The sequence below is a fragment of the Streptomyces sp. WY228 genome, from assembly GCF_019287315.1.
Classification (GTDB): domain Bacteria; phylum Actinomycetota; class Actinomycetes; order Streptomycetales; family Streptomycetaceae; genus Streptomyces; species Streptomyces caviscabies.
The window spans coordinates 5,520,452-5,635,794 of record NZ_CP079114.1 but is presented as its reverse complement, the minus strand read 5'-3'; the positions used below and the strand labels follow the sequence as shown (position 1 = coordinate 5,635,794).

The window sequence follows — 115,343 nt, the reverse complement described above, 5'->3', positions numbered from 1 at the left end:
TGCGCAGGTTCATCGAGGAGCCCTTGGCGTACGACTCGATGGTGTACGGGCCGTTCCCGACGGGCTTGGAGAGCCAGGCGTCGTGGTCGTCGTAGAACGCCTTGGGCAGCGGGACGAAGGCGGAGTAGCCGAGGGTGTCGGGCCACAGGGAGAACTTCTGGGTGAGCTTGGCGGTGAAGGTCAGGTCGTCGACGACCTTCAGGCCGGACAGGGTCTGGGCGGAGGCGGATCCGGACTCCGGGTGGACCTTGTCGTAGCCCTCGATGTACTGGAAGAAGTAGGCGTTCTTCTGGTTGTTCTTCAGCGCGGCGCCGTAGTTCCAGGCGTCGACGAAGGACTTGGCGGTGACCTTCTCGCCGTTGGAGAAGGTCCAGCCGTCCTTCAGCTTGATCGTGAAGTTCTGGGAGTCCGTCGTGTCGATGGACTCGGCGACCATGTTCTTGGCCTCGCCGGTCTTCGGGTCGTAGCGGATCAGTCCGCGGAAGACCATGTCGAGGACCTTGCCACCCTGGACCTCGTTGGTGTTGGCGGGTTCCAGCGGGTTCTGCGGGTCTCCCCAGGAGGAGCTGACGATGCCGTCGGCGCCGCCGCCGCTGCCACCGCCGTCACCGTCACCGCCGCCGCAGGCCGTCGCTGCCAGGGCGACGGCCACCGCACATGCGGCCCACCTGACCTGTGTGGCTCCGCGCATGAAGTGCCTCCTAGAGTCATCGAGTAGCTCAATGCCTCATATCACCCCATAACGCCACGTACCGCATGTGGGCTTACCCCGTACGGGCAGGAGCGGGCGCGGACGCGACGATGCCCGGTCCCCCGAGGGGAACCGGGCATCGGCCGGTCAGGAACCGGATACGGTCACGCCGCGTGCGCTTCCTCAGCCGACAAGAACGGACCTCTCCTCTGCGAAGTGGCACGCCGACTCGTGCGAGGCCGGAGTGGCCCCCGACACGAAGCGCTCGGGGATCGCCAGCAGGGGCTCCTCCGTCGCGCAGCGCTCCTCCGCCTTCCAGCACCGGGTGCGGAAGCGGCAGCCCGAGGGCGGGTTCGCCGGTGACGGAACGTCACCGGTGAGGATGATCCGGTCGCGTCCCTCACGGGCCGCCGGGTCGGGGACCGGGACCGCCGACAGCAGCGCCTGGGTGTAGGGGTGCGTCGGGTGGTCGTAGATCTGGGTGTCCGTGCCGATCTCGGCCATCTTGCCGAGGTACATCACGCCGACCCGGTCGGAGATGTGCCGGACGATGGACAGGTCGTGCGCGATGAAGACGTAGGACAGGTTGAACTCGTCCTGGAGCTTCTCCATCAGGTTGATGACCTGGGCCTGCACCGACACGTCGAGCGCGGAGACCGGCTCGTCGCAGATGATGATCTCCGGGTTGAGCGCGAGGCCGCGGGCGATGCCGATGCGCTGGCGCTGACCGCCGGAGAACTGGTGCGGGTACCGGTTGATGTACTCCGGGTTCAGACCCACGACGTCCAGGAGCTCCTGGACCCGGCGGCGCCGGTCGCCCTTCGGGGCCACCTCGGGGTGGATCTCGAAGGTCTCCCCGATGATGTCGCCGACCGTCATACGCGGGTTCAGCGAGGTGTACGGGTCCTGGAACACCATCTGAATGTTGCGGCGCACCGCCTTCAACGCCCGGCCGGACAGCTTGGTGATGTCCTGGCCCTTGTAGAAGACCTCGCCGGCGGTGGCCCGCTCCAGCGTCATCAGAAGCCGAGCGACGGTGGACTTGCCACAGCCGGACTCCCCGACGATGCCCAGGGTCTCACCGGCGTACAGGTCGAAGGAGATCCCGTCGACGGCCTTGACCGCGCCGATCTGCTTCTTGAAGAGGATGCCCTGCGTCAGCGGGAAGTGCTTGACGAGGTTGCGCACCTGGAGGATCGGCTCGCCCTGGCTGACGGGCGCGTCGATGGCGGCTACGGCCTCCGCCTCGGTCGCCGCGTCCACGGTCTCCACGTCGGAGACGTTCGGGGTGGCGTCCACGGGCCCCTGCTCCTTCTTGAGCTCAGCCATGGATCGTCTCCTTCCAGAAGTGGCACGCGCTGCCGCGGCCGACCAGCTCGAGACCGTCCCGCTCGGTCACCGGGGCGAGCGGCGGGATGTCCGTACGGCAGATGTCCTGTGCCTTGGGGCAGCGCGGGCTGAAGGCACAGCCCGCGGGGATACGCGTGAGGTTGGGCGGCAGGCCCTTGATCGCGTAGAGCTCCTGGCCCTTCTGGTCCAGGCGCGGGATCGAGTCCAGCAGACCCTTGGTGTACGGGTGGGCCGGGCGGCTGTACAGCTCGCCGACCGGGGCCGTCTCCACGATCCGGCCCGCGTACATCACGGCGATCTTGTCCGCGACGTCGGCGACGACGCCGAGGTCGTGGGTGATCAGGATCAGACCCATGTTGTACTCACGCTGCAGCTCGGCCAGCAGGTCCATGACCTGGGCCTGCACCGTCACGTCGAGCGCGGTGGTCGGCTCGTCCGCGATGATCAGGTCCGGCTCCAGGGCCAGCGCCATGGCGATCATGATGCGCTGGCGCATACCGCCGGAGAACTGGTGCGGGAAGTCCGAGATACGGGCCGCCGCCGCCGGGATCTTGACCTGGTCCATCAGCTCGATGGACTTGGCCTTGGCCGCCTTCTTGGACAGGCCCTGGTGCACCCGGAACATCTCGCCCAGCTGGTAGCCGACGGAGAGGACCGGGTTCAGCGAGGACAGCGCGTCCTGGAAGATCATCGCGATCTTGCGGCCGCGGATCTTCCGGCGCTCCTCGTTGGACATCTTCAGCATGTCCTGGCCGCGGAAGAGGATCTCGCCCTGTGTGATCTTCCCGGGCGGCATGTCGAGGATGCCCATGATGGTCTGCGCGGTCACGGACTTGCCGGAACCGGACTCGCCGAGCACCGCGAGCGTCTCGCCGGCGCTGACGGTGTAGTTCACACCGTTGACCGCCTTGGCCACACCGTCGCGGGTGTGGAACTCCACGTGCAGGTCACGGACGTCGAGCAGTGGACCGTCGCCACTCACGGACTCCCGCGGTGCGGGGACGTGAGCCGTCTTGTCGATGGTGGTCACGAACGCCTCCCTCAGCGCATCTTGGGGTCGAGGGCGTTGCGGACCGCATCGCCGAACATCAGGAAGGACAGCACCGTGACCGAAACCATCACCGAGGGGATGATCAGGACGTACGGAGCGTTGCGCAACTGGGCCGACGCGGCGGAGACATCGATGCCCCACGAGACCGTCGGCTCGGCGAGGCCGATGCCGAGGAACGACAGGGTGGCCTCGGCGGCGATGTAGCCGCCGAGCGCGATGGTGGCGACCACGATGACCGGAGCGATGGCGTTCGGCAGGATGTGCCGCGTCAGGATCCGGAAGGTGGAGGCGCCGAGCGCCTTGGCGGCGACCACGTAGTCGGCCTGCTTGATCGTGATGACCGAGCCACGGGCGACACGGGCGATCGAGGTCCAGCCGAGGAAGGCCAGCGACAGGATCACGACCCACACCGAGCGCTGCTCGAAGGTGGTCAGGATGACCATGGCGCCGACGATGAAGGGGACACCGAAGAAGATGTCGGTGACACGGGACAGGATCGTGTCGATCCAGCCGCCGAAGTAGCCGGCGATCATACCGATCGTCAGTCCGGTGATCGTGACCGCGATGGTCACGACGACGCCGACCGTGATGGAGGCGCGTGCTCCATGGACGACACGCGCGTAGATGGAGCGTCCCTGGCCGTCGTACCCGAGCCAGTCGGGGGCGAAGAAGTGGCCCCAGTTCGGGTGCTGGAGGTAGTGCTCGGCCAGGTTGGCGTCCCGCGGCGAGGCACTGGTGAACAGGCCCGGGAAGATCGCCATGACGACGAGCAGCAGGATCAGCACCATCGAGACGAGGAAGAGCGGGTTGCGGCGCAGGTCGTGCCAGGCATCAGACCAGAGGCTGCGCGGCTTGCCGGGCGCGGGGCCGGCGTCGGTCGCGGCGGGCGTCTGAGGCTCGGCGGCCGGAGCGTCGGTGCTCTTGGAGAGTGCGGTGGTGTCAGGCATACCGGATCCTCGGGTCCAGGACCGCGTAGAGCAGGTCGACGAGCAGGCTGCAGATGAGGTAGACGACGACGAGCAGCGTCACGACGCCGACGACGGTGGCACCTTCACGCTTCTTGAGAGCTTCGAAGACCAGGCTCCCGACGCCCTTGATGTTGAAGATGCCCTCGGTCACGATCGCGCCGCCCATGAGAGCGCCGATGTCGGTGCCGAGGAACGTGACGACCGGAATGAGCGAGTTGCGCATCAGGTGGACGCCGATGATCCGACGGCGCGGCAGGCCCTTGGCGACAGCCGTACGCATGTAGTCGGCGCGCAGGTTCTCGGCGACCGAGGTACGGGTGAGGCGGGCCACGTAGGCGAGCGACAGCGAAGCCAGCACGATGGCCGGCATGATCAGCTCGGTGTTGGTCGGCTCAAGACTCACGTTCGGCTTGGCGATGCCGAGCTGGAACGCGAAGAAGTACTGCACGAGGAAGCCCAGCACGAAGGACGGCATGGAGATCAGCACCAGCGTCAGACCGAGCAGACCGCGGTCCCGGAGGGACTCGGCCTTCAGGCCCGCGACGATACCGAGCGAGATCCCGGCGACGACCGTGAAGACGAAGGCGAAGATCGCCAGTCTGACGGTGATCGGGTAGGCCTCGGAAATGACCTCGGCGACCGGACGCTGCGTTCCGATCTGCAAACCGAGGTCGCCCTGGAACAGATTGCCCAGGTACTTCAAATACTGCTGCCAGATCGGCTGGTCCAGGCCGAGACTCGCCTTCATCGACGCGATCTGCGCAGGGTCTGCGTGCTGTTCACCGGCAAGTGCTCTGACGGGGTCGCCGGGCAGTGCGTACATCATCAGGAAGACCAGCAGGGTCGACCCGAGGAAGACCGGGATCATCTGGAGCAGTCGTCGTGCGACATAGCGCCCCATGGGTGCCTCCGTGTGGGGATAACTGCGGCGCGGGGGCCGCCTCTTGGCAGAGACGACCCCCGCGCCTCCGGCCGTGCTGAGGGGCAGCACGGGCGGATGACGGCCAGTTGGGGAATGACCCGCAGGCGTTACTTGGTGGTGACGCCGGTCAGTTCGAGGTCACCGTGGAAGTCGACCTTGACGTTGTCGACGTTCTTGCCGTGGCCGCCGTTGATGGCGTAGTACCAGAGCGGGATGGCGGGCATCTTGTCCACCAGGGCCTTCTCGACCTCCTGGTAGGCGGCGACGGAGGCCTCGAGCGAGTCCGCCTTGTCACCCTTCGCCATCAGCTCGTCGATCTCCTTGTCGGCGAACCGACCGTTGTTCGACTCCGCCTTGGAGTGGTAGAGCTCCTTGAGGAAGTTCACGTTGACGGGGTAGTCGGCCACCCAGCCACCGCGGTAGAAGCCCTTGACCTCGTTGTTGTCACGCGCTTCGAGGTCGGTCGGGAAGTCCGGCTTGGCGTCGCCGACGCAGTCGACCCCGGTGGAGTTACGGATGGACTCGCAGACCGCGGTCACCCACTCCTTGTGCCCACCGTCGGCGTTGTACTGGATCGAGATCTTGTTCTCCGGAACACCGCCGCCCTCCTTGATGAGCTCCTTGGCCTTGGCCGGGTTGAACTTCAGGATGTCGGAGTCGAGCGTCTGGTTGCCCTTGACCTGCGGGGGCGTGAAGCTCGTCGCCGGGGTGCGGGTGCCGTTCAGGACGGTCTTCGTGATGGTCTCACGGTCGATCGCCATGGACAGACCCTGGAGAACCTTGGGGTCGATGTCCTTGAACGTCTTCGAGTAGAACGCCGGGTTCAGCGACTGGATCGCGGCGTAGGGCTGCTCGATCGCACCGTCACCGAGGTCCGTCTTGTACTTCGGGAGGTCACGCGGGCCGACCTGACGGATCATGTCCAGGTTGCCGGAGATGACGTCCGCGTAGGCCGCCTCGACGGTCGAGTAGTTCTTGAACTGGATGCCCTTGTTGGCAGCCTTGTTCGGACCCTGGTACTCGGGCCAGGCCTTGACCTGGATGAGCTTCTTGTGGGTCCACTTCTCGAACGTGTACGGGCCGTTGCCGATCGGCTTCTGGCCGAACGCCTTCGGGTCGTCGTAGAAGACCTTGGGCAGCGGCGCGAACGTCGCGTAGCCAAGCTTGTAGTTGAAGTACGGGACCTTGTTGGCCAGCTCGATCGTGAACGTGGTGTCGTCCACGGCCTTCAGACCGGACATCTCCTTGGACTTGGGCGCACCCTTCTCGGGGTGGACGTCCTCGTAACCCTTGATGTCGGAGAACCAGAACGCGTTCTGCTGCTTGTTCTCGACGTTGGCGTACCAGTTCCACGCGTCGATGTACGACTGCGCGGTCACGGCCTCACCGTTGTGGAACTTCCAGCCCGCCTTGAGCTTGACGGTCCACGTCTTGGAGTCCTCGGTCTCGACGGACTCGGCGTTCGTGAGAACGATCTCGCCCTTGTCGTCGAAGTCCAGCAGCTGGGTGAACAGCGACTGGATGACGTAGGAGCCGTTGCTCTCGTTGGTGTCGGCCGGCATCAGAGGCTTCTGGGGCTCACCGACGTCGATCGAGACGTACCCGGCGGGCTGGCCCGACGTGTTCTTCTTGCCTCCGTCACCACTGTCGCTACCGCCACAGGCAGTCGCGGCCAGGGCGATGACGGCCGCTCCCGCGACCCACTTGGCGCTCTTGGCACCGCGCATGGGTTTCCTCCTCATGAGTCCACTTTTGACTACAAGAAGGGCACTGGAGAGATTCACCGACACCCCTGACGGTGATCGTTCAGTGCCCCGAGTGTGCTCGTGAGTCGGCACTCCCCACAGTGCGTGACCCATTGACCCGAGCTCAATGGAGCCAACTATTGAGTACGGCCGGGCTGTAAACCACACTTAAAGGGTCTCGGTTTGACAACATCAGACCCTCTCGTGTGCCCGAAATCCGGACAAAGCGATCCCAGACAGACACGCCCGAAACGGACTGTTAACACATGTTCCGGAGAGCGACCCCCGATATCCGGACACCACGGTCAGGAAAAGCGATTGACGAAGGCCCGGCCCACCACAGTGTCCGTGGTGGGCCGGGCCTCCTGTCAATGCCTGTGCTGACGGGCCGTCCGACGAGTCCGCAGAGGTCGCCGCGGGCCTTCGCATACGGAGCGTACGGCTCCGGGGCTCCTGGACGTGCGAGGGCGCAGACAGGACCGCCCGGAAGCCCACAGGGGCGTCCGGGCGGTCCTCAGGGCCTGTTGAGGCCGGGGATCAGCCGTTCTTGGCGCGCGAGGCCGTGCGGCCGCGCTGCTTGGCGTCCAGGACGACCTTGCGGATACGCACGGTCTCCGGGGTCACCTCGATGCACTCGTCCTCGCGGCAGAACTCCAGGGACTGCTCCAGCGACAGCTTGCGGGCCGGGACCACGTTCTCCGTGGTGTCCGCGGAGGCCGCACGCATGTTGGTGAGCTTCTTCTCCTTGGTGATGTTCACGTCCATGTCGTCGGCGCGGGAGTTCTCGCCGATGATCATGCCTTCGTAGACCTCGGTGCCGGCCTCGGTGAAGATGACACCGCGCTCCTGGAGGTTGACCATCGCGAACGGCGTCACGGAGCCCGAACGGTCCGCCACCAGCGAGCCGTTGTGACGGGTGCGCAGCTCGCCGAACCACGGCTCGTGGCCCTCGAAGATGGAGTGCGCGATGCCGGTGCCGCGGGTCTGGGTCAGGAACTCCGTACGGAAGCCGATGAGGCCGCGGGACGGCACGATCCACTCCATGCGGACCCAGCCGGAGCCGTGGTTCGTCATGGTCTCCATGCGGCCCTTGCGGGTCGCCATGAGCTGGGTGATGGCGCCGAGGTGCTCCTCGGGCGAGTCGATCGTCATGCGCTCGATCGGCTCGTGGGTCTTGCCGTCGATCTGCTTGGTGACGACCTCGGGCTTGCCGACGGTCAGCTCGAAGCCCTCGCGGCGCATCTGCTCGACCAGGATGGCGAGCGCGAGCTCACCGCGGCCCTGGACCTCCCAGGCGTCGGGGCGCTCGGTGTCCAGGACGCGGAGCGAGACGTTACCGATCAGCTCACGGTCCAGGCGGTCCTTCACCTGGCGGGCGGTGACCTTGTGGCCCTTGCCGCCCTTGCCGACGAGCGGCGAGGTGTTGGTGCCGATGGTCATCGAGATGGCCGGCTCGTCGACCGTGATCAGCGGGAGCGCGATCGGGTTCTCGGGGTCGGCCAGGGTCTCGCCGATCATGATGTCCGGGAATCCGGCGACGGCGCAGATGTCACCGGGGCCCGCCACCTCGGCCGGCTTGCGGGTGAGCGCCTCGGTCATCAGGAGCTCGGTGACGCGGACGTTGGACATCGTGCCGTCACGCTTGATCCAGGTGACGGTCTGGCCCTTGCGCAGCTCGCCCTGCTCGACGCGGCAGAGCGCGATACGGCCGAGGAAGTTGTCGGCGTCCAGGTTGGTGACGTGGGCCTGGAGCGGCGCGTCCGCGTCGAACTCGGGGGCCGGGACGTGCGCCAGGATGGTGTTGAAGAACGGCTCCAGGCTGTCGCTGTCCTGCGGGACGGTGCCGTCCTCGGGCTTGGTCAGCGAGGCGACGCCGTCACGGGCGCAGGCGTAGACGATCGGGAACTCGATCTGGTCCTCGTCCGCGTCCAGGTCCAGGAACAGGTCGTACGTCTCGTCGACGACCTCGGCGATCCGGGAGTCGGGGCGGTCCGTCTTGTTGATGCAGAGGATGACCGGCATCTTCGCGGCCAGCGCCTTGCGCAGCACGAAGCGGGTCTGGGGCAGCGGGCCCTCGGAGGCGTCGACGAGCAGCACGACCGCGTCCACCATCGACAGACCGCGCTCGACCTCGCCGCCGAAGTCGGCGTGGCCGGGGGTGTCGATGATGTTGATCGTGATCGGGTCCCCGCCGTCCTTGGGGTGGTACTTCACCGCCGTGTTCTTGGCGAGGATCGTGATGCCCTTCTCACGCTCCAGGTCGTTCGAGTCCATCATGCGGTCGTCGAGGTGCTCGGCGGCGTGGGCGGCGAACGCTCCGGCCTGCTTGAGCATGGCGTCGACCAGCGTGGTCTTGCCGTGGTCGACGTGGGCGACGATGGCTACGTTACGGATGTCGTGGCGCGTGGGCATGGGTGGCTTGCGCTTCTCTCGGATCGTGGGATCAGGCGTCTCAGTCGGTCTTCGAGTCCTCGTACGCCCGCCGGGCGGCACGCCACGGCTCGTCCCATCGTACGGGCCCCGGGCCCACCGGGCTTCCCGGACGGATCCGCAGAGGCGGTCTTCCCGTGTGATTCAGGCGATATTCAGCCGGTGTCAGGGGCCTGGCTCCGTGCCGGGCCGGATCAGGGAGCGGGGTCCGGCGCGTGCAGCTGCAAGGCGGAGGAGGGAGTCATGGCGGAGCCATGACGACCGACGACAACGCCGCAGATGTGCGTGCCGGGGCACGCGAGCCCGGCCCGGCACGGAGCCAGGCCCTTGGGTACTGCCGGGCCATCGACGTGGCCGGAATGGGGGCAGAGCTGCGGCGGGACCGCGGTCGGGCTGTGTGGGGGGTGAGGAGCGGTGAAGCGATGAACGGCCCGGGTCAGGGCAGACACCACACTGCCCGCCGGGGGAACCGGCGGGCAAGGGTTTTGAGGTGCATCTGAGCTTGGCGGTGGGAGGGTGTGGTATTTACCCGCTACTTCTTGCGGTCTGCGGGGGAACCTGCCGCTTGCCGGTTCTTGAACCCGATGTCCTGGTACCGGGGGGCCGCGAAACCGAACGCCCCGACGTTCGCGAGCTTCTTGTCGACCGCGACGAGCTGCGGACGCTGGAAGAGCGGAATCGATCCGGCGGCGGCCCAGATCCGGGCGTCCGCCTGCTTCATCAGCTCGCGTGCGGCCTTCTCGTCCAGCTCGGCGGCCGCCTGGTCGAAGAGCTGGTCGATGTGGTCGGTGCCGACCCGGGTGTAATTCTGCTCCACGAGGAGCGACCCGTCGGTGGCGGGCTCCGGCTTGGCGTAGATCGGACGCCCGTCGGTGGCCGGGTAGGCGGTGGCGGGCCAGGAGTAGAGCGCCAGGTCGTACTCGCCGGAGGCGATGTGGTCCTTGAAGTAGCTCTCGTCGGGCACCTTGGTGATCTCCGTGCCGATGCCGATCTTCTCCAGCATCGCCGCGATCTTGTCGCCGACGCTGCGCAGCGACTGGGATCCGGGCCCGGAGGGGAGCACGAAGCGCAGGGTCAGCGTCTTGCCGTCCTTGCCGAGCTGCCCCTTGGCCGCGGCGGGCGCCGGGGCGGCGGTGCCGACGGGGGCGTACGCTCCGGCGGCTCCGCCGGGCTGCTTGTCCTGCGCGGCCACGGTGCCGTCCTCGCCGACCACTCCGGCCTGGCGGAGCAGGGCCGCGCTCTGGGCGGCGGCCGTCCGGGCGGGGGCGATGACGTGGAGGCCCGAGGCGCCGCTCGCGGAGGCGTGGGCGGGGGCCTGGGCGCCGGGCTTGTTGTCCTCGCCGACGATGTAGAGGCCCTCGTCGCGGGAGGCGGCGCTGTCCTCGGAGGCGCGCCCGGCCTTCTTGTCGCCCTTCTCGTCCTCGGCTTCCTCGTCGGCCTTCTCCTCCTTGCTCTCCTTCTCGCTCTTCTCGGTCTTCGCGTCCTTGTCCTCGTCCTTCTTCGCGTCCTCGGCGGTCCCCTTCTCCGCCTCGGCGCCTTCCTTCGTGTCCTTGTCCTCCTTCGCGTCCTTGTCGCCCTTCTTCTCCGCCTCGCTGCCCGCCTTGGTGTCCTTCGGGAGCTGGGCAGCGCCGCCCCGGGTCCAGCCGGCGTCCGCCAGGAGGGCCTGGGCCTCCTTGGTGTTCTGGTCGCCGAGCGCCCCGCTGCCGTCCTTGTAGCCGGGCTGGCCCGCGAGGGCGAGGTGGCTGCCGAGCGGCTTCGCCGGAAGGCCGAGCGGCCCCAGCACCGTCTGGGCCAGCTCCTGGCGGTCCAGGGCGCGGGCCACCGCCCGGCGGACCCGGTCGTCGGCGAGCGGGCCGGACTCGCCGTTCAGCGCGAGCTGGGTGTAGGCGGGCTCCAGGGACTTGCGGACGGCGAAGTCGCGCAGCGCCTTCTGCTCGGTGGCGTACGCGACGACGGCCTTGCGGTTCTTCTCGCGGGCGGCCTGCGCGATCTCGGCGGCCTCCTCGTCGGAACCGTGCGCCAGGGCCCAGGAGCGCAGGGCCGCGGCGGGCGTGATCTCGGAGCCCGGGCCGTGGGCGGGCTGCTGGCCGTTGTTGCCCCGGTCGCGGCGGGCGAGGGTGATGCGGTCGGCGGTGGCCGCGTCGATGTCGGCGACGTCCACCGTGCCGTCGGCGAGGGCCTGGGTACGGTCCTTGGCGGCGACCGCCCGGAAGACGAGGGTGTCCAGCTTGGCCTTGTCGCCCCACCAGCGCGGGTTGCGGGCCAGCGTGACGGTGCCCTTGGACGTGCTGACGCTGCGCAGGACGAAGGGCCCGGCGGTGTTCTTGAGGGTGGTGCGCGCGCCGTCGTTGAAGGTGTCCGGCGAGCCGGTGATCTCCTTCGGGTAGAGCGGCGAGAACAGCGAGCGCCAGTCCGCGTAGGGCTTGGAGAACGTGACCCGCACCTGGAGGTCGTCCGCGCCCCGCTCGATCTTCTCGATCCGCTCGTAGCCGGAGTTGCGGGCGGTCCAGAACGCGGAGTCCTTGCCGCTGAGCGCCCGCCACTGGGCGACGAAGTCGGGGGCCCCGATCTCGCGACCGTCACTCCAGACCGCCTGCTGGTTGAGCTTGTAGAGCACGACCTGCTTCGGCTCGCGCTCGATGACCTTCGCGGACTCCAGGTAGTCCGGGTTGAGCTTCGGCTGCCCCGACTTGTCCATCGGGAAGAGGGTCGGGAGCAGGGCTCCGGTGATCCGGGTGGTGGCGCTGTCCGCGTCCGCCTGGAAGGCGTTGAAGGTGGCGGGCAGCGCGTCGACCGCCCAGTTCACCGTCGAACCGTCGGCGACCGTCTCGCGGGCGGCGGGGGCGATGTCCTGGGGCACGCCCCGGGAGGTCTCCTCGCCGCCGGAGCTGCAGCCCGCCAGCACCGGGATCGTGAGCACCCCGGTCGTGAGGAGCGCGAGCGATCGGCGCTTTCGGACCGTCCCGCGCGGGACGCCGACGTGGGACATGGCTGTTACCTCCGGGGCCGGCCCGGACCACCCCGTACCGGAATGGACCGGATAGTGCGTATGTGGTGGCATTTGCAGTTGATCACACTGATTCCTTCCGCCCACTGAAAACGCCCCTGCGCGCGAGGGGGCGTCGACACGGCGGACGGGAGGGGCAAGCTCACCCGCCCGGAGGAACGTTTCGCTCGCCCCCGGCTCACTCCCGGCCCACCCCCGGCTCACTCCCCGGCCGCGACCGCGCGTGAGCGGACGTGAGCCCCGGCACGCCGGAACGGACCGCCTTGCTCCTCCCGCGCCCCAGGATTTAGGGTGAATGCGCTTTCACGAGCCTCGTGATCGCCTCGCGGAAGAAAAGCGGACGGACGGTCGGTCGAGTGAGCGCCCCCACGGTGTACGACGTCGCCGAGCGGTCGGGCGTCTCCATTGCCACGGTCTCCCGGGTCTACCGGAACCCCGATTCCGTACGCGTCCAGACCCGCGAGAAGGTCATGGAGGCCGCCCGTGAGCTGGGGTACGTGCCGAGCGGCAGCGCCCGGGGCCTGGCCAGCCGGACGACCGGTGTGCTCGGGCTGTGCTTCCCGGACTTCGCGGACCAGGACGCCGAGACCGCGGCGGCCGCGAGCGACGCGGACGACGACCAGGCCGTCATGCTCTACTCCGACCAGATCATCCGGGGCATGGAACGGGCGGCCCGGCGGCACGGCTACGCCCTGCTGATCGCGGCCTCGCTGGAGGGCGGGCCGGAGAGCCTGGTGGCCAAGGTCGCGGGGCGGGTCGACGGCTTCGCCGTACTGGCCCGGACCGTGCCGACCGAGGACCTGGAAGTGATATCGCGCCGGCTGCCCGTGGTGATGCTCGCCGGGCCGCGCGAGATCGACCACCTGGATCACATCGTGGTGGCCAACGCGGAGGGCGAGCGCGAACTGACCCGCCATCTGATCGAGGACCACGGGCTGCGCCGGCTGGCGTTCATCGGCGGCGGGGAGGACTCGCCGGACTCCCAGGCCCGGTTCCGGGGCTTCCAGGAGGCCTGCCGGGACGCGGGCCTCCCGGTGCCCTCCCGGCCGGAGCTGCGCGCCGGGATGATGACCCAGGCCGAGGGCGCGCTGGCGGCGGACACCCTGCTGGACCGGTCGGAGGGTACGGGGGTGGAACGGCCGGAGGCGATGCTGTTCGCCAACGACCAGATGGCGGTCGGCGCGCTCCAGGCGCTGGAGCGGCGCGGGGTGCGGGTGCCCGAGGACATCGCCGTGACCGGGTTCGACGGGATCCCGCTGAGCCGGATCGTCCGCCCGCCCCTGACGACCGTCCGGCAGCCGATCCGGCTGCTGGGCGAGCAGGCGGTGGAGCTGCTGGTGCAGCGCCTGGCCGACCCTGGCCGCGCCCCGGTCTCGCTGGAGCTGCCGGTCTCGGTGACCCGGCGGGCCAGCTGCGGCTGCGGCTGAGAAGGGCTCCCGGCGGGGGCGTACGGAGGGCCCATGCCCTGCGGAGCAGTCGGCGACTTCGGGCGCTTCGGGCGCTTTTGTGCGGGTACATAGGCCGCTTTTCTTACACGGGGCGCTGATTCGGGGCTGGGAGGGCACAAGCACTGCCTACCCGAGGAGGCTGTGGTGAGCGACAGGACGGGACTGGCCGCAGTACTGACGGCCGCGAGGAACGCCGCGCCGGTGAATTCGCTCGATGTCGTGGCGCGCGATCTGCGCACCAGGTTCGGCGCGCGGTACGTGTCGTTCCTCTTCGTGGACCTGGTCGGCAGCCGTCTGCTGCGGGTCAACGACATGGAAGGCGCCACGCGCGAGGACCGGACCGAGCAGGTTCCGCTGGCGGGCACCGGCATCTACGACAAGGTGCTGCGTTCCCAGAAGCTGGTGCAGGTGGAACAGGACGGGCAGGGCCAGTGTGTCCTCGCCCCGGTGACCAACCGCGGTGACACCATCGGCGTGCTGGAGCTGTTCCTCGACGCCGTCACCGAGGAGGTGCTGGCACAGGTCGAGGACGCCGCACACGCGCTGGCGTACATCATCGTCACCGACCGCCGCTTCACCGACCTCTACCACTGGGGCAACCGCACCACGCCGGTCAGCCTGGCGGCGGAGATCCAGAGTCAGCTGCTTCCCTCCGCCTCCTCCTGCGACGCGGCGGAGTTCGCCATCGCCGGGGCTCTGGTCCCGGCCGCCGACATCGCCGGGGACACCTACGACTACAGCCTCGACACCAGCGATCTCCATGTGTCGATCACGGACGCCATGGGCCACGACGTCAACGCCTCGCTCATCGCCACCCTCGTGGTGAACGCCTCACGCGGTGCCCGCCGCGCCGGTGCGGATCTCGTCGAACAGGCCCGCCAGATGCATCAGGCCCTGCTCGACCACGGGAACACCACCTTCGCCACCGGGCAGTTGCTGCGGATCGCCCTGGACGGGAGCCACGCCCAGCTCGTCAACGCCGGTCACCCCGCGCCGCTCCGGCTGCGCGACGACTCGGTCGAGGTGATCACTCCGCGGATCGACATGCCCTTCGGCTTCCCGCCGCAGGGTCCGTACGAGGTCCAGGACCTGGACCTACGCCCCGGCGACCGCCTCCTGCTGTACACCGACGGTGCGCAGGAACGCGAATCAGCGTCGGTCGACCTGCCCGAGGTACTGCTCCGGACCGCCGCCGAGCACCCGCGTGAAGCCGTCCGCACCATCGTCACCGCGGTCGCCGACGCCTACGGCGGCCGGCCGCCCAAGGACGACGCCACCGTCCTGTGCCTGGACTGGCACGGCCCCCGGAGCGGGCCCCGCGAGCCGGAGGCCTGAGCCGGCGCCGGGGCTTCAGCCGGTCCCTCAGCCCACCGCCCCCAGCCGCGTCCCGAAGAACCGGGTCCGGTTCGCGTCCAGCTCCGCCGCCTCGGCCGTCATCCCCCGGTACGCGAAGTGCCCCGCCGTCAGCACCTGGAGCTCGCGCTCGCCGGCCAGCGCGTTGTGTACGGCGAACTGCCCCGGCGGCGGCACGGACGGGTCGAACAGGGCGGCCGCGACCAGCGTGGGCAGCGTCAGTCGGGTCGCCGCCGTCGCCGCGTCGAAGTAGCCGAGGACATCGGTGACCTCGCGGTGTGCGCGGTGGTGCGCCCGGACCGCCTCGCCGCTGCCCGCGCAGCGCAGGGTGAGCCGCAGCGGGTGGTTGCCGAAGGTGGGGACCGTGAGCTGGGCCGCGCCGAAGCGGTCGTCCCAGGGCAGCGCGAGGGCCCCGAGCCCGCCGCCGAAGCTCTCGCCGAGGTAGCCGAGGCGGGGCCCGCCCGGACGTCCGGCCCGGGCCAGCTCGGGCACCAGTTCCGTCAGGGCGGAGGCGGCGCACCAGAGGTCGGCCGCGCAGTCGCCGATGACGTAGGTGTCGCGGGAGCCGATGCCGTGCAGGACGTGCTCGGCGGCCAGGTCCGGGATGCCGTCGACCCGGCCCCGCTCCCCCATGCCCCGTACGCACGGCAGGATCGCGGCGGCCCCGGGCAGCGGCGCCGGAAGGTCCCGGCCGGGCTCCTGGCGGCCGCCGTAGCCGTGCCCGACGACGAATCCGTACCGTACGGGCCCCTCGGCGGGCAGCGCGAGCCAGCCGCCGAGCCGGACGCCGCCCACGGAGGTGTACCTCACCCCGTGGATCCGCACGCCGTCGCGCTCCTCCTCCACCGGGCCGAGGACCGGCCGGGGGTCGACCGCACGGGCCCGCGCGTACCGCTCCCGCCAGAACGCGTCGAAGCCGTCGGGGGCGGGCGGGGCCGGGATGTCCAGCAGGGCGTCCGGCGCGTCGTACCCGTAGGCCGGGTCGAACGGGAAGTCGTGGGAGAACGCGACGGATGAGGCCATGCGGCGAGGGTAGACGCCGACCACGCCCCGGCGGGCCGCAGGCCCCCGAGCGACGAATCGGTCACATCGCCTGTTGTTCCACAAACGGCGCGTTTACGGTTCAACAACAAGACGCCGGGATGTCGAGCACGTTGCACGAGTGTGACCCAGCACCCTCTTGCGGATTCCCGAACGACTGGCGCAGAGTGATGTATGCGCTTACAGGCAGCGCATACATAGCGCATAGCGCAGCATCCGGAATGCTCAAGGAGGAGCCCTCCCATGTCCCGCATCGCCAGAACCGCTCCCGCCGGCCTAGCGCTCGCGCTCGCCGTGACCCTTTCCGCCTGCGGCTCCTCCGGCGGCGACGTCGCGGCCGACGAGAAGCAGACGCTCACCGTGTGGGCCATGGGGGCCGAGGGCGAGAAGCTCGCGGACGTGGCCGAGGTCTACGAGAAGGCCAACCCGAACATCACCGTCAAGGTGACCCCGATCGGCTGGGACGTCGCCCACCAGAAGCTCGTCTCGGCAGCGGCGGCGGGCACTCTGCCCGACGTGGCGCAGATGGGCGGGAGCTACATGGGCGAGTTCGCCGAGCTGGGCGTGCTGGAGCCGGTGGACGGCAAGGTCTTCGACAAGAAGGACTTCTTCCCGGCGGGCTGGGAGCAGGGCGAGGTGGACGGCACCGCCTACGGCGTGCCGTGGTACGTCGACACCCGGGTCCTCTACTACCGCACGGACCTGGCCGAGAAGGCGGGCGTCGACAAGGCTCCGGAGAACTGGAAGGAGCTCCAGGACCTGGCAGCCGCGTACCAGAAGAAGGCCGGCACGAAGTGGGGCCTGTCCATCCAGCCCAGCGGCCTGGACACCGTGCAGAACTTCTACTCCTTCCTGTACTCGGCGGGCGGCGAGATCGTCAATGACAAGGGCGAGGCCGTCATCGACAGCCCGGAGGCGGTCAAGGCGCTGAAGGAGTACGGCAGTTACTTCGACAAGGGCCTGTCCAACAAGTCCGTGCAGCCCGGCTACGACGTGGTGAAGGACTTCGGCAACGGCCGGGTCCCGATGTTCTTCGGCGGCCCCTGGCACGTGACGCTGCTCAACGAGGGCCAGCCGCAGATCAAGGGCAAGTGGGCCATCGCCAACGTGCCCGCGGACGCCTCCTCCACCTCCATGGCCGGCGGTTCCTCGCTCGTCGTCTCCAAGGACAGCGAACACAAGGCGGCGGCCACCGAGTTCATCCAGTACCTGACCGACACGAAGGGCCAGTCCGACTGGTACGAGCGGACGAAGGACCTGCCCGCCAACACCTCCGCGTGGGAGTCCGGCGTCCTCGCCGACGACGCCGACCTGCAGATCTTCAAGAAGCAGATGGACACCGCCAAGTCCTCGCCGTCCCTGGCCAACTGGACCGAGATCACCGACAAGGTGGACCAGGCCATCGCCAAGGTGACGCAGGGCAAGGCTTCCGCCGAGGACGCGCTGAAGACGGCGCAGTCCGAGATCGAAGGCCTCGTGAAGCAGTAGCCATGGGCACCTCGACCACCACGACCGAGAAGGCCGCCGGGCCCGCGAAGGCGGGGGCGGGCCCGTCCCTCGCCCCCGCCCCGGGCGGCGGCCGCCGCAAGCGGACGCTGGGCGTGCAGAACGCGGCGGGCTGGCTGTTCTCCACCCCGTTCCTCGTCCTGTTCGCCGTCTTCATGGCGTTCCCGATCCTCGCCACGCTGGCGATGAGCTTCACCGACTTCGGGCTGCGCAACGTGACGCGCCCGTGGGAGGCGGAGTTCATCGGATTCGAGAACTACGTCAACCTCTTCGGTGACGAGAAGTTCCTCAAGTCCCTCTTCAACACGGGGTACTTCGTGGTCGTCGGCGTGCCGCTGACGATCGGGATCGGGCTGGTCGTCGCCGTCCTGCTGAACAACGGCATCGACCGGGCGCGGACGTTCTTCCGGGTCGGCTTCTACGCCCCGGTGGTCACCACGATCGTCGCGGTCGCCGTCGTCTGGCGGTTCGTGCTCGATCCGAGCGACGGGCTGATCGCCGGCCTCTTCTCCGAAGTGGGCTGGACCGCACCGGACTTCCTCGGATCCGAGACGCTGGCGATGCCCTCGCTGATCGTCATGGCGGTCTGGCGGAACGTCGGCACGGTGATGGTGCTGTTCATCGCGGGCCTTCAGGCGATCCCCACCGAGGTGCGGGAGGCGGCGAAGCTCGACGGCGCGAGCGTCTGGCAGGAGTTCCGGTCCATCACGATCCCGCTGCTGCGTCCGACGGTCCTCTACGCCACGGTGATCACGACGATCGGCTACCTCAACGTGTTCGAGGAACCGTTCGTGATGACCCAGGGCGGCCCGTCCGACTCGACCCTCACGGTCTCGCTGAACATGTACCGCGAAGGGTTCAACTTCTTCCACATGGGCTACGCGAGCGCCATGGCGTACGTCCTCTTCGTGGTGATCATGGGCATCACGGTGCTCCAGCTCCGACTGCTGAAGGACAACACGAAATGAGCGCCACCAGCAGCACCGACGCACCGGTCAAGGCCCAGGACAAGCGGCCTGCCGGAAAGCGGAGCACCGCACGCCCGCTGGTCTACGTCCTGCTCTCGCTCGGCCTGCTGGTCATGTCGGCGCCCTTCCTCTGGATGGGACTCTCCGCCTTCAAGACGCAGAGCGAGCTGTCGGCCAGCCCGCCCGTGTGGATCCCCACCGAGTGGACGCTGACCAACTTCCGGCAGCTGCTCGACAAGCTGGACCTGCCGCTGTACTTCATGAACTCGGTGATCGTGGCGGTCCTGGTGACCGTCTCGAACCTGGTCTTCTGCTCGATGCTCGGCTACGCCCTGGCGAAGCTGAAGTTCGCCGGCCGCAACAAGATCTTCGGCCTGGTGCTCGGTGCGCTGATGGTGCCCGGCAACCTGATGCTGCTGCCGCTGTTCGTGCTGATGAGCAAGCTCCAGCTGATCGACAGTTACGCGGGTCTGGTGCTGCCGTTCGCCGCCGGGGCCTTCGGGGTCTTCCTGATGCGGCAGTTCATGCAGTCGATCCCGGACGAGCTGCTGGAAGCGGCCCGGATGGACGGCGCGAGCGAGTGGTACATCTTCTGGCGGATCGTGATGCCGCTGGTGAAGCCCGCCCTCGCGACCCTGTCGATCTTCACGTTCCTGGGTTCCTGGAACAACTTCGTCTGGCCGCTGATCGCGACCAACGACCCCGACAAGTACACCCTCCCGGTCGCCCTGGCGACCTTCGCCACCGACCCCAACAAGGCCGGCGGCTCCAACGGGATGCTGATGGCCGGGGCCTTCCTGATCGTGCTTCCGGTGCTGATCGTCTTCATCGCCCTGCAACGGCACTTCACCCAGGGCATCGCCACGGCGGGCATGAAGTAGCCCCTGGGCAGCACGACTTCACGTAACGAGGCCGCACCCCACCCCTGGACGACCGCGCGGCCACACCCCACACCACCACCAGAAAGACAAGTCGCGATGACGAACACCCCTGCCCCGAACCAGCCGACGACGCCTTCCGTACCGTTCCCCGAGGGCTTCCTCTGGGGCGCCTCCACGGCCGCCTTCCAGATCGAGGGCAACAACACCAACAGCGACTGGTGGGTCAAGGAGCACACCGCCGGCACCCACATCGCGGAGCCGAGCCTGGACGCCTGCGACAGCTACCACCGCTGGCCCGAGGACATGGACCTGCTGGCCTCGCTCGGCTTCACCGACTACCGCTTCTCCCTCGAATGGGCCCGCATCGAGCCGGTCGAGGGCCACTTCTCCCCTGCCGAACTGGCCCACTACCGGCGGATGGTGGAGGGTGCGATCGAGCGCGGCCTGCGCCCGATGGTGACCCTGCACCACTTCACCGTCCCGCAGTGGTTCGAGGCGCGCGGAGGTTGGACGGCCGAGGGCGCGGTGGAGCTGTTCGCCCGGTACGTCGCGGCGTGCGCGCCCGTCATCTCCGAGGGCGTCAGCCACGTCTGCACGATCAACGAGCCGAACATGGTCGCCGTGATGGCGGGCCAGGCCAAGCGCGGCGACAACAGCTTCCCGCCGGCCGGTCTGCCCACCCCCGACGACGAGACGACCGTGGCCGTCATCGCCGCGCACCACGCGGCGGTGAAGGAGGTCCGGGCCCTGGACGCGGGCATCCAGGTCGGCTGGACCATCGCCAACCAGGTCTACCAGGCCCTGCCCGGCGCGGAGGACGTCACCGCCGCCTACCGCCACCCGCGCGAGGACGTCTTCATCGAGGCGGCGCGCGGCGACGACTGGATCGGCGTGCAGTCCTACACCCGTACGCGGATCGGCCCCGACGGACCGATCCCGACGGCCGACGACGCCGAGCGGACGCTGACGACGTGGGAGTACTACCCGCGCGCGATCGGCGAGGCGCTGCGCCACACGGCCGAGGTGGTCGGGGACGTGCCGCTGATCGTCACGGAGAACGGCATCGCCACCGCCGACGACAGCCGCCGCGTCGACTACTACGCGGGCGCGCTGGACGAGGTCGCCTCCGCGCTGGAGGACGGCATCGACATCCGGGGCTACCTGGCGTGGAGCGCGCTGGACAACTACGAGTGGGGCACGTACAAGGCCACGTTCGGTCTGATCGCGATCGACTGGGAGACCTTCGAGCGCACCCCGCGCGACTCCGCGAAGTGGCTGGGCTCGCTGGGCCGCACCCGCGAACTCCCGCGCACGACGGCGTAATTCCGGCGTCTCCCGGCACTCGGGGGACGCCCCTCACACGGGGAGCCACCTGACGGCTCCCTCCGGCCCGGGAGCCGGCGGAACCTGACGACCGCCGGCTCCCGAGCCGCCCGCACGAGCACTGTTCCCCTCTTCCCCCTTCTGCCACCAGGAGCCGGACCGATGGACCGTCGCACGTTTCTCACCGCCGCAGGGACCGGGGCCGCGGCCCTGTCGCTCGGAGCCGCAACCGCCCCCGCGACTGCGGCGGCCCCGGCGGACCCCCGCCTTCTGAAGCACTGGTTCGCCGACACGTACCGCTCGATCGAGGCGATGACGACCGACTTCGGCCTGGTCACCGACAAGATCGACCTCAGCGCCCCCGGAGCCCCCGCCCAATCGGCCCAGACCTCCCCGACCAACATCGGCTGCGGCCTGTGGTCGACGGTGGCGGCGGCAGGGCTGGGCGTGATCGGCGAGGGGGCGATGCTCCGGGCCCTGACCCGTACGGTCACGGCGGTCGAGAAGCTGGAGCGCCACCACGGCTTCTGGCTCAACTGGTACGACGCGCACGACGGTTCGGTGCTCACCCGGTGGCCGGGCACGGGCGACCCGGTGCGCCCGTTCCTGTCCTCGGTCGACAACGCCTGGCTGGTGACGGGCCTGCGGATCGCCGCCGACGCGGCTCCGGCACTGCGCCCGCGCATCCACCGCGTCCTGGCCACGGCCGACTGGTCGTACTTCTACACGCCGTACGACCCGGCCGACCCGGTGGCGGGCCCCGGCCAGCTGCGCGGCGGCGTCTGGACGGACACGGAGGAGCCGACCCCGCACCACTACGGCGCGCTCAACACCGAGCCGCGCATGGCGAGTTACCTGGGCATCGCGGACGGCTCGCTGCCCGGCGACCACTACTGGCACCTGCTGCGCACGATGCTGCCGGAGCACGAGCAGGAGCAGAAGCCGGGCGGCGCGTACGTCACGGTCGACGGCGTCCGCGTGTGGAACGGCCACTACACGCACCGCGGCCGGAAGGTGGTCCCCACCTGGGGCGGCTCGATGTTCGAGGCGCTGATGGTGCCGCTGTTCGTGCCGGAGCCGGAGTGGTCGCCGCGCGCGTGGGGCGTGACGCACCGGCGTTACGTACGGGGCCAGATCGACCACGGCCTGCGGGAGGCGGAGTACGGCTACTGGGGCTTCTCCCCCGCCAACGTCCCCGAGGACGGCTACCAGGAGTACGGGGTCGACGCGCTCGGCATGGCGGTGGACGGCTACGCCTCCAACACCGACCGCACCCACACCACGGACGGCGAACCGCTGCCCCCGCCCTCGGCGTTCACCAACGGAGTGGTCACCCCGCACGCCTCGTTCCTCGCCCTGCCGTACGCCCGCCGGGAGGCGGTGGCCAACCTCCGTTCCCTGGAGCGGGACTTCGGCGCGTACGAGGACGGGCTCGGCTTCCGGGACTCGGTGAACGTGTCCACGGGCCGGGTCAGCGACTTCATGCTCGCCCTGGACCAGGGCATGATCGTCGCGGCTCTGGCCCAGGAGCTGCGCCCGGGCCTGCTGCAACGGCCGTTCCGCACGGGAGGTTTCCGGACCCGGGTGCGGCCACTGCTGGCCAAGGAGCGGTTCTCGATCTGAGGACGGCGACGGTCACGAGGGGCGGCCCGCTCAGGACCGGGGCCGGAAGGTCCCGGTACGCCTGAGCGACGGAGCTCGGACACATACTGTTAACCTCCGGGCTGTGGCAGGAAGCGCCCTCAGGCGGTTGGCTGACAACTTGCCCCCGTGCGCCGAACAAGGTGCGAAGGAAAATGCTCATACCTCCCGATCCCTCCATCAGCGGCAGCGCCTATGCGCGTTACCTCAGCACGGACGTCCTGCTGAGCCTCCAGCGCGATACCGAGGGCCTGGTCGACCCTGACGAGATGGTCTTCCTCGTCGTGCAGCAGTCGTCCGAGCTGTGGCTGAAACTGGCGGCGACCGACCTGGAGCGGGCGCTGAGAGCAGCGGGCGAGGGCTGGCTCCCGGTCGCGGTCCGCATGATCGGCCGGGTCCGCTCCCACATCGACTGTCTGACCCGGCAGCTGGACAGCCTGGACCACATATCGCCCTGGGCCTACCAGCAGATCAGGACGCAGTTGGAGAACGGTTCGGGGTTCGACTCACCGGGATGGCGACGGGTGCGCTCGCTGGCACCCCAGCTGTCCGACCTGCTGGAGGCCGAGCTGAAGAGTGCGGGCGTGGAGCTGGAGGAGGTCTACCAAGGCGAACGGCGGTGGGAACTGCTCTTCCAGTTCGCCGAGGCGCTTGTGGACCTGGACGTGGCTTGCATGGAGTGGCGGTCCCGTCATCTCAGGGTCGTCGAACGCCTCATCGGGACCGACGCCGTCGGAGTGGCGGGCACCCCCATCGATGTACTGGCCAAGCTCGCCGACCGACGCTTCTTCCCTCGCGTGTGGGAGGTGCGTTCCCGGCTCACCGCCCAGGCGCCGATCCCGCGCACCAGCCCGGACCGGGCCCACCGACAAGACGAGAAGAACGGCAACACACCATGAAGGAGCAGCAGTCGGCGGTCCCTGACGACTGGGACGAAGTGCTGGAAGCATGCCGCCCCCACCTGGCCACGCTCCTCGATACCCAGCGCGACCCCACGGCACGCCCCGTCTACACGGATGATCCGGCGCTGCACGCCTCCGGCAAGAATCCGGCACGGCTCCCGCAGCAAGGACTCCCCCTGTCCCGGCTCCTGGAGTCGGCGGTGCCGGACATCCTCGACCGGGCCTACTGCAACGGCGCCCACCCGCAGTACTTCGGCTATTTCCACCCCCGCCCCCTGCCCGTGTCCGTGCTGGGGGACGCGGTGGCGTCCCTGCTCAATCAGAGCCCGGCCGCCTGGCGTATGGGGCCGGCGGCGGCCGCCATGGAGATCGAGACCCTGTCCTGGGTGGCCGACTTCATCGGTTACCCCACGACCGCGGGCGCGGCCCTGCCCCCCGGCATCTTCACCTCGGGCGGCAGCCTCGCCAACCTCACCGCGCTCAAGGCTGCCCGGGACCGTTCCCTGGGTCCCGACGCCCAGCTACGCGGAGGCGGCGTCCTGGACCGTGCCACGGTCTACACGTCCAGCGAGTCCCACTACTCCATCGCCCGGGCCCTGGACATCCTCGGGATGGGACGCCGTTCGCTGCGCGTCATCCCCGCCGGCCCCGACGGGCGTATCGGCGTCGACGCCCTGCATCGGCAGATCACCGCCGACACCTCCGACGGACTGCGCCCTGTCGCAGTCGTGGGCCTCGCCGGTGCCACGGCGACGGGCGCCGTCGACCCGCTCACCGAACTCGCCTCCATCGCCGCCGAGTCCGGCGCCTGGTTCCACGTCGACGGCGCGGCGGCCGCTGCCTACGCCGACCTGCCCGAGACGAGAGCTGCCTTCGCGGGACTGGACGTAGCCGACTCCGTCACCCTGGACCCGCACAAGTGGATGTTCCTCTCCTACGGACTGGGCTGCCTCCTCGTACGTGAGCCCGCAAACCTGGCCAGTAGCTTCGCCGACCACGCGCACTACTGGAACCACGACCCCCGGGACGACTTCGTCTTCCTCGGCCCCGAAGGCGCCCGCCCCTGGAAGTCCCTCGGACTCTGGCTCGCGCTGCGCTCCCTGGGCCGACAGGGATACGCCGACCTGCTGGCCCGGAACCTCGCCACCGCACACCACCTGGCACACCGCGTACAGACCACCCCCGGCCTGGAACTGCTCTGCGACCCGGTGATTCCCATCTGCTGTTTCCGACCCCTGACGAGCGACGGCATGGGCTCTGACGCCCTCACCCTGGCCGTCCACGAAACCTTGGCGGCATCGGGGTCCCACTACACCACCATCTGCCGCCCCGGGGGCACCCCGTACATCAGAGTGGCCATCAACAACTACACCACCCGCGAAGAGCACGCGGACGGACTGGTAGAAGCAGTGGTCCGCGCCCGCGCGACGCTCCTCGCGTGAACACAGGTCCTCCCGACCCGGCGGAGGGGGTTCCGGACCGCCCCCGCCTTCCCCTTGTCCCGCCGAGGGCCGGGCCCACCGGTTCATGGCTCCGGCCTGGAGCTGACGGGCCGGACTCGGTGCGCCCCGCGACGACACGGATTGCGGCAGCGCAGGGCCTCTTGCCCCCACGCGGTTTCGCGTAGAGGCAAGAGGCGGTGAGGGACGGTGGGCTCAGACGGTGTCGTGAACCACGCCCTCGAAGGGAGCGCCCAGAGGCTGTTCCGCCTCGTCCCTGAGCTGGAAGCGGACGTACTCGGCTGGCTCCTTCTCCTGGTCACGGATGGTCGGGACGGTCATGATCGTGGACGTCTCCCCGGCCTAGATCGTGTGCTCCAGCGTCCCGTACGGGACCTTCGAGAGCGGAATCGCCGGGTTGGGGATCTCGTCCACGAGCTGGGTCACCCACTCCTGGTCGACATCGTCCGTGGAGAGCTCCGGGCGGCCGCCGGGAACGGGCAGGATCTGGGTGAAGGCCTGGATCTCGATGTCGGCCGGTTCCGAGAGCGTGATGCGCCACTTCAGGGGTGCTCCCTCGGTGACGTCGGTGGCGACCGGCTTGATGGTCATCTTCGGCATCGGGTCGTCGTCCTCTACGGTGACGCCGCCGATATGAGCGCCGACGATGGTGCCCCGGACGGCCTTGACCAGGATGTCGTGGCGCTTGTCCTCACCGTGGCGCTTGTTGCCCTCGGCCTTCACCGTGACGTTGATTCCGGCAGTGCCGGGGCCGACCTCGACGAGCCTGCTGGTCGACTCGCCGGTGTCCGGGTCGATGACGTACAGCCGGACCGTTCCGGCATTCTTGCCGGTGGTGCGGGCGGGCACCTGGTACGTGCGCGAGCCGGAGTCGCCCTCCTTGACGGTGAGGCGGCCGATGTCTACGCGGGTGAGGGGCGCGGCGGAGACTGCGGGGGTGCCCGGCTTCCAGGACCAGGCGTCCATCAGCCATGCCGTGCCGGAGGAGGAGAGCGGGGTCAGTTCCAGGTGGGCGATCTTGTCGAGGTCGAGCCCCGCGTGGATGGCGGGGGTCAGAGGGACGCGGACTTCCTGGGCCCAGACCGTTGACCGGGCCCGGTCGGTGCCGGGGAGGCCGTCGATACTGACGGTGCCCAGTTCGGCGCGCTCGCCCCGGGTGTCCTTGACGTGGACGCCGAAGCGGGTGCCGCTGGTGTTCGGCGGTACGGCGATACGCAGAGCGAGGCTCTGGGCTCCCTTGACGGCGATGGGCTTGCCCGGGGTGACCTGGGCGGTGGTGCCCGGCTTCTTCCAGTCCAGGGCAACCGCGCGGCGGCCGGCTTCCTCGTCCGCGCCCCAGGATGCGAAGTGGGGGGAGAAGCCCGGGCCGCCGGACTCGCCTATGCAGGCGGTGCGGCCGCGGGCGGCGGCGTCGCACAGCCGGGCGCCGGTGACCTTCGCCCCGCCCTGCGGGTCGTCGGGCAAGAAGAGGGCGTTCCGGTTGCCGCCGACCGCGTGGGTCAGTACCCGGGCCGGGTCGGCGGAGGGGGCTCGTCGGCCGGTGCCGTCGACGAGCTGGCGTACGCGGTCGTCACCTGCGACGAAGTACTGTGCGGCGGCGGCGATGTAGGTAGCGCCCGCCCGGTGCTGCTGGTCGGCGGTGAGACGTCCGGCGGCGCCCGGCGAGCAGAGCGGGTCGTGAACGCCCGGCGGCACCCATTGGAGGAAGTCGTCCTCGGCCGGGGCCTCGGCCTGGCCCGGGGTCCACTCGGCGTTGAAGTAGTTGTGGTTGGCGCCGACCATGTGGACCGAGCTGTGCAGGGCCTTGCCCCGGCTGACGCCTCGGGTGCCGTCCGTGTAGACCTGGCCCTGGAGGTCGGAGACGTCGCCGTCGCAGCCCGGCAGGATGGTGAGTGAAGGGACGTCCGGCACCGGGTTGTGACCGAGGGCGGTGGGCGCGATCAGGACGGTGCCGCGAATGTTCCAGCGAGCCGTGGAACGGTAGCCGTCCCTGGCGGCGGGCGGGGGGTACAGGCTGTCCATGGCGGCCCGGTTGACGCCTTCGCCGCCGCGCGAGTGGCCGACGAGCAACACCTTGGACAGGTCGGCCTTCGTGCCCTTGACCGCGGCGGGCGCGGAGTCGGGCTCGGCGGCCCAGTCGGCCCAGCGGCCGAGGTGGTTGCGGATCAGCGAGGAGCGGGCTTGCGCGCCCTCGTCGTCCAGGTCGTCCTGTGCGCTGATGCCGTTGGCGGAGATCGAGACGGTGACATACCCCTGTGAGGCCAGCAGTTTCTGGTCGCGCAGGTAGCCGCGGTGGCTCGGGATCGGTTTGCTGCCCTTGGCGCAGGGCCAGGTCTCGTCCGTTTCGTCGGTGCCGGGAACGTAGCAGGTGGCGTGGCGACCGTGGAGGAAGAGAGCGAGGGGACGGTTGCCGGGGGCCTTGGCCGGGGCGACGACGACTCCGCGCATTTCCACTGGTGCGGGGAGGCCGGGGAGCTTGAGCGAGGGGAGGCTGTACTCGCCGGTGGTGGTGGCGTACGGGCCCGGCTCGCCCGGGTCGACGGTGCCGGCAGGCAGCTTGGGCGGCAGTTCCGGGGCCGGCGGGTCCGCCTTGCGGCTTGTGCTCCCGCTCGGGGCATCGTCGAGCCTGCGCCCCGCGGCCTCGACCTGGAGGCTTTCCAGGTCGGCGGTACGGGCCTCTGCGAGCGGGAGCCGGAAGGTCCGGCCGTCATCCAGTCGCTGAGGTACGCCCGCGAGTGCTCCGTTCGCACGGAACTCCACGCGGGCGTCGCCCATCGGGATCGGCTCGGGCGCACGCCACTCCAGATGGCTCCGCCCGCTCTCGACAGTGATGCGCCAGCCCGGCGGCAGCGCCCCCCCGGCATCGGCCGCAGCGGTGGCGGCGCGCGCCTCCGGCGGCGCGGGCGCGGCATACGCCCCCGTCGGCGCCACCCCCGCCACCGTCAGCACCGCTACCGCGGTGGCCCATGCTTTCCGGCCACGTACCAAAGTGATCCCTCGATTCTGGTCATAGGTGTAGCGAATACCGGCCCTCGTGCCACGGTCGGCAGGCGCTGGAACAGCGAGCCCCCGGACGCCGGTCAGGGGGTACGGCAGCACGATCGGCGCGCGGGACGACCGCGTCGGCAGGCTGCGCATCGCCTCAGCGGAGGTCGTGCCCCCTTGTCGGCTCCGCCCCGCACGACCATGCCGTCACGGTCCGGACAACTGAGCGTCGCCGTGCCGACCTGGCCCACGTTCAAAGGCCGGGCAGGACCGGTGGTCGCCTCGAACTCGGCGCGGAGCCGGGCCGCGTAACGAGGGCCCCGCACCGGAAGGGCCGGTAGCCCGCAGCGGATGAACATACTGAGTATGTATACCGAGTATGTTCGGGAGAGACAAACTCCGCCCCGTCAGCTGCCCGACCCGCCGCGCCGCCGCCCACACCCGCGGCGTGACCGGCTGCGGACGCCCCGAGCAGGCACGACCCTGATCGCTTCGCGCGCACCGAGGAAGGAGCGGACAGGGGTGCTACGCTGCCGCGCGCCGGTACCCCTGTCCGCCGCGTTGGCCGCCACCCACGCACGTTCGCACGCGCGGGGGCACCTCGCACCTCTCCTGTCATGTGCCGTCACGTGGCGCGAGATGCGGGTGCTCCCGCGCGAGTACGGCGTCCACCGCCGCGAGCGTCGGATCGACGATGTCCCAGTCGTGGGCGGAGGGGTGGCCGACGTACAGCCCGCACGCGTCCTCGCCCCGGGGGTCGATCGCACCGCACCAGCTCAGCTCCGCCAGGGTCGCCCGCTCGCCTCTCCAACGGGCCCAGACGGCGGTGCGGTTCGCGTCGTTGTCCCATAGCGCCATCGCGTGGTCGCCGTCGTGCTCGGCGGCCAGCTCGCAGAGGAGGTGTCCGGCCTCCGGGCGACGGTCACCGGGGGCGGCGAGCCGGATCACGAACTCCGGGGGCGGCAGCAGGGTTACGGCGGTGCACTGGTCCATGAGGTGGGAATCCTCCGGTCGGCCGTCAGGGCGCGTCGGTGTCGGGTACGTCAGGTGCGTCGGGCAGGTCGAGGGCGTCGGGCAGGTCAGAGGCGTCGGACGTGCCGCCGGGAGCCTCGTCCTCGGAGACGAGTCGCCGGACCTCGCTGTGTACGTGCTCGGCGATGAGGTCGCCGAGCGGATCGGTCACGGAGAAGGAGTGCGGCCCGGGGTGGTGGTCGAAGTACGCGCACGTGGTGACCGATCGGGTCGCCAGCACGCGGAGCACGGCGGGGCACAGGGGCAGCGTGTCGAGCCGGTGGACGCGGTGGGCTCCGGTGCCCGACCAGGAGAACCACAGGTCCCGGTCGTCCGGGGTGTCCGCCGTCCACAGATGCGCGGCGTGCTCGGCCGACTCGTCGTGGTCGCCCAGCTCGCACAGGACGAAGTCCTCCGGCTCCACGATGTCGGGCGGATGCGTGGGCCCGCCCTCCATGGTGGCGAGCGCCAGCAGCGTTTCCGGGTAAGGGACTTGGGTGACGGCGGTGCATTGCAGCATGCGGTCATTCCCCTTCCGTACGGGGCGGTACCGCGTGGTGCGCCGAGGCTTCCGCCGCCCACCCGCACAGGTCCACGGGCCACGCGCCGAGGGTGACGCGCAGCCCCACGAAGGGATCGACCACGGTGAGCAGGGCGGGCCGACCGGATTCCAGCGCGCTCATGGCGTGGTCCTGGCTGCCGTGGTCGCCCGCCCACGCCCGGAGCGCTTCGGGGGCGTCGGACCCGTGGAAGGCGACCGGCCGGACGTCCCGCGCCCCGAGCCACGGGGCGGCCGGGGGCAGATACCGCCCGTGCCCGTCCGCCAGCCGCAGCGCCTGCCGCCGGAGCCAGCGGAGGACGAGCCTGCGGTTCGGCAGAGCGACCCCGCCGAGCCGGAGGGCCCGGCCGCCGGCCGTGACCGTGACGGCCGCGACGTAATCCTGATTCCTCACGCGGCGCACCCCTGCCCGCCGCCGAACGGCGCGGCCGCCCTCACAGCACTTCTCCCCGGCTGCGGGCGTTGAGCCGTGCGGTACGGGCCCGTAACTGTTCCATAAGCAACGCGGGCCGTACGTAACGGGGTTCGACCTCCCACTCGCGCCCGCCGCCGATCGGCCGGAGGGACCAGTACGGGCCGGCGACGCCCTGGAACTCCCCCACACGGTCACCGCGACTGGTGTCCGCGAGGAGGGCCCCGGGGGCAGGGATGCGCGGGGGCCACTCCGTATTCGGGCTGGCGTTCTCGCCGTACACCGTTCGCTCCTCTCTGTAGCCGAACGACTACCGGGGCGACTCAGCGTGGCCTAGCGTGGAGATGTCTTCAACGTTTCGGATCTGGGGGATACGTTGGTCAACCGCAAGGAAGTGAACCCTGACGGGGGCCCGGAGGCCGCCTACGGAGCACGTCTGCGTAGGGAGCGCGAAGCACGGGGCTGGAAACAGGACGATCTCGGCGCGCGCATCGGCTACACGGGGAGGCATGTTTCCGGCGTGGAATTGTGCCACAAGTCCCCAACTCGCAAGTTCTCGATCGCCGTTGACGTGGCGATGAGCTTTACGGGAACCGCTGATTCGTTCGAGCGCGAGTGGCGCAAGATCAAGCACGGGGTGCTGTTGCAGGGCTTCCCGGAGTACGTGGCGCTGGAGGGCCGGGCGGCGGAGATCCGGCTGTTCGAGGTAGGCGTCATCCCTGGGCTGTTGCAGACCCGGGAGTACGCGGAGGCGCTGGCACGCGGGGCGGTCGACCGAGGAGTCATCACCACCGAACAGGCCGATCAGCGTGTCTCGTTGCTCATGGAACGCCAGGGCGCCCTGTTACGCACCGTGCCGCCGATGCTGATCGCGGTGCTGGACGAGAGCTGCATCCGCCGACCGATCGGCAGCCCTGCCGTGATGGACGCCCAGTTCCAGCATCTGGTCGACTTCGCCACGCAGTCCCACACCATGCTGCAGATCGCTCCGTTCAGCGTCGGCGAGCAGCGGCCCTTCAATCGAGCGGTGAATCTGCTGACGCTCCAGGACCGGTCCGCCGTCTCCTACGTCGAGTCCGAGACGCAAGGCCATCTGGACCGTGAACTCAGCTCTGTCATCCCGATGGTGAGGTCCTACCATCAGTTGCAGGCCGTGTCTCTGTCCCAGACAGATACCGTGGACATGATCCACCAGCATCGAAAGGGCACCCCGTGACGACCGAAACCACGACCCAGCAGTGGGTCAAGTCCTCCTACAGCGACAACGGCGGCACCTGCGTCGAGTGGGCCCCGCGCACCGCGTCCGCCACCGGCATCGTCCCCGTACGCGACTCCAAGAACCCCGGCGGCCCGGCCCTCACCGTCCGCGCCGCCGCGTTCAGCTCCTTCGTGGCGGGCGTCAAGGCCGGAGGCTTCGACACCACCGCCTGACCCGCACCGCTGCCACCGCTCCGGCTACGCCCCACCGTGCCCGCACGGCGGGGCGTCCCGCTGTCCGGGCGGGAACCTCCTGTGCCCGTGGCGTTCAGGGCTGCCGTTCGAGGCTACGGGACCCCGCCACGGTCATCACGACCAGCGCCCCGCCCACGCACGGCACGAGGAACCAGAAGCCGATCAGCGGATCAGGATCGGACCTGCCCACCAGGCCTTCGGGGTCGCGCAGGACCTCGAAACGGTCGCCGGGGCGGGAGTACCGGTCGCACTGGTCACTGCCCGTGACCCAGAAGGACTCCCCGCCCGACTCGACCTTGCAGCGGTACGTCTCGCCGCCGTGGTAAGACCCTGACCCACGCTCGACCTCGGTGACCGTGACGGGCACCTGCTCGCCCCTCCAGTCGAGGACCGCGCTCTTGACGCCGTACGGGGTCCCGAAGACCAGGAGAGCGCAGGGCACCCACAGCGCCAACGTGCGTTTCTCCGAGGGCATGCCGAGCTTCCACAGGCCGACTGTGAGGGCAAGGTCGATCAGCACGTAGACCAGCGCGAAATAGATGGCCGTGCCGTGCAGGACGGCCATATGAACACCGCCGCCCGCGGCCAGGACTCCGGCTCCGAGCCCGAGGAGCGCCCCCGTCAGCCGAGGCCGCCGCGAAACCCACGAGCGCGGCCTGCTCCACGCTCTCCTCGGCCGCCGCACTCCCGCCCCGGTCGGGCGTCCCGTCGCCGCCGCCATCCCCACCCCCGTCGCCGACACTTTGCCATGCGCCTACCCCGTAAGGGAGTTCGCACAACCGAGCACGCGCGCGGGTGAGTTCGAGGGCCGGCCGGCCGCCGTCGGCTACCAGCACGACCACTGGACCGACACCGTGCCGATGCAGCGGACCTTCGGCCACCCGGTTCCGGGTGTGAGCTCCTAAGCGATCCAGCAGTAGACGCCCCGGCCCTGACGGCGGGCGCTCCCGGCGAGCGCGGCCAAGTCGCCCACGATCGCGTCGGCGATGTCCGCGTCGATGATCTCGCCGTCCTCCGCACGGAGTTGAACCCATGAGGCGGCGGCGTCGCTCAGCGTGCGCCGCTCGGCGTCCGCGAGCGCGGTGAGCAGGTCGGACGAGATCGCGAAGACGAAACATCCGCCGCCGTCCTCGGCGGCGACGACACGCGGTTCACCGGCTTCGGCGACATCCTCGAAGCTGCGGCCGGTGAGCAGGGACTGCCACTCGACCACCGCCCCCAGGGGATCGAAGTTGCCCAAGGAGAGCGACTCGCACGCCTCCTCCGGTCCGGTCCGGAGAGTCAGTGCCGCCGACGTGTCGTCCGGTGCCACGAAGAACTTGACGATGATGCTCACGCGGGCATCATCCCAGACCGCCCGCACGCGACTTGGCGGGGCTTCTCGCCGTCCGGAGCGGGTCCGGAGCCGGTCCGGAGCCGGTCGTCCGGGCGCTCCGGCACCGGTCCGGGCGCTCCAGAGCCGGTCAGGACTCCGGAGCGGCCTTCCTCCTGGCGCGGGCGCGGCCCACCGCCTGGTTGGCGGCTTCCAGGACCGTCACGACGCCCATGACCGTGATCAGGCGCAGCCACCACGGAAAGTCGAGCAACTCCGCGCACACGAAGACCACGACGACCGACACGACGATTACCGCCGTGAACGGAAGGCTTTTCACCTCACTGTTCGCAGCGGTCGTCCCCGGGATATTCACGGAGAGGCAACCCCTGCGGAAATTCCGGACTCCCGCCTGCCGGAATTCCGAAGAGTGCGCCGCGTCGCGCTACGGGTGGTAGAGCGCGTGGGCGCGCACCCTGTCGGCGGGCCCGGACTCGCCGATGTCCAGGAAGTAGTTCACCTGCCACGCCTGCGTACCGCGCGCCTGGCGACCGGTCGTGATCGCGTCCGGCGGGTAGACGCGAAAGCCGCGCTTTCCGCCCACGCTGTTACGGGACACGATGCCGTGCTCGCACAACACCTCGCGCGGAAACACGAACTGCCCGAAGCGGCCGTCGGCGCGGCTGCTGACGACGAAAAGGTCGATACCGTCGTCGAGGTCGAAAGGCCGGATCGGACCCTCGGCGGAGCGCTGCCACACGGTGACGAACTGACCCACCTTGGTCGGGGTCGTCCTGGCCACGCGAAAGGCGACCGACCGGCCGTCTAGCGTGAACCGGTGAGCCGCGTAATCGGCGCTCTCCGGTTCCGGTACCGGATACGAGCAGGTGAAGCCGACCGGGTCGTACACCGATGCCTTCGCGGCCGACAGATCCTCGTGAAGCCCGGTCCACAGCCCATTCGTCACCATCCGCGCAATCCTGCCATCGCCGGGCCGGACCCTTGGCAGCATGTTGACATGACCTTGACACATTCCGCTTGCGCGGCCGAGGCTCTGAATCCTCAAGGGACAGCCTGACGACTATGAGGTGCAAGCCCATGCGATCACGCCCCATCGGATTCCTCCTCGCGACCCTCGCCGGCGCGGCACTCGCGCTCGGCGGCACCACCGCCGCCACCGCCACCGCCGCCCCCGAATCCGCGCCCTCCGGCAACGTCGGTACGGCAGACGCCTGTTACTCCTGGAGCGGCACGCTCCGGGAGGGTTCCAGCGGTGAAGCGGTACGGCAGCTCCAGATCCGGGTCGCCGGTTATCCGGGCACCGGAAACCAGATCGCCATCGACGGAGTGTTCGGCCCGGCCACCAAGGCGGCCGTGACGCGCTTCCAGGCCGCGTACGGTCTGGCCGCCGACGGCATCGCGGGCACCCAGACGTTCAACAAGATCTACCAGCTCCAGGACGACGACTGCACCCCGGTCAACTTCACCTACGCCGAGCTGAACCGCTGCAACTCCGACTGGTCCGGCGGCAAGGTCAGCGCCGCCACCGCGCGCGCCAACGCCCTGGTGACCATGTGGAAGCTCCAGGCCATGCGGCACGCGATGGGCGACCGGCCGATCACCGTCAACGGCGGCTTCCGCAGCGTGTCCTGCAACAGCGCGGTCGGCGGAGCCGCCAACAGCCGCCACATGTACGGGCACGCGGCCGACCTCGGCGCGGGCTCCCAGGGCTTCTGCGGCCTCGCCCAGGCGGCACGCAACCACGGCTTCACCGAGATCCTCGGCCCGGGCTACCCGGGCCACAACGACCACACCCACGTCGCCGGAGGCAGCGGCCGCTTCTGGTCCGCGCCCAGCTGCGGCATCTGACGTCACGGCGCTCCACCGAAGTACGGGGCCTCCGGTCAGCTGACCGGAGGCCCCGTACTCGTACCCGTACCTCCTGCCGGGACCGGGACCGGGGCCAGGGCCGGGGCTACCAGCCCATCCCCACCACCACGGCCAGCGCCGCCAGCAGGACGCACAGAGCGCCGTTGACGATCCGGTGCTCCCAGAACACCGCGACGAACTCCCGGATCGTCGCGCTCGGCCAGAAGTACGCGGCGGTGGGCGAGCCGATCACCTGGCCGCGCACGCCCTCCCTGCGGGCGGTCATCGCGGCGCGGAACGCGTGGAAGTTGTTGGTCACCACGACGCAGACGTAGCCCTCGTCGGCCGCCTCCATCAGGCGTCGGCTGAAGCGCAGGTTCTCCGTCGTCGTACGGGAACGGTTCTCCTCCAGGACGAGGTCCGGGTCCGCGCCCTCGGCCACCAGCCAGCGGCCCATCGCCTCGGCCTCCGGCAGCTTCTCGTCCGGGCCCTGACCGCCGGAGACCAGCAGGACCGGGGCCGGCCCGCCCCGGGCCGTCTGCTCCTTCTGGACACGGAGTCCGGAGCGCAGACGGGAGGCGAGCAGCGGCGGCACGCGCTCGCCGCCGATGAGGCCCGATCCGAGCATCACCACGAAGTCCACGTCGCCGCGCACCCGGATGCGGCCGTACAGGAAGGCGTAGGCGAGGAAGCAGACGAAGAGGAAGGCCACGTAGCCGGTGATCAGCACGACGGCCAGGATGAAGGATCGGTACGCGTGCGAGCCGCCGAGGTAGTCGGCGGTGACCACGAGCGCCAGGACGGCGAAGATGCCGACCCCGGCCAGGCCCGAGAGGAGGTTGGCGGGGCGGCGGCCCTCCTTGCGCACCATGGTGAGGCCGTTGACCACGAGGAACCCGCCGAGGACCACGATCGCGAGCACGGGCACGAAGAAGACCAGCGCGTACACCAGCACGGCCAGGTTGTCCGGCAGCCGGTCCACCTGCGTCAGCAGGGCGAACGACAGGCTCAGCACGGTCAGGCCGAGCAGCACCGCGTTACGGAACTGGCGGCGGTCCTGGCGTACGCCCCAGCAGAGCCAGAGCAGGAACACGGCCGTCGGGGCGAAAGCGATCACGGGGACCTCGGGTTCGTCGGTACGTCTGAGGCGGTTCGGCTGAGGCGGTTCAGCTGAGGCGGTTCAGCTGAGGCGGTACGTCTGAGCGGTACGTCGATAGCCGCTGTATCCGTGTGAGTACGGCCGCTACTGCGCGGAGCGGCGGTTCTCCGCGACCCAGTCGTCGTTCGTCTGCCAGGCGTACAGCGTGTGGTCCTCCAGCGAGACGTAGTAGGAGCCGCAGCGGCCCTGCGCACTGCTCGCGGTCCCCGAAGGGAACCAGGACGCGCTGATCTCGGGGTCCGGGGCGCTCTTGCCGCCCAGCGGTTCGCACTGCGCGGGGAGACGGCCGTCACGGAGCGCGGCCTTGAGGATGCGCTCACCGCCGGTGGTCCGCATGGCGTACTCGACGGACGCGGCATCGTCCGGCAGCCAGCGGGGAACGGACTCGCGCTCCTTCTTGGCCTCCTTGCCCGTGGCATAGGACGAGGTCTGCTCGTGACGTCCGTCGTACCACTCCTTCGCCTCGGGCACGGCCACCGCGCCCGCCACGCCGAGTACGGCCACCGCGGCCACCACGCCTATCAGAACGCCACGCATGTTCTCTCCTGTTCAGAGCCGGGGAAGATTCCTTTCCTCCATTTTCGTGGAGCTATCGAAGGGAAACATGAGACTTACAGACATATATGGATACACCTCAGGTCGCACATCCCGGAGGGTGCCCCGGAGGACACCCCCGAGACGGTGTCCGGTGACGCCCGGTCACCTGGTACCGGTCACCTGGTGTCGGCCTTCAGCAGCAGCTCGGCCAGCTCGTCCGGCACGGTGATCATGCAGTCATGGCCGCTCCGCACCTCGCGCACCTGCGACGGAGCGCCGTTCGGCTGCGTATCGGGAACAGGACGGCGCGACGCCCGGCGGCTCGCTGCCGACGCAGTGGATGTGCGTACGGGGAATGGCGTCCGCGGCCGGATTGCCCAGCCGGACCGGCTGCAGGAAGCAGCGCGCCGACTCGTCCGAGAGCATCGTGCGCAGCCAGGCCTGGTCCGCCGGATCGGTGACTCCGAACAGGCCCGCCGGCGGCGGTCCTTCCGGCAGCGGAGGGATGCGCCACGGAGCGTCGGAGGAGGCGGCGAGGTCGAGCAGGTACCTGGTGTGCGGCATGACGTCGAGTGCGCTCTCACCGTCGGCCGGCACCATCGCGTCGAGGTGGACCAGACCGGCGATCCGGTCCGGCGCCCGGTCGGCGACGGCGGAGACCACCATTCCGGCGTAGCTGTGCCCGACCAGCGTCACCCCGGTCAGGTCCTCCTCGACGAGGAGTCCGACGATGTCGGCGACATGCGTGTCGAGACCGACCTCCGGGCCGAGCAGGTGTTCCTTCTCGCCGTGGCCGGTCAGCGACGGAGCGAAGACCCGGTGACCGGCCCGGCTCAGCAGCGGCGTCACGCGGTCCCAGGCACGGCCGCTGTGCCACGCGCCGTGGACGAGGACGTACGTCTTCTCGTGTGAAGTACTCATGTCCCGGACGCTACTGATCCGATAGGTACCTCTTGGTACCCTTCGGCGCATGCGCGACTCGGCGGGAAACGTCTTCCTCGCGGACTGTCCGGCACGGCTGGCCATCGAGATCATCACGAACAAGTGGTCGGTCGTCGTCCTGTTCGCGCTCAGCCGCCGGCCGTGCCGGCACGGCGAACTCGTCGGCGGCATCTCGCGCAAGGTGCTGACGCAGACGCTCCGGAGGCTTCAGAGCTACGGACTCGTCGAGCGCCGCGTGTACGCCGAAGCGCCACCACGGGTCGAGTACAGCCTCACCGAACTCGGCACGACGCTCGTCGAGCCGATCGCCGTCCTGACGGACTGGGCCAGGGTGCACGGCGAGGCCGTCGCGAGCTTCCAGGAGGCGGCGGAGGGCGGCCCGGCAGCCGAGAGCTGACCGCCTCAGCCTCGGTCGACCGGTTCGCTGCCGGACGCCTCCCGGCCGCCGCCCCCCTCTCGCTCCGCCGGCTCCCGGCCCGCCGCGACGGCGATCGTCCCCTGGGCCACCGCGCAGAGCGTTTCCGTCCCCTCCGCGTCCACCATCAGCAGGTCGCAGCGGCAGACGACCCGGGTCCGGCCCGGGCGGACCACCTGGGCCCGGGCGCGCAGCACGTCGCCCCGTGCCGGGCGCAGGTAGTCGATGGTGAAACCGGCCGTCAGGACGGACGGGCCGACGGCCGCGCCCGCCGCGAAGGTGAGGGCGTTGTCGGCCGCGTAGCTGAGGACGCCGCCGTGCACGAAGCCGTTCTGCTGACGCAGCTCGTCGCGTACGTCCAGCTCCAGGACGGCCGCTCCGTCGCCGAAGGCGGTGAGCCGGGCCCCCAGCAGGACGCTGAAGGGCTGGGCGTCCAACACCTTCTGTCCGAACACGAGTTGCGAGGCCTTCTCCGCCTCCATGCTCCACCTCATCTCTCCGAAGTCATCGGTGTCATCGGTGTCTGCGGTGACACCGGTGTCACCTAGTGTGTGCCGGATGGAGAACACGATCCCCCGGGGCAGTTGGCTCGAATCCGACGACTTCCGCGCGCTGGTGAAAGAGGTCGACCCGCTCCGCCTGGGCTCATGGAGTCTGCCGGAGTTCGAGCAGGCCACCTCCGCGCTGGGCTGGGAGCTCCGGGAGCCCAAGGAGATCGCGGGCCAGGTCTGGCGCAGATTCGCTCCCCGGAAGGGGCCCTGGGGCGGATACGGCACCGTGATCTCCGACGCCTCGGCGCCCGAGCAGGTGCGCAAGCTGAACGTTCGCGTCGTCGACCTGCCCACCGAGGACGTGTTCGCCGCCGCGGGTCTCGTCCGGGCCGCCTGGTGGGTCATGGAGGAGGAGCTGGGCCCGCCCACGATGTGGGGAGGGGACTCCGGCCCGTGGATGCTGTGGCGGCGGCCCGGCACGGGTCTCCTCGTGCACTCGCACGACGAGGGCGAGGTGAGCCTCGAACTCCTGCCGCCCGAAGCGGGCGCCGACTCCGCCGGGCGCGGCTACTCCCGGGGGCGCTGGCGCGCCGCCGAGCCGGCCGGTCTGCCCTCCGCCTCCGCGGGCGCGCCCTCCACCACCTGGGAGGAAGTGGAGAAGCGCCTGTCCGAAACCTTTCGGTCGCTCACCTACGACACCCCGTTCTTCCCCGGCAGGTTCATCCTGCACCTCGGAGCAGCCGACGACGCCCAGCGCTTCGTGCAGTGCTGGAGCCAGGATCTGACCCTCGTCGTCGAAGCCACCGGATATCTGCACCACCCCGGTCCGGCCGACCCCGCCCGACTCACCCGGAGCGGCTGGGAGTTCTCCCGCTCGATCTGGCAACGCCGCTTCCCCGACGCCATGGACGATCGCGAGCACGCCGCGACGGCCGCCCGCATGCTCGTCGAGGAGCTGCGGCAGCTGGGCGTCGGCCTGACCGAGCTCTCGTACGACGGCACCATGAGCGGTCGCGGGCACGGCTTCCACCTCGATCTGCCGGACCTGGGGATCCCGCGCGTCCACCGCCCCGCCGAGTGAAACCCCGCGCGCGGGTGGGCCGTTGCCGGACTCATTGACAGCGGGGTGTCCCGCTGTCACCGTCTCGTCTGACGGCGGCAGTCGCGGACCGGATCCCCACCGGTCCGCCGTACGCACCTCCCCCCCCACCCCCGCGCTTCCCTCCCCGCCTCCGAGCCGCCGTCGACGATTGGGAGCGCTCCCACAGAAGGGCCGCACTCGTGAAGAGACTTCTGCGTACGCTCGTCGCCTCGACCTTCGCCTGCCTGCTCCTCCCCCTCGGCGCAGGCCAACAGGCCACCGCGGCCGACGTCACCGCCGCCCCCACCACCGCACAGGCCGACCCCATCGGCATGACCAGCGGCTTCTACACCGACCCCGGCTCGACGCCCGCCGCCTGGGCCGCCGCGAACCCCGGCGACGGGCGCGCCGCCGCCATCCGCGACAACATCGCCGCGCACCCCATGGCCCGGTGGTTCGGTTCCTGGAGCGGCGACATCGGGGCGGCGGTCGGCTCGTACGTGGGCGCCGCCGACGCCGCCGACAAGCTGCCCGTCCTGATCGCGTACAACATCCCCGGCCGCGACGCCTGCGGCGGCCACTCCGGCGGCGGCGCGGGCACCCCGAGCGCCTACCACGCCTGGATCTCCGCCTTCGCCTCGGCCATCGGCGCACGGCCCGCGCTGGTGGTCATCGAGCCCGATTCGCTGGGCGACTTCAGCTGCCTGACCCAGGCCCAGATCGACGAGCGCAACACGATGCTCAGGGACGCGCTCGCCCAGTTCAGCGCACAGGCCCCCAACACCTGGACCTACCTGGACGCCGGAAACCCGGCCTGGATCGGCGCGGCCACCATGGCGCAGCACCTCGACGGCGCGGGAGCCCGCCAGGCGCACGGCTTCTCGCTGAACGTCTCGAACTACTACGGCACCGGCGAGAACTCCGCGTACGGCAACGCGATCAACAGCTCCCTGTCGGCGTCCTACGGCTACACGAAGCCGTACGTCATCGACACGAGCCGCAACGGCAACGGCTCCGACGGCGCGTGGTGCAACCCGGGCGGACGCAGGACGGGAGCGGTCAGCCAGACCGGCGGCGGAGCGGAGATGCTGCTGTGGCTGAAGACCCCGGGCGAGTCGGACGGCGACTGCGGGGTCGGAACCGGCTCGGTGGCGGGGCAGTTCCTGCCGGAGGTCGCGTACAAGATGATCTACGGGTACTGAGGTCGGCGGGCCCTTCGCCGGTGGACGCGCCCCTTCGTCAGAAAGGGGGCCAGTTGCGGAGGGCCGTCGAGCCTGCGCTGACCGGCGGCCCCGTCCCGCCCTCAGCGGTTCCCGATCCCGTCCGTGACCCGGTCCAGGCCGTAGAGCTCGGCGACGCAGCCGCCCGGCCAGTACCGGCTGCCGCCCCGGCTGAACGGCTCCAGCATCTGACTGATCACCAGGCGCTCGTACGGCAGGACCCGTTCGCCGTTCGCCGCGCCCTCGCGCAGCCGGCGGTCCTGGGCGTCCCACTTCTCGGCGCGGGCGCGCATCGCGGTTTCCAGGTCGGTCAGGGCGATGGCCGGGCCGACGCAGACCAGGACGCAGAGCGCGGCGCACACCGCCTTCGCCGGGGCGGTGCGGTGGGCGTACCGGCGGACGGCCAGGCCCAGCAGCGTGCCCAGGCCGACGAGGAGGATCACGTACAGCAGGAGGTAGTCGTTCCACAGCCGGTTGGCGCTCGCGTCGCTCAGCCGGTCGCCGAACACGGGGTAGGCGATCACCGTGCAGAGGTAGCCGGAGACGAGCAGCACCAGCACCCCGGCGGTGGTCAGCAGCGACCAGTGCGCCGGCGGGCGGGGTGCGGTCCCGTCCGCCCGGCGGCACAGCAGGCCCAGCAGTACGCCCGCCGCGACCGCGCCGGTGTACTGCCAGGTGGTGACCACGGTGACGGTGATCTCGGCGAACGCGCGCAGCGAGGCGGCCAGGGAGTCGGAGGCGAGCAGCGACGCGGTCTCCGCGCCGAACCGCTCCCTGCGGCTCAGGGAGCCGGGTGAGGTGATGAGGACGACGGCCCCGGCGGCCGTCCCGGCGATGCCCGCCGCGCACCACCGCCGGACGAACCCCCGGTCGGGCGCGGGCACGACCCGGCCGGACAGGAGGAGCGCGGCCGGCAGCACCGTCACCACGACGATCGCCGTCTCCTCGGACAGCGTGGCGAGGAAGGCCCCCGCGAGCACCGCGACGACGAGCGCGAGGATCCGGCCCCGGCGGGAGCGGGCGAGCAGGAGCGGGATCAGGGCGGCGCAGGCCAGGACGGGCGGCAGCGTGTGCGAGACGGACGCGGCGGGCCAGTAGAACGTCTTGTACGTGTTCGGCGTGGCGAACAGGAAGAGCGCCGTGGTCATCGCCGCGAGGAGCAGCGCCAGGCCGCGCGGGGTGCGCAGGCCCGCCCTCCGCAGCGCCAGGACCGCCACCGTCCAGAGGACCGCGAGCACCAGCACTCCGCTGACCAGGGGGAACCACTGGTGGCCCGCGAGCTGGAACTTCGCGTACGCGCCGACCAGGAGCGCGTTGGCGACCCGCCCGTTGTCGTCGAAGTAGAACTTCCCGACGAGGCCGGTGACGCCGTCGTCCCGGACGACGGGCAGGAAGCACCAGTCGTCGGCGCCGGGCCGCACCCACCGGCCGAACCAGGAGGCCGCGGCGAGCAGGGCGAGGGGCGGGAGCGCGAGGGCGCTCACCCAGAGGGCGGTCCAGGGGCGGTCCGAGCGCTGCCGCCCGGCACGTACCGCCGCCGTCGCGTCCTCGCCCCGCGGGTTCTCAGCGATTACGGGAGCGTCGTCGGACATCGCGGGCCTCACCGGTCCTGGCGCGAGCGGATGGGCAGCGGGGCGGGCGACGGGCGGACGGGCGGCGGTTCGGCGGGGACCTCGACGGCCTCCGGCACGGAAGCCGGCCTGGCCTGCCGGCCCGAGGTGATCGCCCACCGGGCCAGCAGGAAGGAGACCGGCGTGACGAGGACGCCGGCCGCCAGCGCGGCGAGGTTCTTGTCCATCCCGAGCCCGCTGACCGCGCCGTGGAGCAGCGCACCGGACGCCACCAGGTTGACCAGGCCGGAGAGCGGATAGCGGACGAACGCGTGCCAGGTCGGCCGGGTCCGGCAGGTGACGTAGGAGTTGAGCAGGAACGAGCACACGATGCTGACCGCGTAACCGATGACATGGGCGGCCAGATAGGGGATCCAGAGATTGAGGGAGGCGTAGACGCCGAGGTAGACGGCGGTGTTCACGCAGCCGATGAGGACGAAACTGCCGAACTGGCGGACGGTACGGGACCGGCTGGGCGCGTTCACGACGGTCGCGGGGGCCTGGGCTCGGGCGGTGGGGGTCGCCGTGGCGGTGGCAGTGGCAGTGGCGGTGGCGGTCGCCGTCCGTTCGGCCGGGCCGCCGGTGAGCCGCGGGCGCGACGGCGGGCCGCCCGGCAGTGCCCGGCAGGTCGCGTCGGTCTCCCGCACCACGTACGGCGGGCGGTGCTTCGCCTCGTGGTAGATGCGGCCGACGTACTCGCCGATGACGCCGAGCGTCACCAGCTGGATGCCGCTGAGGGCGACGACGGCGGTGAGGAGGGTGGCGTAACCGGGGGTGTCCACGCCGTGCAGGACCACCCGCGCGATCGTCCACAGGGCGTAGACCAGGGCCGAGACGAAGACCCAGAAGCCGGTGTAGATCGCGAGGCGCAGCGGGCGGTTGTTGAAGGAGAGCAGTCCGTCGATGCCGTAGTTGAGCAGCCGTCTGCTGCCCCACTTCGAGCGGCCCGCCACCCTCTCGCTGTTGCGGTAGCGGAAGGTGACCGTGTCGAAGCCGATCCAGGAGAAGATCCCCTTGGAGAAGCGGTTGCTCTCCGGCAGCGACAGCACGCTCTCCACCGCCCGCCGCGACAGCAGCCGGAAGTCCCCCGAACCGTCGATGAGCTCCACGTCCATGCAGCGGCGGACCAGCGCGTAGTAGGTGTGGCTGAGGGTGCTGCGGAGCAGGCCCTCGCCCGTGCGGTCGCGGCGCGGGATGACCTGGTCGTAGCCGTGCCGGTGCAGTTCCAGCATGCGGGGGATCAGCTCGGGCGGGTGCTGGAGGTCGGCGTCCATGATCACCACGGCGGCCCCGCAGGACATCCGGAGTCCGGCGAGCATGGCGGCCTCCTTGCCGAAGTTGCGGCTGAAGGCGGTGTAGTGGACGCGCGGGTCGCGGGCGGCGAGGGCGTTCAGCAGCAGCCGGGTGCGGTCCCGGCTGCCGTCGTCGACGTAACAGATCTCGAAGCTGTCGCCGAGGGGGTCCAGGACGCCGACCAGCGCGGCGTGGAAGGCCTCGATCACCTCGGCCTCGTCGAAGCACGGCACGACGACCGACAGCTGAAGGCCAGTCACACGCCACCTCCGGACTTCGGGCCTCTCATGGGACGCTTCCGAGGAGACCGGGCCTCCCGGAGAACGGGACCTTCCGTGGGACGGGACCCTTCCGTGGGGCCGGGCCTGACCGGCGCGGCGCCACCGGCCTCCGGCGCCGGGCCCGGAACGCGCCACGTCGCCCCATCTGACGACGGGCGGCGGCCACCGCCTCTCCGCACACGCGCGGGGCGACCTCTTTCGTGCGGCCTTTCATGCGAACAGCCGACGCCGGCCGGCAGAACGTCGGGTCGCGGGGGCCAAAAAGCGCACATAGCCTCGCAAAGGTGATATTTCCACGATCGCCGCGGCCCCGGAGCGCCGGGCCCGGCCGAGCCCGGCGCACCGGCCCGCCGACCGGTCTGCCCGCCGGTCCGACCGCCGGTTCGACCGCCGGTCTGCCTGCCGGTCTGCTCATCGGCCTGCTCGCCGCGCTGTCCGCCGTGTGCTGGCTGGTGCTGCCCGCCGCCACGCCCGCCCGCGCCGACGACCCCGTCGAGCTGTCGCGGGACGGGCAGATCACCGACCGGGTGGGCGCGCTGGGCGACCGGACGGCGCAGGTGGAGGACGCCCTCGACCGGCTGTACGAGGACGAGCGCATCCAGCTCTTCGTGGTGTACGTACGCGATTTCTCCGGCCGGTCCGGGCAGGCCTGGAGCGACGGGACCGCCGATCGCAACGGTCTGGGCCAGGACGACGTGCTGCTCTCCGTCGCCACCCACGACCGGCAGTACGCCTACACCGTCGACGCGGGCTCCCCGCTCACCGACGCCCAGCTGCGGGACGTGGCGAACACCGCGATCGAACCCGCGCTGCGGGAGAACGACTGGGCGGGGGCCGCGATCGGCGCGGCCGACGGCTACGCCTCCGTCCTGGCCGGACGCCCGGTGACCGCTCCCGCGATCACCCCGGGACCCGCCGACCCCGGAACGGGTGACTCCGGCTCCAGCGGCGCCCGCGACTTCATCCTGCCGGTGGCCGTCGTCGGCGGCGTGGGCGCGGTCGCCGCGTACGCATACGCCCGGCGCAAGCGGCGCAGTACGACCCGCACCACCCCGGCGGCCACCGGCTGGGGCCGGGGCGCGGGGGCGGGCGGTGCGCCGGAGCCGCCGACACCGCTGCCGGAGCTGGACGCGCGGGCGAAGGAGGTGCTGGTGGACACCGATGACGCGGTACGCACCAGCGAGGAGGAACTCGGCTTCGCGACCGCCCAGTTCGGCGAGGAGGCGGCGAAGCCCTTCACCGAGGCGGTGGCGCGGGCGAAGGAGGAGCTGACGCGGTCGTTCCGGTTGCGCCAGCAGCTCGACGACGCCTTCCCCGAGGACGACGCGACCCGCCGCCGGATGCTGGAGGAGATCCTGACGCGCTGCGCGGCGGCCAACGAGGGTCTGGACACCGTCTCCGAGGACTTCGACCGGCTGCGCGCCCTGGAACGTACCGCTCCCGAGGCCCTGGCCACCGTGGACGCCACGCACCGCGAGCTCGCCGGACGGGTCGCGACGGCCGAGTCGGGCGTCGCCGGGCTGCGCGAGCGGTACGGGGAGGGCGCGGCCACGCCCGTGGCGGGCGACGTCGAGCAGGCGCGGGACCGGCTCGTCTTCGCGGCCTCGGCCGTGGAGCAGGCCCGTACGGCGGTCGACGGCGGCGAGAACTCCCGGGCCGCGGTCTACATCCGGGCCGCCGAGGGCGCGGTGGGCCAGGCGGGCACGCTGCTGGACTCGGTGGACCGGCGGGCGGCGGAGCTGGGCGAGGCCGCGCGCCGGCTGCCCGCCGCGCTCACCGAGACGGAGACCGACCTCGCGGACGCGGGCGGGCTGCTCGGAGGGACCGCCGAGGGTGCGTCCACCGCCGATCTGCGCGGCCGGATCGCCCGCGCCGAGGCGGTGCTCGCCGATGTACGGGCCGCGACGGCGGCGGGACCGTACGACCCGATCGACGCGCTGCGCCGGGTGGAGGAGGCGGACGCGGCCCTGGACGAGGCGCTGGCGGGCGCCCGGGACCAGGAGCGCGGCGCGGCGAAGGCCCGCACCCTCCTCGATCAGGCGATGCTCACCGCCCGGTCCGCGATCGGGGCGGCGGCCGACTACATCACGACCAACCGGGGCGCGGTCGGCAGCCAGGCCAGGACCCGGCTCGCGGAGGCGCAGCGGCGGTGGGAGCGGGCCCGGGAGCTGTCGGGCACGGACGCGCAGGGCGCGCTGGCCGAGGCTCAGCAGGCGGACGCGCTGGCCCGGCAGGCGATGAGCCTGGCGGAGCAGGACGTCCGCGGCTTCGGCGGGATGCAGGGGCCCGGCGGTATGCGGGGCGGGGGCGGCGGCATGGGCGGGGCGGTGCTCGGCGGCATCATCCTCGGCGGGCTGTTCGGGGGCGGCGGCCGGGGCGGGGGCATGGGCGGCGGCTACGGCGGCGGGTTCGGCGGAGGCGGCCGGTCCGGCGGCTTCGGCGGCAGCCCCGGCAGTTTCGGCGGGGGCGGCACCCGGGGGCGCCGGGGCGGTGGCGGCCGCTTCTGAACGACCGGTCCTCATCCGCTCTCCCGTATCTCCTCACCTTTACCAGCGATCTCGACCTCCAAGGAGCGATCCCATGACCAAGCAGACCATCCTCGGCCGCGTCACCCAGCTCGCGAAGGCCAACATCAACGCCCTCCTCGACCAGGCCGAGGACCCGCAGAAGATGCTGGACCAGCTGATCCGGGACTACACGAACAACATCGCGGAGGCCGAGCAGGCCGTCGCGTCGACCATCGGCAACCTCCGGCTGATGGAGCAGGACCACAAGGAGGACGTCGAGGCGGCGGCCGAGTGGGGCGGGAAGGCGCTGGCGGCCAGCCGGAAGGCGGACGAGCTGCGCGGCGCCGGGTCGGTGGCGGAGGCCGACAAGTTCGACAACCTGGCCAAGGTGGCGCTGGGCCGTCAGCTCCAGTCGGAGCAGGAGGCGAGGACGGCCGAGCCGACGATCGCCTCGCAGTCCGAGGTGGTGGACAAGCTGAAGACGGGTCTCGACCAGATGAAGGCCAAGCTCTCCGAGCTGAAGGCCAAGCGCGACGAGTTGGTGGCGCGCGCCAAGTCCGCCCAGGCGCAGAACCAGATGATGGACGCGGTGAAGAACATCGACGTCCTCGACCCGACGAGCGAGCTGAGCCGCTTCGAGGACAAGGTGCGGCGCGAGGAGGCGAAGGCGCTGGGCAAGCAGGAGCTGGCCGCCTCCTCGCTGGACGCCCAGTTCGAGCAGCTGGACAGCCTGGGCGCCAGCGCGGAGGTCGAGGCCCGGCTGGCGGCCCTGAAGACGGGCGCCTGACGCGGGCCCTGCCCCGGGTCAGTACATGCTCAGGAGCTGCTCCACGGAGAGTTCGGCGGCCGGGGCCCCGTCCGGCAGGGCCAGTTCGAACCAGACGGTCTTGCCGCGCGGGGTACGGCGCGAGCCCCAGGCGGCGCTGAGCAGGCCGACCAGCTGGAGGCCGCGCCCGCCCTCGTCGGTGTCGCGGGCGCGGCGGCGGCGCGGCTGAACGAGTCCGGCGTCCCACACCTCGCAGACCAGGGTGCGGTCGCGCAGCAGCCGGAGCCGGATCTCGCCCTCGCCGTAGCGCAGGGCGTTGGTGACCAGTTCGCTGACGAGGAGTTCGGTGGTGTCGACCAGGTCGTCGAGGTCCCAGGCGAGCAGCTGGGTGCGGGCCAGCTCACGGGCGCGGCCCACCGAACGGGGTTCGCGCGGCAGCGTCCAGTCGCCCACCGCCTCCGCGGGCAGCCCCTGGATACGGGCCATCAGCAGGGCGATGTCGTCCTCGCCGTGCCGGGTGTCCAGGGTGCTCAGGACGTGGTCGCAGGCGTCCTCCAGCTCCATCTGCGGACCGGTGAGCACCTCCCGCAGCGCCTCCAGGCCCTCGTCCAGCGGCTGGTCCCGGGACTCGACCAGGCCGTCGGTGTAGAGGGTGAGCAGGGCGTTCTCGGCCAGCTCGACCTCGACCTCCTCGAACGGCTCACCGCCGACGCCCAGCGGCATGCCGGGGGGTACGTCGATGAGCCGGGCGGGCCGGCCGGGCTCGACGACGGCCGGGGGCATGTGCCCGGCGTTGGCGAACGTACAGCGCCGGGTGACCGGGTCGTAGACCGCGTACACACAGGTCGCGAGATACACCTCGGAGAGGTCGGCCTCGCGGGACTTCTGCGCGGCGCGCGAGGGCCACTGCGCCCCGCCGCTGCCGCCGAGACCCTCGCTGCGCTCGCCGCCGCCCGGGGAGCCGAGGCCGCGGGCGACCTCGTCGAGGGCGGAGAGCACTTCGGCCGGCTCCAGGTCGAGGAGGGCCAGGGTCCTTACAGCGGTGCGCAGTTCGCCCATGGCGACGGCGGCGCGCAGGCCGCGGCCCATGACGTCGCCGACGACGAGGGCGGTGCGGTGGCCGGGCAGCTCGATCACGTCGAACCAGTCGCCGCCGACCTCGGTGGCGGTGTTGCCGGGCAGATAGCGGCAGGCGATGTCGAGCCCGGCGGCCTCGGGGTCGCCGGGGGGCAGCAGGCTGCGCTGGAGGATCAGGGCGCGTTCGTGCTCGCGGCGGTAGAGGCGGGCGTTGTCGATGCAGACGGCGGCGCGGGCGGCCAGTTCGGTGGCGAGCGCCCGGTCGCGCTCGCCGAAGGGCTCGCTGCCCTTCGTACGGGAGAACTGGACGAGGCCGACGACGGTGTCGTGGGCGACCATCGGCACGGCGAGCGTCGACTGCACGAAGCCCATCTCGTCGCCGGGGACGTCCTCGACCCGGCCGGAGCGGAGCGCCATGGCGCAGGGCGAGCCGAACGGGAAGCGGTGGACGGAGCCGAGCGCGGGCGGCAGGTCGTCCGGGCCCGGGGGCCCGCTGCCCGCCACGGCGGTGGGCAGGGCGTCGGCGACCGCGCTGGCGTGGGCGACCCGGCGCAGCTCCGCCGAGCCTCCGGCGGACTCGCGGTGCGCGGGCGCCCAACTGCCGGGCGCGGCCTCCTCGCCGGTGAGCAGCCCCTGGTAGAGGTCGACGGTGGCGAGGTCGCAGAAGCCGGGGACGGCCACGTCGAGGAGTTCGCGGGCGGTGGTCTCCAGGTCCAGGGAGTTGCCGATGCGGGCGCTGGCCTCGTTGAGGAGGGCGAGGTTGCGGCGGGCGCTGGCGGCCTCGCGGGCGGCGATGTGCCGGCGGGTGACGTCGGTGGCGAGGCCGGCGATGCCGACGGGGCGGCCGGCTCCGCTGTGCACCCGGTAGAGGTTCATGGACCAGTGGCGGCGGTCGGTGGTGCCGGGGGCGGTGCCGACGAGCTGGAGGTCGGTGACCGACTCCCCGGTCTCCAGGACCCGTTTCAGGGTGGCGGACAGCCGGTCGGCCTCGGCGCGCGGGAGATAGTCCTCCACCGTGCGGCCCCGGTGGTCCTCGGCCGCGCCGCCGAAGACCGTGGCGAAGCGCTGGTTGGCCCGGACGACGGCGAAGTCCGTGCCGAACAGCACGAAGCCGAAAGGAGATTGGCCGAATATGGCCTGTGATGCGGCGAGGTCGGTCTCGATGCGCCGCAGCGCCCGGACGTCCACGACGATGCAGAGCGCGGCCCGCTCGCCACGGCCCGTCAGACTCGGCATCACATAGACCTCGGCCACGCCGTGCGCCCCGCCCTCGCCCGGCATCCGGAACGGGACGAGACCCGTCCACTCCTTGCCGTCGAGGATCTCGCCGACCTGCCGGTGACCGTCCGAGCGCAGCTCGGAGGGCATGAAGGCTTCCACCGGGTCACGGCCGATCGCCTCGGTCGAGGTCATGCCGAACAGACCGGCGGCCCGGCTGCTCCACTGCTCGATCAGGCCGTCGGGGCCGATCGAGAAGGAGGCGACCCTGATGTAGTCATAGATCGAGCCGGGCGGGCTGCTCTGCCACACGACATCGCCGGCCGTCCCGACGACATCGCCCGTTGTCCCAGGTATTTCGCTCACGCGACCGTCCCCTCCAGCTCACACACCGGACCGGTCCTGCCCGCAGTATTCAGCACTACGGCCCCGACCGACACGGCGTTCACGATCACAGCAAGGTCTCAGTCCCTTTCAGCCAGGTTCTGCCCGACCTCTGGTGATCGCTGTGCGTCCCTCCACTCTCCTAACCAGGGAGAGCCAGCTCGAACCACACGGTCTTGCCGCTCTTTCCCCGACGCGTCCCCCAGCGACGTGCGGAACAGGCCACGAGCTGGAGTCCCCGGCCGCCCTCGTCGTCGGGTCCCGCACTGCGTTCGGTGGGTGGATCCGGAAGCGGATCGGAGACTTCCACCCGCAGTCCGGGGGCGGCGGGAGGGCGGTCGGCGAGCAGGAGGTCCCCGTCGGGGTTCGAGCGGACCAACCGTACGCCGATGGGCCCGGAGGCGTACCGCAGGGAATTGGTCACGAGTTCGCTGACGAGCAGCACCGTGAGATCACCGACCGCCGCGTCGAGCCCCCACGAGCCCAGAGCGCCCCGGACGGCGTGCCGGGCGCTGCGCACGGAGCCCGGTTCGGCCGGGAAGGTCCACTCGGCGCAGTCGCCTTCGGTCTCGATCACGCCGATCACTTCCCAGGGACGACCACGGGCGCACCCACATGAGTAAATGGGGACTAAACAGCCCATACCCACCATTTATTGCTTACTACCGCACAACGTGCCGTTTGGTGCATAAGAGTGCAGACGGGCGCAGGTGATCAGGTCAGCGCGCCCGCCGCCTTGAGGTCGTCGAAGAGCAGCTGGTCCACGGGCGGCACGAGGGCCCGGTCGGCGAAGGAGAACCACGCCATCTCCTCGATCTCGCTGCTCGCGGCGAGCGTGCCGCGGTAGTCGCCGTAGTAGCAGCTCATCCGTACGACCGCGGCGTCGGGCCGGCCGTCCACGGGGGCCTCGTACGTACCGGCGTGGACGACGGTCTCCCGGATCAGGCCGACCGTCAGCTCCTCCTCGATCTCCCGCAGGAGGGTCTGCAGATCGGTCTCCGCACCCTCGCGCTTGCCGCCCGGGATGTAGAAGACGTCCTTGCCCCGGGGCCGCGCGCAGAGGATCCTGCCGCCCTCGATCCGCACCCACGCCACCGTGTCGATCAGCACCGCCATCACTCCGCCCCGCTCGCCGCACCTCCGGCGGCTTCCGCGCCCCCGGTCGGGCGGGACCCTACCGTCCGGGGCGGCGGGCGTGCACAAGCGCGACGCGGGCGCACGCGGGCGCACAGGCACTCCGGGAGGCCCGTGGGGCCCCGGGAGGCCGTTCCGCCTCCCGGGGCCCCACGGGGCCGTCCGTCACGTCAGGGCCGGTTGCCCTGGCCCACGCGCTCCACCCGATAGACCTGGTGACGGTGGCGGTGGTCGAGGCCGTCGGCGACCTTCTGCGCCTCGGCCTGCGTGGCGTACCTGCCCACGCGATAGCGATTGCCGCCGTCGTCCTGCCGTATCACCTGCCAAGGGAGCACGGCGCCGCTGTCGCTCATCGTGCCGCTCCCCCGCATATCGCCCCTCTCCCCACCGGCGTGCACGTCTCTAAGGATCCCCAGGAAACCGCAGTACGCATATGCCCGAGCGTACGCCTGACCTTCACTCAGTGCAGGCGGCTTTACACAAAGAGATACACATCCGGCCATCACGAAAGGGGCGCATCAGAAGAATGCGCCCCCTCATGACCCATCAACATCCCCCATCGGCCCGGCCGGCACCGCTCACCGGGTCCGACGGGCCGTCATCTCACCTCATCGCACCGGCAGGTGGTACGCGACCCGGTACCGGTCGGCCGGCACCACCACATCGGCCGTCTCCACGGCCCGGCCCGAGGCGTAGTACGTACGCCCGATGACGATGACCACATGGCCGGGCACACCGCCGAGCGCCAGGAGCTCCTCCGCCAGCCCCGGGCGCGCGCCGACCTCCTCGGCGACGTTGTCCACGACGACATCGATCGCGGCCATCCGGTCGACCACCCCGCAACCGCCCAACGGGCCCTCCTCCGGCAGCATCACGGGCGTACGGCCGGTGACGGCGAGCGGCTCCCAGGAGGTGGAGAGCATGATCGGCTCGCCCCCCTCCCGGAAGACGTAGTGCGTGCGCATCACGCGGTCGCCCGGCTCGATGCCCAGCCGTCCGGCGATCTCGGGGCTCGCCCCCTCCTGCTCGCTGCGGGACTCCCAGGTCCCGCGCGCCCCCTCGGCCGTCTGCTCCTGCCGGAACGGACTGGCCCCCTTGTCCGGCCGGTAGCCGGAGCGGGCGATCATGCGCGGGACGGGGCGCTCGCGCACATAGGTGCCGGAGCCGGAACGCCCCTCGACCAGCCCCTCCGCCATCAGGACCTTCCGCGCCTCCAGGGCGACGGTGTCCGAGACCCCGTACTCCTCCCGGATGCGGGCCTGCGACGGCAGGCGGGTATGGGGCGGCAGCGCGCCGTTGACGATCTTCTCCCTGAGATCGCTCGCCACGCGCAGATAGGCGGGCTGCTCACCGAAAGTCACAGGCCACTCCCAACAGGTTGACAGTCTGCGACAGCCTGACAACCGTGGGTTGTGCACCGCAAGCATGGGCCAGAGTTTCACCCAATGTGATGATCTTGTGGCGGCCCCGGCATACATCGAGCCCGGTTACCAGATTCTTCCCGGACGTTCTCCGGCAACTCCCCTACCCTTGACCATTTTTGGTCCAGACCAATACCTTCCTGTGCACAGCACGGCTCCCGCTTTTCCGTCCGCTTTCTCTCCGTACCGGACCACGCACCGGATCACGCACAGGAACGAGCCTCATGCGCCGAAGAAGCCTGTCCCGAATGACCATCGCCGCCGTCTCGCTGGCCCTGCTGGCGGGCGTCGCGCCCGCGGCCACGGCCAGCGCCGGCCACGACCGGAGCAAGGGCGGCGACCGCGACAAGGGCCACCACCGGCCCGCGTACAAGAGCATCGGCTACTTCACCCAATGGGGCGTCTACGGACGCGACTTCCAGGTCAAGGACCTGGACACCAGCGGGGCCGCGGCCAAGCTGACCCACATCAACTACGCCTTCGGCAACGTCAGCGCCGAGGGCACCTGCTTCACCGGCAACATCCCCGGCCAGGCCGACGCCTGGGCCGACTACGCCCGTCCGTTCGACGCGGCGAGCTCGGTGGACGGCGTCGCCGACACCGACACCCAGCCGCTGGCGGGCAGCTTCAACCAGCTGCGCGAGCTGAAGGCCAAGCACCCCGGCCTCAAGGTCATGATCTCGCTCGGCGGCTGGAGCTGGTCCACCCACTTCTCCGACGCGGTCCGCACGGCGGCCTCCCGCAAGGCGCTCGTCGCCTCCTGCGTCGACCTGTACATCAAGGGCAACCTCCCGGTGGACGGAGCGCGCGGCGGCGACGGCGCGGCGGCCGGCCTCTTCGACGGCATCGACGTGGACTGGGAGTGGCCCGGCTCGGCGGCGAACGAGGGCACCGTCTTCCGCCCGGAGGACAAGAAGAACTTCACCGCGCTGATCCACGAGTTCCGCACCCAGCTCGACGCCCACGCGAAGAGCGAGGCGAAGGCCGAGGAGAAGGCGGCCAAGGGCAAGGGGCACGGCCACGGCAAGCCGAAGCCCAAGCACTACGACCTCTCGGCGTACGTGCCGGCCAACCCGGCCGCGATCGACGCCGGCTTCGATGTGAAGCGCCTCATGAAGGACTTCGACTTCGTCAACCTCCAGGGCTACGACTACCACGTCTCCGGCGAGAAGAAGACGGCCCAGCAGTCGGCCCTGTACGCGAAGAACGACTTCAGCGTCGACCGGACCGTACGCGACTGGGTCCGCCGCGGCGCACCCCGGCACAAGCTCGTGGTGGGCATGCCGACCTACGGTCAGGGCTGGACCGGAGTGAGCGGCGGCGGCAGGGGCATGGGCCAGCCGGCCACGGCCCCGGCTCCGGCGACCTGGGCGGCGGGCTACGAGGACTACAAGGTCCTCAAGCAGCTGGCCGCTTCGGGGGCGTACCAGGTGCACCGTGATGTGCGGAACGGCCACGCGTGGCTGTTCGACGGCACCACGCTGTGGACGTACGACGACCCGCAGGTCCTGCGCACCAAGGCCGCGTACGTCCGGGACAAGGGCCTCGGCGGGGCGATGTTCTGGTCGCTGGACGGGGACACGGAGGACGGCGAGCTGATCACCGCGGTCGACCGCGGGCTCAACCGCCGCTGACCCGACGGACCGACGGACAGGGCCGGGGCGGTCGCATGACGCGACCGCCCCGGCCTGTGCATGGTGCCCGGTCCTGTGCCTGGTGCCTATGACTCAGCCGTTCGGAGGTTCAGCGGTGCGGGCTCAGAAGTGCAGGCCCCAGCTGTTGATCCGGCCGGTGTCGTACGTCCAGTTGTCGCTGACCCGGAGCTTCCAGGTGCCGTTGGCGGCGACGGAGGAGGCGTTGACGGTGTACGTGGTGACCACGTCGTCGCCGCTGCCGCCGGAGCCGTACGCCTTCAGGTTGAAGACGGTGCCGTTCGGTGCGACCAGGTCGATCTTCAGGTCACCGATGTAGGTGTGCGAGATGTTGACCGGCACCTGCAGCGCGGCGGGCGCGTTGCCGGCGACGCCGGTGACCGTGACGGGCGACTCGACGGTCGCGTTGTCGTTGATCGGGTACCCGGTGGTGTTTTCGAACTTCTTGGGGTCCGGGTCCGGCGGGTTGGTGGTGCCCGTGTTCACGTTCAGGAGACGGTTGGGCGAACCGCTGCCCGGGTTGCCGACGACCCCGGTGGTGGCCGCGGCGACGAGACCGGCGGAGACCTGCGCGGGCGTCGAGGACGGGTTCTCGGCGAGGTAGAGGGCGGCGCCGCCGGCCACGTGCGGGCTGGCCATCGACGTGCCGGAGATGGTGTTCGTGGCGCTGTCGCTGGTGTTCCACGTCGAGGTGATCGAGGAACCGGGCGCGAAGATGTCCACGATGGAACCGTAGTTGGAGAAGCTGGAGCGGGCGTCGGTGTTGGTCGTCGAGCCCACGGTGATGGCCTCGGGGACGCGCGCCGGGGACTTCGTGGAGGCGTCGGTCGACTCGTTGCCCGCCGCGACGGCGTAGGTGACGCCGGAGGCGATGGACCGCTTCACGGCGGCGTCGAGCACGGAGTCCGCGCCACCGCCGAGGCTCATGTTGGCGACGGCGGGCTTGACGGCGTTGGCCGTCACCCAGTCGATGCCGGCGACGACCTGCGCGGTGGTGCCGGAGCCGCTGTTGTTCAGCACGCGGACGCCGACGATCTTCGCCTTCTTGGCGACACCGTGGGCCGTGCCCGCGACGGTGCCGGCGACGTGCGTGCCGTGGCCGTGGCCGTCCTGCGCGACGTTGTCGTTGTCGATGGCGTCGTAGCCGTTGAAGGCCCGGCCGCCGAAGTCGCTGTGGCTGATCCGTACACCGGTGTCGATGACGTAGGCGGTGACGCCCTCGCCCGCCTTGTCCGGGTAGGTGTAGCGCTGGTCCAGCGGAAGGTTCTTCTGGTCGATGCGGTCCAGACCCCAGGAGGGCGGGTTGGTCTGGGTGGCGTCGACCGTGAAGGTGCGGTTCTGCGAGACGGAGGCGACGGCCGGGTCGGCGGCGAACTTCTTCGCCTCGGCGGCGGAGGCCTCGACCGCGTAGCCGTTGAGGGCCGAGCGGTAGGTGCGCTCGATGCTCGCGCCGTACTTCTTCGCGAGGGCCTTGCCCTGGGCGGAGTCGGACTTCGCCGAGTCCTTCAGGGTCACGATGTAGCTGTTGCTGATGACGCCCGGAGCGCCCGCGTTCTCGATCACGCCTTCGGGTGCCCGCTCGGCCGCGGTCGCCGGAAGGGCGGAGGCGGTGGCGAGCGCGACGGCGGCTGCGGTGGCTATGACGGTCGCCGTGGCGAGTCTTCGACGGGCCTGGGGGGTGTGACGCGTCACTGACATGTGAGGGGTCCTCCTCATAGGCGGTGCTCTGGTGGGGGGTGGTGCCCGGAGCCGCATGACGACTCCCGACAGGGGCATGACAAATCAGCCATCGGAACGCCCCGGTTTCTGCGTCCTCCGGTGACCGCATGCCCTGCTGCCAGCGAAAGATTGACCGATCCATGGCGAACTCACAAGGGTGCGTTGGGGCATGCCATACGCACGCCATTCATCTGCCATATGCCTGACATGCTGGCGGACATGACGACCTATCACTGCCCGGTGGACGGGACCCGGTCCGAGACCACCGCCCTGACCTGGTGCTGCCCGGTCTGCCGAGGCCCCTGGGACCTCGACTTCACCCCCGTGCGGGGCGTCGCGCCGAACGCGCTTTCCGTGCGGGCCGATTCATTGTGGCGTTACGAGGAATTCCTGCCGCTCGCCACCCCGACGATCTCCCTGGGCGAGGGCCGCACCCCGCTCGTCGCGCTCACGGACACCGTCTCGGCCAAGCTCGACTACCTGATGCCGACGCTGTCCTTCAAGGACCGCGGTGCGGTGCTGCTGGTGGAGCTGGCCCGGCGGCTGGGACCGGACCGGGTGGTGGCGGACAGCACGGGCAACGCGGGCACGTCCGTCGCCGCGTACTGCGCGCGGGCCGGGCTCGCGTGCACGGTGTACGTCCCCGAGGGCACGTCGGCCAAGAAGACCGAGCAGATCCGGGCCCACGGCGCGCACCTGGTGACCGTCCCCGGCGGCCGGGAGGCGACCGCGCTGGCGGCCCGCGCGGCGGCGGACGAACCGGGGGTCTTCTACGCCTCGCACGTCTTCAACCCGTACTTCCTGCACGGCACGAAGACGTACGTGTACGAGCTCTGGGAGGAGCTCGGCGGCCGGCTGCCGGACGCGCTGGCCGTCCCGGTCGGCAACGGCACCCTGCTGCTGGGCGCGGCCCTGGCCATCGCCGAACTGCACGCGCTGGGCCTGATCGAGACCCGCCCCCGCCTGATCGCCGTCCAGGCCGAGGCGGTCTCCCCGCTGGCCGCCGCCTTCCACGCGGGCCTGGACGACCTGCCCCCGGCGGCCCCGGCCGCGCCGTCCGCCCCCACGCTCGCGGAGGGCATCGCGATCCCGCGCCCACCGCGCGCCCGGCAGATCCTGGCAGCGGTACGGGCCTCGGGCGGCACGTTCCTGACGGTGCCGGAGGACCACATCCGCGCGGCCCAGCAGGACCTGGCGTCCCGCGGCTTCTACGTCGAGACGACGGGGGTGGCGTGCTGGGCGGCGGTACGGGACGGGGGCGGTGGGACGGCCGGGGGCAGCGTGGTGGTGCCGTTGTGCGGGGCGGGGTTGAAGACGGGGATGGCGGCGGGGTGAGGGGCGGGGTGCGCCCTGCCCCGACGGACGCCGAGCCCGCCCTCCTGCTCCATCCGGCCGTCCGGCGGACGCCCGGTGCGGGGTGGGTACGCGGGGTGTGCGCGGCGTGACCGTCGGCCGGGCCGCCGCGTCCCTACCTTCGTACCGTGAGCCTCTCGCGTATCTCCGTCCTCGCACCCCTGGTCGCGGCCGCCCTGATCGCACCGCCGACGCCCGCAGCCGGCGCGGCCGGGTCCCCCGGCCCCGTACCGCTGCCGGGCCCGGCAAACCCGTCCGCCTCCCCCGCGCCGGGCCCGACCGCGTCCCCGCGCCCGTCTCCGGCCGCTTCCCCGGCCACGGCCGTGCCCGCCTGCGGCCGGACGGACGGTCCGGGCGCGCCCGGGACCCCCTGGTCCCCGACGTCCACCCGCTTCGGCGAGGCGGGCGGCTACGACCCGTACGTCGGCAACGGCTATCTCGGCCACCGCGTCCCCGCCACCGGCGCCGGATACGCGGCCACCGGCGAGAAGACCGGCTGGCCGCTCTACACACCGCGCTACGACGGCGCTTTCGTCTCCGGCCTCTACGCACGGGACAAGGCCGTCACCGAGGGCCGCGAAGTGATCGCCGCGCTGCCGAGCTGGACCGGCATCGACGTGCGCGTCGGCGAGGAGACCCTCGGCACCGACACCCCGGCCGGCCGGATCTCGCACTACCGCCAGACGGTCTTCCTCAGCTGCGGCCTCGTCCGCACCTCACTGCGCTGGACGACCGCGGACGGCCGGGCGACCGACCTCTCCTACGACGTCCTGGCCGACCGCTCCGACGTCCACACCGGAGCCGTACGCCTGCGGATGACCCCGCGCTGGAGCGGCACCGCGACCGTCACCGGCCGGCTCGACGGCCGGGGCGCACGCCGGATCACGCTCCGCGAGGACGGCACGTTCCGCACGCTCGGCACCGGTGTCGAGGGGGCCGTGGCGCAGGCGATGCGGCGCGGCTCGGGCGTGGTCGAGACGCTGCGGCCGGACGCCCGGACGTCCCCGAGGCGGACCCCGGTCCGCGCGGGCCGGACGTACACCTTCGAGAAGTACGTCGGCGTCGACACCGCCCTGACCTCCCGCACCCCGGCCGAGGACGCCCGCGAGGCGGCGCACCGGGCGGCACGGCGCGGCTGGGACCGGGTCTTCGCGGCGAACGAGGCCGCCTGGCGCGAGGCCTGGTCCGCCGATGTGCTGGTGCCCGGCGACCGTGAGCTCCAGGGTTGGCTGCGCTCGGCCCAGTACGGACTGCTGGCGAGCACCCGGCGCGGCTCCTCCGACAGCATCGCCCCGGCCGGTCTGACCAGCGACAACTACGCGGGCCTGGTGTTCTGGGACGCCGAGACGTGGATGTTCCCGGGGCTGCTCGCCACCCGCCCGGAGCTGGCGCGCTCGGTCGTCGAGTACCGCTACCGCACCCGGGACGCGGCCCGCGCGAACGCCGAGAAGCTGGGCCACGACGGCCTGTTCTACCCCTGGACGAGCGCGAGCCGGGGCCGGCTGGACTCCGAGTGCCACAGCGTGGACCCGCCGCACTGCCTGACCCAGAACCACCTCCAGGGCGACGTCTCGCTCGCCGTCTGGCAGTACTACCTCGCCACCGGCGACCGCGACTGGCTGGCGGCACGCGGCTGGCCGCTGCTGCGCGGCATCGCCGACTTCTGGCAGTCGCGCGCCACGGCGAACCCGGACGGCAGCTACTCGATCACGAACGTGGCCGGACCCGACGAGTACAGCAACGGCGTCGACGACGGCGTCTTCACCAACGCGGTCGCCGCCACGGCCCTGCGCAACGCGACCCGCGCCGCCCGCCTCCTCGGCCGGACCCCGCCCGCCGGCTGGAACCGGGTCGCGGACCGTCTCCGCATCCCGTACGACGCGGAGAAGAAGGTCTACCTCCAGTACGCGGGCTACAACGGCTCCACGATCAAGCAGGCGGACACGGTCCTGCTGACCTACCCGCTGGAGTGGCCGATGGAGCCGGGCGCCGCGGCGGCCACCCTGGACTACTACGCGGCGCGCACCGACCCGGACGGACCCGCGATGACGGACTCGGTGCACGCGATCGACGCGGCGGAGACCGGTGAGCCGGGCTGTTCGACGTACACGTATCTCCAGCGTGCGGTACGCCCCTTCATGCGGGGCCCGTACGACCTGTTCTCCGAGGCGCGCGGCGAGAAGTCGGGGGCCGAGGATCCGTTGTCCGGCTTCCCGGCCGAGGACTTCCTGACCGGGAAGGGCGGCTTCCTCCAGGTGTTCACCCACGGCCTGACGGGCCTGCGCCTCCGCGAGGACGGCGTCCGCCTGGCCCCGACGCTGCCGCCGCAGCTGCGCGAGGGCGTCACGCTGAAGGGCCTGCGGTACCGGGACGCGGTGTACGAGGTCGGGATCGGCCCCCGGACGACCACGGTCCGCCTGATCTCGGGCGCCCCGTTCACGGTCCACACGGCACAGGGGCCGCGCCGGCTGTCCTCGTCCCTCACGCTTCCCACCCGCCGCCCGGACCTGACCCCGACGGCCGACGCGGCGCGCTGCCGCCCGGTGACGGCGACCTCCGAGACCCCGGGCCTGTACGCGGAGGCGGCGGTGGACGGGGCCCCGGCGACGTCCTGGTCCCCGGACGGCGCGTCGGGATCCCTGACGGTGGACCTGGGCGCCCGGCCGCTCCGGCTCACCTCCGTGACCCCGGTCTGGAGCGACGTACCACCCGCCTCCCACACGGTGGAGACCTCCGTCGACGGCCGCTTCTGGCGCCCGTATCTGGCGGGCGACACGGCCCGCAAGGTCCGGGTGACGGTCCGCTCGGAGGACCCGGAGAAGCCGGCGGGGGTGGCCGAGCTGCGGGTGGGGACGGCAGGGCGGTAGGACGCGCCCGAACCCCGCATCAGGTGGAGCATGGAAGAAGGGGCGACAACCGAACATCTGGAGGTGTACGAGCCATGGGCATGTACATGGATGTCCACCGAGGCATGAAGGGCATCACGTCCGCGCAGCTGAAGGAAGCCCATGAGGCCGACGCGGCGATCGAGAAGGAGGAGGGTGTCCACTTCGAGCGCGCCTGGGCCGACCCGCAGTCCGGCACGGTCTACTGCCTGTCCACGGGCCCCTCGGCGGAAGCGGTCCAGCGCATCCACGAACGCGCGGGCCACGCGGCGGACGAGATCCACGCGGTGCCGCTGAAGGTGTGACGAGGCGCGCGGTGCCGTCGGCAGTGTGACCGGTCACGCGGTGCCCGCCGGACCGCGTGACCGGGCCCGCCCCGGGCGCCGCCGGACCGTGTGACCGGGCCCGCCCCTGGCGCCGCCGGACCGTGTGACCGGGCCCGCCCCTGGCGCCGCCGACGGGCACCGCCGGACCGTCCCGCCGTCTGCCCGGGCGGCTGATCGGCCTACCCGGTCGGAGGCCGCACTCTCGGAGGGCGCTCCTCCGGAGGCCGCACTTCCAGGACCGTCGCCGTGCCGCCGGGGAGGGCGTTCTCGTACAACGTGATCCGGTCACCCGGCACGAGGTGCGTCCACCGCACCGGGTCCAACGGCAGCAGCCGCACCGGGGCCCGGGCGCCGGGCGCCAGCTCCCGCGCGAACTCGACCCACACCCGGGCGATGTCCAGCACGGCGGCACCGTCGGGCCGCCGCCCGCCGGTGTCCCACATCGGGCGCAGCACCCCGCCACCGGGAATCGGGGTGCTCCGGGGCCCTTCGCCGGCGGGCAGGAGGGCCAGGTCGGCCCGGAGGACACCGGACCGCGTCTCCGTCTCCCGCCACCAGCACCACTCCCGGCTCCGCTCGAACCCCAACGCCTCTGCCGCGTGCGCCAGTTCGCCCCAGAAGCCCACGGGCGCGGTCCATGCGTCGCCCAGCTCCTGGAGCAGATCGAGCGCCACCTCCCACTCGTCGTGCGCGAGGTGGTCCCAGACATCGGAGGCGGTCACGTCGTTGTCGGTGGCGACGCCCTCCGGCACCAGCAGCGACGCGGCTTGGAGTATCCGGACAACATCCATGCGCGCATTGTCCACGCACCCGCCCGTCCACCGACGGTCCGCAGGTCCGGACCTCGTCCCGGCCTCATCCGGGCCTCATCCGTGCCTCATCGATCCGGGCCTCATCGATCCGGGCCGGAGGGTCTACCGCCCCGGCAGCCGCGTCTCTCCCGCCGCCTCGGCCTCGGCCTTCGCGTCGCTCACCGCGGCGGCGGCCTGCTTCGCGGCCTCGTCGGCGGCGGCGACGGCATCCAGCGCGAGCGTCGAGTTCGGCTCGATCTCCGGAACGCCGACGTTGTCCTTGTCGCTGTCCGCGACGTCGGCGGCGGAGTCCTGCTGCCCGGCCACCGGCGGACCCGCGGCCGCCGACTGGTCGCCGAACGCGGTGGTGACCGTACGGATCGCCTCGGTCAGCTCACCCGGGATGACCCAGAACGTGTTGTTGTCGCTCTGCGCCAGATGCGGCAGCGTCTCCAGATACTTGTAGGCCAGCACCTTCGCGTCGGCGTTGTTGCGGTGGACGGCCTGGAAGACGAGCTCCACCGCCTTGGACTCACCGTCGGCCCGCAGGATCATGGCCTGCTGCGTGCCCTGTGCCTCCAGGATGTCCTTCTGCTTCGTGCCCTCCGCGGTGAGGATCTTGGCCTGCCGCTCACCCTCGGCGTGCAGGATGGCCGCGCGCTTGTCACGCTCGGCCCGCATCTGCTTCTCCATCGCCTCTTTGATGGTGTTCGGCGGATCGATCGCCTTGATCTCGACCCGGTTGACCCGGATGCCCCACTTCCCGGTGGCGTCGTCGAGCACGGCACGGAGCCGGGCGTTGATCTCCTCACGCGAGGTGAGCGTCCCCTCCAGGTCCATGGAGCCGATGACGTTACGCAGGGTGGTCACGGTGAGCTGGTCGATGGCCTGCAGATAGTCGGCGACCTCGTAGGCCGCCGCCCTCGGGTCGGTGATCTGGTAATAGAGCACGGTGTCGATGTTGACCACGAGGTTGTCCTCGGTGATCACCGGCTTGGGGTCGGACGAATACACCTGCTCACGCACATCGAGTTTGGTGTTGACCCGGTCCGCCACCGGCAGGACGAAATTCAGGCCTGGCTGCAGCGTTCTGCGATACCGGCCGAACCGCTCGATGTTGTAACGGCGCGCCTGCGGAACGATCCGCACGGTCGCGGCCACGAGAAAAACCACGACGAGCGCCGCCACGAGAATCGGGATGACCACCGGATCCATGCTTCCTCCTTCGCTGCTCGCTTACGGAAGACGTGTCCAGCCGTTCACGGAAGGAGCTCACGGGGATACACGACCGCTGTGGCGCCTTCGATCTCCATGACGTCCACCAGCGCTCCGACCGGGATCACATGGCTTTCGTCGAGGGCGCGGGCGGTCCATTCCTCACCGGAGAGCTTGATCAGCCCATGGGTCGCGGTGACCTCCTGCATGACCTCGGCGCGCTTGCCTATGAGCGCATCGCTGCCCTCGCGCGTCAGGGGCGTCCGGTCCATGTACCGCAGGGCGACGGGGCGTACGAGAGCGAGGCCCGCTGCCGACGCCAGACCGAGCGCCACGAGCTGCCCGAGCAGGCCGATGCCCACACCGGCCACGACGGCAGTGACCAGCGCCGCTCCGGCCAGCAACCCGAAAACCAGGGTCAGAGTGAAGAACTCCGCGGTGCCGAGCGCCGCGGCGGCGAGCAACCATGCGAACCACGGCATCGAATCAGCCTCCCCTTGGGGACTTACTCACCTACTACCCTTTCAGACCCCGCAGGGAACCGTTTGTCCCGCCCGATCTACGATCGGGCGCGTGGATCACTCCGGCACATGCCCGGAACACGGTGAACACCGGAACACCGGAACACCGGAACACCGGAACACCGGAACACCGAATCGTCGGAACACCGAATCGTCGGAACGTCGAAACGTCGAGGGAAACGGAACGGAATGCGTTGGATACGGGGGCGGCGCGCATGGCTTCCCGCTGCGATAGCGGGTGGTGCGGTCGCCGCGCTCACGGCGGGCGGGCTGATCTGGGGCTTCGGCCCGTGGGGCAACGGCGCGGGACAGGACCCGGCCGACACCTGCCGGGGAGCGCTGGCGGCCGCGGAGGCCGCGGAGTTCTTCGGCGGAGCGGAACTGGAGTTCCGCGGCAACACCGGGCAATGGATGGACTACGAGACCGAACGCTGTACGGCACAGGTCCGTGGCCAGGAATCCGGCAACGTACGACTCGAACTGACCCTCCGCCCCTCGGCGGCCCACCGCTCCAGCCACGCGGCGGAGAAGACCTCGGCGGCACCGATCGGACACGGCTGGAACGGCTCCATCGTGCCGGGCTACTTTCCGCAGGCCGCGGTGCTCGTCGACTGCGCGCCGGTGCCCGGCGACGGACTCCTCGTCCTGGCCGACGTATCCGGCAAGGACATCAGGAACCTCTCCGCCGAACAGGCCCTCGCCCTGGCCCGCTTCACCACCGAGTCGGCGCGCGGTGCGGCAGAGCGCTTCGGCTGCGAAGGCGCCCTCGGGAAGCGCCCCTCGACCGTGGACCGCACCGAACAGCGGAAGCGCCCCGTCGCGGAGGCGGAGGGCACCTGCGGCGGAGTCGTCAGCGAGCGGGACTCGGCCCGGCTGCGGCTCACGACGGCTTCGGAGATGCCGGCCGGCCGCGCGCTCACCGAGGAGTGCTCACTGAAACTGCCGGCCGAGAACCACAGCATCCGCCTGTCCGCGTACTACGGCCCGTCCGCCCAGCAGGAGATGTACCTGGACAAGCGCTACCCCGGCAGCGTGAAGGGCGCGATCATGCGGTCGCACCCGTGCGAGGGGGCGCTGGACACGGCGTACTTCAAGTTCGAGGAGCTGCCGCTGCAGGATGCCGGGAAGGACGTACCGCGCACGGTCCGCAGCGAGGACGGACAGCGGCTGCTGACGGCGTTCACCACCGCTTCGGCGGCTCGGCACGGGTGCCCGGCGACCTGACGGAGCTCGTGGGGCCGGCCCGTGGGGTCAGCGCGATCGGTAGGCCACATCCAGGTTGGGAATCTCGACGGAGGAGTGCAGGGTGACGCCGTCGGCCGGCTTGACGTGCTCGGCGATCAGAGCGAGTACGGCGTCCGCGAGGCGGATCTTGTTCGCGTCGGTACGCCCGTGGAGCAGGCCGATCTCGATGTGCAGCACCGCGCGGCCCTCGGTTACGGCGCCGACGACGAAGTCGTCCACCCGGCGGAAGCGGGTCTTGCAGGCCTCCAGCCGGGCGTCGACCGTGGAGACGACGAGCGGGTGCAGGGCGAGCGCGAAGGCCTGCCGGTCGAAGGCCCCGTCGAGCGCGCCGGAGTAGTCGACGGTGATCTGCGGCATGGCAGGCAACTCCTCGGAGAACGGAACGTGTTGGAAGATCCACCGGTACGGGTCGAACGGTAGCCGAACACGCGGCGAGTAGCCTCGGCTTTCCGACGGGCAACGAGTACGGAGGCCAGGCTGTGCGCAGCGCGCGTGTGACACCCGGTGGCGACCGGATCCGGTGGGTCGAACTGCCGGGCACGGACCCTTCCCGCGTCTACGTACACGGGCTCGGCGCCACATCGCCCGCCTACTTCACGGAGAGCGCGGTCCACCCTCTGCTGGCGGGGCGCCGCTCCCTGCTGATCGACATGCTCGGCTTCGGCATCAGCGACCGCCCGGTCGACTTCGGCTACACACTGGAGGCGCACGCCGACGCGCTCGCCGCGGCGATGGAGGCGGCCGGCGTGACAGGGGCCGAGCTGGTCGCGCACAGCATGGGCGGCTCGGTGGCCATCGTCCTGGCGACCCGGCACCCGCACCTGGTCTCCCGGCTCGTCCTGGTGGACGCCAACCTCGACCCGCTGGTCCCCGCCCCGGGCCCGGGAAGCGCGGGCATCGCCGCCTTCACGGAGAAGGAGTTCCTGGCGGGCGGCTGGCAGGAGGTACGCGACGCCGCCGGCGCCCACTGGTGGTCCACGATGCGCCTGGCCGGCCGGGAGGCGCTGCACCGCAGCGCGGTACACCTCGTACGCGACACCGACCCGTCCCTGCGAACGCTGCTCACGGAGCTGAAGATCCCGCGCACGTACATGCTGCCCGAGAGCGACGGCCCGCTCCGCGGAGCGGAGCTGCTGGAAGCGGCAGGCGTGAGGGTGGTACCGATCCCGGACTGCGGGCACAACATCATGCTGGACAACCCGGAGGCTTTCGCGCGCGCGACGGCAAGGGCGCTGGCGGGCTGACCGGGCGTCGACCGGCCGACGGGGCGACGCCGCGGGCACGGACGGGGACAGGGAACAACCGGGAGCGAAAGAGGCAACAGGCAACACCGCCGAACCCTGATTCTCCCGGCACGCGTCGTGCCAGACTCACTTTCGGATGCGGATCGGAACCACGCCGTCACACCGGGTGCTCGCCGTCGGGCTTCTTGCCGACCGGTGATCGCCGGACGACGGCTCCCGTGAGAGCGGACGACTCTCGTGGCCACCGTTCAAGAGGAGGTTGATGATGAGCACGAATTTACGTTTCGGCCCGGAGCTTCGCCGATTACGAGTAGAGGCGGGGCTGACTCTGACCGAGTTCTCCGTCGCGCTCACCTACGACAAGGGGCACCTCAGCAAGGTCGAGCGCGGGGAGCGTTCCGCGTCCCCCGAACTGGCCCGGCGGTGCGATGCCTTCCTCGGCGCGGACGGAGAACTGCAGCGCCTGGTCCCGCGTTCCGAGGCCGACCCGGGCGCCGCCGAACCTCCCGCCGGTCCGAGCCGCTGGAGCGTCGGGCGCCGGGCGGTCCTCTCAGCGGGTACGGGAGCGCTGATCGATCTCGGCCTGAATCTCGGCAGTCGGGAGGTTTCCTCCACCGACACTCCCCTCCTGCTCTCCTTCCGCATGCAGTTCGACCAGCTGCGGATACTCGGCCAGTCCACTGCGCCCAGGGCCCTGCTGCCTCTGCTGGAGACGCAGACCCGCATGATCACCGGGCTGGCCGCCGACGCCCAGCACGTATCCCGCGCCCCCGCACTCCTGCTCGCCTCTCGGTTCGCGGAGTTCACCGGCTGGATGGCCCAGGAGGCCGGGGACGGCGACGCGGCACTCGGCTGGACGGGCGAGGCCGCCGAACTGGCGCGCGCCGGGGGCGACCCGTACCTCGGTTCCTACGCACTGGTGCGGCGTGCCCTGGTCACGATGTACGGCGGGGACGCGGCCGGCACCGTCGCCCTGGCCCGCCGCGCTCAGAGCAGCGAACTCCCGCCGCGCATCCGGGGGCTCGCGGCCCAGCGGGAGGCCCAGGGGCACGCTCTGGTGGGCAACGAAGTCAGCTGCCTCCGCAGCCTCGACAGGGCGCGGGAACTGCTTGCCGCCGACGACGCGCACAACGGCGAGCCCGTGATCGGTACCTCCCATGTGAGCGATCCGGCGGCGATGTCGACCGGCTGGTGCCTGCACGACCTCGGCCGCCCCAAGGCCGCCGCCGAGGTGCTCGACCGGGAGTACCGCCGTCTCCCGCCGCACGCGCTGCGTACCCGCGCCCGGTACGGATTCCGCCGGTCCTTGGCCCATGCCGCTTCCGGGGAGGTCGAGCACGCATGCGAGATCGCCGGGGATCTCCTGGGCATGATGCCGGCCGTGCCCTCAGCGACGGTGAACAGCGACGTCCGGCGTCTGGCACGGGAACTCTCCCGGTTCCGGAGCAGCCGCGCGGTACGTGATCTGCAGCCCGCGCTGGCACGCGTACTCGCCCCCGCGCACGACTGACCGGCGCTCCACGGCCGACGCGGATTCGAGCCGCCCGGCCCGCCGGGCCCCCGGGTCCCTCTGGCCCTCCGGATTTCACGGCCTCCGGCACAACCCTCTGACCACCGCTCGACGCGTCGCGCCGCGCGCCCTGCTTCTTCGGGTTGCCCGCGACCGGTGACGTATCGGCGGCGGCCCTCCATCCACACACCCTCGCGTGGATGCGCCATGCCATCCACACGGTCAGAGCCCCACGGCTCGGGCGGACCGGAACCCCGGCCCACAGCCCCGCGCCCGTTCACCCGTCCTCCTTCACGAAGGGAACCTTCATGCCCGACGTCTTCGTCAACTACCGCACAGGCGACGAGGAGTCCGCAGCGACCATGATCGCTCGGGAACTCGCCCGTCGGTTCGGCGACGAGCGGATCTTCTTCGCCAGCAACTCGATCGAACCCGGACACCGTTTCCCGGTGGAACTGGTCCGGGCGGTGGAGGAGTGCGAGGCCCTCCTCGCCGTGATCGGCCCGCGCTGGGCGGAGGTGCGGGGTGCCGACGGCCGTCCCGCCCTCGAGGCCGAGCAGGATTGGACCCGTCGCGAGATCCAGACCGCACTCGACCGCGGAGTTCTGGTGATCCCCGTGCTCGTCGGAAAAGCCACGAGGATCGACCGCGCCGTCCTTCCGGACGATCTGCTGGAACTGGCGGACTGCCAGTACAGGCGGTTCGATCACCGCAACGCCGGGTCGGACCTGACGGCACTCGGCGACACCCTCGCCCGGCTCCTGCCCGAGCTGGGCGCGGTGGACCGGGACGCCCGCGCGGTGCGGGAGCGGGCGGAGGCGAAGTCCCGTAAGAAGCCGACCCGGGACACCGGAACCGCCAGGATGCGGACGCGCGATGTCGAGCAGCGCGTACGCGGCGGCATCGGCAACCTCAACGGAGACCTGTCCGGCACCTTCGTCAACGAGCCGCAGGGGCCGGTGAACACCGGCGCGGGCCATCAGTACAACGCACCTCACTTCGAGGGCGACAACACCGGGGTCCAGTTCACGGCGGGCGACAACAGCGGTACGGTCCACCAGCGCTTCGAGCGCGAGCGCCGCCCCTCGGACGACGGACGATGACCGAGCAGGACCGCGTCACCGTCAACGATCCGCGCGGCCCGGTGAACAACGGTGACGGGCACCAGTACGTCTTCTATGGGGCCGGCACGGACTGGATGATCCGCAAAGGCGTCGCGTCTCTCCGGATCACCCGCGAGGACAGGGTGCGGCTGGCCGACCGGTTCGCTCCGCCGATGGGCTACCGCGAGGCCGCCGACCGGTTGGAGAAGCCCGGATCCGTGGTGCTGCTGGGAGGGCCGCCCGGCTGCGGCCGCCGCGCCGCGGCGATCATGCTGCTGCACGGGTTCGGCGAGGACGGGGGTACCGACGAGGAGGGCATCCGGTTCGAGGAGCTTCCTGCCACGGGCACGGACGAGAGCCCTCTCGTTCCCGGGACGGGAGACCGTTTCCTCCTCGACCTCTCCGGGATCGTCGACGAGGAGGCGTACGACCACGCCCAGCGCCGTCTGGCCGTGCGCCGGTCACAGGTCCAGGAAGCGGGGGCCCACATGGTCGTCGTCCTGCCGTCGGGGATGGAGCACGCCCACCCGCCGGACCTCGACCCGCACACGGTGAGACTGGGACGCCCCAGGGGCGTCGCCGTCGTCACCCGGTACCTCCGCATGGACGGGATGCCCTTCCGCCCCGCGGATCTGGGGAGCCCGGACCTCCAGCACCTGTGCGACCGGTCTCCCATGCGGGAACTGGCGCGACTCGCGGGGCTGGTGAGGGCCGCTCGCGACAGCGGCCGGTTCGGCACCGACTTCGCCGGATGGCTCGACCAGGCGATGCACGCGGTGACCGACCGTGCCGGCGAGGTGGGCCGGCAGGTGGCCGCCGTCCGCACCGCACCCGAGCGGGCTCTGCTGCTCGCGACGGCGATGTTCGAGGAAGCCCCCGCCGACACCGTCTACGAGGCGTGGCACGGTCTGATGAAGACGGTGAGGCACAAGGAGGAAGCGACGACCGAGCTCGCGCGGAAGGACTTCGGAGAGCGGCTGGCAGGACTCGGGATCGAGCGGGATCCGGATGGACGGCTCCGCTTCGACCGGCTTGCCTACGCCGACGCGGTACGAACGTACTTCTGGGCGAACTTCCCCGGGGTACGCGATGACCTCCGGGACTGGATCGGCCGCGCCGCCGGGCTGCGCGGTCTGACCACGGACGACCGGGTGAACGTCGTCGTCCGCTTCGGCGAGCGAGCCCTGGCCGTCGAGCGGCCCGACCACCTCTTCGACCTCGTGGTGCGCTGGGCGGACCGCACGACCGGAACGCCCTGCGATCCGCGAGCCGTGGCGGCCCTCGAACTCGGTCTCGGCCACGAGAGATCCGGGGGGTGGTTTCGCAAGCGGATGTACGAGTGCGTCGCGAGATCCGGCTCCTTGTCGGACGGTCTCGCCCGCGTCCTGACCACGGCATGCGTCCAGAGCCTCAGCACGACGCACCCGGATCAGGCGGTAGTACGACTCCACTATCTCGCCGTACGGCAGGGGGAAGCGGGGCGCGAGGCCCGGGAGGCGCTTCTCGGCCTCGCCGGTCGCGACCGGCGGCTCTACCGGCTGCTGATCGACCGCCTACGGGACCGGGCGCGTCGGGAGCCGCGCGAGGCCGATCCTCATCTTCAGTTGCTCACCGAGCTGTTGAGGAACGGCCGAGCACCGGACCCGCCGCCGTGGCCGGACCTGTTCCTGGGCTGGGAGGCGGTGTTCTCCCAGCCGCCGACACCGCTCTGGAACCCGCTGGTGAGCAGCTGGCTGGACACCGTGGCGGACGACAGCACCCAGAAGATGGCGCTGGACGTGATGGTCGGGGCGACGCGCGGCCGTGCGGCCGCCCTCCACCGCCTCTACGCCATCGCCTGCGACTGGGCGGGGTCCACGCACCACCCGTCCCGCGCGGCGGTCGCCGCCCTCTTCTGGCACCACATCGACCACGTGCAGTACGGCCGTACGGAGCGTACGACCGCCGGACCACGGACCACGGAAGAGGCACGATGAGACACCGCTTTTCCAGCTTGTTGTTCGTCGCTCTCTGCGGCCTCACACCGGCTGTGCTCGGCAACGTCCTGCACTGGTCGGCGTGGCTGTGGGGCTTCATGTCCATGGTCACGGCCTCGGGCTCCCTGCTGCTCGTGATGTCGGTGCTCAGCAGTGGGCGCCCGTCGACCGACCCGTACGAGCCCGGGGAGCCCGAGCCGCCCGCGTCACCGGTGGAGCAGCCGTACCAGGAGACACAGGTGATCGACGCGGCGCTGCCGAGCGCGCTGGACGGCTACGACTTCCTCTTCTCGGCAACCGTTTGGTGGAAGCCGTTTCCGGATCACGCCGGCCGGTCCGACGACGCCTCCCCGGCCCTCGCCGTCTCCTCGGTCGTCAGCCGGGCCCGCGAGGTCGTCCGCCACGAGGAACCCGGCCGGGCCAACTTCGCGCAGTACCTCCTGGACGGGGAGTTGGGCATCCTGCTCCCGGACCGGAACGAACGCGTGAAAGCCCTGGCGGCCGACGTGAAGCTGACCCTCGCTCCCGCGGACCGCGACCGTCTGCGGAAGCTGAACGATCTCCGCAAGGACGAGGAGATCTGGGAGTACGAGCGCGAACACGAACGCAACAAGCGGCGCTACCTCGGGGACGACGTGCTCAAGAGTGCGGGCAGCGCGGTGGTGTGGTGGCTGGCCCGTCATGAGAACGAGATCGAGAAGGCGGTCCACATGATCGGCCCGCTCGCCCAGATCGCGGCGGCGGCCAACGACGAGGAGGTGCCTGAACTCTTCCGCCACCTGCTCGTTCCGCCCGCGGGCAGGCAGCTGTGGGACGAGGGGGGACCGGGAGACGAGATGTTCGACCGCGAGGAGGAAGTGGGGGTCGCGGATCGGCTGCGCCTGTTGCTGACGGCTGCGGGCCTCAAACCGGACATGGACGGCTACACGGTGCTCGTACACCGGGTGATGCGGTCTCTGCAGGCAGAGGGGCTGGACGAGGCCGCCGAGGAGATCAGGCGGTCCTTCGGCCTCGCCCCCGACGAGGCACCGGAAGACGAGCCTCCGAACGCGGGGAACAGCACGGGCCCCTGGCCGCCCCGCTCCCCCGCCCCTGAGGGCCCGTCATTCACCGATACGGACGCGGATCCGGACGCCGAGGCGGGCGGAGAGACGTTCACACCCTGGGCGGCGGAGGGCGGCTCGGCCGAAGGGTCCGGCGGCCCGTGGCAGAGGGACGGGGAAACCATGACGTCCCACCACCTCTGGGACCCCTCGCACAGCCCGCACCGGCCCGCCGAACCTCGTACCCGGGACGAGGACAGGGTCTGATCCGGCAGACGGTCCGCTCTCCGGGGCTCCCCTCGCCGCACGCAGCGGCAGGGGAGCCACACGGGACTCCACCACAACCACTCACAGCGGCCAAGCGGTCAGCACCTCACCGCGACTCGCCGTACGGAAAAGAACAGGGGTCCGACCCCTGAGTGTCGGACCCCTTCTGACCTGCATGCTTCTCGGTCAGCACGGCGGCACTGCTTCGCCCGCTCAGACGTTGAAGCGGGATTCCACGACAAGGCCCTGACCTGCGGAAATGCGGGCGCATCCCAGCACCATCCCAGCACGGGCGCCACGACAAAGGACAAGAAGATCCAATGGCGCCGAGACTACGCCGCTGGATGCGAGCTGCGCGGCATTCCACCCGATGTAATAGTCCCTGTACTAGACTGGCCCCATGAAGTCACACCGCCCCGGCGGCACGGAGAACATCTCCGTCTCGATGCCCTCGGAACTCCTCGGTGCTCTGCGTACGCGCACGGGTAAGCGCGGTGTGTCCGCCTACGTGACCGCAGCGGTCCGGCACCAGCTGGCGATGGACGGCCTCGCCGAGATCGTGGCCGCCTACGAAGCCGAGCACGAACCGCTGAGCGAGGCCGAAGTCCAAGCCGCACAGCACGAACTGTTCGGTGACGCACCGGCTCCGTACGCGTCCGGCGACAGCGCCGCATGAAGGAGCCCGCGGCCAGGTCCCTGGTGCTCGACTCCCAAGCGCTGTCGCTGCTGCTGCGCAATGACCGCCAGATGATCACCCGGATCGAGGCCGCCCGGCGAGTAGGCGTACCCGTCCTCGTGTCGGCCCTGACGGTGGTGGAAGCTGTCTACGGGAAGACGGATACCGCCCGGCTGCACTGGATTCTCTCCCGTCTTCAGGACCAGGACGTCACCCAGGCGGACAGCCTCACCGCGGTACAGCTGCTGAGCGACGCCGGCGGCCTGCACGGCCACAAGTACGCCATCGACGCTCTCGTGGCCGCGATGGCGCTCCGCGCCCCGGCACCCGTGCTCGTACTGACCTCGGACCGCGACAACTGGTCGAAACTGTGCGGCGACCGCGTACAGATCAAGGACGTCTGAGCGCGCCGAGGAGAAGCAGGCCGCCCGCGAGCGGGCCGAGCAGTTCGACATGCCGCCGCTCGAAGGCCCCGAGAAGGCGCTCGCCTGCGGCGAGCGCTCCCGGCACCAGCTCGTCACCGCCGCGTACAACGCGCTGGTGAGTGAAGGCTTCTCCGTCAAGTCTTGCGTGTTGAGTTGAGGGCCGACCGGGCCTGTCGCGACTGTTCTGACCCACGTGAACCTGTACAGCAGGTTCGAACTCGACATGAAAAACCAGCTCAATGGCCGCCGTGGCCAATCCTCGGATGGAGCCCTTTCGCGGAAATCGGCTACGGCCTCGACTAAGGCCATCGGCTCCCGGACCACAACAACGATGCGGATCGCCCCTGGTGGCCGTGTCCCTGAGACGTTCAGCGCCAGTTCACGGCCATAGGGGCGCCCTTACTTGACAACGTTGACCCTGCGTAGGGCGGCATGCGCGGCCCAGTAGCCTGACATGCCGTGTGCGCCGGCTCCTGGGGGCGTGGCGGCCGAGCAGATGAAGATCCCGTCGGCCCCGGTGGCATAGGGGTGCAGAGTGACGCGGGGACGGAAGACGAGCTGCAACGGGTCGTTGGAACCCGACACGATGTCGCCGCCGACGTAGTTGGCGTTCTTGCGGGACATTGCGGTGGTGCTGCACACGGCCGTGCCACGGATGCGGTCGCGGAAGCCGGGCGCGAAGCGTTCGATCTGGGCGACGATTGCCTCCGTCGCGTCCCCGGTGTAGCCGGCCGGCACGTGGGCGTAGGTGTAGAACGGGTGCACACCGTCGGCGGACCGCGACGGATCGGCGACGTACTGCTGCGCGGCCAGGACGAATGGCCGGTCCGGCATGCGGCCACGGGCGACAGACGCTTCGGCTGACGCGATCTCCTCGAACGTTCCACCGACGTGCACCGTGCCGGCTTGTCGGCTCGGCTCGTGCGTCCACGGCACACCGCCCTCGACGGCGAAGTCGACCTTGAAGACGCCCGGGCCGTGGCGGTAGGCACGGTACGCGCGCGCGACGTGCCGTGGGAGCCGGTCGCCGATGATGTCGGCCGCGGCGCCGGGGGCGGTGTCGAGCATGACGACATCGACGGGTCCAAGCTCGTCGACGCTGGTGACGGTGCGGCCGGTCTCGAACAGCACGCCCCGCTGCTTCGCCGCGGCGATCATCGCCGTGGAGATGGCGGCTGAGCCGCCCACGGCGGCACCCCAGCCGTAGCGGTGGGCGGCGGTGCCGAGCGCTACGCCGATTGCCGAGGACGCGAGGGTGTCGAGCGGGCGGAAGGCGTGCGCGGCGAGTCCGGCGAGCAGAGCGCGGGCCTTGTCCTGGTGCCAGCGCCGGGCCAGGAGCGAGGCGGGCTGCCCGGCGTACAGCCCGAAACGGGCGAGGTGGAGCGGATGCCTGGGGACGTGGAGCACCGGCTGGAGGAACTCGTCGGCGATCGTGTCGAACCGGTCATCCAACGACCCGAACACGCGGGTCCAGGTGCGGCCGTCGCGCTCGCCGAGGCCGCGGCCGGTCTTCTCGATGGATCGGTAGGCGGCGGCGCCGCGTCCGTGGTCGAGCGGGTGGGAGTACTGCACGGGCGGCTCCGCCCACGACAAGCCGTGCTCGGCCAGGTCAAACGCCTTGGAGAACCGGGTGGCGATCGCCAGGGGGTGGATCGCGGCGCACAGGTCGTGGACGAGTCCGGGGAGGGTCAGTTCCGCCGAGCGCGTACCGCCCCCCAGGGTGTCGGCGGCCTCCATGACGCGCACGCGAATCCCGGCGTCGACCAGGACGAGGGCGGCTGCGAGGCCGTTGGGACCGCTCCCGACGACGACAGCGCTCGTCACGGCGTTTCCTCGTCCCGGCCCATGGCCGAGGTGCTCGTCAGCGCGAGGGTGGTGCGCAGTCGCGGTTTGTCGAACTTGCCGACGGGGTTCTTCGGCACCTCGTCGACGAAGATCACGGAGGTCGGCAGCTTGAACTTGGCGATCCGGTGCGTCAGGAACGCGACGAGTTCGTCCTCGTCGAGGGACGTGCCGTTCTTGAGGGCGACGAATGCGATGGGCTCCTCGCCCATGACGGGGTGGGGGCGGCCGATGACTGCGGCTTCGAGGACGGCGGGGTGTGCGTGGAGGGCCTGCTCGATCTCCTGGGGGTAGATGTTCTCGCCACCGCGGATGATCATGTCTTTGATCCGGTCGACGATCCGCAGGTAGCCGTCCTCGTCGAGGACACCGACGTCGCCGGTGTGCAGCCAGCCGTCTTTGAGGGCCTGGGCGGTCTCCTGGGGCCTGTTGAGGTAGCCGCGCATCACGGTGGGGCCCTGGATGACGATCTCGCCGCGCTCGCCGGGCGGCATCAGGGTGCCGTCGGGGGCCATGACGGCGACCGTCTGGCCGGGGAGGGCGACGCCGACGGTGCCGGGCTTGCGGACGCCGTTCAGCGGGTTGCTCATTGAGGCGCAGGTGCCCTCGGAGAGCCCGTAGCCCTCGATGAGCACCACGCCGAAGCGTTCCTCGATCCGCCCGATCAGTGCGGCCGGCATCGGGGCCGCTCCGCAGGCGACGAAGCGCAGCGAGCTGGTGTCCGGCTCAATCTGTGCAGGTAGGTTCGCGAGCAATGTGTAGATCGCCGGAACTGCGGAGAAGTAGGTGGGACGCGCGGTCTCCAGCGTCGTGAGGAAGGTCTGCGGGTTGAAGCGGCCGGCGATGGTCGCCTGCCCGCCCGCGCGCAGGGGCGACAGCACGCTGACCACGATGCCGTTCACGTGGAAGAGTGGCAGGATCAGCAGGCTGTGGTCACGCTCGTCGAGCGACAGCGCCTCGACCATGGTTCCCGTCATGGCGTCGAGGTTGGCGTGGGTGAGCTCGACGCCCTTGGGGCGTCCGGTGGTGCCGCTCGTGTAGACGAGAAGGGCCAGGTCGTCGAGGTCCGGTTCGGCCGGGCCCGCGTCGACTGCTGCATCGGGCGTGGTGAGGTCTTCGGGTGAGAGTGTCGTGACGCCCTCCAGCGCAAGGTCGTCGTGAGTGACAAGCACGTGTGAGCCGGAGTCGGCGACCTGGTAGCCGACCTCGCCGCGGGCCAGGGCGGGGTTCACCGGTGTGACGGCGGCGCCGAGGCGCCAGGCGGCGAAGAGCGCGACCACGAGGTCCGTCCCGTTCGGCAGTCGGACCGCGACCACCGTGCCGCGCGTCCCCCCGTGTGCCGCCAGCACGCGGGACGCGGCCTCGACTCGTGCCGCGAATGCCTGATTGGTGAGCGTGCCGACGGTCTCGTCGGACAGGCACGGGCCGTCGGGCCGGGCGTCGGCGCGCAGGGAGGGAAGAGATGCGAAGTGCATGGGGCGTCCTTCGAGGAGAGGGGAACGGCCAACGAGGGGTCAGACGGGTGTCTCGTCGGGACGGCTCGGGCTCACGTCGAGGGTCCGCTGGCGGTGGTAGCCGGGGGCGGTCCAGGTGACGCTCAGCGGGACGGGACCGCCTGGCAGCCACGGCTGCTCCGCCACGCAGTCGGCGACCTTCCACGTCCCGCGCTCGACAACGCCCAGAGCGGCGTCGATCACCTGATACTGCTGGATGCGCCGGTGGATGGGCTGGGACTCGACCCAGACCACGACCAGGTCCCCGGGCTCAAGGCCGAGGCGCTTTTGCACGGCCGCGACGAGGCGGGCGTCATGCATGTGGCCGTCGCCGAAGTTGAAGCCGAGGATGCTGTTGCACACGAACTCGCCCTCACGGACGGTGCGTGTCTCGATATCGGCGAGGTGCGTGTACAAAAGGGAGAACAAGCCGCGCCCCTGGCTGTGCATCGAGCGCCAGGCAAGCGACTTCTGCAACGTCATCTCGGCATCGTCGCGCTCGTAGGGAGTCGGGAGCATGCGCTGCAGCTGGTCGATCTGGTTCTCCACGCCGGGCAGCTCATTGAGCCGCTCCTCCACGCCGGGCTTCATCGCCCACACCGCCGAGGCCCAGTTCCCCGCGTACTGGCGCATGGAAGGCAGGAAGGAGACGAGATCGGGACGCAGATTGCCCAGAACCGGCCCGAACATCAGCAGCGCGAAGACCGGGACGAGCAGCAGCGGCTCGGAGAAGTTCCAGACGGTGTACGTGCCGGGATCGAACCCGACCCACAACACGATCGCGATGAACCCGAAGAAGACATTCCACTCCAGCGGGACAGCGATCGGGAACGTCGAGGCGATGAAGATGTGGAAGGCCAGCATGCACAGCGCGCCGATCAGCGCCACGGTCGCGCTCGTGGTGAGCAGCAGGGTGATCGGGATGATGATCTCGACGGCGGTGCCGCCGGCGTGCGCCATGAAGTAGGCCACGCGGGAGGGACGCAGATCATTCGGGGCGTCCCGGTAGTGCAGACGCTTGACGGCTCGTCCTGGCATGGCAGGGCTGTTGGAGACCATCGGCGGCACGACGTTCTCGAAGTGCGCGCCGAACTTGGACACGCCGGCGCCGATCCACACGACGCAGATGACGATCTTGAACACCACGACCAGGTCGACGAAGTCCGCGGCGGCGCCGATGGTCCCCAGCAGCGCGGAGAACAACATGATCGGCAGGTACTGCTCGGACCGGCCGGCCAGGAAGACGACCTTGTCACGCAGGCCCATAAGGGGCATGAGGGCGAGAACGGGGATGAAGTAGTGCGGCGCGATGAGTTCCTGCGCGCCGGTGCCCGCCGGAAGGAACTTGCTCGGCACAGGCTCGGCGTGCGCGGCCAGCGGGTAGACGAGGCTGGCGAGCACGCCGACGTAGAGCGCGACGTCGAACCAGGTGCGCTCGTCGCCGCCGGTGAGTGGCACGCGGCTGCCCCAGGGCGCCATGCGGATGGTGCCGGGGCGGATCCAGTACCGGATGTTGCCGATCATCGGGCGGAAGTGGCCGCACAGGGGGCCGAACGCGCCGCCGAGCCCGATCACCTCAAGCAGCATCAGCCACACGGCGAGCTTCTGGTACACGACGATGTTGTGGTACCAGGAGCCGATGTCGGTGAACTCGATCCCGGAGGTCGCCGACGCGATCCAGATGCCGACACCGAAATAGAGGCCGAGCATCTTGAGGGTGTAGACGATGCTCAGCACGCGCGGTGTACCGAACCCGTCGTCGACCCAGTGGGCGCTGAGGATGCGAACACGCTCGCGCAGGGCAAGCCCCAGGAACGCCGCCGGCTCGACCGGCTGCGGCGACGGTTTGATGAAGCCCATAGGTGCTCCTCGCAGTGGTGGTCCGGGCGGCACGCATCGGCCGCCGCCCCGCCGGGGTTGGCGCGCCATCGGCTTTCAAGGCCGCGTCACGCGAACCGGACCCACGGACTTTAAGGACTCGGCGAGACCTGGGACACTGTGCCCGCGAACCAAAAGAGTTGGCCGGGATTGGTTTCCGTGCGGGGTCTCTCGCGCAAGAGCCCGCCGCGCTCCTGTACCCGGGGACCGACGCACGGCGAAAGGGCGACCATGGATTCCTCGACGGACCGCGAGGAGATCGCCCGCCGTGCGACCGCCCGCGTCGCGGACATCGCCTCAGCCACCAGCGCGCAGCTCGACGACGTGGCGCGCGAACTGCAGGTCGAACTCGCCCAGTCGATCTCGGAGCTTCGCGGAGACCCTCTGATGCTCGACCTGCTCTACGCGAGTGTGGAGAGCAACGTGAAGACCTTTTTCCACGTCACGCAGTACGGAGTCCCCATCGACACGGTCGAGGCGCCGTGGCCGGCCATCGAGTACGCGCGACGTCTTGCGCAGCGTGAGATCTCCTCGAACGCTCTGCTGCGCGCCTACCGACTCGGTCACCGGCGCGCCCTTGATTGGGTGGCCGGGGAACTGGCCGGCGTCGAGCCGGACGGCAGGGTCTCCTTCGCGGCGTTGCAGATGCTCCAGGACGCCGCCTTCGCCTACATCGATCGGGTTTCCGAACAGGTCGTGGAGGAGTACGAGACCGAGCGGGAGCGGTGGCTGACCAATCGCAGCACGATCCGCATGGCCACGCTCAGCGCGCTCCTGGCCGCAGACGAGGTGGACGTGGCCACGGCGGAGCAGGTACTTGGCTACCGACTCCGCCATGACCACCTCGGACTTGTCCTCTGGGCGGACGAACGGATGGCCTCGATGGGCCCGCTGGAGCGTCTCGGGCAGCTGACCAGCGCGATAGCCCAGGAAGTTGGTTCGGAGTCGGCACCGCTGTTCGTCCCGCAGGACCGCTTGCTCGGCTGGGGCTGGGTGCCCCTGCGCACAAGGGCGAGTATCGACCTCGACCGCCTGGCCCGAGTCCTTGGTGAGGCGGGGGACGAGGTGAAGGCGGCGATCGGCTCGGTCGGCACGGGACTCGCAGGCTTCCGTGCGACACACCGCCAAGCGTTGCAAGCTCACCAGGTCGCCGTCATCGGAGCCGATCAGGCCCATCAGATCACCTCGTTCACCGCCCCCGGAGTCCGGGCAGCCGCGATCCTCGCAGGCGACCTCACCAATGCCCGCGACCTCGTCACATCGATGCTCGGCGGACTCGCGCAGGACGACGAAAGTGTCGAGCGCTTGCGGGAGACCCTCACCGTCTTCCTTCAGGAGAACCAGAGCTTTGTCGCGACCGCGGCGAGGGTCCATCTGCACAAGAACACGGTCAAGTACCGGGTGGACAAGGCAGTGCAGCTGCGGGGGCGACCGATCGACGAGGACCGGTTCGACCTAGAACTCGCGCTCGCCGCATGCCGCTGGCTCGGCCCCGCCGTGCTCACCCGAACTCTGTGATCTCCACCGGATCCCCGCACGGCAGAGAACACACTGGTCCACGACCACGGCACGAGCTGCACTTTTTGGTGTGTCCGACCAACGACTTCTTCTTCGCCACCAACGAGTCTGGGCGCCTTGCCACGAAGGCAACCACGCCGTGCACCGCAAGGATCACCGCACCGCCTATGGCGCGGTGCCGGCGCGGCGACCGCAGGAGCAGCGCGCGAGGGCGCGAGAGCCGGCGCCCGCAGATCAGCACCATCTATCGCCTTGAACGTCACTCAAGACGATATGCCGAGACGAGGAGAGCACCATGGCCGAGCCGTTCAACGGCACGTTCACGACGTCGGAGGAGTGGTTCGACTCCAGCGGCAACCGCTGCGCTGCGCGCCTCTACCGACCCACCGCCGCAGATCGGCCACTGCCCGTCGTCGTGATGGCCCACGGCTTCGGATCGGTACGTGCGCTGCGGCTCTACGCCTACGCGGAGCGCTTCGCCGCCGCCGGATACGCCGTCGTGGTCTTCGACTACCGCAACTTCGGAGACAGCGAGGGGGAGCCGCGCCAGGTTCTGGACATCGCGATGCAGCACGAGGACTGGCGCGCCGCCCTTGACTACGCCAGGTCGCTCGAGGGGGTCGACCCCACCCGAGTCGTGGCGTGGGGGACATCGTTCGCCGGCGGCCACGTCATCACCATCGCCGGGCAAGGAGAGCCCCTCGCCGCTGTCATCGCTCAGGTCCCGCACGTCAGCGGCCCGGCAGCGGTGAGGTCGACCGGCCTGCGGCCCGCTCTCAGGCTCGCCGTGCCCGGGATTCGTGACACGATCGCGGCCCTGCTCGGTCGCGAACCTGTGTACGTCAACAGCGTCGACCGTCCCGGCCAGACCGCGATGATGAGTTCGCCGGACGCCTATCCAGGCATGCACACGCTCCTGCGCGAATCGGGGCTGAAGGAGGACGCCTACCCCCACACCGTGGCAGCCCGCATCGCGGTCAGGATTGGCCTCTACTCACCGCAGCGCTGGGCCGGGAAGATCAAGTGCCCGGTACTCGTCCAGATCGTCGCGCAAGACGCGATCACTCCCAAGCGCGTCGCCGAACGCGCAGCAGGCAAGATGCGGCACGCCACCGTCCGCGTCTACGAGGGTGGCCACTTTGATCCTTATGTCGAGCCCTTGTTCGACACCGTCATGGCGGACCAGATCGAGTTCCTGCGCCACCACGTCCCTTCTCTGCCAAAGGAACCCGAATAAACTCCGCCCCCAAACAGCTCTATATAGGCGGAGTCCTATGACCGCACTCACCATCCTTTTCCTGGCGCGCACCCGTCGGCGGCACCCTCTGACACAATCACTCCCTGCACATTCGGCGCATAAGGTGGTGTCCCTTTGACCGAAGGACGCGCCGACGTACGCGCGCATGATCCGGGCCGATCACGCCCGGCGCACGCTGCTCATGTACGCCGACCGCCTCACCCACACCTCCGCCGACATCACCTTGCCAAACCCGGCTGCCACCACCCTGGCCCAGGCCGACAACGCTCGCGCAGTCCCTAGACACACTCGCCGGGCAGTCCGCCCCACACCCCGGTTCCCTGCCGCGCACCGTGGTGCCGGGCACCCCCAGCGGCCGCCGCCGTGAGGAAGCCCGCGACGAGGAACGCTTCCTCCTCGCCACGCTACTGCGCACCCGGCAGAGCTGAAGGACACGCGCCGGCTGCAGCCCGACGACTACACGCTGCCCCTGCACGCCACCCTCTGGCCGTGCCTGACCACCCTGGGCCCACAACGGGGAACCCGTGGACCCCGTCACCGTGCTCTGGGAAGCCCAGCACCGCGGGCTCCTCGCCGACGGACTAGACCCCGGCGACCTCATCGCCCTGGTCTCCACTCCCGTCGGCTCACCCGAATACTGGGGGGAGCGAGTCCTTCAACGCGCTCCGGCACCCGTGCCCCGCTTGTACTCCACGATCGCGGGCGCACCGTTCTCGTCGAGACCCAGCGAGTCGATAAGCCCGCCGTCGACGCAGTCGATCATGTACTCGCTCGCGAGGAACGTGACGCCCAGCATCGTCTGAATGTGCGCCTCGACGAGGTCCTGCACGTCTGCCTCGACAGCAGCAAGGCGCGGCGTGACCTCAGCCACGCCGCTATTCGTCGTGTGGAACATCTTCAGCCCCGACACCTTCCCCTCCTCGGCCAGGAGATCCACAACGTCGGGCGGGTGCAGATTTGCTTCCGGACGGGGGCCACGGAGCCATGAAGAAACAGTGGAGATGACACCTCTCCCTGCTCACCCGCCGCACCAGGCAACGCACTGTCCGAAACCCAGCACGGGCGTTCCCATCCCATCCCAGCACGATCCCAGCACGGGAAAAAATAGGGGCCCGACCCCGAAGAGCCGGCCCCTCTCCGACCTGGACGTTTGCCAGATCAGCGACGTGGTGATGTGTCAGCCGCTACACGTTGAAGCGGAACTCCACCACGTCCCCGTCCTGCATCACGTACTCCTTGCCCTCCATGCGGGCCTTGCCCTTGGCGCGGGCCTCGGCGACCGAGCCGGTTTCCACCAGGTCGTCGAAGGAGACGATCTCCGCCTTGATGAAGCCCTTCTGGAAGTCGGTGTGGATCACACCGGCCGCCTCGGGGGCCGTGGCGCCCTTCTTGATGGTCCAGGCGCGGGCTTCCTTCGGGCCTGCCGTGAGGTAGGTCTGGAGGCCCAGGGTCTCGAAGCCGACGCGGCCGAGGGTGGCGAGGCCGGGCTCTTCCTGGCCCATGGACTGGAGCAGTTCGAGGGCCTCGTCGTCGTCGAGCTCGATCAGCTCGGACTCGATCTTGGCGTTCAGGAAGATGGCCTCGGCGGGGGCGACCAGGGCGCGCTGCTCGTTCTTGAAGTCCTCGTCGACCAGTTCGTCCTCGTCGACGTTGAAGACGTACAGAAAGGGCTTGGTGGTGAGGAGGTGCAGCTCGTGGAGGAGCTTGCCCTTTTCGGTGCCCGCCGTGATGCCCGCGGCGAACAGGGTCTGGCCCGTCTCCAGGATCTGCTTCGCCTCCTCGACCGCGGCGAGGACCGCGACCTTCTCCTTCTGGAGGCGGGACTCCTTCGTCAGGCGCGGGACGGCCTTCTCGACGGACTGGAGGTCCGCGAGGATCAGCTCGGTGTTGATCGTCTCGATGTCGTCCTTCGGCGAGACCTTGCCGTCGACGTGCACGACGTTCTCGTCCTTGAAGGCCCGGATGACCTGGCAGATCGCGTCGGACTCGCGGATGTTCGCGAGGAACTTGTTGCCCAGGCCCTCGCCCTCCGAAGCGCCCCGGACGATGCCGGCGATGTCGACGAAGTCCACCGTCGCCGGGAGGAGCCGCTGGGAGCCGAAGATCTCCGCGAGCTTGTTCAGGCGCGGGTCCGGGACGCCGACCACGCCGACGTTCGGCTCGATCGTGGCGAACGGGTAGTTGGCCGCCAGCACGTCGTTCTTGGTCAAGGCGTTGAACAGGGTCGACTTGCCGACATTCGGCAGACCGACGATTCCGATCGTGAGCGACACTTTGGCGACTTCCTGGAGTGAGGCGGGGAGGGCAGGGAGCAGAGGGCCTCCGGGCCGGCTCGGCCGTTGGGGGCCGGGGGCTCGGAGTGGACCGATTCTCCAGTCTACGGGCCTGCCCGGTCCGACTCCCGCCGGTCCGGGCAGGCCGGCACCCGGACCGCTCCTACCGGGCCGACCCGTGCGGCTTTTCGGCCGTGTGACATCGAACGCAACCCCAAGGTCGGCCAAAGCGCGTGTCCAACGCCTGATTCCCCGCCCTCCGCGACCTACGTTGTGCAGGTGGAGCAGCACAGGACACGACCCCCGCAGCGCAGGCAGCCCCCGCAGGCCGCGCCCGCCCCGCCCGCGCCGGGTGGCATGCCCGGCGAGAGTTCCGCCGTGTACCGGGTGCGGGTGCGCAGCGTGCCGCCCGTGGTCCTCGCGCTGCGGCGGTTCCCCAACCCCCGGCTCACCGGGATCGGGGCCGGGCTGTTCGCCGCGCTCACGATGTTCGTACTGGCCTGTGTCGACCGGCTGCTGTTCGACAGTTCGGAGCTCGTCTACGGGCTGCTCTTCCTGCCCGTCAGCGCGCTGACGGCGCTCTGGGTCCGGCCCGCCGATCTGGTCACCGCCCCGATCAGCGTGCCCATCGCCTTCGCCGTCGGAGTGTTTCCGATCTCCGGGGGGTCGGAAGGGCTCGGCGGGCAGATCATGGGGCTCGTCACCGCTCTCGCCGTGCACGCCGGCTGGCTGTACGGCGGAACGCTGGTCGCGGGCCTCATCGCCTCCGTACGCAAGGTGCGGCAGATGCGGGCCCGGCGGCGGTACGTCCTGGCCCAGGGGGCCAAGGGATCCCAGGGGGCCAAGACGCCCCAGGGGTCCCTGGGGCGTGGTGCCGCCCCGGGGCGCGCGCCCCGGGGCGCGGCAACCGCATCCTCGACTGCGAAGCCCGTACGGGCCGGGGCGGGCACGACAGCCGCAGCCCGTCGCCCTCAGCGGCCCTGAAATCTGTCGGCTCCGCCCCGGCCCGGCCGGCCGCCCCGCTCAGCCCTTGCCGTGCCCCGTGTCCGCCGCCGCCATCGCCGCGCCCACGATGCCCGCGTTGTTCTGGAGCTGGGCCGGGACGATCTCGGCCCGGACCTTCTCGATCAGCGGCAGGAACTTCTCCGCCTTGCGGCTCACCCCGCCGCCGATGATGAACAGCTCCGGCGAGAACAGCATCTCCACGTGCAGCAGATACTTCTGGACCCGGTGCGCCCAGTGCTGCCAGCTGAGGTCCTCGTCCTCCTTGGCCTTCGTGGAGGCGTGCTTCTCCGCGTCGTGGCCGTGCAGCTCCAGGTGGCCCAGCTCGGTGTTGGGGACGAGCCGGCCGTCGGTGAAGACCGCGCTGCCGATGCCCGTGCCGAACGTCAGCAGGATGACCGTGCCCGTACGGCCCTTGCCCGCGCCGAAGGTCATCTCGGCGACCCCGGCCGCGTCCGCGTCGTTCAGGATGGTGACGGGCTGACCGATCCGCTCCCCCAGCAGGGTGCGGGCGTCCGTGTCGACCCACCCCTTGTCGACGTTGGCCGCGGTGCGGGTGATGCCGTCCGTGACGACCCCGGGGAAGGTGATGCCGACGGGGCCCGACCAGCCGAAATGGCCGACGACCTCGGCCACGCCGTCGGCCACGCCCTTCGGCGTGGCCGGATGCGGTGTCAGCACTTTGTGGCGCTCCTGCGCCAGGTCTCCGCGGTCCAGGTCCACGGGAGCACCCTTGATCCCTGATCCGCCGATATCCACACCGAAGATCTCCATGGAACCCACGGTACGGGCAGGCCGGGCCCCTTGCGCGGCTACTCGGCGGAAAGGGCGGCGGCCTCGGCGCGCAGGTCGCGGCGGAGCTCCTTGGGGAGCGAGAAGGTGATCGACTCGTCGGCCGTCTTCACCGTCTCCACGTCCGCGTAACCCCGCTCGCCGAGCCATTCCAGGACCTCGTCGACCAGGACGTCGGGAACGGAGGCGCCCGAGGTCAGACCGACCGTGGTCACACCCTCCAGCCAGGCCTCGTCGATCTCGCTCGCGAAGTCGACCAGGTGGGCGGCGGGGGCTCCGGCGTCCAGGGCGACCTCGACCATGCGGATGGAGTTCGAGGAGTTCTTGGAGCCGACCACGATGACCAGCTCGGCGTCCTCGGCCAGCTTCTTCACCGCGATCTGGCGGTTCTGCGTGGCGTAGCAGATGTCGTCGCTGGGCGGCGAGAGGAGGTTGGGGAACTTCTCCTTGATGGCGTCGACCGTCTGCATCGTCTCGTCGACGGACAGGGTGGTCTGGGAGAGCCAGACGACCTTCGACTCGTCGCGGACCTCGACGTTCGCCACGTCCTCGGGGCCGTCGACCAGGGTGATGTGGTCGGGGGCCTCGCCGGAGGTGCCGATGACCTCCTCGTGACCCTCATGGCCGATCAGGAGGATGTCGTAGTCCTCCTTGGCGTACCGGACGGCTTCCTTGTGGACCTTGGTGACCAGCGGGCAGGTCGCGTCGATGGTGGCGAGCTTGCGCTCGGCCGCCTCCGCGTGGACGGTGGGCGCGACTCCGTGCGCGGAGAACATCACGATGGAGCCCTCGGGCACCTCCGCGGTGACGTCCACGAAGATCGCGCCCTTCTTCTCCAGGGTCTGCACGACGTACTTGTTGTGCACGATCTCGTGGCGGACGTAGATCGGGGCCCCGTACTGCTCCAGGGCCTTCTCGACGGCGATCACGGCACGGTCCACGCCCGCGCAGTAGCCACGGGGAGCGGCGAGCAGGACACGGCGGGCAGGCATTGCAGTCATGTGTCCCATCGTAAGGCCGTGCCGAACGGGCGCGCGGGCCGTCGGGTCGGGAGACTGGTCGCGGTGCGCGTGTGAAGCGTGGCGGACGGTGATGGAGGGGCGATGGCTTCGGTGTCGGAGAGCGGGTCGGGCAGCGGTTCGGGCAGTGGTTCGGGCGGCGGCCCGGGTGGTGGCCCGGGTGGTGGTTCGGGAAGCAGTGCGGAAGAAGGGAAGCTGCGGCGGACACTGGGGTTCCGGGATCTGGTCGTCTACGGGCTCCTCTTCATCGCCCCGATGGCCCCCGTCGGGGTGTTCGGCACCCTGGACGCGAAGTCCAACGGGGCGGTCGCGCTGGTCTATGTGGTGGCCACGGTGGTGATGGCCTTCACCGCCTTCAGTTACGCCCAGATGGTGCGGGTCGCCCCGTTCGCCGGTTCGGTCTTCACCTATGCCCGCAAAGGGCTCGGGGAAGGGCCGGGGTTCATCGCCGGATGGATGGCCATGCTCGACTACCTCCTGATCCCGGCCGTCGCCTATCTCTTCTCCGGGATCGCGATGAACGCGCTGGTCCCCGAGGTCTCGCGGTGGGTGTGGACCGCCATCGCGGTGCTCGTGACCACCCTGCTCAACCTGTGGGGCGTACGGGCGGCCGCCCGGGTCGGATTCGCGGTGCTGGCCATGGAGATCGTGGTGCTGCTGGCCTTCGTGGTCTCGGCCGTGGTCGTCCTCGTACGGGACGGGGCGCAGCGTGGCTGGCTGACGCCGCTGACCGGGGACACCGGGTTCTCCATGGCGGCGGTGCTGGGGGCCGTGTCGATCGCCGTGCTCTCCTATCTGGGCTTCGACGCCATCGCCTCGTTCGCCGAGGAGGTGACGGGCGGCTCGCAGAAGGTGGCGCGGGCGGTGCTGTTCTGCCTGGTGCTGGCCGGTGTCCTGTTCGTGGCGCAGTCGTATCTGGCGGCGCTGCTGGAGCCGGTGAGTTCGGCGGAGCTGGCGGCGGACCCGGCGGCGCAGGGGTCGGCGTTCTACGACGCGGTGGACGCCTCGGTGGGGACCTGGCTGCACGATCTGGTGGCGGTGAGCAAGGCCATCGGGGCGGCGTTCGCCGCGCTGGCGGGGCAGGCCGCGGCCGGGCGGCTGGTCTTCGCGATGGCCCGGGAGCGGCGGCTGCCGCACCTGCTGGCGAAGGTCGACCCGAAGTCGGGCGTGCCGCGGGTGGCGATCCTGGGCGCGGCGGTCGTGACGCTGGTGGCCGCCGTGTGGGCGGCCCGGCGCGACGACGGCCTGGACCATCTGGTCTCCGTGGTGGACATCGGCGCGCTGACGGCGTTCGTGCTGCTGCACGCGTCGGTGGTCGGCTGGTTCGTCGTACGCCGGATGGCGGGGCCGCCGGTGTGGTGGCGGCACGTCCTCGTGCCCGTGGTCGGCGCGGGCGTCCTGATCGCGGTCATCGTGGAGGCGACGGCCTCCGCCCAGGTGGTGGGCCTCTGCTGGCTCGCGGTGGGGCTCGTGGTGCTGGCGGTGCAGGGGACGGGGCGCCGGGGCGGGGCGGCGGGGCCGGGCGGACCCGGGCGGTGAGCCTCCGGGTCCGTGGCACCGCTGTCGCGCGGGGCGCGCGGGTCCGTGGCACCGCTGTCGCGCGGGGCGCGCGGGTCCGGTGCGGCTCGGCCGCGGTGCTCCGCGCGGGGCGGGTGCCCTGTCGGTGGCTGCCGATACGCTCGCCCGTATGGCTCTCAACACGTCCGCGGAAGCGCCGCTGCCCGTCGGTGAGGTGTCCCGGCTCATCGGCGGGTGGATCGACCGGCTCGGCGCGATCTGGGTCGAGGGGCAGATCACCCAGCTGTCGCGGCGGCCGGGGGCCGGGGTCGTCTTTCTGACGCTGCGCGATCCGTCCCACGACATCTCGGTGAGCGTGACCTGCTTCCGGCAGGTCTTCGACCGGATCGCCGACGTGGTCACGGAGGGCGCGCGCGTCGTCGTGCTGGCGAAGCCCGAGTGGTACGCGCCCCGGGGGCAGCTGTCGCTGCGGGCCACCGACATACGGCCGGTCGGCATCGGCGAGCTGCTGGTGCGGCTGGAGCAGCTGAAGAAGTCGCTCGCCGCCGAGGGGCTCTTCGCCCTGGACCGGAAGAAGCCGCTGCCCTTCCTGCCGCAGCTCATCGGGCTGGTCTGCGGGCGGGCGTCGGCCGCCGAGCGCGATGTCCTGGAGAACGCCCGCCGCCGCTGGCCCGCCGTGCGCTTCGAGGTCCGTAACACCGCCGTGCAGGGGGTGAACGCGGTCGCCCAGGTGGTGCAGGCGGTCGAAGAGCTGGACGCGCTGGCCGAAGTCGATGTGATCGTGGTGGCCCGGGGCGGCGGCAGCGTCGAGGATCTGCTGCCGTTCTCCGACGAGCAGCTGATCCGGACCGTGGCCGCCTGCCGTACGCCAGTGGTCTCCGCGATCGGCCACGAGCCGGACTCGCCGCTGCTGGACCTGGTCGCCGACCTGCGGGCCTCCACGCCCACGGACGCGGCGAAGAAGGTCGTCCCGGACGTGGGCGAGGAGCTGGAGCGGGTGCAGCAGCTGCGTGACCGGGCGCTGCGGACCGTACGGGGGCTGCTGGACCGGGAGGAGCGGGGGCTCGCGCACGCGCTGGGCCGCCCGGCGATGGAGCGGCCGCAGCGGCTGGTGGACGAGCGCGAGGCGGAGGTGGAGGCGCTGGTCGGGCGCAGCCGGCGGGTGCTGGGGCATCTGCTGGACCGGGCCGACTCCGAGCTGTCGCACACCCTCGCCCGGGTCGTCTCGTTGTCGCCCGCCGCCACGCTGGAGCGGGGGTACGCGGTGCTCCAGCGGCCCGACGGCCATGTGGTGCGCTCCCCCGACGAGGCCGGTGCGCCCGGCGAGCCGCTGCGGGCGCGGGTGGCGGAGGGCGAGTTCACGGTGCGGGTGGACCGGGGCGGGGACGGATGAGTCACCCCACCGGCGGCCGGGGCCGTGCCCACGAAGACGTAACAGCTCACATTTAGGGTGGATCACATGACGGACGACGGTACGGCGGCGGCTGCCGCCGCCACGGGCACGCTCGGGTACGAGCAGGCGCGCGACGAGCTGATCGAGGTCGTGCGCCGGCTGGAGGCGGGCGGCACGACGCTGGAGGAGTCGCTGGCCCTGTGGGAGCGGGGCGAGGAGCTGGCGAAGGTCTGCCGGCGCTGGCTGGAGGGCGCCCGCGCCCGGCTGGACGCGGCCCTGGCCCGCCCGGAGGATGCCGACGAGGGCTGAGCCGGGCTCTCGCGCGAGGAACACGAAGTAGCTGCACTGTGCACTGGATGTGCGATGGATCACTCGTCGGCCTATTTAGTTGAAAGTTAACCTATCTCTGGCGTACCTTCGGACTCTCCCCACCGCGTTCGTTCGGAAGGTTTGCACCAGATGTCCCTCGTTCTCGACCCCGCCGCCCAGGACCTCCTCTTCCGCGAGGCCCGCACCGCCAACACCTTCACCGACGAGCCGGTGACCGAAGAGCAGGTCCAGGCGATCTACGACCTGGTGAAGTTCGGCCCGACCGCCTTCAACCAGTCGCCGCTGCGTGTCGTCCTGGTCCGCTCCGCCGAGGGTCGCGAGCGCCTGGTGCAGCACATGGCCGAGGGCAACCGCCCGAAGACCGCCACCGCCCCGCTCGTCGCGATCCTGGCCGCCGACAACGAGTTCCACGAGGAGCTCCCGGCGCTGCTCCCGCACTTCCCGCAGGCCAAGGACATGTTCTTCTCGGAGCGCCCGGCCCGCGAGTCCGCCGCCGGTCTCAACGCCGCGCTGCAGGCCGCCTACTTCATCATCGGCGTCCGCGCCGCCGGTCTGGCCGCCGGCCCGATGACCGGCTACGACGCCGCGGGCATCCAGAAGGAGTTCCTGGACGGCGACCACACCCCGCTGATGGTCGTCAACATCGGCAAGCCGGGCGAGGACGCCTGGTTCCCGCGCAGCCCGCGCCTCTCCTTCGACGAGGTCGTCACCACCGTCTGAGCCGGGCCGCACGGCTCCCTCATACGCGAAGGGGCCCCGGAACACGTGGTGTTCCGGGGCCCCTTCGCGTATGCGTGTCCGGCCGGCCGGCCGTCGCGTCAGGAAGCCGGCGTCGCGGGCGGCGGCGTCGTCTTCAGCGCGGCGGCCATCGCGACCAGGCTCTCCTTCGGCGCCGAGCCGGTCACCACCGTGGTGTGCCCCTTCCCGGGCAGCACGAGGGCGTTGTACTTCTCGCCCTCCCAGACCTGCCACTCCCGGCCCGCCACCGTCTCGGTCCGCCCGGTGTCCTCGGCCTTCTGGCTGACCTCGGGAACGTACGTGCGCGCGGCGGCGGTGGACTGCTCGACCGCGACGTACTTGCGGTCCGCGTCCAGGAAGCCCAGGTGCCAGGCCTTGCCCTCGGCCTCGTCGTACCGGACGGAGGTCGCCTTCCACTTCTCCGGCAGACCCTCCGGCGCGGCCACCGGGTAGGGCGCGGCGGTGCGTACCGTCGCCAGCTCCACGGTGAAGTCGACCGCCTTGATCGGGTCGGCGTGCTCGTCCTTCGGGATGAAGAGGTAGATGACCCCCGCGCAGGCGGCGATCACCAAAGTCGACAGGAACATGTCCCGGACTGTCTGCTTGCCTCGCTTGCTTGCCACGGCATCCATGGTGGCACGCGGCCTGACACGCCCGGCCGCAGGGTGCCGGTCACGGCCGGGACACCGGGGCGCTCATGCGTGACCCGCTCTGCTCATTTTATCGACCTACCGATAGAGTCACAGCACCCTCATATCCGGTCGTCGCCGTACAGAAAGGTGCGCTCCGATGTCCGAGCATCATCTGCCGTCCCAACTGGAGGTCTCCCCGGAGGCCCCCGACCGCAACCTGGCCCTGGAGTTGGTCCGGGTCACCGAGGCCGCCGCCATGGCGGCCGGGCGCTGGGTGGGCCGCGGCGACAAGATCGGCGCCGACGGCGCCGCCGTGAAGGCCATGCGGACCCTCGTCTCGACCGTCTCGATGAACGGCGTCGTCGTCATCGGCGAGGGCGAGAAGGACGAAGCCCCCATGCTGTTCAACGGCGAGCGGGTCGGCGACGGCACCGGCGCCGAGGTCGACATCGCCGTCGACCCGATCGACGGGACCACGCTCAACGCCAAGGGCATGCCGAACGCCATCGCCGTGCTGGCGGCGGCCGACCGCGGCGCGATGTTCGACCCGTCGGCGGTCTTCTACATGGACAAGCTGGTCACGGGGCCCGAGGCGGCGGACTTCGTCGACATCAACGCCCCCGTGGCGGTGAACATCCGGCGGGTCGCGCGGGCGAAGAACTCCGCGCCCGAGGACGTCACCGTCGTCGTCCTCGACCGGCCGCGGCACGAGGGCATCGTCAAGGAGATCCGGGAGACCGGCGCGCGGATCAAGTTCATCTCGGACGGCGATGTCGCGGGCTCGATCATGGCCGCCCGCGAGGGCACCGGCGTCGACCTGCTGATGGGCATCGGCGGAACGCCCGAGGGCATCATCTCGGCCTGCGCCATAAAGTGCCTCGGCGGCGTCATCCAGGGCAAGCTCTGGCCCAAGGACGCGGCTGAGCGGCAGAAGGCGCTGGACGCGGGCCACGACCTGGACCGGGTGCTGTCGACCGACGACCTGGTCAGCGGCGACAACGTGTTCTTCGTGGCGACGGGGATCACCGACGGTGAGCTGATGCGCGGTGTGCGGTACCGCGCGGAGACGGCGACCACCGAGTCGATCGTGATGCGGTCCAAGTCCGGCACGATCCGGTCGATCTCCTCGACCCACCGGCTGTCGAAGCTGCGCGCCTACAGCGCCATCGACTTCGACCGCGCCAAGTAGCCGACGGCCGGAGCACGTAGCCGACGGCCGCGCGCAGTGGCCGACGGCCGGGGCACCCAGGGCAGGCAGGACGCACCGAGGGGGTGCGGGGAGCGCATCGACGCTCCCCGCACCCCCTCCGCGCAGGTGCTTCAGCCCGCCGCGGCTATGTGCTCGGCCGTCGTCGCGGCCGTGAGCTCGATGTCCCGCCGTCGCCGCCGGGCCAGCGCCACCCGGCGCTCCGCCGCGGTGAGCCCGCCCCACACCCCGTACGGCTCGGGCTGCATCAGGGCGTGCTCCTGGCACTCCACCATCACCGGACACCGGGCGCAGACCCGCTTGGCGGCCTCCTCGCGGGCCAGCCGGGCGGCGGTCGGCTCCTTCGACGGGGCGAAGAACAGGCCCGCCTCGTCCCGGCGGCAGGCCGCCTCGGAATGCCAGGGGCCCGCATCGTCCTCCCGAGCGGGGGTCCGCTGGGCCGGAACGGCGGCGACCTGCAGAGGCTGATGCGGCGGTTGCAGCACGGTCTACTCCTGACGACGGCTACGGCTTCGCGAGCGAGAGACGATGCAGCACTCCCTACCCGCTGTGCGTACGCCTATGCACTGAGTGGCACCGGCGCGCGACGCACCGCAATGCGCCCCCGCGGCATTCTGGCCGATTACCGGTTACCGGAGATCGTCAGTCCTGCGGTATATACGTGGCCGATTCAGTGGCCCAGGTGTTTACGCAGCCGCCGCTGGAGATCCGCGACGAACTTTCCGCGCTTCGGCTTCGCCTCCACACTCCCGAAGACCGCATAGCCGTTCACCACGACGACCGGCGCTTCCGGGTCCGCCGATTCGAGCGACTTCACCTCGAAACCGCCGAACACACCGGTGCCGTTGCCGCGCAGCGAGATGTTCTCCGGGACGCGGACCTCGACGCTGCCGAAGATGGACGTCGCATTGATGACGGTGAAGCGTTGGCCGAAAAGCGCCTCGGTCAGATCGATCTCCACGCTGCCGAAGAGCGCGAAGGCGTTCGTCCGGCCGCCGACCCGCCAACGCCCCTTGCGCACGGAGCTGCTGAAGACCGCGACGAGATTGTCCGCGGGGCCCTCCGGAGCCTCCGGGCCGTAGCTGTACGGGCGCGGGCCCGGGCTCTCGGCGGTGGAGCCGGAGGACACGGGCAGGTCCCGGACCAGCGGCTGGAGTTCGCCGACGGTCTTGGCCCGGTAGACCAGGTCGATGCGCTCCGCGTGCTCGTCCGCCGTCAGACGACCCTCGGCCATCGCTTCCCGCAGGATGTCCGCGGTCCGGTCGCGGTCGGCGTCGGAGGCGCGGATGCCGTCGCCGCCCAGGGCTTCGGCGGGCGGCGGGACGGCCGGCGCGACAGGCTGCTGGGGCTGCTTCTCTAGGTCCACCGGCCCAGCGTACCCAAACGCGATAGATCGCGACTACCCCTCCCACCGGCGTGCCCCGGCCCTCCGGCGGCGTCCGCGGCGGAACGTCCAGGTGAGCCTTACCTCACAGGATCCTCCGAAAGGGGGCGCTCTACCCTGGTGGGTGCGCTGCCCGAGGGAGGTCAGCCGCCGTCGCCGAGTGAGGAATGGCCGTCATGGCAGAGTTTGCGTACTCCGATCTGCTCCCCCTGGGAGAGGACACCACGCCGTACCGTCTGGTGACCGCCGAGGGCGTCTCCACCTTCGAGGCCGACGGGCGTACGTTCCTCAAGGTCGACCCGGAGGCGCTGCGCACGCTGGCCGCCGAGGCGATGCACGACATCTCGCACTATCTGCGCCCGGCCCACCTGGCGCAGCTGCGGCGGATCGTCGACGACCCGGAGGCGTCCTCCAACGACAAGTTCGTGGCGCTGGACCTCCTGAAGAACGCGAACATCGCCGCCGCGGGCGTGCTGCCGATGTGCCAGGACACCGGCACGGCGATCGTCATGGGCAAGCGCGGGCAGAACGTGCTGACCGAGGGCGGTGACGAGGAGGCCCTGTCGCACGGGATCTACGACGCGTACACCAAGCTCAACCTGCGCTACTCGCAGATGGCCCCGCTGACCATGTGGGACGAGAAGAACACCGGCTCCAACCTCCCGGCCCAGATCGAGCTGTACGCCACCGACGGCGGCGCGTACAAGTTCCTCTTCATGGCGAAGGGCGGCGGCTCGGCCAACAAGTCGTTCCTCTACCAGGAGACGAAGGCCGTCCTGAACGAGGCCTCCATGATGAAGTTCCTGGAGGAGAAGATCCGTTCGCTGGGGACCGCGGCCTGCCCGCCGTACCACCTGGCGATCGTGGTCGGCGGCACGTCGGCGGAGTTCGCGCTGAAGACCGCGAAGTACGCCTCCGCGCACTACCTCGACGAACTGCCCGCCGAGGGCTCCCCCACCGGGCACGGCTTCCGGGACAAGGAGCTGGAGGAGAAGGTCTTCGAGCTGACGCAGAAGATCGGGATCGGCGCGCAGTTCGGCGGCAAGTACTTCTGCCACGACGTGCGCGTGGTGCGCCTCCCCCGGCACGGCGCCTCGCTGCCCGTCGCCATCGCCGTGTCGTGCTCGGCGGACCGCCAGGCCACCGCGAAGATCACCGCCGAGGGCGTCTTCCTGGAGCAGCTGGAGAAGGACCCGGCGCGCTTCCTCCCGGACACCACCGACGAGCACCTCGACGAGGCCGGCGGGGACGTCGTGGAGATCGACCTGAACCGGCCGATGGACGAGGTGCTGGCCGAGCTGACGAAGTACCCGGTCAAGACCCGCCTCTCGCTGACCGGCCCGCTGGTCGTGGCCCGCGACATCGCGCACGCCAAGATCAAGGAACGGCTGGACGCGGGCGAGGAGATGCCGCAGTACCTGAAGGACCACCCGGTGTACTACGCGGGCCCGGCGAAGACGCCCGAGGGGTACGCCTCCGGTTCCTTCGGCCCGACGACGGCCGGCCGGATGGACTCCTACGTGGAGCAGTTCCAGGCGGCGGGCGGCTCGAAGGTGATGCTCGCCAAGGGCAACCGCAGCAAACAGGTCACCGACGCCTGCGGTACCCACGGCGGCTTCTACCTCGGCTCGATCGGCGGCCCGGCGGCCCGGCTCGCGCAGGACTGCATCAAGAAGGTCGAGGTCGTCGAGTACGAGGAGCTCGGCATGGAGGCGGTCTGGCGGATCGAGGTCGAGGACTTCCCCGCGTTCATCGTCGTCGACGACAAGGGCAACGACTTCTTCACCGAGCCCGCCCCGGCTCCGACGTTCACCAGCATTCCGGTGCGGGGCCCGGGTCTGGCCTGACCCGTACGCGTACGACAGTGCGGCAGAGGGGGCTTGCCCGTCCGGGGCAGGCCCCTTCGGCGTCTCTCAGTCGTCCAGCAGGCCCGATGTCGCGACCAGATAGCCCAGCTGCGCCCGGCTGTTGCTGCCCAGCTGCTCGGAGACCTTGCGCATGTGCTCGGCGACGCTGCGACGGCTCATGCCGATCCGGCGGGCGATGGAGGCGTCCGTCTCGCCGTTGACGACGGCCTGGAGGATGGCGCGCTGGAGGTCGGAGGTGACGACGGGGGTGCGCAGCGGGGCGCGTTCGGGGCGGACCGGGACCGCGCGGGACCACGCCTCGTCGAAGTGGCGGACCAGGAAGCGGACCAGGGACGGGTGCTGGACGCGCAGGGCGCTGTGGGGTTCGTCGGAGAACGGGATGAAGGCGAGGTCCCGGTCGAAGACGATGAACCGGTCCATGACCTCGGGCAGCGTCCTGATCTCGGCGCCCTCGGCGGTCACCTGCTCGATGTACGCGAGGGTGGTGCGGTCCGAGCGGACGGTGTGCTGGTAGAGGGTGCGCTGCCGGATGCCGCGGCGCAGGTTGCCCAGGTCGCGCGGGAGCGACTCCTGAAGGATGTGGGCCGGGCGGCCGCCGCCGGGGTGGGCGGTGCGGACCTCGCTGCGGCAGCCGCTGACCCCGGCGTCCAGGGCCGTGCTGATGACGGCCTGGCCGGAGAGCCGGGTGAGGGCGGGCCGTTCCTGCCGGTGCATCTCGGCGTAGAGGCCCTCGAAGGCGGCGAGGGTGGCGCGGGCGGAGCGCAGGGTGCGGCGCTGCTCGACGATCGCCTCCTCGATCGGGGCGAGGGCGGCGAACGAGGCGGTCTCCGGCGGTACGGGGATGAGGTCGCCGGGCGACTCCTGGTCGGCCACCATCAGATGCAGGGAGCGCAGGCAGCGGGGCGCGGCGGCGGCCGGGAGGCTGCCCTCGGTCAGCGCACGGCGATAGGCCGCGAGCGCCGCCTCGCAGGGTTGTTCCGGTATCGACCGGTCCGAGGGTGATTTACGGCAATCACATACCGGTGAGGGGGAATGATCGTCCTTCACAAGGATGCAGATTACCTTTGTGCAATCGGCGGCACTCCGCCCGGCACCCTCGCTCGACGAGTATGTGCGGGTGACATCAGGAATCGACGAAGCGGACGGGCCGAAGGCGAACGAGGCGGGCGGCGGTGCCGGGAAGGACCGCGACACCGCGGTCTCCGAGCGCCGTTTTCGATTCCTCGTCGCCGGATACGCGGTGTCTTCCTACGGCACATTCCTGAATATGGTGGCGCTCAATCTCTTCGTCTACGAGACGACGGGCCGGGCGCTGGCCATGGGGCTGTTCATGGCGGTGCGGCTCGCCTCCGGATTCGTCGCCGGTCTGGTCGTGGGCGGTCTGCTCGCCCGGTTCAGCGCGAAAAGCATCATGCTGTGGGCGAATGTCGGACAGGGCTCCGTGATGCTGGTGCTCATCCTGGCGCCGGAGAGCCTGGTGACCGGGGCGCTGATGGCCGTCTCGGTGGTGATCGGGGCGTGCGGGACGCTGTTCATGGTGGCGTTGCGCAGTTCGATCCCGGAGATGGTCGGCGAGGACCGCAGGGCCTGGGCCAACTCCCTGTCGATCACCGGTCGTTCGCTGGCCATGGTGGCGGGGTTCGCCTCGGCGGGCGTGGTGGTGTCCCTCGTCGGGTACACCGCCGCCTTCCTGCTCGACATGGCGACCTTCGTGGTCTGCGCGGTCACGGTCGCCCTGCTGCCGATCGCGGGCGGCAAGGGGGCGACGAGCGCGGCCGGGGCCTCCGGCACCGAGAAGGCCGGGAAGGGCGAGAAGGCGGAGAAGAGCGAGAAGAGCGGGCCGCGGTGGCGGCCCGTGGCCTTCCTCGCGCTCGCCGCCGCACCCGGCCTGGGCCTGATGGTGGCCCTGCGCGGGGTCGACGCGTTCGGTTCCTCGTCCCACAACGCGGCACTGCCGATCTACTCCACCTCGCTGGACGCGTCGAATCCCGCGGTGTTCGTCAGTGCGTTCTGGTGTGTGTGGGCGCTCGGCAACATCGGCGCCCAGCAGGTGATCCAGCGGTACGCGCAGCGCACCGGACGCTCCGTGGGGGCGCTCGGATTCGGCTACGGCACGGTGGTGATGTCGGCGGCGTTCATCGCGGCGTTCGCCGGGTTCCCGCTGGCCGTCACCGCGGTGATCGCGCTGATCGCGGGGGCCGCGGACGGTCTCACCGAGGTCGCGTACACCTCGCATCTCCAAACACTTCCGGCCACGTTGCGCGGTCACGCCTTCGGTCTTTCGGCCACTTTCGAGAACCTCGGTTTCGGCGTCGGCATGATCCTGGTGGCGGCGGCCCTCGACCGGTTCACCCCGCTGGCCGTGGTGGGCTGGTCCCACGGCGCCGCCATCGTCGTCGCCGTGGTGTTCCTGCTGAGGGTGGCGGGGCTGCGGCGCGCGGAGCGTACGGGGCGGGTGGGGCTGCGAAAGGAAGAAGCCGTTGAGGGACGACCGGATCGCGGTGATCGGGACGGCGCTGAGGTTTCCCGGGGCTGACACCCCCGAGGAGTACTGGCGCGACATCCGGGCGGGGACCGGGCGGGTGCACCGGTTCACCCGGGCCGAGTTCGCCGCGGCCGGCATTCCGGCGACGGAGTACGAGCGGCCGGGGTTCGGCGGGGCGAGCGGGCTCCTGACCGGGGTGGACGGCTTCGACGCCGGGTTCTTCGGGATGAGCGGGCGCGAGGCGGAACTCACCGATCCGCAGCAGCGGCTGTTCCTGGAGTGCTGCTTCCACGCCCTGGAGGACGGGGGGTACGCGGGCGGCGGCGACGGCGGCTCCGTACGGATCGGGGTGTACGGCAGCTCCGGCTACCGCCTGTACTCGCTGCACAGCTATCTGGCGGCGAACCTGGCGGCGGAGGCCGGCTCGGGCGACTGGATGACCGCCAAGCAGGTCCAGGTCGGCAACTACAGCGACTTCACCGCCACCCGGGCCGCCTTCCGCCTCGGTCTGACCGGGCCCGCGCTCACCGTGTCGACGGCCTGTTCCAGCGCCCTGGTCTCGGTGCACCTGGCCTGCCAGGCGCTGCGCGCCGGGGACGCGGACCTGATGCTGGTGGGCTCCGCCGCCCTGCATCTGCCGCAGGTCAGCGGCCATGTCCCGGTGAAGGGCTCCACGCTCTCGCCCACCGGCACGGTCCGGGCGTTCGACGCGGGCGCGGACGGCACGGTCGGCGGGAACGGGGCGGCCGCCGTCCTCCTGAAGCCACTGGAGCGGGCGCTGGCGGACGGCGACACCGTGCACGCGGTGATTCTGGGCTCGGCGGTCACCAACGACGGTGCGGACAAAGGGGGCTTCGCCGCGCCCGGGGTCGCCGGGCAGCGGGACGCGGTGCTCGGGGCGCTGCGCGCGGCGGACGTGGACGCGGCGTCGATCGGCTATGTGGAGGCGCACGGCACGGGCACGCTGAAGGGCGACCCGATCGAGTTCGCCGCGCTGACCGAGGCGTTCCGCGCGCACACCGGCCGGACCGGCTTCTGCGCCCTCGGTTCGACCAAGCCCGCCATCGGTCATCTGGACAGTGCGGCGGGGCTGGCCGGGCTGATCAAGGCGGTGGAGGTGCTGCGGCACGGGGTGGTCCCGCCGCTGGTGAACTACTCCCGGCCCAACCCGGCGCTGGCGCTGGACGACAGCCCGTTCCTGCTGCCGGTACGGGAGCGGGCCTGGCCGCTGGCGGGCGTGCGGCGAGCCGGTGTGCACTCCATCGGCATGGGCGGTACGAACGCCCATGTGATCCTGGAACAGGCGCCGGAGGCCGAGCCCGTGTCCGCCGCGCCGACGGCGGCGCCCGCGCCCGTGCCCGCGCTGCTGCCGCTCTCGGCCGCGGACGGGGACGCGCTGCGGGCGTACGCCGTCGCCCTGCGGGACCACCTGGCGGGCGGGGCCCGCCCCTCCCCCGCCGATCTGCTGACCACGGCCGCGCTCGGGCGGCGGCTGCTGCCGCACCGGCTGGTCGTCACGGCCGAGGACCCGGTGGCCGGGCTCGACGCGTTCCTGTCCGGGGCGCCGGCGGGCGAGGCGTACACGACCGGTGTCGCCGGTTCCGCACTGCGGCCGGTGTTCCTGTTCAGCGGCCAGGGCGGCGGGCATCCGGGCATGGGCACGGAACTCGCCGCGCGCTTCCCGGTGGTGGCCGAGGTGCTGGAGACCTGCGCCCGGGTGTACGCGGAGGAGACGGGACGGGACGACTTCCTGGACCGGATCGTCGGCGGGCAGGGGCCCGCGCGGTGGGACACCGCCTTCGCGCAGCCGGCCCTGTTCGCCCTCCAGATCGCCCAGGCCCGGATGTGGGAGCGGCTCGGGGTCACCCCGTCCCGGGTGGCCGGGCACAGCGTCGGCGCGTACGCGGCACTCTGCGTGGCCGGGGCGCTGGACACCGAGGACGCGATGCGGCTGGTCTGCGGGCGCGGGCGGCTGATGCGGGAACGGTCGGCCCCGGGCGCGATGGTCTCCGCCTTCGTCCCCCGGAGCCGGGTGCGGGAGCTGCTGGCCGCCGTTCCCGGTCTTGAGCTCGCCGTGGTCAACGGCGCGGGCCACCATGTGCTGGGCGGCCCTCCGGGCGCGGTGGACGCGGCGAAGGTCCTGCTGGCGGCGCGGGGCGAGGCGTACGAGGTGCTGGCGGTGGACCGGGCGTTCCACACGGCGCTGCTCGACCCGGCGCTGGAGGAGTTCCGGGTGCTGGCCGACAAGGTCGAACTGCTGCCGCTGCACACGGAGTTCGTCGACGGCATCGACGGCTCGGTCCGCCCCGCCGGGTGGCGGCCGGATGCCGCGTATCTGGTCGCGCAGGCCCGCCGCACGGCGGACTTCGCCGCCGTTCTGGACCGGCTGGCCGGATCGCCGTCGGACGAACCGCCATCGGGCGAACCGCCGTTGACCGAACCGCCGGCGGACGGATCCTCCTCGCCCGGAGCCGCGCCGCTGCTGGAGCTGGGCCCGTCCGCCGTGCTGACGGGGATGGTCCGCCGGTCGTTGCCGGACGCGGTCTGCGTACCGACCCGGCAGTGGGAACGGGCGGTGGCCGCGCTGCACTGCGCCGGGGCCGGGGTGGACTGGGCCGCGCTGCTCGACGGCTGCGGGGGCCGGCGCGTCCGGCTGCCCACGTACCCCTTCCGACGCCGCTCCCACTGGAGGGGCCCGGCCCCGTACACGCCCCCGGCGCCCGCCGCGCCACGCACACCTCGCACCACACCTCGTACACCGCACACGGAGGACCGCATGACCGAACAGGCCGTACTGGACAGGGTGCTGGAGCTGACCGCGCGCCATCTCGGGCACCGGCCCGACGAGGTGGCCGCCGACCGCACCTTCGTCGGCCTCGGCGCGGACTCGCTCCAGCTCATCGGGATGGTGCGGCAGCTGGAGGCCGAGTTCGGCACGGAGATCAGCATGCGGGAGATCCTGGAGGAGGCGGGCACGCCCCGGCTGACGGCCGAGCTGATAGCCGGGCGGAGGGCCCCGGCGATATCCGCGTCCGCGGAGCCGACGCCCGCCGCAGACCTACCGACGCACGCGCCTGTGTCCGTGCCTGTCACCGCCGCGCCTGCGCCTGTCGCCCAAGCGCCCGCGCCCGCATCGCCGCCCGCACCCGACGAGCCCGTGTACGCCACCCGCGCCGAGGTCGCCGCTCTCTCCGAGCAGATACGTCAACTGGCCGAGACCCAGACCGCGATGCTCACCCAGCTCTCCGAGGCCGTCGCGCTGCTGACCGCCCGCACCGGGACGGAGACGCGATGAGCGCGACCACGCGGGCGTCCGCCGACGCCGTGGCCAGAGCGGCGGAGCTGTCCCGCAGGCTCACCGACCAGCTCGCGGCGGCCCGGGGCCGGGCCCCGGCAGAACAAGCCGAAGAGTCCGAAGAGGCCGAACCGGCGACCGTCGCCGCCGAGACCGCGCACGGCCCCCGTCTCGTCGTCGACGCGGCGGGCGGAATGGCCGGGGCGGGGGCCGACGCGGCGCAGCGGGCCCACACCGCCTCCCTGATCCGCCGGTTCACCGAGCGGACCCGCACCTCCAAGAGGCTGGCCCAGCAGCACCGTTCGGTGCTCGCCGACAGCCGGGCCGTCGTGGGGTTCCGGGACGCCACCAAGGAGATGCTGTACCCGGTCGCGGCCCGCTCCGCGCACGGCTCCCGGCTGGTCGACGTGGACGGCAACCCGTACACCGACATCACCATGGGCTTCGGCGCGCTGCTGCTGGGCCATGAGGCGGAGCCCGTCACCGAGGCCGTGCGCCGCCATCTCTCCGACGGCCTGCGCTTCGGCCCCCGGTCCCCGGACACCGGCGAGGCGGCCGCCCTGCTGGCCTCGCTGACCGGCATGGAACGGGTCGCCTTCGCCTCGTCCGGTACGGAGGCGAACTCGGCGGCGATCCGGCTGGCGCGGGCGGCGACCGGGCGGGACAAGGTCGTCATGTTCCGGGGCTCGTACCACGGGCACATCGACTCCGTCCTCGGCCGCCCCGGCGGCCCCGGGCAGCACGCCGTGCCCGTGTCGCGGGGCATCCCGGACAGCGCGGTGGCGGAGCTGATCGTGCTGGAGTACGGGAGCGCGGAGGCCCTGGAGACGATCGACGCCCTCGGGGACACGATCGCCGCCGTGCTCGTCGAGCCCGTGCAGTGCCGCAACCCGGGCCTGCGGCCGGTGGAGTTCGTGCGCTCGCTGCGTGAACTCACCGCCCGCCGGGGCATCGTGCTGCTCTTCGACGAGATGCTGACCGGGCTCCGCCCCCACCAGCGCGGCGCGCAGGAGCACTTCGGCGTGGTGCCGGACCTGGCCACGTACGGCAAGGCGCTCGGCTCCGGCTTCCCGATCGGCGCGGTGGCCGGGCGGGCGGATCTGCTCGACGGGGTGGACGGCGGGTTCTGGCGGTACGGGGAGCCGGGCGGGCCCTCGCGCGAGACCACGTTCATCGGCGGCACGTACATGCAGCACCCGCTGTCGATGGCGGCGGCCCGCGCGGTCCTCACCCACCTCACCGAACAGGGGCCCGGGCTCCAGAGCGGACTGAACGCCCGCACACAGGCGCTCGCGGACCGGCTCAACGCCTTCTTCCGCGACGAGGAATTCCCGCTGGAGCTCACCCACTTCGGGTCGATGTTCCGCTTCAAGCACCGCGCCGACCTGGAGTTGCTCTACCACCACCTCCAACTGCGCGGTGTGTACGTATGGGAGTGGCGCAGCTTCTACCTCTCCACCGCCCACACCGAGGAGGACGTCGACCGGGTCGCGGAGGCGGTGGAGGGCTCGTTGCGGGAGCTGCGCGACGGCGGCTTCTTCCCTCGGTCCGCCCGCCCGGCGGCGTCCGTGCGGCAGCCCGAAGCAGCGCGTCCGGCACCCGACTTCGGCCTCTACTTCTTCGGCGACTACCCGGAGTCCGCCGGGGCCGACGGCGCGGCCGGGGCCGGTACTCCGGAGGCGTACGACACCCTCTTCGAGACCGCGCGCTTCGCCGACGAACACGGCTTCTCCTCGCTCTGGCTGCCCGAACGGCACTTCGACTCCTTCGGCGGGATCTTCCCGAACCCGTCCGTGCTCGCCGCCGCCGTGGCCCGGGAGACCGGGCGCGTCCGGATCAACGCGGGCTCGGTCGTCCTCCCGCTGCACGATCCGGTGCGGGTCGCCGAGGAGTGGTCGGTGGTCGACAACCTCTCCGGCGGCCGGGTCGGCATCGGCTGCGCCACCGGCTGGCACGCCCGGGACTTCGCCCTCCACCCGGACCGGTTCGCGGACCGGCGGCGGATCGCCTTCGACCACCTCGACGAGGTGCGCCGGCTGTGGCGCGGGGAGGCGGTGCGGCGGCGCACGGGCGAGGGCGCGGAGGCGGAGATCCGGATCCGGCCGCGTCCGGTGCAGGAGGAGCCGCCGTTCTTCCTGGCCACCTCCGGGCAGCGCGCGTCGTACGAGGAGGCGGCCCGGCGCGGGCTCGGCGTCGTCACCAATCTCATGAGCCAGAGCGTGGACGAGCTGGCCGCGAACATCGCGCACTACCGGCGCACGCGGGCGGCCTGCGGGCTCGACCCGGCGGCCGGGCGGGTGACGGTGCTGGTGCACACGTATCTGGGCGACGACCACGCCACCGCCCGGGCCGAGGCGCTGGAGCCGATGGTGCGCTACCTGCGGTCCTCGCTGCTGATGCGTTCGGCGGCCACGGCCGCGGGGCAGCGGCGCGAGGACGTGGCGGCGGCGAGCGAGGAGGACCTGGACTATCTGTTCCGCCGGGCCTACGACCGCTACTGCGACCAGCGGGCCCTGATCGGTACGCCGACGAGCGTCGCGCCGTTCGTCGACGCGCTGCACCGGGCGGGCGTGGACGAGATCGCCGCGCTGGTCGACTTCGGGATGGACCGGGAGCGGCTGCGGTCGGGGCTGGAGCACCTGGACCTGCTGCGCCGCCGCACACAGGAGCGGGACGCGCGCGGGACCGAGCCCCGGGAGCGGCCGGCGCCGGAGCGGGTCGCGCGGGAGCGGGAGACCCGGGAGCCTGCGGTCCGGGAGACCGTCGCGCCCGCCACCTCGGCGCAGCGGCGGCTGTGGCTGGCCGCGCAGTTGATGGCGAACCCGGCGGCGTACAACGAGACCCAGGCCGTACGACTGCGCGGGCCGCTGGACGCGCCGGCGCTGCGGGCGGCGGTCGACGGGCTGGTGGAGCGGCACGCGGGGCTCCGGACGGTGTTCCGGGGCGAGCAGGAGGCCGGCGTCGTCCAGGTCGTCCGGGAAGGGCTCCGGATCCCGCTGACGGTCACGGACGCCGAAGGGCAGGACGCCGAGCGGGCGATCGGGGCGCTGCTCTCCGAGGAGAGCGGCCGGGCCTACGACCTGGCCGAGGGGCCGCTGTTCACACCCCGGCTGCTCCGGCTGGCCGAGGACGACCACGTCCTGGTCCTCGGCATGCACCACATCGTCACGGACGCGCACTCGGCGGCGCTGGTCGCCGGTGACCTCCGGGAGCTGTACACGGCGGCCCTCGCCGGGCGCCCGCCGGTCTTCGAGCGGCCCGCCGGAACGACCGTCGGGGCCCCCGAGCCCGCGTACGACCCGGCCGACCTGGCCTGGTGGCGCGAGCTGCTGGCCGAGGGCCCGCCCGCGCCGGCCCTGCCGACGGACCGGCCGCGCGGCCGCCGGGTGGCGGGGCGCGGCGGGGCGGTGGCCCGGACGGTGGGCCGGGAGCGGACGGAGAGGCTGCGGGAGTGGAGCGGCGAGCAGGGGGTGACGCTGTTCGCCACGCTGTGCACGGCCTGGCAGCTGGTGCTGCGGCGGCGTTCGGGGCAGGACGCGTTCCTGCTGGGCACGACGTTCGGGCGGCGGCGGCCGGAGACGGCGGACGCGGTCGGCTTCCATGTGGCGCTGCTGCCGTTGCCGCTGTCCGCCACCGACGCGACCCCGCCCTCGGAGGCCGTACGGAACACCGGCCGGGCGCTGTTCGCGGCCGACGAGCACAGCGGGGTGGACCTGGACGCGCTGCTGGCCGCCGTCCGTCCGGACCCGGGGAATCCGCGTCCGCTGGTGACGGTTTCGGTCGATCTGGACCGCGCGGCGCTGGCCGGAATCGAACTGCCCGGGCTGCGTACGGAGGAGGTGGCGGCCGGAACGGAGTCGGCGCCGCTGGACCTGGCACTGGTGGCCACCCAGCGCCGCGACGGAAGCCTGCGGCTGCGGCTGCGGCACGACGCGGATCTGTTCGACGCGGCGACGGCGGAGGGGTATCTCGCGGAGCTGGACGAACAGCTGGACGCGCTGACGGACCCGCGGGCGGCCGTGCCGGTGGCCCCGGAGACGGCCGTGCCGGTGGGCACGTCGGCGGACCTCGGCACCGATCAGCAGCTCGCGACGGCCCCCGACACCGATCAGCGGGCCACCGCAGCGCCGGAGGCCACCACCGCCGCCCTCCTCCGTGAGGTCTGGGAGTCCGTCCTCGACGTGCGCGACGCCCCCGCCGACGGCAACTTCTTCGACCTGGGCGGCAATTCGATCGCCGCGATCCGCCTCGTGAACCGGGTCCGGGACACGCTCGGCGTCGACTACCCGCTGGCGGACTTCTTCGCCGACGCCACCCTGCGGGCCATGACCGAGCAGCTGGCGGGCGAGGCCCCCGTGGCGGCGGATGCGGCCGTCGTCGTCGACCGCGCCCCCGTCAGCGACCAGCAGGACCGGATGATCGCCGGACACCACATGATGCCCGACCCCGCCGTGTGGAACGTGCCGACGCGGATCACGTTCACCGGGGCGCTGGATCCGGCGGCCCTGCGGTCCGCCGTCTCCGAGGTGATCGCCCGGCACGACGCGCTGCGGACCCGGTTCACGCAGGAGGACGCGCCGGACGGGCCCTGGTGGCAGGAGGTGCTGGCGGCGGAGCCGGTGGCCCTGCCGGTGGAGGACCTGACCGGGCTGCCGGCCGCCGAGCGCCGGCCCCGGGCGGACGCCCTGTGCCGGGCGGACGCGGCGGCCCCCTTCGACCTGGGCCGGTCGCTGCGGCCCCGGCTGCGGCTGCTGCGGGTCGAGGAGGACCGCTGGGAGCTGATGTTCGTCCTGCACCACGTGTGCGCCGACGGCTGGTCGCTGTCCGTGCTGCTCTCGGAGATCGCGGCCCTGTATACGGCGGCGGCCGCGGGCGTCCCGCACGGTCTGCCCGAACCGGCGATGCAGGCGCCCGGATACGCCCGGTGGCAGCGGGAGCACCACGATCCCGGGGCCGAGGCGGAGCGGGCCGCGTTCTGCGCGCGCTATCTGGACGGGGTGCCGTCCTCCGTGCCCGTACCGACGGACCGGCCGCGTCCGCAGAAGCTGAGCGGGCACGGGGACACGGTGCGCGGGATCGCGTCGGGTGCGGTGCGCAAGGCCGTGGAGGAGCTGGCGGCCGAGCGGCGCACCACGCCGTTCGCGGTCGCGGCGGCCGCTCTCGGGGTGTTCCTGACCCGGCTGTCGGGCGAGGAGGACACCTTGCTGAGCGTGCCGTACGCCAACCGGGAGGGCACCGCTTCGGAGTCGCTCGTGGCGATGACGTCCACCGCGGTGATGGTCCGCGTACGACTGGATTCAGCCAATCTTGACGAGAGTTGCGCGGAGCTGGCGGTCCGTACGGGCACGGGTGCGCTCGGCGCCATGGCGCATGTGCTGCCCACCGCCCGCATCATGCAGGCGATGCGGGACGCGGGCGCTGTCAGCGTCCCCGACCGGGTGCCGCACGTCCTGGCGTTCCAGAACTCCGTCGACACGGACATCGAGATACCCGGGCTCCGGGTCGAGGTGGCCGATCTGGCACCGCCGCTTTCCCGCAGCGAGCTGTGCTTCGGGCTTGCGCCGCGACGTGACGCCGCGAAGGGTTATCGAACGTTCCTGGAATTCTCCACCGACCTGTGGGACCACGCGACCGCCCACGACCTTCTCGCGTCGTACACCGATCTGCTCGCGGAGTTCTGCGCCCGGCCCGACCGGCCGGTGCGGGAGCTCCTCGCGGAGCCACCCTCTCAGTCACTGCCGAACACCGGAAAGGCGGACGCCGTATGACTCCGGCCCCCCACCGCAGCCACACCGACGACCTGCTCGCCTTCATCGCCGCCAGCCCCTCCCCCTACCATGTGGTGGCCAGTGCGGCCCAGCGTCTGGAGAAGGCCGGGTTCCGCGAACTGCGCGGCACGGACGACTGGACGGGTGCGACCGGCGGCTGCTTCGTCAGCCGTGCCGGGGCACTGATCGCCTGGTACGTCCCCGAGGGCGCGCCCGCCCACACCCCGTTCCGGATCGTCGGCACCCACACCGACTCGCCGAACCTGCGGATCAAACCCGCACCGGACACCGGGACTTCGGGCTGGCGGCAGATCGGGGTGGAGATCTACGGCGGGGTTCCGCTGAACACCTGGCTCGACCGCGATCTGGGCATCTCCGGCCGGCTCGCCCTGCGCGGCCCCGACGGCACCCCGCGCAGCCGACTCGTCCAGATCGACGAACCCCTGTTGCGGGTACCGCAGTTGGCCATCCATCTGGACCGTGCGGTGAACGACGGCGTGGCGCTGGACCGGCAGCGGCACATCGCACCGATCTGGGCGCTGGGCGACCCGCGGGAGGGCGAGCTGCTGCGCCGGGTGGCGGCGGCCGCCGGGGAGGATCCGGCGGATGTGCTCGGCTGGGACCTGATGCTGCACGACATCCAGCCGCCCGGATACCTGGGCGTGGACCAGGAGTTCGTGGTCGCGTCCCGGCTGGACAACCAGGTCTCCGTGCACGCGGGGGTGACCGCGCTGGTGGACGCGGCGACGGGGGCCACGCAGCCGTCCTTCGTCCCGGTGCTGGCCGCCTTCGACCACGAGGAGGTCGGCAGCGGTTCCGAGACGGGCGCCCAGAGCCCGCTGCTGGAGCGGATCCTGTCGCGGTCGGTGTCGGCGCGCGGCGGCAGCGACGAGGACTGGTCGCGGGCGCTGGCGGGCGCGTTCTGCGTCTCCGCCGACATGGCGCACGCGGTGCACCCCAACTACTCCGAGCGGCACGACCCCGACCACCGCCCGCTGCCCAACGGCGGCCCGACGGTGAAGGTCAACGTCAACCAGCGGTACGCCACCGACTCCACCGGCATCGCGGTGTTCACGGCGGCCGCCGAGCGGGCCGGGGCGCCCTGGCAGCCGTTCGTCTCCAACAACGCGATGCCCTGCGGTACGTCGATCGGTCCGCTCACGGCGGCCCGCCTCGGCGTCACCACGGTGGACGTCGGGGTGCCGGGTCTTTCCATGCACTCGGCGCGCGAGCTGTGCGGGGTGCGCGACCCGGGCTACCTCGCCGCCGTCCTCACGACGATCATGGTCGGGGACTGACCGAACTCCGGTAGCAGCGAGAGAGAACAGGAACGACCGTGGCCGACGAAGAGACCGTCCTCATCTGCCTGCCCTTCGCCGGGGCCGGCCCCTCCTTCTTCACGCCCTGGCAGAAAGTGGCTCCGGAGGGTCTGCGGATCCTCCCGGTGTCCCTGCCGGGCCGCGAGAAGCGGTTCCCCGAGCCGGCGTACACCTCGGCGGCCCCGGCCGTCGACGACGCGTACGCGCAGGTGACGGCGGCGCTGGGTGCGGAGGGCGGGGGCGGCGGCCCGGTCGTGCTGTTCGGGCACAGCATGGGTGCGGTGCTCGCGTACGAACTGGCGCACCGGATCGAGCAGTCGGGCGGGGCGGGCGGCGCGATCCGGCCGGCCGCGCTCGTCGTCAGCGGCGCGCCCGGCCCCTGGACGCCGCGCACGGACCGGGCGGACGGGCTGCCGGACGAGGAGTTCGCCGCCCGGGTCCGGGCGTTCGCCGGGTACGACCACCCGGCGCTGGCGAACCCGGAGATGCGGGAGCTGCTGCTGCCGACGCTCCGGGCGGACGTCCGGCTCCACGAGTCGTACGTCCCGTCCACGGACCGGCCGCTGGACATGCCGGTGATCTCGGTCCGGGGGCGGGAGGACACCCTGGTCGGGGCGGCGGAGGCGGCCGAGTGGGGCCGGGCGACGACAGAGAAGCTGACGGTGGCCGAGCCCGCCGGAGGGCACATGTATCTCACCGAGCGGCCGGGCGAGCTGCTGGAGCTGGTGGCCGCCGAGGTCCGCGCGGCGAGGGGCCGGTGACGGGCGGAGGCGCGCGGCCGGTGACGGGCACAGGCGCGGGCGGCGGAGGGAAGCTCGTCGGGCGGACCGCGCTGGTCACGGGGGCGGCGCGCGGTCTCGGCCGGGCCTGTGCGCTGGCCCTCGCCGGTGAGGGCGCGGACCTGGTGCTGCTGGACGTGGCGGGCGAGCTGCCCGGGGTGCCGTATCCGCTCGGCTCGGCCTCGCAGCTCGCGCACACCGCGCGCCTCTGCCGGGAGGCCGGGTCCGCCGTGCTGACCCGGCAGGCCGACGTCCGGGACCTGGCGGCGCTGGAGTCGGCGGCGGAGGCGGCCGAGGAGCGCTTCGGGCAGATCGACGTCCTGGTCAACAACGCGGGGATCGCCGCCCCTTCGGGCCGTCCGGCGCACGAGATCACCGAGGCCGAGTGGCAGCTGATGATCGATGTGGACCTGGGCGGCGCGTGGCGGGCGATCCGTGCGGTGGGCGGCCGGATGGTCGCTCAGGGGTCCGGTTCGATCGTCAACATCGCCTCGACGGCGGGTCTGGTGGGCTACCGGCACTTCGCGGGGTACGTCGCGGCCAAGCACGGTCTGGTGGGCCTCACGAAGGCGGTGGCCCTGGACTACGCGCCGCGCCGGGTCCGGGTCAACGCGGTGTGTCCGGGCTCGGTGCGGGACGACGCGGCGATGGAGGGCCGGATGCTGGCGGAGATCGCCCGCTCGCTGGAGGTGCCGGTCGCCGAGCACGAGACGGCGTTCGTCCGGGACCAGCCGATGAACGCGCTGGTGGAGCCGGGCGATGTGGCGGAGGCGGTGCTCTGGCTGGCCTCGGACGCGTCCCGGCAGGTGACCGGCAGCGTGGTCACCGTGGACGGCGGGTTCACCGCCCGCTGACAGCCGTTTTCCCGTTCCTGTGCGAGGAGTTGCGTCCGTGCCGCCTGCCCATCACACCCTGACGGTGAGCCTGCCGCCGACCGTCACCGACACCGCGCTCGCCGCCGCCCTCGCGACGGCGGCGGAGCTGTGGTGGCCCGGGGGCCGCCACCCCCGGCTGTGGTCGCAGACCGTGCCCGCCCCGGCCGGGTCCGACGCGGCGGCCCGGCGGCGCACGGCCGAGGCACGCCGCCCGGTCGGCCCCGGCCACCGGCTGCGCGCGGTGCTGCTGCGGTACGCGGACGGGCGGCGGGAGGAGGCCGCCGCCACGGACTGCGACCTCGTCCTGACCGCCGACGCGTCCGCGCTGGACGCCCGCTCGCTGCGGCTGGTCGCCCGGGTGCTGCGGGGCGAGCTCGCGGCGGACGCGGTGACGCCGCTGGACGGGCCGCTCGCCCCGGACCTGCGCCTGGACGAGGAGACCCGGCGGCTCGCCGCGGCGCTCGCGGTCACCGTCGGCCGGTACACGGGCGAGCCCTCGGTGCGCGTCGCCGTCCCCGTACCGGCCCTGGACCGGCCGCCGTACGCGCTGGGGGCGCTCGACGGGTACGCGGTGTTCGCGGCGGACCTGTCCCCCGGCCGTACGGTCGCGGAGCTGCTGGCCACCGAGCCGGTCGCCCCGGCCGAGGAGGAGGAACGACCCGCGCCGGAGCTGACGGCGGGCACCGGGGCCGGGCCCGCCACCCTGCCGACCGGCCCGGACGCCCTCCCCGTACCGGCACACCAAGTGGAGTACGTACGGCGGCAGTTGCTCGACAGCCCGCCCAACACCCCGCTCCAGCACCTGGATCCCCTCACCAGGGCCGAGTCGGCGGAACAACTGGCCCTGGGGGCGACGCCGAAGGCCCCGGCCCCGCTCCGTATCGACGAGGTCTTCGCCGCCCGGGTCGCCGCCCGCCCCGACGCGCCCGCGCTCACCGCCGGTGCCGCCACCCTCTCGTACGCCGAACTCGACGCCCGGGCCGAGGCGTTGGCGGACGGGCTGTACGCCCACGGGGTCCGCCCCGGCGATCTCGTCGGCCTCTGCCTGCCCCGCTCGGCCGACCTGGTGGCGGCGATGCTCGCCGTGCTGAAGGCGGACGCGGTCCACGTACCGATGGATCCGGAGCATCCGGCGGACCGGCGCGAGCGCACCGCACGGGACGCCGGGGTCCGGCTGACGGTCGAGGACCCGGCCCTCCTCACCGGCCACCCGCCCCGGCCGGCCGTGGAGCGGCGGAAGGCGGCCGACGCCCCGGCCTATGTCATCCACACCTCGGGCTCGACCGGCCGCCCCAAAGGGGTCGTCGTGCCGCACGCCAACGTCACGGCCCTGGTCGACGCCGTCCACGACGACTTCGGGCTCTCGCCCGACGACACCTGGACGTGCTTCCACTCGGCGGCGTTCGACTTCTCGGTGTGGGAGATCTGGGGCGCGCTGCTGACGGGCGGCCGGCTGGTGGTCGTGGACCACTGGACCACGCGCTCGCCCAGGGAGTTCCACGCCCTGCTGGTACGGGAGCGGGTGAGCGTGCTGAGCCAGACCCCGTCGGCGTTCACACAGCTCGCGGCGGCCGACCGGGGCGCACCGGACACCGTGGACCTCCGGCTGGTGGTGCTGGGCGGTGAACCCCTGGACGCCCGCCCGCTGCTGGACTGGTTCGACCGGCACCCGGAGGACCGCTGCCGGCTGGTCAACACGGATCACCGGCGTCCGCGAGGCGCTCGCCGGATCCCGGTCGGTGGGGCGGGCGCTGCCCGGCTGGTCGGTCCGGGTGGTGGACGCGTACGGGCGGCCGGTGCCGCCGGGGGTGCCCGGGGAGATCCAGGTGGGCGGGGCGGGGGTGGCGCTCGGCTATCTGAACCGGCCCGCCCTGACCGCCGAACGCTTCGTCCCGGACCCGCTGGACCCGGCGGGACGGCGGCTCTACCGCAGCGGCGACCTGGGGCGGCTGCTGCCCGACAGAACGCTGGAACACCTGGGCCGGATCGACGACCAGGTGAAGGTGCGGGGCTTCCGGATCGAACCGGGCGAGATCCGGCACGTCCTGCTGGAGGACCCGGCGGTGTCGGCGGCGGCCGTCACCGTGACCGGCGGCGAGGACGGGGACGCGGCGGCCGTGCGGATCGACGCGTACGTCGTGCCGGCCCCCGGGGCGGGCGAGGACCCCGGCCCCGTACGGGAGCGGGCCGCGCGGCTGCTGCCCGCGCACATGGTGCCTGCGGCGGTGACCTTCCTGCCCGCCCTCCCGCTCACCGCGAACGGCAAGCTGGACCCGGCCCGGCTGCCCGCACCGGGGACGCGGCGCGATCCGGTGCCGGCTCCCGCCCCTGCCCCGGCTTCGGCGCCGCACACGGCGTCCCGCGAGGCCGGTCCGGCCGCCGCGCTCGCCGCGATCTGGCGTGATGTGCTCGGCGTCGACGCGGTCGGCCCGGACGACGACTTCTGGGATCTGGGCGGCAATTCGCTGTACGCGATCCGGATCGGCACACTCGCCCGGGAGCGCGGGCTGCCCGAGGTTCCGCTGCGCCAGCTGTATCTGACGCCGACGCTGGGGGCGCTGTGCGAGGCGCTGGCCCTGGAGAGCTGACGGGAGCCGGTGGGGCGGCCGGGTTCACCCCGGCCGCCCCCTCGCACACCGTGCCTACGCGAAGCGCTGGTTGGCGCCGCCGTCGCACGTCTGGAGCTTGAGCGGGTCCTTGGCCCCCGCCAGCGTCAGGCAGAGGCCGGTCGCGGCGGCCGGGCGGACGGTGCCCGCCTGCCGGACGAACTTCTGGTTGGCCGCGCCCGAGCAGTCCCACACGATGAGCGTGGCGCCCGGGGTGTACTTGGCGCCCGACACGTCCAGGCAGCGGTCGTGGCTGAGCGCGGTGCGGGCGGTCTGCGTACCGGCGTCGTACCACCAGTTCTGGTTGCGCCCGCCGTGGCAGTCCCAGCCGCCGATGGCCGTGCCGTTACGGGTGACCGAGGCGGGCACGTCCACACAGGAGCCGGTCGCCTCGTTCTTCAGCGGGGTGAACAGATCGTCCCAGGCCGTGCCCGTCAGCACCGGGTTGCCCGTGCTCGCCGGGTCGGCGCAGCTCGCCTCGCGCAGCCCGGAGTCGTACAGCTGGGTCAGGCAGGAGGCGAAGGCCCGGTGGCCGGCCGCGTTGGGGTGGAAGGACTGCCGGACCGAGTTCTCGTCGGGCAGGCCGGGCTTGCTGAGGTCGATGTAGAGGCCGCGCGCCCAGGCGCTCTCGGTGCAGACCTCGTGGCCGTGGAAGAGCCGCGAGTTGTCGAGGTAGGTGGCGCCGGTGGCGGTGGCGGCCTTGCGCATGCCGGCCTGGAAGGCGGGCACGGCGGTGTTGCGGCCCCAGACGGTGTCGGAGTCGTAGCCGAGTCCGCCGCAGATCAGCTTGCCGGGGAACTTCGGGTTGTCGCGGAAGTCCGGGCCGATCGGGCTCGGGTAGCCCATCAGGACGAGCTTGTAGTCGTCGTTCGCGTATCCGGCGTCCGTCATGACGGTGCGCAGGTCGCGGACGGTCGCCTCGACCTTGGGGACCAGCGCGTCGACGCGGGCCTGCCAGCCGCCCGCGTACTTCGGCTCGCAGGGGCCCTGGAGGGTGATGTAGCGGACCACGCAGTCGGTCATGACCGGGCCGAACTGGAGGTCGTCGTTGGCCCCGGCGACCAGGACGATCATCTTGATCCGGGTGTTGCGGGCCTTGATCGCGAGGCTGTCGCTCTGCACGAGCTCATCGGCGTACTGCTTGTTTCCGCCGATCTTGATGTTCCCGGTATAGGCGCCGGAGCACGAGACGTTGTACGTGACGTCCGCCGCGATGCCGGTGCGGTGGATGGCGGCGTCCGGTGAGCGGTGGCACCAGTTGTCCGGCCCGTTCGTTCCCGGGTCGTAGGTGCCGACGCCCTCGCCGGAGATCTCGCTGTCGCCGAGCGAGATCAGCCCGGTCTTGCGGTCGCCGAGCGGCCGCTCGGCGGGGCTCCCGTACAGCTGGGTGGCCTCGGCGGCCCGGACGGCCTCCAGTGCGGGCGGGAGAGGGGTGGATGCGATAGAGCTGGTACCCGACTCCGTCGCGCCCGCGGGTCCGGCGGCGGCCATTCCGCCGACGGCCGCCGCGAGAGCGACGGTGACGGCGACCGTACAGCGGAGCCGGCGAAGGCTTCGGAGCCCTCGAAGTCTGGTGCTGGTGCGCCTCATTGCGCCTCCCGGTAAGTGGTTACCCCCGGTATTTACTGGCCGGTAGGCGACTTGGGAATACGTAGAACAAGACACGTGCTCATCTTTTTCAGGAGGTTTAAACACCATGGGCGACACATCAGGTGCCACGTCGGGCGACAGCGGGTTCCGGATCGAGCACGACTCGATGGGTGAGGTGCGGGTTCCCGCGCACGCCAAGTGGCGGGCGCAGACCCAGCGGGCGGTGGAGAACTTCCCCGTCAGCGGACAGCGCCTGGAGCGCGCGCACATCGAGGCGCTGGCCCGGATCAAGGGCGCGGCCGCCAAGGTCAACGCCGAGCTGAAGGTGCTGGATCCGGACATCGCCGCCGCGATCCAGGAAGCCGCCGCCGAGGTCGCGTCGGGCCGCTGGGACGAGCACTTCCCGGTCGACGTGTTCCAGACGGGGTCGGGCACCTCGTCGAACATGAACACCAACGAGGTGATCGCCACCCTCGCCACCGAGCGCCTCGGCCGCGAGGTCCACCCCAACGACCATGTGAACGCCTCCCAGTCGTCCAACGACGTCTTCCCGTCCTCCATCCACATCGCGGCCACCGCCGCCGTGACCGCCGATCTGATCCCGGCGCTCGATCACCTGGCCGATTCCCTGGGGCGGAAATCAGCCGAATTCGCGGAGGTCGTGAAGTCCGGCCGTACGCATCTGATGGACGCCACCCCGGTCACCCTCGGCCAGGAGTTCGGCGGCTACGCGGCGCAGATCCGCTACGGCGTGGAACGGCTGCGCGCCTCGCTGCCCCGGCTCGCCGAACTGCCCCTGGGCGGTACGGCGGTGGGCACCGGCATCAACACCCCGCCGGGCTTCTCCGCGGCCGTGATCGCGGAGGTCGCGGAGGCCACCGGGCTGCCGCTGACCGAGGCCCGCGACCACTTCGAGGCGCAGGGCGCGCGGGACGGTCTGGTGGAGACCTCCGGCCAGCTGCGGACCATCGCCGTCTCGCTGACCAAGATCTCCAACGATCTGCGGTGGATGGCCTCGGGCCCGCGCACCGGTCTCGCCGAGATCGCGCTGCCCGACCTCCAGCCCGGCTCATCGATCATGCCGGGCAAGGTCAACCCGGTGATCCCGGAGGCGGTCCTGATGGTCGCGGCCCAGGTCACCGGCAATGACGCGACCGTCGCCACGGCCGGCGCCGCGGGCAACTTCGAGCTGAACGTGATGCTCCCGGTCATCGCGAAGAACCTGCTGGAGTCCGTACGGCTGCTGGCCAACGCCTCCCGGCTGCTCGCGGACCGTACGGTCGACGGCATCACCGCCGACGTGGAGCGGGCCCGCGCCTACGCCGAGTCCTCGCCGTCCGTGGTGACCCCGCTGAACAAGTACATCGGCTACGAGGAGGCGGCGAAGGTCGCCAAAAAGTCGCTGAAGGACGGCGCCACGATCCGTGAGACGGTCCTGGCCTCGGGCTATGTGGAGCGCGGCGATCTGACGCTGGAGCAGCTCGACGAGGCGCTGGACGTACTGCGGATGACGCGGCCCTGAGCACCGGGCGGGGCGCCTGCCGGGAACCGGGTGACCTGAGTCGCAGCGGGCCGGTGGGAGCGCTCCGTAAGATCTCTCCATGACAGGTACGGGAGATCACGCACGCTGGGCGCCGGGGGACCGGATCCTCTGGCGCTACCGCGACAACGGCCGGGCCCACCGGACGGCCGGCGCACCGCCCGTGCACATCTGCCGTCCGGTGACCGTCGTCCAGGACACCGACGAGCTGCTCGCCGTCTGGATGGCGCCCGGCACCGAATGTGTGCGGCCGGTGCTGGCGGACGGCACCCAGGTGCACGCCGAGCCGCTGGCCACCCGCTACACCGCGCCGCGCACCACGGCCCGCTCGACGTGGTTCGGCTCCGGGGTGCTGAAGCTGGCCCGGCCGGGCGAGCCGTGGTCGGTGTGGCTCTTCTGGGACCGGGGCTGGATGTTCCGCAACTGGTACGTGAATCTGGAGGAGCCGCGTACCCGGTGGTCCGGAGGGGTGGATTCCGAGGATCACTTTCTCGACATCTCCGTGAACCCCGACCGGAGCTGGAAATGGCTCGACGAGGACGAGTTCGCGCAGGCGCAGCGCGTCGGCCTGATGGACCGGGAGACCGCGAGGCGGGTCCGGCGGGCGGGCCTGGACGCGGTCGAGGTGATCACCGGCTGGGGGCCGCCGTTCCGGGACGGCTGGGAGCACTGGCGGCCCGATCCGCGGTGGCAGGTACCGCCGCTGCCGGATGACTGGGACCGCACCCCTGCCCGGATGCCGTCGTGAGACCCTGGAGAGACCCTTCGGACGGTCCGGTCGGCAGGTCCGGTCGCACGGAGGGCTGATCGCCGCAACCAGCGGGCACCACACCGGAACTGACCACAAGTCATCACACCGGTCGTGCGGAGCGACGGGCCACGGACCCGGACGTTCCGCTCGGTCGCGGGAGCCACTACGAGGGGGTGGAGACGTGCACGCTGTCCGCTGCCTGCTCGCCGCGTCCGCCGCCGGAGGGATCGCCTGTCGGCCATCTCCGCGGCGCTCGGTTTCGGCCCCTTCATCGGGGGCATCCGGTGACAGCCGTTGTTCTTCCCGCGCTTGCCGGGGCACAGTAGCGCCCCAACACGAGGTGACTGCCTCATACAACCGGCCCGGACGGACGGAATCCCACGCGTGACGGAGCACCCCACCTCCCACGAAGGCCG

91 protein-coding genes and 4 pseudogenes (2 of these 95 running past the window's edge) are annotated in these 115,343 nt (G+C 71.2%); 49 read left to right on the top strand and 46 right to left on the bottom strand.

The window, feature by feature from the left end; all coding sequences use genetic code 11:
* The 8 genes from KV381_RS24805 to KV381_RS24770 all read right to left on the bottom strand — a co-directional run.
* Nucleotides 1-691: the 5' portion of an ABC transporter substrate-binding protein gene (locus KV381_RS24805; RefSeq protein ID WP_218786322.1), read on the bottom strand. The gene continues 947 nt to the left of window position 1, outside the view; only the first 691 of its 1,638 coding nucleotides appear in the window; the start codon lies at nt 689-691; the stop codon falls past the left edge of the window.
* A gap of 183 nt (nt 692-874) precedes the next feature.
* A complete protein-coding gene (locus tag KV381_RS24800) occupies nt 875-2,020 on the bottom strand; it encodes an ABC transporter ATP-binding protein (RefSeq protein WP_218786319.1) in 1,146 nt (381 codons plus the stop codon).
* Complete coding sequence (locus tag KV381_RS24795; RefSeq protein ID WP_086777120.1) at nt 2,013-3,071, bottom strand: ABC transporter ATP-binding protein; 1,059 nt, start codon at nt 3,069-3,071, stop codon at nt 2,013-2,015. Before KV381_RS24795 ends, KV381_RS24800 begins: the two co-directional genes overlap by 8 nt.
* Before the next feature lie 11 nt (nt 3,072-3,082).
* Nucleotides 3,083-4,039 carry an ABC transporter permease gene (locus tag KV381_RS24790; protein WP_086777119.1) on the bottom strand — a complete coding sequence of 319 codons (957 nt, stop codon included), beginning with the start codon at nt 4,037-4,039 and terminating at the stop codon, nt 3,083-3,085.
* Nucleotides 4,032-4,961, bottom strand: coding sequence for an ABC transporter permease (locus KV381_RS24785; RefSeq protein WP_086777118.1), 930 nt, complete (start codon nt 4,959-4,961; stop codon nt 4,032-4,034). The genes KV381_RS24790 and KV381_RS24785 overlap by 8 nt, the downstream gene beginning before the upstream one ends.
* A 128-nt stretch (nt 4,962-5,089) precedes the next feature.
* Nucleotides 5,090-6,709, bottom strand: a complete 1,620-nt coding sequence (locus KV381_RS24780; protein ID WP_086777117.1) for an ABC transporter substrate-binding protein — start codon at nt 6,707-6,709, stop codon at nt 5,090-5,092.
* Nucleotides 6,710-7,264: 555 nt separating this feature from the next.
* Entirely contained in the window at nt 7,265-9,139 is a 1,875-nt protein-coding gene (typA, locus tag KV381_RS24775) for a translational GTPase TypA (RefSeq protein WP_086777116.1), read from the bottom strand.
* Between the two features lie 550 nt (nt 9,140-9,689).
* Nucleotides 9,690-12,146, bottom strand: coding sequence for an ABC transporter family substrate-binding protein (locus tag KV381_RS24770; RefSeq protein WP_218786317.1), 2,457 nt, complete (start codon nt 12,144-12,146; stop codon nt 9,690-9,692).
* 374 nt (nt 12,147-12,520) lie between these two features.
* Between KV381_RS24770 and KV381_RS24765 the strand changes: the two genes are divergently transcribed.
* A complete protein-coding gene (locus KV381_RS24765) occupies nt 12,521-13,591 on the top strand; it encodes a LacI family DNA-binding transcriptional regulator (protein WP_030082804.1) in 1,071 nt (356 codons plus the stop codon).
* Nucleotides 13,592-13,753: 162 nt separating this feature from the next.
* The gene (locus tag KV381_RS24760) at nt 13,754-14,947 is read left to right on the top strand and encodes a PP2C family protein-serine/threonine phosphatase (RefSeq protein ID WP_218786314.1); all 1,194 of its coding nucleotides are present in this window, start codon (nt 13,754-13,756) and stop codon (nt 14,945-14,947) included.
* 27 nt (nt 14,948-14,974) lie between these two features.
* On the opposite strand, the gene KV381_RS24755 is transcribed toward KV381_RS24760, so the two are convergent.
* Nucleotides 14,975-15,988 carry an acetylxylan esterase gene (locus KV381_RS24755; RefSeq protein WP_030082800.1) on the bottom strand — a complete coding sequence of 338 codons (1,014 nt, stop codon included), beginning with the start codon at nt 15,986-15,988 and terminating at the stop codon, nt 14,975-14,977.
* Between the two features lie 261 nt (nt 15,989-16,249).
* Between KV381_RS24755 and KV381_RS24750 the strand changes: the two genes are divergently transcribed.
* From KV381_RS24750 to KV381_RS24720, 7 genes are all read left to right on the top strand, one after another.
* Entirely contained in the window at nt 16,250-17,494 is a 1,245-nt protein-coding gene (locus tag KV381_RS24750; RefSeq protein ID WP_030082798.1) for a sugar ABC transporter substrate-binding protein, read from the top strand.
* A gap of 2 nt (nt 17,495-17,496) precedes the next feature.
* Nucleotides 17,497-18,480 carry a carbohydrate ABC transporter permease gene (locus tag KV381_RS24745; protein WP_030082796.1) on the top strand — a complete coding sequence of 328 codons (984 nt, stop codon included), beginning with the start codon at nt 17,497-17,499 and terminating at the stop codon, nt 18,478-18,480.
* On the top strand, nt 18,477-19,361 hold the full coding sequence (locus KV381_RS24740) for a carbohydrate ABC transporter permease (RefSeq protein WP_030082794.1): 885 nt from the start codon (nt 18,477-18,479) through the stop codon (nt 19,359-19,361). Before KV381_RS24745 ends, KV381_RS24740 begins: the two co-directional genes overlap by 4 nt.
* A gap of 96 nt (nt 19,362-19,457) precedes the next feature.
* The gene (locus tag KV381_RS24735) at nt 19,458-20,684 is read left to right on the top strand and encodes a glycoside hydrolase family 1 protein (protein ID WP_030082792.1); all 1,227 of its coding nucleotides are present in this window, start codon (nt 19,458-19,460) and stop codon (nt 20,682-20,684) included.
* Between the two features lie 162 nt (nt 20,685-20,846).
* Nucleotides 20,847-22,307, top strand: coding sequence for a glucoamylase family protein (locus KV381_RS24730; protein WP_030082790.1), 1,461 nt, complete (start codon nt 20,847-20,849; stop codon nt 22,305-22,307).
* A gap of 173 nt (nt 22,308-22,480) precedes the next feature.
* Entirely contained in the window at nt 22,481-23,224 is a 744-nt protein-coding gene (locus KV381_RS24725; RefSeq protein ID WP_050495680.1) for a tryptophan 2,3-dioxygenase family protein, read from the top strand.
* Nucleotides 23,221-24,669 carry an aminotransferase class V-fold PLP-dependent enzyme gene (locus KV381_RS24720; RefSeq protein WP_030082787.1) on the top strand — a complete coding sequence of 483 codons (1,449 nt, stop codon included), beginning with the start codon at nt 23,221-23,223 and terminating at the stop codon, nt 24,667-24,669. Before KV381_RS24725 ends, KV381_RS24720 begins: the two co-directional genes overlap by 4 nt.
* Nucleotides 24,670-24,882: 213 nt before the next feature.
* On the opposite strand, the pseudogene KV381_RS24715 reads toward KV381_RS24720, so the two are convergent.
* The 5 genes and pseudogenes from KV381_RS24715 to KV381_RS24695 form a co-directional block, all read right to left on the bottom strand.
* Nucleotides 24,883-27,675: pseudogene (locus KV381_RS24715) on the bottom strand (hypothetical protein).
* 612 nt (nt 27,676-28,287) lie between these two features.
* Nucleotides 28,288-28,665 (bottom strand): hypothetical protein, encoded by a 378-nt coding sequence (locus KV381_RS24710; protein WP_086778978.1) that lies wholly within the window; start codon nt 28,663-28,665, stop codon nt 28,288-28,290.
* A gap of 25 nt (nt 28,666-28,690) precedes the next feature.
* Nucleotides 28,691-29,203 (bottom strand): hypothetical protein, encoded by a 513-nt coding sequence (locus KV381_RS24705; protein ID WP_193464304.1) that lies wholly within the window; start codon nt 29,201-29,203, stop codon nt 28,691-28,693.
* A 4-nt stretch (nt 29,204-29,207) separates the two neighbouring features.
* The gene (locus KV381_RS24700) at nt 29,208-29,636 is read right to left on the bottom strand and encodes a hypothetical protein (RefSeq protein WP_030082782.1); all 429 of its coding nucleotides are present in this window, start codon (nt 29,634-29,636) and stop codon (nt 29,208-29,210) included.
* Nucleotides 29,637-29,676: 40 nt separating this feature from the next.
* A complete protein-coding gene (locus tag KV381_RS24695; RefSeq protein ID WP_218786311.1) occupies nt 29,677-29,937 on the bottom strand; it encodes a hypothetical protein in 261 nt (86 codons plus the stop codon).
* 93 nt (nt 29,938-30,030) lie between these two features.
* Here KV381_RS24695 and KV381_RS24690 point away from each other — a divergent pair, with 93 nt between their 5' ends.
* Both KV381_RS24690 and KV381_RS24685 read left to right on the top strand, forming a co-directional pair.
* Nucleotides 30,031-30,870, top strand: coding sequence for a DUF5753 domain-containing protein (locus tag KV381_RS24690; RefSeq protein ID WP_030082779.1), 840 nt, complete (start codon nt 30,031-30,033; stop codon nt 30,868-30,870).
* Nucleotides 30,867-31,085, top strand: coding sequence for a DUF397 domain-containing protein (locus KV381_RS24685; protein WP_218786308.1), 219 nt, complete (start codon nt 30,867-30,869; stop codon nt 31,083-31,085). The genes KV381_RS24690 and KV381_RS24685 overlap by 4 nt, the downstream gene beginning before the upstream one ends.
* Nucleotides 31,086-31,179: 94 nt before the next feature.
* Here KV381_RS24685 and KV381_RS24680 read toward each other — a convergent pair whose 3' ends face one another.
* From KV381_RS24680 to KV381_RS24665, 4 genes are all read right to left on the bottom strand, one after another.
* Nucleotides 31,180-31,671 carry a hypothetical protein gene (locus KV381_RS24680; RefSeq protein ID WP_218786305.1) on the bottom strand — a complete coding sequence of 164 codons (492 nt, stop codon included), beginning with the start codon at nt 31,669-31,671 and terminating at the stop codon, nt 31,180-31,182.
* A 336-nt stretch (nt 31,672-32,007) separates the two neighbouring features.
* Nucleotides 32,008-32,442 carry a hypothetical protein gene (locus KV381_RS24675; protein WP_218786302.1) on the bottom strand — a complete coding sequence of 145 codons (435 nt, stop codon included), beginning with the start codon at nt 32,440-32,442 and terminating at the stop codon, nt 32,008-32,010.
* 127 nt (nt 32,443-32,569) lie between these two features.
* Nucleotides 32,570-32,725, bottom strand: a complete 156-nt coding sequence (locus tag KV381_RS24670; protein WP_247595058.1) for a hypothetical protein — start codon at nt 32,723-32,725, stop codon at nt 32,570-32,572.
* A 138-nt stretch (nt 32,726-32,863) separates the two neighbouring features.
* Nucleotides 32,864-33,388, bottom strand: a complete 525-nt coding sequence (locus KV381_RS24665; protein ID WP_218787291.1) for a MepB family protein — start codon at nt 33,386-33,388, stop codon at nt 32,864-32,866.
* Nucleotides 33,389-33,516: 128 nt separating this feature from the next.
* Here KV381_RS24665 and KV381_RS24660 point away from each other — a divergent pair, with 128 nt between their 5' ends.
* The gene (locus KV381_RS24660; RefSeq protein WP_218786297.1) at nt 33,517-34,287 is read left to right on the top strand and encodes a D-Ala-D-Ala carboxypeptidase family metallohydrolase; all 771 of its coding nucleotides are present in this window, start codon (nt 33,517-33,519) and stop codon (nt 34,285-34,287) included.
* Between the two features lie 106 nt (nt 34,288-34,393).
* On the opposite strand, the gene KV381_RS24655 is transcribed toward KV381_RS24660, so the two are convergent.
* From KV381_RS24655 to KV381_RS24645, 3 genes and pseudogenes are all read right to left on the bottom strand, one after another.
* Nucleotides 34,394-35,404 carry a YdcF family protein gene (locus tag KV381_RS24655; protein WP_086778969.1) on the bottom strand — a complete coding sequence of 337 codons (1,011 nt, stop codon included), beginning with the start codon at nt 35,402-35,404 and terminating at the stop codon, nt 34,394-34,396.
* A gap of 126 nt (nt 35,405-35,530) precedes the next feature.
* A complete protein-coding gene (locus KV381_RS24650) occupies nt 35,531-35,983 on the bottom strand; it encodes a hypothetical protein (RefSeq protein WP_218786294.1) in 453 nt (150 codons plus the stop codon).
* A gap of 176 nt (nt 35,984-36,159) precedes the next feature.
* Nucleotides 36,160-36,904: pseudogene (locus KV381_RS24645) on the bottom strand (alpha/beta hydrolase).
* A gap of 49 nt (nt 36,905-36,953) precedes the next feature.
* Here KV381_RS24645 and KV381_RS24640 point away from each other — a divergent pair.
* Nucleotides 36,954-37,322, top strand: a complete 369-nt coding sequence (locus tag KV381_RS24640; protein WP_218786292.1) for a helix-turn-helix domain-containing protein — start codon at nt 36,954-36,956, stop codon at nt 37,320-37,322.
* Between the two features lie 5 nt (nt 37,323-37,327).
* Here KV381_RS24640 and KV381_RS24635 read toward each other — a convergent pair whose 3' ends face one another.
* Nucleotides 37,328-37,822 (bottom strand): PaaI family thioesterase, encoded by a 495-nt coding sequence (locus KV381_RS24635; protein WP_249625915.1) that lies wholly within the window; start codon nt 37,820-37,822, stop codon nt 37,328-37,330.
* A gap of 76 nt (nt 37,823-37,898) precedes the next feature.
* Between KV381_RS24635 and KV381_RS24630 the strand changes: the two genes are divergently transcribed.
* A complete protein-coding gene (locus KV381_RS24630; protein ID WP_218786289.1) occupies nt 37,899-38,912 on the top strand; it encodes a hypothetical protein in 1,014 nt (337 codons plus the stop codon).
* A 200-nt stretch (nt 38,913-39,112) separates the two neighbouring features.
* On the top strand, nt 39,113-40,114 hold the full coding sequence (locus tag KV381_RS24625; RefSeq protein ID WP_193464311.1) for a glycoside hydrolase family 6 protein: 1,002 nt from the start codon (nt 39,113-39,115) through the stop codon (nt 40,112-40,114).
* A 101-nt stretch (nt 40,115-40,215) separates the two neighbouring features.
* Here the strand turns inward: KV381_RS24625 and KV381_RS24620 are convergent, their stop codons facing one another.
* Nucleotides 40,216-41,724, bottom strand: coding sequence for a DUF6056 family protein (locus KV381_RS24620; RefSeq protein WP_218786286.1), 1,509 nt, complete (start codon nt 41,722-41,724; stop codon nt 40,216-40,218).
* An 8-nt stretch (nt 41,725-41,732) separates the two neighbouring features.
* Complete coding sequence (locus tag KV381_RS24615) at nt 41,733-43,295, bottom strand: glycosyltransferase (protein WP_218786283.1); 1,563 nt, start codon at nt 43,293-43,295, stop codon at nt 41,733-41,735.
* Nucleotides 43,296-43,723: 428 nt separating this feature from the next.
* Between KV381_RS24615 and KV381_RS24610 the strand changes: the two genes are divergently transcribed.
* A complete protein-coding gene (locus KV381_RS24610) occupies nt 43,724-45,823 on the top strand; it encodes a TPM domain-containing protein (protein WP_050504992.1) in 2,100 nt (699 codons plus the stop codon).
* 73 nt (nt 45,824-45,896) lie between these two features.
* Complete coding sequence (locus tag KV381_RS24605; protein ID WP_030082746.1) at nt 45,897-46,610, top strand: PspA/IM30 family protein; 714 nt, start codon at nt 45,897-45,899, stop codon at nt 46,608-46,610.
* A gap of 18 nt (nt 46,611-46,628) precedes the next feature.
* Here KV381_RS24605 and KV381_RS24600 read toward each other — a convergent pair whose 3' ends face one another.
* From KV381_RS24600 to KV381_RS24580, 5 genes are all read right to left on the bottom strand, one after another.
* On the bottom strand, nt 46,629-49,196 hold the full coding sequence (locus KV381_RS24600) for a SpoIIE family protein phosphatase (RefSeq protein ID WP_030082745.1): 2,568 nt from the start codon (nt 49,194-49,196) through the stop codon (nt 46,629-46,631).
* Between the two features lie 214 nt (nt 49,197-49,410).
* Entirely contained in the window at nt 49,411-49,854 is a 444-nt protein-coding gene (locus tag KV381_RS24595; protein WP_030082744.1) for an ATP-binding protein, read from the bottom strand.
* A gap of 128 nt (nt 49,855-49,982) precedes the next feature.
* Nucleotides 49,983-50,387, bottom strand: coding sequence for an NUDIX domain-containing protein (locus KV381_RS24590; RefSeq protein ID WP_181007895.1), 405 nt, complete (start codon nt 50,385-50,387; stop codon nt 49,983-49,985).
* A gap of 185 nt (nt 50,388-50,572) precedes the next feature.
* On the bottom strand, nt 50,573-50,773 hold the full coding sequence (locus tag KV381_RS24585; protein WP_030082742.1) for a hypothetical protein: 201 nt from the start codon (nt 50,771-50,773) through the stop codon (nt 50,573-50,575).
* A gap of 237 nt (nt 50,774-51,010) precedes the next feature.
* Nucleotides 51,011-51,763: a GntR family transcriptional regulator gene (locus tag KV381_RS24580; protein WP_030082741.1), complete on the bottom strand. Its 753-nt coding sequence runs from the start codon at nt 51,761-51,763 to the stop codon at nt 51,011-51,013.
* A gap of 284 nt (nt 51,764-52,047) precedes the next feature.
* On the opposite strand from KV381_RS24580, the gene KV381_RS24575 reads away from it, so the two are divergent.
* Complete coding sequence (locus tag KV381_RS24575) at nt 52,048-53,457, top strand: glycoside hydrolase family 18 protein (RefSeq protein ID WP_098024605.1); 1,410 nt, start codon at nt 52,048-52,050, stop codon at nt 53,455-53,457.
* 123 nt (nt 53,458-53,580) lie between these two features.
* Here KV381_RS24575 and KV381_RS24570 read toward each other — a convergent pair whose 3' ends face one another.
* Complete coding sequence (locus tag KV381_RS24570; RefSeq protein ID WP_030082737.1) at nt 53,581-55,173, bottom strand: S8 family peptidase; 1,593 nt, start codon at nt 55,171-55,173, stop codon at nt 53,581-53,583.
* Between the two features lie 240 nt (nt 55,174-55,413).
* Here KV381_RS24570 and KV381_RS24565 point away from each other — a divergent pair, with 240 nt between their 5' ends.
* The 3 genes from KV381_RS24565 (at nt 55,414) to KV381_RS24555 (ending at nt 59,737) form a co-directional block, all read left to right on the top strand.
* On the top strand, nt 55,414-56,529 hold the full coding sequence (locus KV381_RS24565; protein WP_256995147.1) for a threonine synthase: 1,116 nt from the start codon (nt 55,414-55,416) through the stop codon (nt 56,527-56,529).
* A 146-nt stretch (nt 56,530-56,675) separates the two neighbouring features.
* Complete coding sequence (locus KV381_RS24560; protein ID WP_218786280.1) at nt 56,676-59,414, top strand: glycosyl hydrolase family 65 protein; 2,739 nt, start codon at nt 56,676-56,678, stop codon at nt 59,412-59,414.
* 74 nt (nt 59,415-59,488) lie between these two features.
* Complete coding sequence (locus KV381_RS24555) at nt 59,489-59,737, top strand: SCO4226 family nickel-binding protein (protein ID WP_030082731.1); 249 nt, start codon at nt 59,489-59,491, stop codon at nt 59,735-59,737.
* A 200-nt stretch (nt 59,738-59,937) separates the two neighbouring features.
* On the opposite strand, the gene KV381_RS24550 is transcribed toward KV381_RS24555, so the two are convergent.
* The 3 genes from KV381_RS24550 to KV381_RS24540 form a co-directional block, all read right to left on the bottom strand.
* The gene (locus KV381_RS24550; RefSeq protein WP_030082729.1) at nt 59,938-60,549 is read right to left on the bottom strand and encodes a hypothetical protein; all 612 of its coding nucleotides are present in this window, start codon (nt 60,547-60,549) and stop codon (nt 59,938-59,940) included.
* A gap of 123 nt (nt 60,550-60,672) precedes the next feature.
* Nucleotides 60,673-61,764 carry an SPFH domain-containing protein gene (locus tag KV381_RS24545; protein WP_030082727.1) on the bottom strand — a complete coding sequence of 364 codons (1,092 nt, stop codon included), beginning with the start codon at nt 61,762-61,764 and terminating at the stop codon, nt 60,673-60,675.
* A gap of 44 nt (nt 61,765-61,808) precedes the next feature.
* Nucleotides 61,809-62,246, bottom strand: a complete 438-nt coding sequence (locus tag KV381_RS24540; RefSeq protein ID WP_030630797.1) for an NfeD family protein — start codon at nt 62,244-62,246, stop codon at nt 61,809-61,811.
* 228 nt (nt 62,247-62,474) lie between these two features.
* Here KV381_RS24540 and KV381_RS24535 point away from each other — a divergent pair, with 228 nt between their 5' ends.
* Nucleotides 62,475-63,509, top strand: coding sequence for a hypothetical protein (locus tag KV381_RS24535; RefSeq protein WP_218786277.1), 1,035 nt, complete (start codon nt 62,475-62,477; stop codon nt 63,507-63,509).
* Between the two features lie 27 nt (nt 63,510-63,536).
* Here KV381_RS24535 and KV381_RS24530 read toward each other — a convergent pair whose 3' ends face one another.
* Nucleotides 63,537-63,887: a 5-carboxymethyl-2-hydroxymuconate Delta-isomerase gene (locus KV381_RS24530; protein WP_030082721.1), complete on the bottom strand. Its 351-nt coding sequence runs from the start codon at nt 63,885-63,887 to the stop codon at nt 63,537-63,539.
* 122 nt (nt 63,888-64,009) lie between these two features.
* Between KV381_RS24530 and KV381_RS24525 the strand changes: the two genes are divergently transcribed.
* The 8 genes from KV381_RS24525 to KV381_RS36680 all read left to right on the top strand — a co-directional run bounded on the left by KV381_RS24525 (nt 64,010) and on the right by KV381_RS36680 (nt 71,931).
* Complete coding sequence (locus tag KV381_RS24525) at nt 64,010-64,774, top strand: alpha/beta fold hydrolase (protein WP_030082719.1); 765 nt, start codon at nt 64,010-64,012, stop codon at nt 64,772-64,774.
* Nucleotides 64,775-65,039: 265 nt separating this feature from the next.
* Entirely contained in the window at nt 65,040-66,284 is a 1,245-nt protein-coding gene (locus tag KV381_RS24520; protein WP_030082717.1) for a helix-turn-helix transcriptional regulator, read from the top strand.
* Between the two features lie 308 nt (nt 66,285-66,592).
* A complete protein-coding gene (locus tag KV381_RS24515; protein ID WP_030082715.1) occupies nt 66,593-67,387 on the top strand; it encodes a toll/interleukin-1 receptor domain-containing protein in 795 nt (264 codons plus the stop codon).
* The gene (locus KV381_RS24510; protein ID WP_218786274.1) at nt 67,384-69,363 is read left to right on the top strand and encodes a hypothetical protein; all 1,980 of its coding nucleotides are present in this window, start codon (nt 67,384-67,386) and stop codon (nt 69,361-69,363) included. Before KV381_RS24515 ends, KV381_RS24510 begins: the two co-directional genes overlap by 4 nt.
* Complete coding sequence (locus KV381_RS24505; RefSeq protein WP_030082712.1) at nt 69,360-70,673, top strand: hypothetical protein; 1,314 nt, start codon at nt 69,360-69,362, stop codon at nt 70,671-70,673. Before KV381_RS24510 ends, KV381_RS24505 begins: the two co-directional genes overlap by 4 nt.
* Nucleotides 70,674-71,073: 400 nt before the next feature.
* Nucleotides 71,074-71,349 (top strand): hypothetical protein, encoded by a 276-nt coding sequence (locus KV381_RS24500; protein WP_030082710.1) that lies wholly within the window; start codon nt 71,074-71,076, stop codon nt 71,347-71,349.
* Complete coding sequence (locus KV381_RS24495) at nt 71,346-71,753, top strand: PIN domain-containing protein (protein ID WP_030082708.1); 408 nt, start codon at nt 71,346-71,348, stop codon at nt 71,751-71,753. The genes KV381_RS24500 and KV381_RS24495 overlap by 4 nt, the downstream gene beginning before the upstream one ends.
* 49 nt (nt 71,754-71,802) lie before the next feature.
* Nucleotides 71,803-71,931, top strand: coding sequence for a hypothetical protein (locus KV381_RS36680; RefSeq protein WP_256995146.1), 129 nt, complete (start codon nt 71,803-71,805; stop codon nt 71,929-71,931).
* A 242-nt stretch (nt 71,932-72,173) separates the two neighbouring features.
* Here KV381_RS36680 and KV381_RS24490 read toward each other — a convergent pair whose 3' ends face one another.
* The 3 genes from KV381_RS24490 to KV381_RS24480 are packed head-to-tail and all read right to left on the bottom strand — an operon-like array spanning nt 72,174 to nt 76,969.
* Nucleotides 72,174-73,598, bottom strand: a complete 1,425-nt coding sequence (locus KV381_RS24490) for an NAD(P)/FAD-dependent oxidoreductase (RefSeq protein ID WP_030082706.1) — start codon at nt 73,596-73,598, stop codon at nt 72,174-72,176.
* Nucleotides 73,595-75,091, bottom strand: a complete 1,497-nt coding sequence (locus KV381_RS24485; RefSeq protein ID WP_030082704.1) for a class I adenylate-forming enzyme family protein — start codon at nt 75,089-75,091, stop codon at nt 73,595-73,597. The genes KV381_RS24490 and KV381_RS24485 overlap by 4 nt, the downstream gene beginning before the upstream one ends.
* A 39-nt stretch (nt 75,092-75,130) precedes the next feature.
* Nucleotides 75,131-76,969, bottom strand: a complete 1,839-nt coding sequence (locus tag KV381_RS24480) for a DUF3556 domain-containing protein (RefSeq protein ID WP_030082702.1) — start codon at nt 76,967-76,969, stop codon at nt 75,131-75,133.
* 249 nt (nt 76,970-77,218) lie between these two features.
* On the opposite strand from KV381_RS24480, the gene KV381_RS24475 reads away from it, so the two are divergent.
* Both KV381_RS24475 and KV381_RS24470 read left to right on the top strand, forming a co-directional pair.
* Entirely contained in the window at nt 77,219-78,505 is a 1,287-nt protein-coding gene (locus KV381_RS24475; protein ID WP_050495675.1) for a CdaR family transcriptional regulator, read from the top strand.
* A 271-nt stretch (nt 78,506-78,776) separates the two neighbouring features.
* Nucleotides 78,777-79,742: an alpha/beta hydrolase gene (locus KV381_RS24470; protein ID WP_373461213.1), complete on the top strand. Its 966-nt coding sequence runs from the start codon at nt 78,777-78,779 to the stop codon at nt 79,740-79,742.
* Nucleotides 79,743-80,427: 685 nt separating this feature from the next.
* Here KV381_RS24470 and KV381_RS24465 read toward each other — a convergent pair.
* Nucleotides 80,428-80,673: pseudogene (locus KV381_RS24465) on the bottom strand (endonuclease NucS domain-containing protein); the annotation flags it as partial.
* Between the two features lie 274 nt (nt 80,674-80,947).
* Nucleotides 80,948-82,036 (bottom strand): redox-regulated ATPase YchF, encoded by a 1,089-nt coding sequence (gene ychF / locus KV381_RS24460; RefSeq protein ID WP_030082694.1) that lies wholly within the window; start codon nt 82,034-82,036, stop codon nt 80,948-80,950.
* Nucleotides 82,037-82,414: 378 nt separating this feature from the next.
* Between ychF and KV381_RS24455 the strand changes: the two genes are divergently transcribed.
* Nucleotides 82,415-83,020, top strand: a complete 606-nt coding sequence (locus KV381_RS24455; protein WP_218787289.1) for a DUF6542 domain-containing protein — start codon at nt 82,415-82,417, stop codon at nt 83,018-83,020.
* Between the two features lie 39 nt (nt 83,021-83,059).
* Here the strand turns inward: KV381_RS24455 and ppgK are convergent, their stop codons facing one another.
* Both ppgK and KV381_RS24445 read right to left on the bottom strand, forming a co-directional pair.
* Complete coding sequence (gene ppgK / locus KV381_RS24450) at nt 83,060-83,812, bottom strand: polyphosphate--glucose phosphotransferase (RefSeq protein ID WP_030082689.1); 753 nt, start codon at nt 83,810-83,812, stop codon at nt 83,060-83,062.
* 38 nt (nt 83,813-83,850) lie between these two features.
* The gene (locus tag KV381_RS24445; protein WP_179889408.1) at nt 83,851-84,840 is read right to left on the bottom strand and encodes a 4-hydroxy-3-methylbut-2-enyl diphosphate reductase; all 990 of its coding nucleotides are present in this window, start codon (nt 84,838-84,840) and stop codon (nt 83,851-83,853) included.
* A 93-nt stretch (nt 84,841-84,933) separates the two neighbouring features.
* Between KV381_RS24445 and KV381_RS24440 the strand changes: the two genes are divergently transcribed.
* The 4 genes from KV381_RS24440 to KV381_RS24425 all read left to right on the top strand — a co-directional run bounded on the left by KV381_RS24440 (nt 84,934) and on the right by KV381_RS24425 (nt 88,810).
* Nucleotides 84,934-86,388: an APC family permease gene (locus KV381_RS24440; protein WP_256995145.1), complete on the top strand. Its 1,455-nt coding sequence runs from the start codon at nt 84,934-84,936 to the stop codon at nt 86,386-86,388.
* 148 nt (nt 86,389-86,536) lie between these two features.
* Nucleotides 86,537-87,760, top strand: coding sequence for an exodeoxyribonuclease VII large subunit (xseA, locus tag KV381_RS24435; protein WP_030082684.1), 1,224 nt, complete (start codon nt 86,537-86,539; stop codon nt 87,758-87,760).
* Nucleotides 87,761-87,826: 66 nt separating this feature from the next.
* Nucleotides 87,827-88,069, top strand: a complete 243-nt coding sequence (locus KV381_RS24430; RefSeq protein ID WP_030630766.1) for an exodeoxyribonuclease VII small subunit — start codon at nt 87,827-87,829, stop codon at nt 88,067-88,069.
* Between the two features lie 150 nt (nt 88,070-88,219).
* Nucleotides 88,220-88,810 (top strand): malonic semialdehyde reductase, encoded by a 591-nt coding sequence (locus tag KV381_RS24425; protein WP_030082680.1) that lies wholly within the window; start codon nt 88,220-88,222, stop codon nt 88,808-88,810.
* 98 nt (nt 88,811-88,908) lie between these two features.
* Here KV381_RS24425 and KV381_RS24420 read toward each other — a convergent pair whose 3' ends face one another.
* Complete coding sequence (locus KV381_RS24420) at nt 88,909-89,460, bottom strand: DUF4245 domain-containing protein (RefSeq protein WP_098024594.1); 552 nt, start codon at nt 89,458-89,460, stop codon at nt 88,909-88,911.
* A gap of 157 nt (nt 89,461-89,617) precedes the next feature.
* Here KV381_RS24420 and glpX point away from each other — a divergent pair, with 157 nt between their 5' ends.
* Nucleotides 89,618-90,649, top strand: coding sequence for a class II fructose-bisphosphatase (gene glpX / locus KV381_RS24415; protein WP_098024593.1), 1,032 nt, complete (start codon nt 89,618-89,620; stop codon nt 90,647-90,649).
* A gap of 131 nt (nt 90,650-90,780) precedes the next feature.
* Here glpX and KV381_RS24410 read toward each other — a convergent pair whose 3' ends face one another.
* Together KV381_RS24410 and KV381_RS24405 are read right to left on the bottom strand one after the other, a co-directional pair.
* On the bottom strand, nt 90,781-91,152 hold the full coding sequence (locus tag KV381_RS24410) for a WhiB family transcriptional regulator (protein ID WP_030082673.1): 372 nt from the start codon (nt 91,150-91,152) through the stop codon (nt 90,781-90,783).
* A gap of 185 nt (nt 91,153-91,337) precedes the next feature.
* Nucleotides 91,338-92,033 (bottom strand): DUF1707 domain-containing protein, encoded by a 696-nt coding sequence (locus KV381_RS24405; protein WP_098024592.1) that lies wholly within the window; start codon nt 92,031-92,033, stop codon nt 91,338-91,340.
* A 194-nt stretch (nt 92,034-92,227) separates the two neighbouring features.
* Here KV381_RS24405 and KV381_RS24400 point away from each other — a divergent pair, with 194 nt between their 5' ends.
* The gene (locus KV381_RS24400) at nt 92,228-93,898 is read left to right on the top strand and encodes a fumarate hydratase (protein ID WP_103537173.1); all 1,671 of its coding nucleotides are present in this window, start codon (nt 92,228-92,230) and stop codon (nt 93,896-93,898) included.
* Nucleotides 93,899-93,964: 66 nt separating this feature from the next.
* On the opposite strand, the gene KV381_RS24395 is transcribed toward KV381_RS24400, so the two are convergent.
* Nucleotides 93,965-94,966, bottom strand: a complete 1,002-nt coding sequence (locus KV381_RS24395) for a LuxR C-terminal-related transcriptional regulator (protein WP_030630758.1) — start codon at nt 94,964-94,966, stop codon at nt 93,965-93,967.
* Between the two features lie 220 nt (nt 94,967-95,186).
* Between KV381_RS24395 and KV381_RS24390 the strand changes: the two genes are divergently transcribed.
* The 7 genes and pseudogenes from KV381_RS24390 (at nt 95,187) to KV381_RS24360 (ending at nt 111,028) form a co-directional block, all read left to right on the top strand.
* Entirely contained in the window at nt 95,187-96,455 is a 1,269-nt protein-coding gene (locus tag KV381_RS24390; RefSeq protein WP_373307704.1) for an MFS transporter, read from the top strand.
* Nucleotides 96,400-99,699 (top strand): type I polyketide synthase, encoded by a 3,300-nt coding sequence (locus KV381_RS24385; protein WP_218786272.1) that lies wholly within the window; start codon nt 96,400-96,402, stop codon nt 99,697-99,699. The genes KV381_RS24390 and KV381_RS24385 overlap by 56 nt, the downstream gene beginning before the upstream one ends.
* Nucleotides 99,696-105,467 carry a MupA/Atu3671 family FMN-dependent luciferase-like monooxygenase gene (locus KV381_RS36950; protein WP_218786264.1) on the top strand — a complete coding sequence of 1,924 codons (5,772 nt, stop codon included), beginning with the start codon at nt 99,696-99,698 and terminating at the stop codon, nt 105,465-105,467. The genes KV381_RS24385 and KV381_RS36950 overlap by 4 nt, the downstream gene beginning before the upstream one ends.
* Entirely contained in the window at nt 105,464-106,765 is a 1,302-nt protein-coding gene (locus KV381_RS24375) for a M18 family aminopeptidase (protein ID WP_218786262.1), read from the top strand. The genes KV381_RS36950 and KV381_RS24375 overlap by 4 nt, the downstream gene beginning before the upstream one ends.
* 38 nt (nt 106,766-106,803) lie before the next feature.
* The gene (locus KV381_RS24370) at nt 106,804-107,547 is read left to right on the top strand and encodes a thioesterase II family protein (RefSeq protein WP_030082658.1); all 744 of its coding nucleotides are present in this window, start codon (nt 106,804-106,806) and stop codon (nt 107,545-107,547) included.
* 20 nt (nt 107,548-107,567) lie between these two features.
* Nucleotides 107,568-108,419, top strand: coding sequence for an SDR family oxidoreductase (locus tag KV381_RS24365; protein WP_030082656.1), 852 nt, complete (start codon nt 107,568-107,570; stop codon nt 108,417-108,419).
* A gap of 37 nt (nt 108,420-108,456) precedes the next feature.
* Nucleotides 108,457-111,028, top strand: a pseudogene (locus tag KV381_RS24360) (amino acid adenylation domain-containing protein).
* A 54-nt stretch (nt 111,029-111,082) separates the two neighbouring features.
* Here the strand turns inward: KV381_RS24360 and KV381_RS24355 are convergent.
* Entirely contained in the window at nt 111,083-112,636 is a 1,554-nt protein-coding gene (locus KV381_RS24355) for a ricin-type beta-trefoil lectin domain protein (RefSeq protein ID WP_218786260.1), read from the bottom strand.
* Between the two features lie 106 nt (nt 112,637-112,742).
* On the opposite strand from KV381_RS24355, the gene KV381_RS24350 reads away from it, so the two are divergent.
* From KV381_RS24350 to KV381_RS24340, 3 genes are all read left to right on the top strand, one after another.
* Nucleotides 112,743-114,158 (top strand): aspartate ammonia-lyase, encoded by a 1,416-nt coding sequence (locus KV381_RS24350; RefSeq protein ID WP_218786257.1) that lies wholly within the window; start codon nt 112,743-112,745, stop codon nt 114,156-114,158.
* Nucleotides 114,159-114,237: 79 nt separating this feature from the next.
* Entirely contained in the window at nt 114,238-114,924 is a 687-nt protein-coding gene (locus KV381_RS24345; protein WP_030630733.1) for a DUF402 domain-containing protein, read from the top strand.
* A gap of 387 nt (nt 114,925-115,311) precedes the next feature.
* Nucleotides 115,312-115,343, top strand: partial view of a SpoIIE family protein phosphatase gene (locus KV381_RS24340; RefSeq protein ID WP_218786255.1) — the 5' end (the start) only. It continues 1,876 nt past the right edge of the window; only the first 32 of its 1,908 coding nucleotides appear in the window; it begins with the start codon at nt 115,312-115,314; its stop codon lies beyond the right edge, outside the window.

What these genes read in the sequence shown, in the direction of transcription:
- KV381_RS24565 (WP_256995147.1), top strand. Translation starts at nt 55,414, where the DNA reads ATGACGACCTATCACTGCCCGGTGGACGGGACCCGGTCCGAGACCACC.
- KV381_RS24390 (WP_373307704.1), top strand. Translation starts at nt 95,187, where the DNA reads ATGGTGGCGCTCAATCTCTTCGTCTACGAGACGACGGGCCGGGCGCTG.
- KV381_RS24430 (WP_030630766.1), top strand. Translation starts at nt 87,827, where the DNA reads ATGACGGACGACGGTACGGCGGCGGCTGCCGCCGCCACGGGCACGCTC.
- KV381_RS24725 (WP_050495680.1), top strand. Translation starts at nt 22,481, where the DNA reads ATGCTCATACCTCCCGATCCCTCCATCAGCGGCAGCGCCTATGCGCGT.
- KV381_RS24800 (WP_218786319.1), bottom strand. Translation starts at nt 2,020, where the DNA reads ATGGCTGAGCTCAAGAAGGAGCAGGGGCCCGTGGACGCCACCCCGAAC.
- KV381_RS24735 (WP_030082792.1), top strand. Translation starts at nt 19,458, where the DNA reads ATGACGAACACCCCTGCCCCGAACCAGCCGACGACGCCTTCCGTACCG.
- KV381_RS24550 (WP_030082729.1), bottom strand. Translation starts at nt 60,549, where the DNA reads ATGGATGTTGTCCGGATACTCCAAGCCGCGTCGCTGCTGGTGCCGGAG.
- KV381_RS24545 (WP_030082727.1), bottom strand. Translation starts at nt 61,764, where the DNA reads ATGGATCCGGTGGTCATCCCGATTCTCGTGGCGGCGCTCGTCGTGGTT.
- KV381_RS24485 (WP_030082704.1), bottom strand. Translation starts at nt 75,091, where the DNA reads ATGCACTTCGCATCTCTTCCCTCCCTGCGCGCCGACGCCCGGCCCGAC.
- KV381_RS24665 (WP_218787291.1), bottom strand. Translation starts at nt 33,388, where the DNA reads ATGGTGACGAATGGGCTGTGGACCGGGCTTCACGAGGATCTGTCGGCC.
- KV381_RS24475 (WP_050495675.1), top strand. Translation starts at nt 77,219, where the DNA reads ATGGATTCCTCGACGGACCGCGAGGAGATCGCCCGCCGTGCGACCGCC.
- KV381_RS24510 (WP_218786274.1), top strand. Translation starts at nt 67,384, where the DNA reads ATGACCGAGCAGGACCGCGTCACCGTCAACGATCCGCGCGGCCCGGTG.
- xseA (WP_030082684.1), top strand. Translation starts at nt 86,537, where the DNA reads ATGGCTCTCAACACGTCCGCGGAAGCGCCGCTGCCCGTCGGTGAGGTG.
- KV381_RS24440 (WP_256995145.1), top strand. Translation starts at nt 84,934, where the DNA reads ATGGCTTCGGTGTCGGAGAGCGGGTCGGGCAGCGGTTCGGGCAGTGGT.
- KV381_RS24605 (WP_030082746.1), top strand. Translation starts at nt 45,897, where the DNA reads ATGACCAAGCAGACCATCCTCGGCCGCGTCACCCAGCTCGCGAAGGCC.
- KV381_RS24425 (WP_030082680.1), top strand. Translation starts at nt 88,220, where the DNA reads ATGTCCCTCGTTCTCGACCCCGCCGCCCAGGACCTCCTCTTCCGCGAG.
- KV381_RS24620 (WP_218786286.1), bottom strand. Translation starts at nt 41,724, where the DNA reads ATGTCCGACGACGCTCCCGTAATCGCTGAGAACCCGCGGGGCGAGGAC.
- KV381_RS24785 (WP_086777118.1), bottom strand. Translation starts at nt 4,961, where the DNA reads ATGGGGCGCTATGTCGCACGACGACTGCTCCAGATGATCCCGGTCTTC.
- KV381_RS24720 (WP_030082787.1), top strand. Translation starts at nt 23,221, where the DNA reads ATGAAGGAGCAGCAGTCGGCGGTCCCTGACGACTGGGACGAAGTGCTG.
- KV381_RS24635 (WP_249625915.1), bottom strand. Translation starts at nt 37,822, where the DNA reads ATGGAGGCGGAGAAGGCCTCGCAACTCGTGTTCGGACAGAAGGTGTTG.
- KV381_RS24780 (WP_086777117.1), bottom strand. Translation starts at nt 6,709, where the DNA reads ATGCGCGGTGCCAAGAGCGCCAAGTGGGTCGCGGGAGCGGCCGTCATC.
- KV381_RS24650 (WP_218786294.1), bottom strand. Translation starts at nt 35,983, where the DNA reads ATGCGTGGCGTTCTGATAGGCGTGGTGGCCGCGGTGGCCGTACTCGGC.
- KV381_RS24355 (WP_218786260.1), bottom strand. Translation starts at nt 112,636, where the DNA reads ATGAGGCGCACCAGCACCAGACTTCGAGGGCTCCGAAGCCTTCGCCGG.
- glpX (WP_098024593.1), top strand. Translation starts at nt 89,618, where the DNA reads ATGTCCGAGCATCATCTGCCGTCCCAACTGGAGGTCTCCCCGGAGGCC.
- KV381_RS24540 (WP_030630797.1), bottom strand. Translation starts at nt 62,246, where the DNA reads ATGCCGTGGTTCGCATGGTTGCTCGCCGCCGCGGCGCTCGGCACCGCG.
- KV381_RS24345 (WP_030630733.1), top strand. Translation starts at nt 114,238, where the DNA reads ATGACAGGTACGGGAGATCACGCACGCTGGGCGCCGGGGGACCGGATC.
- KV381_RS36950 (WP_218786264.1), top strand. Translation starts at nt 99,696, where the DNA reads ATGAGCGCGACCACGCGGGCGTCCGCCGACGCCGTGGCCAGAGCGGCG.
- KV381_RS24710 (WP_086778978.1), bottom strand. Translation starts at nt 28,665, where the DNA reads ATGGACCAGTGCACCGCCGTAACCCTGCTGCCGCCCCCGGAGTTCGTG.
- KV381_RS24505 (WP_030082712.1), top strand. Translation starts at nt 69,360, where the DNA reads ATGAGACACCGCTTTTCCAGCTTGTTGTTCGTCGCTCTCTGCGGCCTC.
- KV381_RS24575 (WP_098024605.1), top strand. Translation starts at nt 52,048, where the DNA reads ATGCGCCGAAGAAGCCTGTCCCGAATGACCATCGCCGCCGTCTCGCTG.
- KV381_RS24790 (WP_086777119.1), bottom strand. Translation starts at nt 4,039, where the DNA reads ATGCCTGACACCACCGCACTCTCCAAGAGCACCGACGCTCCGGCCGCC.
- KV381_RS24495 (WP_030082708.1), top strand. Translation starts at nt 71,346, where the DNA reads ATGAAGGAGCCCGCGGCCAGGTCCCTGGTGCTCGACTCCCAAGCGCTG.
- KV381_RS24660 (WP_218786297.1), top strand. Translation starts at nt 33,517, where the DNA reads ATGCGATCACGCCCCATCGGATTCCTCCTCGCGACCCTCGCCGGCGCG.
- KV381_RS24420 (WP_098024594.1), bottom strand. Translation starts at nt 89,460, where the DNA reads ATGGATGCCGTGGCAAGCAAGCGAGGCAAGCAGACAGTCCGGGACATG.
- KV381_RS24680 (WP_218786305.1), bottom strand. Translation starts at nt 31,671, where the DNA reads ATGGCCGTCCTGCACGGCACGGCCATCTATTTCGCGCTGGTCTACGTG.
- KV381_RS24770 (WP_218786317.1), bottom strand. Translation starts at nt 12,146, where the DNA reads ATGTCCCACGTCGGCGTCCCGCGCGGGACGGTCCGAAAGCGCCGATCG.
- KV381_RS24750 (WP_030082798.1), top strand. Translation starts at nt 16,250, where the DNA reads ATGTCCCGCATCGCCAGAACCGCTCCCGCCGGCCTAGCGCTCGCGCTC.
- KV381_RS24350 (WP_218786257.1), top strand. Translation starts at nt 112,743, where the DNA reads ATGGGCGACACATCAGGTGCCACGTCGGGCGACAGCGGGTTCCGGATC.
- KV381_RS24375 (WP_218786262.1), top strand. Translation starts at nt 105,464, where the DNA reads ATGACTCCGGCCCCCCACCGCAGCCACACCGACGACCTGCTCGCCTTC.
- KV381_RS24515 (WP_030082715.1), top strand. Translation starts at nt 66,593, where the DNA reads ATGCCCGACGTCTTCGTCAACTACCGCACAGGCGACGAGGAGTCCGCA.
- KV381_RS24530 (WP_030082721.1), bottom strand. Translation starts at nt 63,887, where the DNA reads ATGCCGCAGATCACCGTCGACTACTCCGGCGCGCTCGACGGGGCCTTC.
- typA (WP_086777116.1), bottom strand. Translation starts at nt 9,139, where the DNA reads ATGCCCACGCGCCACGACATCCGTAACGTAGCCATCGTCGCCCACGTC.
- KV381_RS36680 (WP_256995146.1), top strand. Translation starts at nt 71,803, where the DNA reads ATGCCGCCGCTCGAAGGCCCCGAGAAGGCGCTCGCCTGCGGCGAGCGC.
- KV381_RS24570 (WP_030082737.1), bottom strand. Translation starts at nt 55,173, where the DNA reads ATGTCAGTGACGCGTCACACCCCCCAGGCCCGTCGAAGACTCGCCACG.
- KV381_RS24500 (WP_030082710.1), top strand. Translation starts at nt 71,074, where the DNA reads ATGAAGTCACACCGCCCCGGCGGCACGGAGAACATCTCCGTCTCGATG.
- KV381_RS24535 (WP_218786277.1), top strand. Translation starts at nt 62,475, where the DNA reads ATGCGTTGGATACGGGGGCGGCGCGCATGGCTTCCCGCTGCGATAGCG.
- KV381_RS24740 (WP_030082794.1), top strand. Translation starts at nt 18,477, where the DNA reads ATGAGCGCCACCAGCAGCACCGACGCACCGGTCAAGGCCCAGGACAAG.
- KV381_RS24555 (WP_030082731.1), top strand. Translation starts at nt 59,489, where the DNA reads ATGGGCATGTACATGGATGTCCACCGAGGCATGAAGGGCATCACGTCC.
- KV381_RS24480 (WP_030082702.1), bottom strand. Translation starts at nt 76,969, where the DNA reads ATGGGCTTCATCAAACCGTCGCCGCAGCCGGTCGAGCCGGCGGCGTTC.
- KV381_RS24520 (WP_030082717.1), top strand. Translation starts at nt 65,040, where the DNA reads ATGAGCACGAATTTACGTTTCGGCCCGGAGCTTCGCCGATTACGAGTA.
- KV381_RS24745 (WP_030082796.1), top strand. Translation starts at nt 17,497, where the DNA reads ATGGGCACCTCGACCACCACGACCGAGAAGGCCGCCGGGCCCGCGAAG.
- KV381_RS24755 (WP_030082800.1), bottom strand. Translation starts at nt 15,988, where the DNA reads ATGGCCTCATCCGTCGCGTTCTCCCACGACTTCCCGTTCGACCCGGCC.
- KV381_RS24585 (WP_030082742.1), bottom strand. Translation starts at nt 50,773, where the DNA reads ATGCGGGGGAGCGGCACGATGAGCGACAGCGGCGCCGTGCTCCCTTGG.
- KV381_RS24640 (WP_218786292.1), top strand. Translation starts at nt 36,954, where the DNA reads ATGCGCGACTCGGCGGGAAACGTCTTCCTCGCGGACTGTCCGGCACGG.
- KV381_RS24630 (WP_218786289.1), top strand. Translation starts at nt 37,899, where the DNA reads ATGGAGAACACGATCCCCCGGGGCAGTTGGCTCGAATCCGACGACTTC.
- KV381_RS24705 (WP_193464304.1), bottom strand. Translation starts at nt 29,203, where the DNA reads ATGCTGCAATGCACCGCCGTCACCCAAGTCCCTTACCCGGAAACGCTG.
- KV381_RS24400 (WP_103537173.1), top strand. Translation starts at nt 92,228, where the DNA reads ATGGCAGAGTTTGCGTACTCCGATCTGCTCCCCCTGGGAGAGGACACC.
- KV381_RS24730 (WP_030082790.1), top strand. Translation starts at nt 20,847, where the DNA reads ATGGACCGTCGCACGTTTCTCACCGCCGCAGGGACCGGGGCCGCGGCC.
- KV381_RS24445 (WP_179889408.1), bottom strand. Translation starts at nt 84,840, where the DNA reads ATGGGACACATGACTGCAATGCCTGCCCGCCGTGTCCTGCTCGCCGCT.
- ppgK (WP_030082689.1), bottom strand. Translation starts at nt 83,812, where the DNA reads ATGGAGATCTTCGGTGTGGATATCGGCGGATCAGGGATCAAGGGTGCT.